The organism is Virgibacillus proomii (genome assembly GCF_018916875.1).
In the GTDB taxonomy this organism is placed as follows: Bacteria; Bacillota; Bacilli; order Bacillales; family Amphibacillaceae; genus Virgibacillus; species Virgibacillus proomii_B.
The window spans coordinates 1-115,343 of record NZ_JAHLNO010000024.1; the positions used below are offsets into that span (position 1 = coordinate 1).

General features: G+C 36.8%; 109 protein-coding genes (1 of these 109 running past the window's edge). 1 reads left to right on the forward strand and 108 read right to left on the reverse strand.

Annotation, left to right across the window (positions count from 1 at the left end):
• Positions 1-238: 238 nt before the first annotated feature.
• The 5 genes from KQI21_RS12945 to KQI21_RS12965 all read right to left on the reverse strand — a co-directional run bounded on the left by KQI21_RS12945 (position 239) and on the right by KQI21_RS12965 (position 4,877).
• A complete protein-coding gene (locus KQI21_RS12945; protein WP_216484596.1) occupies positions 239-460 on the reverse strand; it encodes a YneF family protein in 222 nt (73 codons plus the stop codon).
• A 45-nt stretch (positions 461-505) separates the two neighbouring features.
• A complete protein-coding gene (gene sirA / locus KQI21_RS12950; protein ID WP_216484597.1) occupies positions 506-961 on the reverse strand; it encodes a sporulation inhibitor of replication protein SirA in 456 nt (151 codons plus the stop codon).
• Between the two features lie 515 nt (positions 962-1,476).
• On the reverse strand, positions 1,477-3,480 hold the full coding sequence (gene tkt / locus KQI21_RS12955) for a transketolase (RefSeq protein WP_216484598.1): 2,004 nt from the start codon (positions 3,478-3,480) through the stop codon (positions 1,477-1,479).
• A gap of 117 nt (positions 3,481-3,597) precedes the next feature.
• Positions 3,598-3,834: a DUF896 domain-containing protein gene (locus KQI21_RS12960; protein WP_216484599.1), complete on the reverse strand. Its 237-nt coding sequence runs from the start codon at positions 3,832-3,834 to the stop codon at positions 3,598-3,600.
• Between the two features lie 404 nt (positions 3,835-4,238).
• Positions 4,239-4,877: a YneB family resolvase-like protein gene (locus tag KQI21_RS12965; protein WP_216484600.1), complete on the reverse strand. Its 639-nt coding sequence runs from the start codon at positions 4,875-4,877 to the stop codon at positions 4,239-4,241.
• A 283-nt stretch (positions 4,878-5,160) separates the two neighbouring features.
• On the opposite strand from KQI21_RS12965, the gene lexA reads away from it, so the two are divergent.
• Positions 5,161-5,784, forward strand: a complete 624-nt coding sequence (gene lexA, locus KQI21_RS12970) for a transcriptional repressor LexA (RefSeq protein ID WP_216484601.1) — start codon at positions 5,161-5,163, stop codon at positions 5,782-5,784.
• A gap of 83 nt (positions 5,785-5,867) precedes the next feature.
• Here the strand turns inward: lexA and KQI21_RS12975 are convergent, their stop codons facing one another.
• The 103 genes from KQI21_RS12975 to flgB form a co-directional block, all read right to left on the reverse strand.
• Positions 5,868-6,728 carry a manganese catalase gene (locus KQI21_RS12975; protein ID WP_216484602.1) on the reverse strand — a complete coding sequence of 287 codons (861 nt, stop codon included), beginning with the start codon at positions 6,726-6,728 and terminating at the stop codon, positions 5,868-5,870.
• A gap of 365 nt (positions 6,729-7,093) precedes the next feature.
• Positions 7,094-7,288, reverse strand: coding sequence for a transposase (locus KQI21_RS16945; RefSeq protein WP_216484744.1), 195 nt, complete (start codon positions 7,286-7,288; stop codon positions 7,094-7,096).
• A 396-nt stretch (positions 7,289-7,684) separates the two neighbouring features.
• Positions 7,685-7,858, reverse strand: a complete 174-nt coding sequence (locus KQI21_RS12985; RefSeq protein WP_216484603.1) for a hypothetical protein — start codon at positions 7,856-7,858, stop codon at positions 7,685-7,687.
• A gap of 491 nt (positions 7,859-8,349) precedes the next feature.
• Complete coding sequence (locus KQI21_RS12990; protein ID WP_216484604.1) at positions 8,350-9,207, reverse strand: MBL fold metallo-hydrolase; 858 nt, start codon at positions 9,205-9,207, stop codon at positions 8,350-8,352.
• Positions 9,207-9,659, reverse strand: coding sequence for a MarR family winged helix-turn-helix transcriptional regulator (locus KQI21_RS12995; RefSeq protein WP_216484605.1), 453 nt, complete (start codon positions 9,657-9,659; stop codon positions 9,207-9,209). The genes KQI21_RS12990 and KQI21_RS12995 overlap by 1 nt, the downstream gene beginning before the upstream one ends.
• Before the next feature lie 607 nt (positions 9,660-10,266).
• Positions 10,267-10,515, reverse strand: a complete 249-nt coding sequence (locus KQI21_RS13000) for a hypothetical protein (RefSeq protein WP_216484606.1) — start codon at positions 10,513-10,515, stop codon at positions 10,267-10,269.
• Positions 10,516-11,116: 601 nt separating this feature from the next.
• Positions 11,117-12,145 carry an ABC transporter permease gene (locus KQI21_RS13005; protein WP_216484607.1) on the reverse strand — a complete coding sequence of 343 codons (1,029 nt, stop codon included), beginning with the start codon at positions 12,143-12,145 and terminating at the stop codon, positions 11,117-11,119.
• On the reverse strand, positions 12,142-12,873 hold the full coding sequence (locus KQI21_RS13010; protein WP_216484608.1) for an ABC transporter ATP-binding protein: 732 nt from the start codon (positions 12,871-12,873) through the stop codon (positions 12,142-12,144). The genes KQI21_RS13005 and KQI21_RS13010 overlap by 4 nt, the downstream gene beginning before the upstream one ends.
• Before the next feature lie 974 nt (positions 12,874-13,847).
• The gene (gene glnA / locus KQI21_RS13015; RefSeq protein ID WP_216484609.1) at positions 13,848-15,185 is read right to left on the reverse strand and encodes a type I glutamate--ammonia ligase; all 1,338 of its coding nucleotides are present in this window, start codon (positions 15,183-15,185) and stop codon (positions 13,848-13,850) included.
• 82 nt (positions 15,186-15,267) lie between these two features.
• Positions 15,268-15,666: a MerR family transcriptional regulator gene (locus KQI21_RS13020; RefSeq protein ID WP_216484610.1), complete on the reverse strand. Its 399-nt coding sequence runs from the start codon at positions 15,664-15,666 to the stop codon at positions 15,268-15,270.
• 371 nt (positions 15,667-16,037) lie between these two features.
• Positions 16,038-17,264, reverse strand: coding sequence for a methionine gamma-lyase family protein (locus KQI21_RS13025; protein WP_216484611.1), 1,227 nt, complete (start codon positions 17,262-17,264; stop codon positions 16,038-16,040).
• Positions 17,265-17,281: 17 nt separating this feature from the next.
• Complete coding sequence (hflX, locus tag KQI21_RS13030; protein WP_216484612.1) at positions 17,282-18,517, reverse strand: GTPase HflX; 1,236 nt, start codon at positions 18,515-18,517, stop codon at positions 17,282-17,284.
• A 137-nt stretch (positions 18,518-18,654) separates the two neighbouring features.
• Complete coding sequence (locus KQI21_RS13035; protein WP_216484613.1) at positions 18,655-19,578, reverse strand: AAA family ATPase; 924 nt, start codon at positions 19,576-19,578, stop codon at positions 18,655-18,657.
• 418 nt (positions 19,579-19,996) lie between these two features.
• Positions 19,997-20,221 carry an RNA chaperone Hfq gene (gene hfq, locus KQI21_RS13040; RefSeq protein WP_077320497.1) on the reverse strand — a complete coding sequence of 75 codons (225 nt, stop codon included), beginning with the start codon at positions 20,219-20,221 and terminating at the stop codon, positions 19,997-19,999.
• A 41-nt stretch (positions 20,222-20,262) separates the two neighbouring features.
• Positions 20,263-21,192 carry a tRNA (adenosine(37)-N6)-dimethylallyltransferase MiaA gene (miaA, locus tag KQI21_RS13045; RefSeq protein ID WP_216484614.1) on the reverse strand — a complete coding sequence of 310 codons (930 nt, stop codon included), beginning with the start codon at positions 21,190-21,192 and terminating at the stop codon, positions 20,263-20,265.
• A gap of 24 nt (positions 21,193-21,216) precedes the next feature.
• On the reverse strand, positions 21,217-21,666 hold the full coding sequence (locus KQI21_RS13050; protein WP_216484615.1) for a Dps family protein: 450 nt from the start codon (positions 21,664-21,666) through the stop codon (positions 21,217-21,219).
• A 60-nt stretch (positions 21,667-21,726) separates the two neighbouring features.
• On the reverse strand, positions 21,727-23,583 hold the full coding sequence (mutL, locus tag KQI21_RS13055) for a DNA mismatch repair endonuclease MutL (RefSeq protein WP_216484616.1): 1,857 nt from the start codon (positions 23,581-23,583) through the stop codon (positions 21,727-21,729).
• 598 nt (positions 23,584-24,181) lie between these two features.
• Positions 24,182-26,770 (reverse strand): DNA mismatch repair protein MutS, encoded by a 2,589-nt coding sequence (mutS, locus tag KQI21_RS13060; protein WP_216484617.1) that lies wholly within the window; start codon positions 26,768-26,770, stop codon positions 24,182-24,184.
• Positions 26,771-27,363: 593 nt separating this feature from the next.
• Positions 27,364-27,921: an outer spore coat protein CotE gene (locus KQI21_RS13065; protein WP_216484618.1), complete on the reverse strand. Its 558-nt coding sequence runs from the start codon at positions 27,919-27,921 to the stop codon at positions 27,364-27,366.
• Between the two features lie 284 nt (positions 27,922-28,205).
• Positions 28,206-28,640: a YlbF/YmcA family competence regulator gene (locus KQI21_RS13070; protein WP_216484619.1), complete on the reverse strand. Its 435-nt coding sequence runs from the start codon at positions 28,638-28,640 to the stop codon at positions 28,206-28,208.
• A 1-nt stretch (position 28,641) separates the two neighbouring features.
• Complete coding sequence (miaB, locus tag KQI21_RS13075) at positions 28,642-30,222, reverse strand: tRNA (N6-isopentenyl adenosine(37)-C2)-methylthiotransferase MiaB (RefSeq protein ID WP_216484746.1); 1,581 nt, start codon at positions 30,220-30,222, stop codon at positions 28,642-28,644.
• 580 nt (positions 30,223-30,802) lie between these two features.
• Positions 30,803-31,063, reverse strand: a complete 261-nt coding sequence (locus KQI21_RS13080) for a stage V sporulation protein S (RefSeq protein WP_021291504.1) — start codon at positions 31,061-31,063, stop codon at positions 30,803-30,805.
• 155 nt (positions 31,064-31,218) lie between these two features.
• Positions 31,219-32,016: a TIGR00282 family metallophosphoesterase gene (locus KQI21_RS13085; protein ID WP_216484620.1), complete on the reverse strand. Its 798-nt coding sequence runs from the start codon at positions 32,014-32,016 to the stop codon at positions 31,219-31,221.
• Between the two features lie 729 nt (positions 32,017-32,745).
• On the reverse strand, positions 32,746-34,308 hold the full coding sequence (gene rny / locus KQI21_RS13090) for a ribonuclease Y (RefSeq protein WP_077320488.1): 1,563 nt from the start codon (positions 34,306-34,308) through the stop codon (positions 32,746-32,748).
• 903 nt (positions 34,309-35,211) lie between these two features.
• Positions 35,212-36,261, reverse strand: a complete 1,050-nt coding sequence (gene recA / locus KQI21_RS13095) for a recombinase RecA (RefSeq protein ID WP_216484621.1) — start codon at positions 36,259-36,261, stop codon at positions 35,212-35,214.
• A 176-nt stretch (positions 36,262-36,437) separates the two neighbouring features.
• On the reverse strand, positions 36,438-37,682 hold the full coding sequence (locus tag KQI21_RS13100) for a competence/damage-inducible protein A (protein ID WP_216484622.1): 1,245 nt from the start codon (positions 37,680-37,682) through the stop codon (positions 36,438-36,440).
• A complete protein-coding gene (gene pgsA, locus KQI21_RS13105; protein ID WP_216484623.1) occupies positions 37,679-38,257 on the reverse strand; it encodes a CDP-diacylglycerol--glycerol-3-phosphate 3-phosphatidyltransferase in 579 nt (192 codons plus the stop codon). The genes KQI21_RS13100 and pgsA overlap by 4 nt, the downstream gene beginning before the upstream one ends.
• 64 nt (positions 38,258-38,321) lie before the next feature.
• The gene (locus KQI21_RS13110; RefSeq protein ID WP_216484624.1) at positions 38,322-39,227 is read right to left on the reverse strand and encodes a helix-turn-helix domain-containing protein; all 906 of its coding nucleotides are present in this window, start codon (positions 39,225-39,227) and stop codon (positions 38,322-38,324) included.
• A gap of 17 nt (positions 39,228-39,244) precedes the next feature.
• On the reverse strand, positions 39,245-40,036 hold the full coding sequence (locus KQI21_RS13115; protein ID WP_216484625.1) for a DUF3388 domain-containing protein: 792 nt from the start codon (positions 40,034-40,036) through the stop codon (positions 39,245-39,247).
• 802 nt (positions 40,037-40,838) lie between these two features.
• On the reverse strand, positions 40,839-41,099 hold the full coding sequence (locus KQI21_RS13120; protein WP_077320481.1) for a DUF3243 domain-containing protein: 261 nt from the start codon (positions 41,097-41,099) through the stop codon (positions 40,839-40,841).
• A 78-nt stretch (positions 41,100-41,177) separates the two neighbouring features.
• A complete protein-coding gene (gene ymfI / locus KQI21_RS13125) occupies positions 41,178-41,891 on the reverse strand; it encodes an elongation factor P 5-aminopentanone reductase (RefSeq protein WP_216484626.1) in 714 nt (237 codons plus the stop codon).
• Between the two features lie 9 nt (positions 41,892-41,900).
• A complete protein-coding gene (gene yfmH / locus KQI21_RS13130; protein ID WP_216484627.1) occupies positions 41,901-43,184 on the reverse strand; it encodes an EF-P 5-aminopentanol modification-associated protein YfmH in 1,284 nt (427 codons plus the stop codon).
• Positions 43,177-44,472 (reverse strand): EF-P 5-aminopentanol modification-associated protein YfmF, encoded by a 1,296-nt coding sequence (gene yfmF, locus KQI21_RS13135; protein WP_216484628.1) that lies wholly within the window; start codon positions 44,470-44,472, stop codon positions 43,177-43,179. The genes yfmH and yfmF overlap by 8 nt, the downstream gene beginning before the upstream one ends.
• Before the next feature lie 288 nt (positions 44,473-44,760).
• A complete protein-coding gene (locus KQI21_RS13140) occupies positions 44,761-45,720 on the reverse strand; it encodes an ABC transporter permease (protein ID WP_216484629.1) in 960 nt (319 codons plus the stop codon).
• On the reverse strand, positions 45,717-46,766 hold the full coding sequence (locus KQI21_RS13145; RefSeq protein ID WP_216484630.1) for an ABC transporter permease: 1,050 nt from the start codon (positions 46,764-46,766) through the stop codon (positions 45,717-45,719). The genes KQI21_RS13140 and KQI21_RS13145 overlap by 4 nt, the downstream gene beginning before the upstream one ends.
• Positions 46,763-48,292, reverse strand: a complete 1,530-nt coding sequence (locus KQI21_RS13150) for an ABC transporter ATP-binding protein (protein WP_216484631.1) — start codon at positions 48,290-48,292, stop codon at positions 46,763-46,765. The genes KQI21_RS13145 and KQI21_RS13150 overlap by 4 nt, the downstream gene beginning before the upstream one ends.
• Positions 48,293-48,615: 323 nt before the next feature.
• Positions 48,616-49,722 (reverse strand): BMP family lipoprotein, encoded by a 1,107-nt coding sequence (locus tag KQI21_RS13155; protein WP_216484632.1) that lies wholly within the window; start codon positions 49,720-49,722, stop codon positions 48,616-48,618.
• A gap of 135 nt (positions 49,723-49,857) precedes the next feature.
• Positions 49,858-50,583: a GntR family transcriptional regulator gene (locus tag KQI21_RS13160; RefSeq protein ID WP_216484633.1), complete on the reverse strand. Its 726-nt coding sequence runs from the start codon at positions 50,581-50,583 to the stop codon at positions 49,858-49,860.
• 253 nt (positions 50,584-50,836) lie between these two features.
• Positions 50,837-53,116 carry a DNA translocase FtsK gene (locus KQI21_RS13165; protein WP_216484634.1) on the reverse strand — a complete coding sequence of 760 codons (2,280 nt, stop codon included), beginning with the start codon at positions 53,114-53,116 and terminating at the stop codon, positions 50,837-50,839.
• A gap of 725 nt (positions 53,117-53,841) precedes the next feature.
• Complete coding sequence (locus tag KQI21_RS13170) at positions 53,842-54,063, reverse strand: YlzJ-like family protein (RefSeq protein ID WP_253291479.1); 222 nt, start codon at positions 54,061-54,063, stop codon at positions 53,842-53,844.
• Positions 54,060-54,791, reverse strand: a complete 732-nt coding sequence (locus KQI21_RS13175) for a ClpP family protease (protein ID WP_216484635.1) — start codon at positions 54,789-54,791, stop codon at positions 54,060-54,062. Before KQI21_RS13175 ends, KQI21_RS13170 begins: the two co-directional genes overlap by 4 nt.
• A 442-nt stretch (positions 54,792-55,233) precedes the next feature.
• Positions 55,234-56,109, reverse strand: coding sequence for a 4-hydroxy-tetrahydrodipicolinate synthase (dapA, locus tag KQI21_RS13180; RefSeq protein WP_216484636.1), 876 nt, complete (start codon positions 56,107-56,109; stop codon positions 55,234-55,236).
• Positions 56,110-56,149: 40 nt separating this feature from the next.
• The gene (gene dapG / locus KQI21_RS13185; protein WP_216484637.1) at positions 56,150-57,361 is read right to left on the reverse strand and encodes an aspartate kinase; all 1,212 of its coding nucleotides are present in this window, start codon (positions 57,359-57,361) and stop codon (positions 56,150-56,152) included.
• 10 nt (positions 57,362-57,371) lie between these two features.
• The gene (gene asd, locus KQI21_RS13190; protein ID WP_216484638.1) at positions 57,372-58,424 is read right to left on the reverse strand and encodes an aspartate-semialdehyde dehydrogenase; all 1,053 of its coding nucleotides are present in this window, start codon (positions 58,422-58,424) and stop codon (positions 57,372-57,374) included.
• A gap of 63 nt (positions 58,425-58,487) precedes the next feature.
• On the reverse strand, positions 58,488-59,078 hold the full coding sequence (gene dpaB, locus KQI21_RS13195; protein ID WP_216484639.1) for a dipicolinate synthase subunit B: 591 nt from the start codon (positions 59,076-59,078) through the stop codon (positions 58,488-58,490).
• A gap of 42 nt (positions 59,079-59,120) precedes the next feature.
• Positions 59,121-59,993, reverse strand: coding sequence for a dipicolinic acid synthetase subunit A (dpaA, locus tag KQI21_RS13200; protein WP_216484640.1), 873 nt, complete (start codon positions 59,991-59,993; stop codon positions 59,121-59,123).
• Positions 59,994-60,799: 806 nt separating this feature from the next.
• Positions 60,800-61,033, reverse strand: coding sequence for a YlmC/YmxH family sporulation protein (locus KQI21_RS13205; RefSeq protein ID WP_216484641.1), 234 nt, complete (start codon positions 61,031-61,033; stop codon positions 60,800-60,802).
• Positions 61,034-61,144: 111 nt separating this feature from the next.
• Positions 61,145-62,365 carry a M16 family metallopeptidase gene (locus tag KQI21_RS13210; RefSeq protein WP_216484642.1) on the reverse strand — a complete coding sequence of 407 codons (1,221 nt, stop codon included), beginning with the start codon at positions 62,363-62,365 and terminating at the stop codon, positions 61,145-61,147.
• A gap of 34 nt (positions 62,366-62,399) precedes the next feature.
• The gene (locus KQI21_RS13215; protein WP_216484643.1) at positions 62,400-63,344 is read right to left on the reverse strand and encodes a polysaccharide deacetylase family protein; all 945 of its coding nucleotides are present in this window, start codon (positions 63,342-63,344) and stop codon (positions 62,400-62,402) included.
• Between the two features lie 232 nt (positions 63,345-63,576).
• On the reverse strand, positions 63,577-65,694 hold the full coding sequence (locus KQI21_RS13220; protein ID WP_216484644.1) for a polyribonucleotide nucleotidyltransferase: 2,118 nt from the start codon (positions 65,692-65,694) through the stop codon (positions 63,577-63,579).
• A 928-nt stretch (positions 65,695-66,622) separates the two neighbouring features.
• On the reverse strand, positions 66,623-66,892 hold the full coding sequence (gene rpsO, locus KQI21_RS13225) for a 30S ribosomal protein S15 (protein WP_216484645.1): 270 nt from the start codon (positions 66,890-66,892) through the stop codon (positions 66,623-66,625).
• A 136-nt stretch (positions 66,893-67,028) separates the two neighbouring features.
• Positions 67,029-67,967, reverse strand: a complete 939-nt coding sequence (ribF, locus tag KQI21_RS13230) for a riboflavin biosynthesis protein RibF (RefSeq protein ID WP_216484646.1) — start codon at positions 67,965-67,967, stop codon at positions 67,029-67,031.
• Positions 67,968-67,988: 21 nt separating this feature from the next.
• Positions 67,989-68,882 (reverse strand): tRNA pseudouridine(55) synthase TruB, encoded by an 894-nt coding sequence (truB, locus tag KQI21_RS13235; protein WP_216484647.1) that lies wholly within the window; start codon positions 68,880-68,882, stop codon positions 67,989-67,991.
• Between the two features lie 147 nt (positions 68,883-69,029).
• The gene (gene rbfA, locus KQI21_RS13240; RefSeq protein WP_216484648.1) at positions 69,030-69,371 is read right to left on the reverse strand and encodes a 30S ribosome-binding factor RbfA; all 342 of its coding nucleotides are present in this window, start codon (positions 69,369-69,371) and stop codon (positions 69,030-69,032) included.
• A 47-nt stretch (positions 69,372-69,418) separates the two neighbouring features.
• On the reverse strand, positions 69,419-69,697 hold the full coding sequence (locus KQI21_RS13245; protein WP_216484649.1) for a DUF503 domain-containing protein: 279 nt from the start codon (positions 69,695-69,697) through the stop codon (positions 69,419-69,421).
• Entirely contained in the window at positions 69,697-71,835 is a 2,139-nt protein-coding gene (infB, locus tag KQI21_RS13250; RefSeq protein ID WP_216484650.1) for a translation initiation factor IF-2, read from the reverse strand. Before infB ends, KQI21_RS13245 begins: the two co-directional genes overlap by 1 nt.
• A 16-nt stretch (positions 71,836-71,851) precedes the next feature.
• Entirely contained in the window at positions 71,852-72,154 is a 303-nt protein-coding gene (locus KQI21_RS13255) for a L7Ae/L30e/S12e/Gadd45 family ribosomal protein (RefSeq protein ID WP_077320456.1), read from the reverse strand.
• Positions 72,144-72,425: an RNase P modulator RnpM gene (rnpM, locus tag KQI21_RS13260; RefSeq protein ID WP_216484651.1), complete on the reverse strand. Its 282-nt coding sequence runs from the start codon at positions 72,423-72,425 to the stop codon at positions 72,144-72,146. The genes KQI21_RS13255 and rnpM overlap by 11 nt, the downstream gene beginning before the upstream one ends.
• Positions 72,426-72,439: 14 nt before the next feature.
• Complete coding sequence (nusA, locus tag KQI21_RS13265) at positions 72,440-73,537, reverse strand: transcription termination factor NusA (protein WP_216484652.1); 1,098 nt, start codon at positions 73,535-73,537, stop codon at positions 72,440-72,442.
• Positions 73,538-73,553: 16 nt separating this feature from the next.
• Positions 73,554-74,024: a ribosome maturation factor RimP gene (gene rimP, locus KQI21_RS13270; protein WP_216484653.1), complete on the reverse strand. Its 471-nt coding sequence runs from the start codon at positions 74,022-74,024 to the stop codon at positions 73,554-73,556.
• A gap of 731 nt (positions 74,025-74,755) precedes the next feature.
• Positions 74,756-79,042: a PolC-type DNA polymerase III gene (locus KQI21_RS13275; RefSeq protein ID WP_216484654.1), complete on the reverse strand. Its 4,287-nt coding sequence runs from the start codon at positions 79,040-79,042 to the stop codon at positions 74,756-74,758.
• A 380-nt stretch (positions 79,043-79,422) separates the two neighbouring features.
• Positions 79,423-80,688 (reverse strand): RIP metalloprotease RseP, encoded by a 1,266-nt coding sequence (rseP, locus tag KQI21_RS13280; protein WP_216484655.1) that lies wholly within the window; start codon positions 80,686-80,688, stop codon positions 79,423-79,425.
• A 599-nt stretch (positions 80,689-81,287) separates the two neighbouring features.
• Positions 81,288-82,088, reverse strand: a complete 801-nt coding sequence (locus KQI21_RS13285) for a phosphatidate cytidylyltransferase (protein ID WP_216484656.1) — start codon at positions 82,086-82,088, stop codon at positions 81,288-81,290.
• A 14-nt stretch (positions 82,089-82,102) separates the two neighbouring features.
• On the reverse strand, positions 82,103-82,864 hold the full coding sequence (uppS, locus tag KQI21_RS13290) for an undecaprenyl pyrophosphate synthase (RefSeq protein ID WP_216484657.1): 762 nt from the start codon (positions 82,862-82,864) through the stop codon (positions 82,103-82,105).
• Positions 82,865-83,059: 195 nt separating this feature from the next.
• The gene (frr, locus tag KQI21_RS13295; protein ID WP_216484658.1) at positions 83,060-83,608 is read right to left on the reverse strand and encodes a ribosome recycling factor; all 549 of its coding nucleotides are present in this window, start codon (positions 83,606-83,608) and stop codon (positions 83,060-83,062) included.
• 2 nt (positions 83,609-83,610) lie between these two features.
• Positions 83,611-84,333 (reverse strand): UMP kinase, encoded by a 723-nt coding sequence (gene pyrH, locus KQI21_RS13300; RefSeq protein ID WP_216484659.1) that lies wholly within the window; start codon positions 84,331-84,333, stop codon positions 83,611-83,613.
• Positions 84,334-84,428: 95 nt separating this feature from the next.
• Positions 84,429-85,313, reverse strand: coding sequence for a translation elongation factor Ts (gene tsf, locus KQI21_RS13305; RefSeq protein ID WP_216484660.1), 885 nt, complete (start codon positions 85,311-85,313; stop codon positions 84,429-84,431).
• A 95-nt stretch (positions 85,314-85,408) separates the two neighbouring features.
• A complete protein-coding gene (gene rpsB / locus KQI21_RS13310) occupies positions 85,409-86,182 on the reverse strand; it encodes a 30S ribosomal protein S2 (RefSeq protein ID WP_216484661.1) in 774 nt (257 codons plus the stop codon).
• Positions 86,183-86,507: 325 nt separating this feature from the next.
• A complete protein-coding gene (locus tag KQI21_RS13315) occupies positions 86,508-86,933 on the reverse strand; it encodes a DUF6115 domain-containing protein (protein ID WP_216484662.1) in 426 nt (141 codons plus the stop codon).
• Between the two features lie 13 nt (positions 86,934-86,946).
• On the reverse strand, positions 86,947-87,291 hold the full coding sequence (locus KQI21_RS13320; RefSeq protein ID WP_253291481.1) for a hypothetical protein: 345 nt from the start codon (positions 87,289-87,291) through the stop codon (positions 86,947-86,949).
• Between the two features lie 143 nt (positions 87,292-87,434).
• On the reverse strand, positions 87,435-88,817 hold the full coding sequence (locus KQI21_RS13325; protein WP_216484663.1) for a flagellar assembly protein A: 1,383 nt from the start codon (positions 88,815-88,817) through the stop codon (positions 87,435-87,437).
• Between the two features lie 76 nt (positions 88,818-88,893).
• Positions 88,894-89,673: a FliA/WhiG family RNA polymerase sigma factor gene (locus KQI21_RS13330; RefSeq protein WP_216484664.1), complete on the reverse strand. Its 780-nt coding sequence runs from the start codon at positions 89,671-89,673 to the stop codon at positions 88,894-88,896.
• Positions 89,674-89,708: 35 nt separating this feature from the next.
• Positions 89,709-90,209 (reverse strand): chemotaxis protein CheD, encoded by a 501-nt coding sequence (locus KQI21_RS13335; RefSeq protein ID WP_216484665.1) that lies wholly within the window; start codon positions 90,207-90,209, stop codon positions 89,709-89,711.
• Complete coding sequence (locus KQI21_RS13340) at positions 90,202-90,834, reverse strand: chemotaxis protein CheC (protein WP_216484666.1); 633 nt, start codon at positions 90,832-90,834, stop codon at positions 90,202-90,204. Before KQI21_RS13340 ends, KQI21_RS13335 begins: the two co-directional genes overlap by 8 nt.
• 6 nt (positions 90,835-90,840) lie before the next feature.
• Entirely contained in the window at positions 90,841-91,311 is a 471-nt protein-coding gene (locus KQI21_RS13345; RefSeq protein ID WP_216484667.1) for a chemotaxis protein CheW, read from the reverse strand.
• Between the two features lie 23 nt (positions 91,312-91,334).
• Positions 91,335-93,362 carry a chemotaxis protein CheA gene (locus KQI21_RS13350; RefSeq protein ID WP_216484668.1) on the reverse strand — a complete coding sequence of 676 codons (2,028 nt, stop codon included), beginning with the start codon at positions 93,360-93,362 and terminating at the stop codon, positions 91,335-91,337.
• A gap of 15 nt (positions 93,363-93,377) precedes the next feature.
• Complete coding sequence (locus tag KQI21_RS13355) at positions 93,378-94,427, reverse strand: protein-glutamate methylesterase/protein-glutamine glutaminase (protein WP_216484669.1); 1,050 nt, start codon at positions 94,425-94,427, stop codon at positions 93,378-93,380.
• 6 nt (positions 94,428-94,433) lie between these two features.
• A complete protein-coding gene (locus tag KQI21_RS13360) occupies positions 94,434-95,303 on the reverse strand; it encodes a MinD/ParA family protein (protein ID WP_216484670.1) in 870 nt (289 codons plus the stop codon).
• Positions 95,293-96,411: a flagellar biosynthesis GTPase FlhF gene (flhF, locus tag KQI21_RS13365; RefSeq protein WP_216484671.1), complete on the reverse strand. Its 1,119-nt coding sequence runs from the start codon at positions 96,409-96,411 to the stop codon at positions 95,293-95,295. Before flhF ends, KQI21_RS13360 begins: the two co-directional genes overlap by 11 nt.
• On the reverse strand, positions 96,408-98,441 hold the full coding sequence (flhA, locus tag KQI21_RS13370) for a flagellar biosynthesis protein FlhA (RefSeq protein ID WP_216484672.1): 2,034 nt from the start codon (positions 98,439-98,441) through the stop codon (positions 96,408-96,410). Before flhA ends, flhF begins: the two co-directional genes overlap by 4 nt.
• Positions 98,442-98,460: 19 nt before the next feature.
• On the reverse strand, positions 98,461-99,540 hold the full coding sequence (gene flhB / locus KQI21_RS13375; protein ID WP_216484673.1) for a flagellar biosynthesis protein FlhB: 1,080 nt from the start codon (positions 99,538-99,540) through the stop codon (positions 98,461-98,463).
• 1 nt (position 99,541) lies between these two features.
• Complete coding sequence (gene fliR / locus KQI21_RS13380) at positions 99,542-100,321, reverse strand: flagellar biosynthetic protein FliR (protein WP_216484674.1); 780 nt, start codon at positions 100,319-100,321, stop codon at positions 99,542-99,544.
• A 3-nt stretch (positions 100,322-100,324) separates the two neighbouring features.
• Complete coding sequence (fliQ, locus tag KQI21_RS13385; RefSeq protein WP_216484675.1) at positions 100,325-100,594, reverse strand: flagellar biosynthesis protein FliQ; 270 nt, start codon at positions 100,592-100,594, stop codon at positions 100,325-100,327.
• A gap of 132 nt (positions 100,595-100,726) precedes the next feature.
• Positions 100,727-101,392: a flagellar type III secretion system pore protein FliP gene (fliP, locus tag KQI21_RS13390; protein WP_216484676.1), complete on the reverse strand. Its 666-nt coding sequence runs from the start codon at positions 101,390-101,392 to the stop codon at positions 100,727-100,729.
• Positions 101,385-102,041 carry a flagellar biosynthetic protein FliO gene (locus KQI21_RS13395; RefSeq protein ID WP_216484677.1) on the reverse strand — a complete coding sequence of 219 codons (657 nt, stop codon included), beginning with the start codon at positions 102,039-102,041 and terminating at the stop codon, positions 101,385-101,387. The genes fliP and KQI21_RS13395 overlap by 8 nt, the downstream gene beginning before the upstream one ends.
• A gap of 16 nt (positions 102,042-102,057) precedes the next feature.
• Positions 102,058-102,420, reverse strand: coding sequence for a response regulator (locus tag KQI21_RS13400; RefSeq protein ID WP_077320427.1), 363 nt, complete (start codon positions 102,418-102,420; stop codon positions 102,058-102,060).
• A 30-nt stretch (positions 102,421-102,450) separates the two neighbouring features.
• Complete coding sequence (gene fliY, locus KQI21_RS13405) at positions 102,451-103,572, reverse strand: flagellar motor switch phosphatase FliY (RefSeq protein WP_216484678.1); 1,122 nt, start codon at positions 103,570-103,572, stop codon at positions 102,451-102,453.
• Positions 103,562-104,560, reverse strand: coding sequence for a flagellar motor switch protein FliM (gene fliM, locus KQI21_RS13410; RefSeq protein ID WP_216484679.1), 999 nt, complete (start codon positions 104,558-104,560; stop codon positions 103,562-103,564). The genes fliY and fliM overlap by 11 nt, the downstream gene beginning before the upstream one ends.
• Before the next feature lie 39 nt (positions 104,561-104,599).
• Positions 104,600-105,019, reverse strand: coding sequence for a flagellar basal body-associated protein FliL (fliL, locus tag KQI21_RS13415; RefSeq protein WP_216484680.1), 420 nt, complete (start codon positions 105,017-105,019; stop codon positions 104,600-104,602).
• The gene (locus KQI21_RS13420) at positions 105,012-105,230 is read right to left on the reverse strand and encodes a flagellar FlbD family protein (RefSeq protein WP_216484681.1); all 219 of its coding nucleotides are present in this window, start codon (positions 105,228-105,230) and stop codon (positions 105,012-105,014) included. Before KQI21_RS13420 ends, fliL begins: the two co-directional genes overlap by 8 nt.
• A gap of 45 nt (positions 105,231-105,275) precedes the next feature.
• Positions 105,276-106,067, reverse strand: coding sequence for a flagellar basal body rod protein FlgG (gene flgG, locus KQI21_RS13425; RefSeq protein WP_216484682.1), 792 nt, complete (start codon positions 106,065-106,067; stop codon positions 105,276-105,278).
• Between the two features lie 78 nt (positions 106,068-106,145).
• Complete coding sequence (locus tag KQI21_RS13430; RefSeq protein WP_216484683.1) at positions 106,146-106,538, reverse strand: TIGR02530 family flagellar biosynthesis protein; 393 nt, start codon at positions 106,536-106,538, stop codon at positions 106,146-106,148.
• Positions 106,539-107,030, reverse strand: a complete 492-nt coding sequence (gene flgD, locus KQI21_RS13435) for a flagellar hook assembly protein FlgD (protein ID WP_216484684.1) — start codon at positions 107,028-107,030, stop codon at positions 106,539-106,541.
• Between the two features lie 15 nt (positions 107,031-107,045).
• Complete coding sequence (locus KQI21_RS13440) at positions 107,046-108,377, reverse strand: flagellar hook-length control protein FliK (protein WP_216484685.1); 1,332 nt, start codon at positions 108,375-108,377, stop codon at positions 107,046-107,048.
• Positions 108,378-108,414: 37 nt separating this feature from the next.
• A complete protein-coding gene (locus KQI21_RS13445; protein ID WP_216484686.1) occupies positions 108,415-109,026 on the reverse strand; it encodes a MotE family protein in 612 nt (203 codons plus the stop codon).
• Between the two features lie 5 nt (positions 109,027-109,031).
• Positions 109,032-109,478, reverse strand: coding sequence for a flagellar export protein FliJ (gene fliJ, locus KQI21_RS13450; RefSeq protein WP_216484687.1), 447 nt, complete (start codon positions 109,476-109,478; stop codon positions 109,032-109,034).
• On the reverse strand, positions 109,478-110,797 hold the full coding sequence (gene fliI / locus KQI21_RS13455) for a flagellar protein export ATPase FliI (protein WP_216484688.1): 1,320 nt from the start codon (positions 110,795-110,797) through the stop codon (positions 109,478-109,480). Before fliI ends, fliJ begins: the two co-directional genes overlap by 1 nt.
• Positions 110,794-111,552 carry a flagellar assembly protein FliH gene (gene fliH, locus KQI21_RS13460; RefSeq protein ID WP_216484689.1) on the reverse strand — a complete coding sequence of 253 codons (759 nt, stop codon included), beginning with the start codon at positions 111,550-111,552 and terminating at the stop codon, positions 110,794-110,796. Before fliH ends, fliI begins: the two co-directional genes overlap by 4 nt.
• A complete protein-coding gene (fliG, locus tag KQI21_RS13465) occupies positions 111,545-112,558 on the reverse strand; it encodes a flagellar motor switch protein FliG (RefSeq protein ID WP_216484690.1) in 1,014 nt (337 codons plus the stop codon). Before fliG ends, fliH begins: the two co-directional genes overlap by 8 nt.
• Before the next feature lie 12 nt (positions 112,559-112,570).
• A complete protein-coding gene (fliF, locus tag KQI21_RS13470; protein WP_216484691.1) occupies positions 112,571-114,175 on the reverse strand; it encodes a flagellar basal-body MS-ring/collar protein FliF in 1,605 nt (534 codons plus the stop codon).
• A gap of 51 nt (positions 114,176-114,226) precedes the next feature.
• On the reverse strand, positions 114,227-114,493 hold the full coding sequence (gene fliE / locus KQI21_RS13475) for a flagellar hook-basal body complex protein FliE (protein WP_253291489.1): 267 nt from the start codon (positions 114,491-114,493) through the stop codon (positions 114,227-114,229).
• 142 nt (positions 114,494-114,635) lie between these two features.
• Positions 114,636-115,085, reverse strand: coding sequence for a flagellar basal body rod protein FlgC (gene flgC / locus KQI21_RS13480; RefSeq protein ID WP_216484693.1), 450 nt, complete (start codon positions 115,083-115,085; stop codon positions 114,636-114,638).
• Between the two features lies 1 nt (position 115,086).
• A protein-coding gene (gene flgB / locus KQI21_RS13485; RefSeq protein ID WP_216484694.1) for a flagellar basal body rod protein FlgB crosses the window boundary here: on the reverse strand, positions 115,087-115,343 show its 3' portion. The gene runs 139 nt beyond the window's last position; only the last 257 of its 396 coding nucleotides appear in the window; its start codon lies off the right edge, out of view; it ends in the stop codon at positions 115,087-115,089.

The following is a 115,343-nucleotide window of genomic DNA, read 5'->3' on the forward strand; positions in this document are numbered from 1 at the left end:
ATCTCCTACTGAATGTTAGTACCTAGAAGGGTATGACCTAAAGGCCCTTGAACGAATCGGGCATTTAGGTGCCGTTTTCTCCCACTTAGACCCTTTTGTATCAACTCGAGGCTCTTGAAGTGGGAGTCTTACGGCACCTTACATACGGGATAAAAACATTAGAAGACCCCCTACTATTGTGAAATAAGGGGGTGAGTCTTTACAAGTTATAAACACTACGAAATATATCAATAAGTGCTTACTTATCAGCTTGGTTGTTCATTGCACGCATCATTTGATTGATTTTCTTTTTGGATGGTTTTTGTCCCATTTGCATCATTAAAGTTCGTAGCATTTGCTCATTAATCGGTGGATTCTTTTTTAAATAGCTCATCATATATTTTCTGGCAATAAAAAATCCAAGAGCAACACCAATTATTAACGCTGCTACAGCAATTAATACGACCCAAATCGTCTCCATGAAAAGCTTTCCTCCTTCGTGTTGTCTCTTATACAGTATAGTAAATCAACGAAAAGAAAACAATACTTCTTCTTCCGTTTGCCTGTATTTTAGAAATGGAGTTATCCAGCCAAAATTACATATATTTTCACCAACTATAAAAAGCATTGGTTCATATCTACGTAACATTGGAAATAGTAACTCCTCAGCATCTTCCAAGGTTTCACATCGAAATTTTAACTGTCTCTCATCAATATGTAAAGAAATAAACGCTTCTCTATTATATAGTTTCATATTTCGTTTGTCGATATAATCGATGCAATTTATATGTTTTTGTTGTTTCATATATGCTACAATCTCTTCACGATAAAAACGATACGTAATATATTCAAATTGTTTTCTTAAATCCATCCGATAAGGCTGCTTTTTATATTCTTTTAAAAATCGATATAACATCCCGCTCTTGTGAAAATAACGAATCGCCACTTCTTCAGTTAACCAATAAATAGAATACGTATACATCGCCTTTACCTCCTCCATTAATAATCCCTTTAAATGACCATTTAGACACTTCATCCTTATCTTATATTGGAAGTTACTTTTCTTTCGTAACTTTACGTGAAGATGTTCTTAAAAGATTCTCACCAGCAATTTATTGCTCCAATCAGTCTTTTAATAGTGGTCATTAATCTCTCCTACTTACTCTCCGATTAATATACGAAAAGAGTAGTGGTTTTCTCTTTTAATATGGGATAGAGTAAAAACTATTATACAGATTCTATGATTAAAAAACTGTCACATTATAAAAAAATTAACCACTTCTTTTGTCGAAGTATTGCTGTAGACGGATTTTTATAGGTTTATTGCTACAATCGAAAAGCCCAGCCTATGCTTAATTTCTCCAATTAGAAAAAACTTGGCTTGTCGCCAAGTTTTTATGGCGAAAGCTATAGTTTTTCTTATACTATAAAGCCTAAAGTTTTATTCTTTCCTATAGTGCAAAAATAGAATGGCCTAAAACTAGACCATTCTATTCGTTAGTTTATTAGTGATTCCACATGCTTCACAACATTCTCTACAGTAAATCCATATTCTTCTATCACTTTTTCACCTTTTGCAGAAGCACCAAATGTATGGATACCCATTATTTTACCATGTTCGCCAACATAACGTTCCCAGCCGAATGGAGCAGCCATTTCAATAGCAACTCGATTTTTAACTTCAGGAGGAAGAACTTTCGTTTTGTAACTCTCATCTTGAGCATTAAAACGATCCCAGGATGGTATGCTAACAACGCGTACGTCGATATTTTTTTCTTTAAGTACTGCTTGTGCACGAATAGCTAATTGTACTTCAGAACCAGTTGCTAACAATATCGCATCTGGAGTTTCTTTTTCAGTATCACTAATAATGTATGCACCTTTTTTAACACCTTCATATGCATGCTCTTTCGTCCCTGGTAGAGTTGGCAAGTTCTGTCTACTTAGAACAAGTGCTGTTGGTGTATCTTTAGATTCTAATGCTAAGCGCCAAGCAGCTTGTGTTTCATTACCGTCTGCTGGTCTAATTAGTGATAACCCTGGCAGAGCTCTTAATGAAGCCAGGTGTTCAATTGGTTCATGAGTTGGGCCATCTTCTCCTACTGCAATGGAATCATGCGTTAGTACATAAGTTACAGGCGCTTTCATTAATGCAGCAAGTCGAATGGAAGGACGCAAATAATCGTTAAATACGAAGAAGGTACCACCAAAAACGCGTAATCCTCCATGTAATGCCATACCATTTAATGCAGCCCCCATTGCATGTTCACGTACCCCAAACCAAATATTTCTACCGGCATAATTCTGACGGGAGAAATCATCTTCATCATTAATCGTTGTTTTATTAGATCCTGCTAAGTCAGCGCTACCCCCAAAGAAGTTAGGTACAGCTTTAGCAATAGCATTCAAAACTTTACCTGAAGATGCTCTTGTAGCAAGTGCAGCTTCTTCCGGATCAAATTGTGGCAGCTCCTTATCCCAACCTTCAGGCAGTTCATTATTTATTGCCAGTTCAAATTCCCTTGCTAATTCTGGATACTTTTCTCTATACTTATTTAAAATCTCATTCCATTCTTTTTCTAATGCTTGTCCTTTTTTAACGATCTTTTCATTAAAGTCTTCGTATACTTCTTCTGGAACATAGAAGTCTTCATGTGTCCATTTATAAAATTCTTTAGTTAACTTCACTTCATCTTTACCAAGTGGAGAACCGTGAGAAGCAGAGGAAGCGGATTTGTTTGGTGATCCGTAACCAATTATCGTTTTTACCTCAATCAGTGTCGGTTGCTCGGTATTTTCCTGAGCAGTTTTGATTGCTTCCCGAATTGAATTTACATCATTTCCGTCTTTTACAGTTAATACTTGCCAACCATATGCTTTAAAACGCTGTTCGGTATTTTCTGAGAATGAGCGATGAAGGTCACCATCAAGTGAAATGTCATTAGAATCATAAAGAGCTATCAATTTACCTAAGCCTAAATGACCTGCCAGTGATGCCGCTTCATGTGAAATACCTTCCATTAAATCTCCATCACTAACTAATGCATACGTATAATGATCAACAACTTCTAAGTCATCCTTGTTAAATTTTGCTGCAAGATGAGCTTCTGCCATTGCCATACCCACTGCCATAGCAATACCTTGTCCTAATGGCCCGGTTGTAGCTTCAACTCCATCTGTATGATGAACCTCTGGATGACCAGGTGTTTTCGATCCCCATTGACGGAAAGATTTTACATCGTCTATAGTAATATCGTATCCTGATAAATGCAGTAGGCTATATAGTAACATCGATCCATGACCGGCTGATAGGATAAAACGATCACGGTTAAACCATTTGGAATGCTTTGGATTATGGTTCATAAAATCCGTCCATAAGGTGTAAGCCATCGGCGCAGCTCCCATTGGAAGTCCCGGATGACCTGAATTTGCATGTTCAATAGCATCAATCGACAAAGTTCGTATCGTATTAATTGATTTTTGTTCAATCTCATTTAACATATAGTTGTGTCTCCTTTCATATTTAAAGCTGTTTTCACCCTTTATCCATTCTATAACGAAACCTACTTTGCTACAAGTGAAATCATGCACTTATAACCAAGTAGGTCTATACATCTTCTAAAAACCATTATTATACTTTTTTTGTAAAGCTTTTACTTTTTTAGGTGTCACATCATTCCCCTCGGGGTCAACTACTTTCATTGATTTAAAGTGATTCTTAAATGAAGCTCTGACACCTTGTAAATATTCATGTCTTAATTTTTTTTGCTCATTTTGTTCTTTAATTGTAAGACCATCTGTTTTTGCTTTTCGTGCTAACTGATTAATTCGCTCTATTTTTGCTTTTGAAAGCATTGATATTCCTCCCTACTAAATTAGCAATAGTATATGATACCATAATAATCGTATATTTAAAGGTTTCTGCTAGTAGAGGATGTTCAAAAAAATATAACATCATACGTTAGAAATAGGAAGTCTAGCACCCGAGTTAATTCAAAAAAATTTAGGGCTGAAGTATAAGTATGTCCAGGCTTTTGCCTAAGCCAAGGTTTGAAATTAGCTAAGTATTAGCTTGTTTCTAGCTCAGGTAATACTGCTTAATTGGAAACTGCACCTTGAGCTTCAGGGGGCTATTTACAATCTTTTTGAACATGCACTAGCAAGCTCTCTATTTACAATCTTAATCATTAATAAAATAAAAAGAAAAGAACTAAAATTAATTCTTATCCATCTTATCTTACTGATAATATATATAATATTCAAGTATTTTGGTATTCTTGATATCTTCGATGTACAGTTGCCTTTGATACTGGATAACCTAATCCAGTCAAAGTAGAGGCGATTTCTGCAAATGTTAAATTATTTTGTCTAAGTCGGATGACTTCGTCCATTGGAAAGTCCTTTCTTTCTCTTCCGGGAGCTTTATGTTGGTTGGAAAGATTTTTACTTGGATCGTATCCCGCTTCAATTGCTCTTTTCATTCCTCGTTTTATTTTTGCATTATGTATTTTTCGCTGATACTCCTCTACAATTCCAACAATTTGCAGTACCATGGAATCTGCCTCAGATACCTCTAATTTCCCATTATGGTAAGATGTATAGATTGGAATATTTAGTTTATGTAATTGATGAAACAGTGCGATTTTTGTATTTCCTCTTCCTAGTCGTGTTTCATCTTGAATAAGTAAACAATCTGCTTCTTTATCAGAAAATAAATCGAGCAGGTGAAAGATTCCTTCACGTTCAATGCTGTATCCACTCTCCTGCTCTTGAATGCATTCTACTATGGTAAATTGGTGATTTGCTGCTAACTCCAATAACTCATGCTTTTGCCTTTCAAGTGATGTTTCTTGTGTTTGCTTATCTGTACTCACACGACAGTAAATAACTGCTCTCACTTTCTTAAACTCCTTTTTACAAATTAACTAATCATAATAGAATAATATAAGAAACCTAATGTAAATGCAAAAGCTACAAGATAAAATACATCTGTTTTCGTTAGTTTTTGAAACATGATAATGGCCTCCTTATTCTATAATAGAACCTTTGTTCGCCGTATTTAACCAAAGTATGTCACGAACATATGATCTTGTCAAGTGTTTTTTCGAACGAATGTTTGCGTAACTTATTTTCTAATGGTAAACTAAGATTAATTAATTCTATGTGCGAGGTGATAGATACATGACTAAACTCTCCAAAAGACAGCAAATGATATTAGATTATATTAAAGAAGAAGTTATGAATAAAGGTTATCCACCGTCTGTCCGCGAAATTGCAAAAGCAGTTGGCTTGGCGTCGAGTTCAACTGTTCACGGTCACTTAGCAAGACTTGAAGATAAGGGCTATATCAGAAGAGATCCTACCAAGCCAAGAGCAATTGAAATACTAGATGTAGGTGAAGATGCTTCGATTCACAAGGAAGAAGCACGTTACGTTCCGGTAATTGGAAAAGTTACTGCCGGTTTACCTATTACTGCAGTGGAGAATATTGAAGAATTTTTGCCAATACCAGTAAATAGTTCAAGCCCTGATGATAATTTGTTTGTTTTAGTGATTGAAGGGGAAAGTATGATAGAAGCAGGTATTTTAGATGGCGATATGGTAATTGTGAAGCAACAAAACACTGCCGAAAATGGGGATATCGTCGTTGCCATGACCACGGAAAACGAAGCAACTGTTAAGCGTTTCTTTAAAGAAAAAGACCATTTTCGTCTACAACCTGAAAATTCGACGATGGATCCTTTAATTTATAAAGAAGTTACGATTTTAGGTAAAGTGATAGGCTTATATCGAAATATTCATTAAAAAACTGCCATCTGGCAGTTTTTTTCTAGGTTAGCTTTCAAATGCTAAAAGTAAAAATCTTTTTATTAAACAAAAACTTTGGCTTACTTCGTATTCGGATCAGGTGAGTCATCCGATGTTCTTAAAGCCCATAAAGGGGTATTATAAATATATTTTGGAGCCGGCTTTAGATGCGGTACCTCTCCAAAAGCAATTGGCTTGTCAACATAATTAAAGTTCCCATAGCCGTCCATACTTCTGCCATGTGCCCACCTTCCTGTTGCACTTGCTTCTCCTTGGGATAAATTGAAAAGCGTATAAGATACTTGCTGCTTTTCTAACTCCCGAGGAAATGTACTTGGCACAACAATGTTTTCCTTCTCTTCTAATTCACAAATCGCTGCGTACCATTGGTTTTGATGCATGGTATCTCTTGCTAATAACCACGAAAGCATATCTCTTACCCCGCGATCATTTGTCATCTCATATAATCGAGCTACTTGGAGGCGACCTTGTGATTCAGCATTCAAGTTTGCCCTAAAATCAGCTAGTAAATTTCCACTGGCAATGATATAATCTGCTGTCCAGCGGTTTCCAACACTATCTCCCGGCATCGCTCCGAGTCCGGAAACGATCGCGTGCTGTGGATTCGATCCACCAAGGATTGCAGCAATAATCGGGTCTTTAGCGGCGTCTTCCAATTCGACATCTGGTGCTCCATCTAATAATCTAGCTATCATTGTGGCAATCATTTCTACGTGTGCGATTTCTTCTGTACCTGTATCCATTAATAAATCCTTGTATTTTCCATTACCACGCATATTCCATCCTTGAAATAAATACTGCATCATTACTGAAATTTCACCAAACTGTCCCCCCAGTATTTCCTGTAACTTTTTCGCATATACCGGATCTGGTCGCTCTGGTTTAGCATGATACTGTAATTCCTTCACATGATAAAACAAATAACTCACCTACTCTTTGTTGTTGGTTACGTTACATTAACTAGCCTATGTAGCAAGTAATTTGTCCTATGTTTCTTTTTATTAAGAGATACCTGTTAATTGTTTGTCTATATTCCAGTTCATTTAAAATTAATGGGTAATCTGTTTATCCTGTGGAAAGAGGGTTAAAAAGAACCCTCCTTCATTACCTTAAGTCAGTGTGGAAAAATCAGCACCATAGATTTCTTCATATACCTATTCATAACCAGTTTGTTCCCATTTGGGAATTGATCAGGTAACATTTTTCGAAAGTAATTTCAACTTCTTTGAATTTCTTTTAAACTTTACGATAGCTTTGGGTGAACAAAATCTTTGCTCTTAGGGCTTCACGACCAAATATGATTCATTGTCTTAATTAAACGATTTAGGGACTCTGTATAGGTTTGTATGGGGGAATTGAAATAGTTGAATATTTCTTCTTCCCAATTATTCATAGCCTTAACCAGATCTTCAAAATAAGTCATCAATTCTTTAGGTACATTTGAAAGCCAAATTTGATAGAGTTTATAGGCATCGTTGATTGCTCAGCTTTATAGATGTCAAAGAATTGCTTTTTGAGTTCATAAGTCTGTCCAAACAATGTCACGTTTCGCTTGCATTGCCAGGTCAAAATATAGCTTGTTTTTTACCATGTTTATACAAGTTTGCAAGGGAACCACATTTGGGACAATGTGAAGGAGGTATAGCAGAACTAAGAATCTACAGTCATATTCTCTTAAAGTTGGTAGATTAATTATTGGTTAACATTTAAACTATCCTTTACTAAATATCGGTTTCTTAGTTAAAACTTGGTTTTTATTAAATTCTATTACCTTCATTTAATAATAAGAGCACCTATCCCTACAATCCAAATACGAAAAGAAAAAGATACATAGGTAAAAATTAAATCGAGTCGTTTCCTAAAAATGTGAAAACTACTAAAGCAAAATTATAAATAAAATAGCTAAAATATGATGCATATTTAAAAAAACAAAAACATTGTGAATGACACGTTCATCTGCTTTAGGAAAATTATCTTTTTTGCGTTTCTGTTTAAACACTTTATAACTTTCAAAAAGATAATTGCTACGAAACACCTGTAAGCACTTCATACGAAAATTCACCTTAAAAAAATAAACAAGAAAATAATCTCCAGAACAGCACCTATAAAATTACAAGTAATTATAAAGAATGTCGTCCACTTTGTTAAATAGTTCCCTATTTTTTCTTCCTTTCACACTTATTAATCAATCCTTCAAGTTAAAGTAAAGATATCTTTGCAGTTGAGTAATCTTGTTTCTACCATATCCGATTTATCCCACATCTAACCGGCAGTAAGACCTCTACCTAGAAGAGTGAGAAATCAAAAAGTCTAAGTGGAGGATAACGGAAAGTCAAAATGTCCGATTGGTTCAAGGGCCTTAGGTCATACCCTTGTTAACCATGAGTGGGGGATAAAAGAAAAACCCCCACTCACGGAAGTTTTACTTTATAAAAAAACGCCTGAGTTATTTCACTTCTCAGACATTGAAATGATAAATATTGTTTCTATGTTTTGTTTCGATATTCAGCTCGTTTTTTAGGTGTTTCATGGTTCTCTAGTTTAACCAACTGATAATCCGTTAATAAAACAATCAACAATTTCTTCTTCTAACTGACTTAATTTACGATTTAGTTGAGTAGAAAGCTCATTAACCAAATTTAAACGGTTTCTTTGATGTTTTTCTGTTAACTCACAAATTAACTTCAATAACTTTATATAAACCATAAAATCATCTTTAGATAATGGAGGTTCATGCGAAAGCACGTAGATTTCGGCATCAAACATTTCAATATTTTCTATGAGATGTCTAACATTATCAATCTTATATTGTGGTTGTAGTGTGTAAATACTTGGATATAAGCAGTCCCCTAAGAAAAGTACTTTTTCTTCCTCTATAAAAATGAGTGATGAGTCATCAGAATGATCTCCACCTACATGTTTGACTACACACCGAATACTACCTAAATCAATCTCAAATTTTTCTTTAAACGTAATATTAGGTAAAGTGATGGTGATATTTCTGTCTACTCCAAATTCTTTTTTTATCATATCTGAACAAAACTGATTCTCTAAGCCTTTTTCTACACGATTATCTAAAGCTTCGTCTGACCAATCATATTCCATAATTTTTTCAAGATGCATTTTTGTGTTTTCATTTGCTATAGTTAACATATTCATCCGATTTGTTCCAAAGCTATGATCCCAATGCCAATGTGTTAATATTACAGAATGATAATTGGTAATTTGACATTGGTCTAGTTCATCAAGAAATAACTTAGCATGTTTATCAGAATTTCCTGCATCTACAATTAAAGTTTGGTAGATCCCGCATATGGCAGCCAGTATTGGTCGATCTGTTTCAGGATCATGCGGTAAATAATGTATACGATTGGTTAGTTGTTTCAAATTTTTCTCCATTATCTTAACTCCCTTTGTTTTTTAGTTTCGAGAATCTTATTTAATGTATCCAGAACATTTTTTAACTCCGTTAAGCTTACTTTCGAGTAATATTTTTCCACAAGAATGTCGTCAATTTTTTTAAGAAGCTGATGAAACTCTTGCCCCCTAGCCCCAAGATAAATAAAAGCCTCTCTACGGTTTATTGAATTCTCCCTGCGATATATCATTTTCATTTCTTCAAGCTTTAAAATTACTTGACTAACCGCACTTTTGGAAATATCAAAATGATTTGCAATATCTTTCGCAATTACCGGCTCATTACGAATGATATAAAACATTATAAATTCTTGTTGAGGAGTTAAGTAAAAGTTCTCTAATTCCTTAACCTCTTTGGTTTCTTGTAAAACTAACAACTTGAACTGCTCAAATTTTTGATTGATTTTGTCTACCATTATTAAATAATCATGCATAGATTTATCACCCCTAATTCATTTTAAAGGTTTATAGTTAAGTTAAGTTTACTTAACTATTATATATTTGTCAATTATTTGGGTTATTTGAGAGATATGGAAAAAAATCAACTAACTCTAATCATATTTGTTTAAATAGAGGAGCCTTACCAATCGATCCATGACGTGAAGGTGAGATTATTTTGGGAAATATTGCAGATTTACATGTGTAATTAACTAATTCTTCCCGTCCAATCACGCCAACAGTATTTTTCTTCATTTTCCTATTCTACCTGGTCTTTCCTTTTTAAGGATATTCCTTAGTTAAGCGCTTTCTTTAATTTGAATAAAAAAATAGTATAGCTGGAATTAGATAGGCAGAATTCTTTGTGATTATAAATTTGGTAAAGCACTTAACTATTTTAGAGCACTTATGCAAATCTATTTCGTATTTTAAAGACTGTAAGAGCACGCATAAAGGTGGTCTGATGTTTTAATAAGGCAGTTAATAATACTGCAATTTAAATAATCATTTGCGTATTTAAATACGACCTTTTCGCAGGAGCAACAATGCGTGAAGATATGTCGTTTTCACATATTCTTGCTCCTGAGGATGGAAACTAAATTGTCACCAAACTGTGCTTCTTAAAGCTTTTGAGTTATCTTCATTATCTTTTTGAGGTTGATTTTTTTCCATCTCGGATTGTAGAACAATACTATTAACATTATCTAAATTAATAATTGTATTACTACTTTTATACCATTTAGAGTCATATCGTTTTAAACTAAAGAAAAAGTCATTTTTACTTTCTCTTTCCTCTTCGATTGCTATTTCTGATCCATCGTTCATAATAAATGTTATATAATATTTTTTCAATACGGACACCCCCTCTCTCTTCTATAATACGATAAAATGAAAGCAATTTCTCCCTTATACATAAAAATTTTTGATTCAAACAAAACTAGGAGAAATAATACTGAATTTCCTAACATTGCTCATCGACGTGAGAGCGGTTACAATACAGAAACCAAACAATGAATGTATTGGGATGTGCTGTTTTTTCTCAGTTAAACAAGTAGTTTATAAGAGGAAGTATCCACTATCCGCTATAAATATTTTATTAATATCAAAGGGATAAAGATCTTGTACTCCCCCACAACAACGTGAATACAAAAAACTAAATAAAGGCTATGAACAATCAGATATCTTGTTAAAAGATTATTTGAATTTTTTAGTTATAAGAATACAAGAAAGTAATGTAGGGGTACAGCCAACATTTCGGAAATTTTGTACGCTAAGCTTATTTTTACATAAAAAGTCGAATTTCCGCACGCTAAGGATTCGACTTTTTATTTTAGATTGACTTGTTCCACCTAACTGCCGTTACTTTAAGTACATTTTTCTCACAAAGTCTATTAAGGTTTAGAATAAAGTGATAGTTGGGCAAGTTTTTTATCGTTTGTAACATTTAGCAAGACTAAAGTTTCCTGAATTTTTTCAATGCTTGTGTGTTTATTAGGTATAGCAGAAGCGCATAGGCGATTAGGCCGATAATATAACCCCAGATTTGAAAGAAACCATCACCATAAACCATGACACCTTTGATTGCTGCTGCCCCATAATAAATAGGCATAATGTAACTCAGATTTCCGAGATGATAAGGAATCAGGTCTAAAGGAATCAACCCCGAAAAAAACACTTGTGGAATGATGGTAAACGGGATCATTTGTACCACTTGCAGTTCTGAATTAGCAAAAATTGAAATCGTCGCACCAAATAAAACGGCTGTCACGGCTAATAAAATCATCACGAGCAAAATCCAACCAATGTTCCCCACGGAACTTAATTGCAGGACAAACATGGAATAAAGAACAATGAGAATGGCTTGAATTACGGCAAACACGCCATATCCTATCGTATAACCAAGAATGACCTGGCCTCGTTTAATTGGTGTCATCAATAACCGTTCCAATGTCCCGCCACTTCTCTCTCTCACAAGTGCCATCCCCGAAATGATAAACACTAAGAAAAATGAGAATAAGGCAAGAAACACATAGCCAAGGGAATCAAAAGTTGTCTGGTCTTGTGACCCATAAACATAGGAAATATTTACTTTTGCTGAACGATTTAAGGAAGCCATGGCTGTTTGAATCTCACTAGCAGCCTTCGACCCTTTAGTAGAGGGCTCATACATTATAATGTTCGTACCCAAACTTTGTGAGAGGGTAAAAATAGCATCCACATCATGATGGTCCTTCAAATAGTTTTTTGCATGTTGGGCATCATTGTTTGTAACGTCTACAATATTCAAATCTTGTTCTTCCAAAGCAGTTATGAGAGAACCTGGCATAGCATTCTTATCAATTCCAACTGTCGGCACATAACCTGAATCACCCAATAATAAATAAACTAAAGTCAAAATCAATAGTGGAGCAACTAAGATCATCATGATGCTTCGTTTGTCATTTATTGTTTGACGGATGACACGTTTGGCTAAATGGATCATCGTACAGCACCACCTTTTGATTCACTTGAAGCAATGAAAAACAGTTCCTCGACCCGTCCGTTTTCAGTTTTTTCAAGTAGATTTGTCACGGTACCATATTCAATCAAGGAACCATTATAAATGAGTGCCGCTTTATCACACTCTGTCACTTCATCCATCACATGTGTAGAAACAATAATGGTTGTCCCAGAATCTTTAATTAACTGAAATTGGTCCCAAATAGTACGACGTAAAACGGGGTCGATTCCTACTGTCGGTTCATCTAAGAACAATATTTTAGGAGAATGTAAAATGGCAGTCGCAAGCGAAAGCCGCTTTTTCATACCTCCGGAAAAATTTGCCACCAATTTTCTTCGATGCTCTGTTAAATCAACTATAGCAAGCACTTCATCGATACGATTTTCCAATTTACGTTTATCAATATGGTAAAGCCCTCCAAAAAAATACAAATTGGCTTCAGCAGATAGATCGTTATATAACGCATCATTCTGCGGCATAAATCCTACCTTTTTTAACATGTTCATATTTGGCATTTGCACGTCTGCGAATTGAATAGTCCCCTCATCCGCAGTAATCGCGCCAATCATCAGGCGAATTAATGTTGTTTTTCCCGAACCAGAAGGACCAAGCAAACAACAAATTTGACCTGTCGGTATCGTGAACGTAATATTTTTTATGACTTGTTTTTGATCAAAACTTTTACTGACATGCGAGACTTGAATATCCATCGTTGTTCCTCCTCCAACAAAATAATCACGACAAAAATTTCTCAAAGAAATTGTTTTCCATTTATTCATATTTTCAGTTAAAATAATAAACAATGCACCATTTTATTGTATATTAAAATTATAATTTTTTTTAATTAAACACTATTCAATAATCAAAAATAAAGGATGTGTCGGTTAACCGACTATTTTATGAACGTGTTGAAAGAAATTTAGCGAACAAAATGGAATGGAGGATATAGGTTTAAGTATGATTTAATGACCAAATGTGAGGGAGAATTGGTGAAAGAAATGGAGGACAAGATTATAAAGAACATTGGAAAGTCATTGCAGATCTAGAAACAAACGCTCCGAATACAATACACTTTACCATTCCCATTTTTTGAATTTTTAAATTGAAATAGAGAATTTATGAAAGCTTTGTTGGGTCCAAAAGGAGATTTATCATTCCAAACAAAATTGAAAGTATTTATGTGGAAAGCCCTGTTTGATAGTAACAAGAATTCTATTTTTAAACAGGAAAATCTCCTTGTTCCACCAGAATACTTAAGTTTCTTTTATTATTAACAATAAATATTATCTTAAATACAATTTAGTATTATGTAGAAAAGATAGCAATTTCATGGCCAAATCAGCTTATTCAATGCCTTTAAACGTATCTTAAAACGAGTTGGCATGCAATTTCCCTACCAATTTATTCCCGAGAGTCTACACATGCTGTCATACAATGAGAAGCAGGCACAAATATAAAATACATTCAAAAGCGATAGGCATGGCAGTATAATGATAACCTCAGATATTTATTCTCACGTCTCTAAAAATTGATCAGAAAAATACTGCTCAGTTTGAAACTATCTGAACAGTATTTTAAACAGCAAATATTTTTTTATATTTTTGTGGCTGTTCCGTGGATGAAACGAGTAACTACAGTTAATTAAACGTTTCGCCCACACAACAAAACCCTTCTGTATCAAGCTTTAATACATTCTCAAATATTGTTCTCTTTCCCACGGGTGGACTTGTGTTTTAAACATTTCCCATTCGATTTCTTTAGCTTCTATAAAATGTTCAAATAGGTGATCGCCTAATGAATTAATAATAACATCACTTTTCTTTAATTCCTCTAATGCATTTGCTAAAGTACTAGGAAGATCATGAACGCCATTTTCTTCACGTTCTTCTTTCGTCATCACATAAATATTTCGGTCAACTGCAGGAGGTGGAGTCATTTTATTTTTTATCCCATCTAAACCAGCGGCTAATAGAGCAGCTAATGCTAAGTAAGGATTAGCTGACGGATCGACACTACGCGCTTCAACACGAGTACTAATACCGCGAGAATTAGGAATACGCATCAAACAGCTTCGGTTTGCACCAGACCAAGCAATGTAGCTAGGTGCCTCATAGCCGGGAACTAATCGTTTATATGAGTTAACGGTTGGATTAGTGATTGCTGTAAAACTGCTTGCATGCTTAATAATACCAGAAATAAATTGAAAAGCTGTTTTACTTAATCCCATCTCTCCATTTTTATCATAAAAAGCATTTTCACCATTTTTAAATAAGGACATATTTACATGCATTCCAGATCCGTTTACTCCGAATAATGGTTTAGGCATAAATGTAGCGTGCAAATTATGCTTTCGCGCGATTGTTTTTACAACTAATTTAAATGTTTGAATATCATCAGCATGCTTCACAGCATCAGAATATTTAAAGTCAATTTCATGTTGACCAGGAGCCACTTCATGATGAGAAGCTTCAATTTCAAAGCCCATTTCTTCTAACTCTAATACAATGTCTCTACGGCAATTCTCTCCTAAGTCCGTTGGAGCAAGGTCAAAATAACCGCCATGATCATTTAACTCTAAAGATGGTTCGCCTTTATCATCTAGTTTAAAAAGAAAAAATTCAGGCTCTGTTCCAATATTAAACGCATCAAACCCAAGTTCTTGCATTTTCTTCAAGTTTCTTTTTAAATTATAACGTGGGTCTCCTTCAAACGGTGTTCCATCGGTTTTATAGATGTCACAAATGAATCGAGCAACCTTGCCTTTATCTGATGTCCATGGGAATACAACAAATGTATCTAAATCAGGATATAAATACATATCTGATTCCTCGATACGAACAAAGCCTTCAATGGATGAACCATCAAACATCATTTTATTATCTAACGCTTTGTCTAATTGGCTCAGAGGAATTTCTACATTTTTGATCGTGCCTAGCATATCTGTAAATTGCAAACGAATGAATCGCACATTTTCCTCCTTAATCCGTCTTACCACATCTTCTCTCGTATAACCTTGTCCCATAACTTTCCTCCTATAAATAGTTTTTATTTGAATTAGGAAAACAAATAGTTGAAGATAATCCCATTTGTTTTCCTATTTAAAACTAATGGTTAATGAAAAACCTGGAGAGTTCTCCTTGCCGTAAATTTGTTTTAATGTGAAAACTTGGATCTTTCAATTCATTTTTTAAAATTTTACGTAATTCTCTGTCAGATAGATTGGATGATTCTGAAAATTTTTCATCATTTTTTTGCTTTGTATTATCTTCTTCCAAAAGTAGCTTAATACCAGCAATATTAAGACCTTTATCCAAGTAATCTTTGATTTCTAGCAAACGATCCACATCATTAAACGAAAACAAACGTTGATTACCACTTGTTCTTTCTGGGTGAATTAAACCGTGCTCCTCATAATACCTTATTTGCCTGGCTGTTAATTCCGTTAACTTCATCACAATACCTATGGCAAATAAAGGCATCGAACGACGATCCTTATCATTCAATTCATGACCCCCTAAAAAATAATTCTTTCTCATTATATGTTATGTAATCTAACATGTCAATTGCATGTTAGGTTTTCTTACACGCGTTTTTTCAAATTTAAGTTTTTACGTAACTGTGAATATGCTGCCATAAAGAATATGGTTGGCTTAATAGAAAAGTAAAAAAGAGCGTAATTAATTCCTGCTCTTTTGTTACTTCCCCTAATTATTCAATTACAAACCATTTATCCCGCATGTAACTTGCAGTAAGACCTCCACTTCCATGCTACGAGGAAAAAACTAGGAGGTTAGGTGGGAGGATCTAACTGCAAGTAAATGCCCGATTCGTTTAACTAACATTCCGTGTGAAAAGCGTTCTACGGAATGAAGTTTCACTTTATTTGTAATTTTCTTAATGACTCGATTAGTGCAATCTTAACGTGGGCATATGTTAATCCACCTTGAACAAAGGCAATATACGGTGGGCGTAATGGGCCGTCTGCAGATAATTCAATACTAGCGCCTTGGATGAATGTACCAGCAGCCATAATTACCTCATCCTCATATCCAGGCATTTCGCTTGGATAAGGCTTAACATAGGAGTTGACAGGTGAATTTTCCTGAATGGCTTGACAAAAAATTATCATCTCTTCTTTATTATTAAATATTACCGATTGAATTAAATCAGTTCTGTTTTCATTAAACTTTGGTGAAGATATATAACCAGCCATTTCCATAAATCGAGCCGTGAAAATAGCTCCCTTTAATGCTTCGCCAACTACGTGTGGAGCAAGAAAGAAGCCTTGATACATTTCTTGCAGAACATTGAAAGTAGCGCCACTTTCCTTTCCTAGTCCTGGAGCAGTTAATCTGTTGGCGCAACGCAAAACCAATTCTTCTTTACCGACAATATAACCACCTGCTTGTACTAATCCTCCGCCAGGGTTTTTAATTAACGAACCAGCAATTAAGTCAGCACCTACGTGAGGTGGCTCTTGTACCTCTGCGAATTCGCCATAACAATTATCCACAAATACAATTAAATGCGGATTAATGGATTTGACAAATTGGATCATTTCTTTTATTTCTTCGATCGCAAAAGAAGGTCGATCATCATAACCTTTTGAGCGCTGAATACCTATTACTTTTGTTTTTTCCGTTATTGCTTGTTTGACAGCAGAAAAATTAATTGCACCATTTTCCAATAGATCCACATGCTGATAATCAACTTGAAAATCGCGTAAAGAGCCAGCATTGCTCCCACGTATTCCAATAACTTCTTCTAAGGTATCGTAAGGTTTTCCTGTAATATAGATCAATTCATCACCAGGACGAAGCACCCCAAATAAGGCAGTTGTAATAGCATGAGTTCCTGAAACGATTTGCGGTCGAACAAGAGCGTCTTCACCGCCAAAAACCGTTGCATAAATTTTTTCTAATACTTCACGGCCCAGATCATCATAACCATAACCACTCGTCGAATGAAAATGACTATCACTTACTCGATGCTGACAAAATGCATCTAATACCCGTTTTTGATTTACTTCAACCATTCGATTTATTTCTTCATGTTGTTCTTTACAATCTTTTTCTGCTTGTTTTGCTAACTGTTCTACCATTTTATTTCTGTTACTCCTTACTCCACTAATAGCCGATTTAACGGAATCTCGTTTCGCATATATCCTTTTACTTCATATACTTGTCTAACTTCATCAAATTGTTTTTTCTCAATAATTGTATCTCGTTCCAATTGCTGTAACAGTTTGCCTTGATCTGGTGGCAGAGAAACCGCATAGTATTCCCATTCTTTTATTAATAGATGTTCTATCGTCGTTAGGACTAGATTAATATCAGCTGCTTCATAAGCACTAATAAATAGATGAGGATGATTGATTGGGATTACATCCTGCTTGATAAGATCTTTTTTATTATAAACGGTAAGCATTGGAAACGTTTGCGCATTCAACTCTTTTAACAATTCTAATACCGTATCCTGCTGCTGATTTAGATTCGGATGTGATCCATCAACCATATGAATGAGAAAATCGGCTTCCGTAACCTCTTCCAAAGTAGATTTAAAAGCAGCAATTAATGATGTTGGTAAATCTTGTAGAAAACCAACTGTATCTGTAATTAATACTTGCATCCCTGATGGAAGCTGGATTTGCCTTGTCAGAGGATCAAGAGTAGCAAATAATTGATCTTCTTCCAAAGAATTACTATTGGTTAGCCGATTAAAAAGCGTCGATTTACCTGCATTCGTATAGCCAACAATGGCAATTTGAAATACATCATTCGTCTTACGTCGCTTGCGATATTGTTCTCTTTGCTTTACTACTGTAAGTAGTCGCTGTCTGATATCATGTATGCGTCTTCGAATATGGCGTTGATCTGTCTCTAATTTTGTTTCTCCGGGCCCCCTCGTTCCGATACCTCCACCAAGACGAGACAGTTCAATACCTTGTCCTCGCAATCTCGGCAACATATATTCAAGCTGAGCAAGTTCTACTTGCAGCTTTCCCTCTTTTGTACGGGCACGTTGTGCAAAAATATCTAAAATCAATTGGCTTCGATCGATAATGCGCACACCAAAGGAGCTCCCTAGATTTCGTAACTGACCAGGGGATAATTCATCATTAGAAATAACTAAATCAATTGCACTTTCTGTAACCAACGATTTTATATCTGCTATTTTTCCTGAACCAATATATGTAGCAGGATGAATCTTATCCCGCTTTTGTGTAACGATATGGATGACTTTTCCACCTGCTGTATCACTTAAGGATTGTAATTCAGCTAGTGACGACTGGAATTGGTCTTGGTCTTGCGATGGCTGTTTGACAGCAATAATAAGAATTCTTTCTTTTGACACAAACAGAACCTCTTTCTTTTCTCTTGACTATTCTCGTATTCAAGCTCTCCTATCTATCATAGCAAATAATAAGAAATACACCAAAGTTTATCTATTTTAACAAAAGTTCAAAGCCCAAAAATTGACCGCTCCAATGATTAAAATGGTTTTAATTGTAGATCTCTTGCAGTTAAATAAATTAGATCATCTGTCGTAAAATGTTCATTTTCTAATAATCTGACGGCATGTGTACGAATGGCACCTTCAATTATATTGCGAACATAACGGGCATTAGAAAAATTACGGTTATACTCTCTTGTTTTTCTCAATAAATGCGTTTTTAATTCTAATTCTGCATCTTTGGTTAGCTGGTATTCACGTTCGGCAGCCATTCGCTTGGCGATTTTAAGTAATTGTGTTGCACCATAATCCTGAAATTCCAAAATAAATGGAAACCTTGACTCTAAACCAGGATTTAGCGCTAAAAACCGCTCCATTTCATACGGATATCCAGCAAGGATTAATACAAAGTCATGCTGATGATCCTCCATCTGCTTTACTAATGTATCAATCGCTTCTTTGCCAAAATCTTTTTCTCCACCTCGAGCCAGTGAGTATGCTTCATCAACAAACAACACCCCACCTTGTGCCTTTTGCACTAGTGCCCTTGTTTTCTGAGCGGTTTGACCAATGTATTCTCCGACTAAGTCTGCACGTTCTGCTTCAATACAATGCCCTTTTGACAACAGATCCATATCATAATACAATTTGGCAAGCTTCCTGGCAACTGTCGTTTTACCTGTACCTGGGTTTCCTTTAAATAGCATATGCAAGACTTGTTGATGGTTCATTAATCCAAGTTCTTTTCTTTTCTTGTTTATAATAACAGTAGCGTAAATTTCCTTGATTCGCTCTTTTAATTCCTTCATACCGATAAATGAAGAAAACGCTTGATCAATTTCATGAAACGGATTTTTCTTTTTTGCACCTTGTAAGCGTGGAGAGGATAAATGCGTGCTGCTTTTCTCCTTTAAAATAATATTCACTTGCCCATTTCGGTTTCTTATCATTTGCGTTTCCATGTCATCACCCCTCAGTTAGTTTTAGTATACGTCTAAAACAAAAAGGTGTGACATTTGCCTAGGTAACTTTTAGAAAAACTTAGCTTGTCGCCAAGTCTTTATGGCGAAAGCTATAGTTTTCTTATACTATAAACTATAAAGTTTTATACTTTCCTATAGTGTAAAAAAGAAATTCATTCCACATCTAAGATGCTGTAGGAATCCCGCTTCAAGAGTTAGAGAATACGAAGAAATAACGACACTTTACATTCAGGAAAAAGGAAAACAACGACGGTGGTAGGAGTCAATGTTGACTTGTCTCAAAGTATGGTGCTTAAGCTAAACAACGCTCTTTTAAAAAGGATATCCATCATGCAGAAGAAGATATAATTTCCTATATGATCAAAAACCGGATGCATTTCCGCACCCGGTTTTTATATTATTCCTTTTCCAATTCAACGTTTTTAGCTGGGGAAAAGGTAGAAATCGCATGTTTAAAAATTAATTGCTGCTTTCCATCGGATTCAATTAAAACAGTAAAATTATCAAATCCTTTGATAACTCCTCGAAGTTGAAAGCCATTGGTTAGAAAAACAGTTACTGCAATACGGTTCTTCCTAAGTTGATTTAAATATTGGTCTTGAATATTTACGGTTTGCGCCATTATACTTCCTCCTCATATCTATCTACTATATCTAGTTCGACCTAGCTATGCAAAAATCCTGCAAGATCGTCTAAAATTTTTCTAAATTTTTCATTAATTGCTCCATCTGAAACGTCATACCAAACTACATCCATTTTATTACGAAACCAAGTATATTGTCTTTTAGCATAGCGACGTGAATTTTGTTTTAGCGTTTCGACCGCTTTCTTTAACGTTTTTTCTCCCTTAAAATAAGGAATAAACTCTTTATAGCCGATCGCCTGCATGGATTGTTCATGAGTATAGCCTTTTTGATATAATTTTTTAACCTCATTAATAAGTCCACGTTCCATCATCATGTCAACTCGATGGTTAATTCGTTTATATAATTCATCTCTTTGCATTTCAAGCCCGATTAATTTTACATCAAAAGGTGATTCCTTCACCTGTTGTTGAAAATCTGACATTCTTTTTCCTGTTGTCTCGTAAATTTCTAAAGCTCTAACAACACGTCGATAGTTATTTGGATGAATTTTAGCCGCCTGCTTAGGATCAATTTCCTGTAATCTCTTATATAGCGGTTCAATCCCAAAAGCGGCTATCTCATTTTCTAGTTTTTCAACTACTTCTTCATCTCGTTTGTAAGTTGGAAAATTATAACTATAAAGCGCTGCCTGAACATATAAACCACTACCACCAACAAGAATAGGAAGCTTATTCTTTTTTGAAATGATATCAATATAATGGGTAACGTATTGCTGAAAATCCGCAACAGAAAAAGGTTCATCGGGATCTTTCATATCAATCATATAATGAGGAATCCCTTGCATTTCTTCTTTCGTTATTTTCGCAGTACCAATATCCATCCCTCTATAAACTTGCATAGAGTCCCCACTAATAACTTCCCCGCTAAATCGTTTGGCTACTTCTATACTTAATTTTGTTTTACCTACGGCGGTAGGGCCCACTATGGCAATGACTTTATTTTTCATTCGTATTCCCCTAATTCTACTGCATTATTTATCTTGTAAATAAGCTCTAAGCATCCAGATATATTTTTCCAGATTTGCCTGTATCCCTATCAGTAAATCCTCTGTTGGACTGTCATGTAGACGGCTTGCTTCTGGTAAACCTTGATCTTGAATTTCCGATACCATTTGCTGAAGGTCTGAAACTAGTTGTTGAATGATTTCATGTTCCTTATCGTCAGCAGAAGCCTCTTCTAACGTCGCCTCTTTAATATATTTCACCATTGTTGCTAATGGTTTTCCATTAATCATTAAAATTCGCTCAGCAACTTCATCTAAATCTTGAGCTATTTGGTCATACATCTCTTCAAATTGTTTGTGTAATACAAAGAAGTTTCTCCCTTGAATAAACCAGTGATAACGATGTAATTTTACATACAATACAAATTGATTAGAAAGAAGTTGATTTAAAAAATTTACAAGCGTTTGATTTTCCATAGCACACACCTTTTCTATTTTTTCTTAGTATTGGAAAGATGTGGCTATTTTTATACATAGTTACATCACTCGTTTAAACATTTTCTTCAATTCATACGTGGAAAAATGAACAATAATTGGTCTGCCATGCGGACAAGTGAACGGATCTTCCGTCTGTCGTAAGTCTTCAAGCAGTTGAAACATTTCGTCTTGATTTAAATAATGATTTGCCTTAATGGACCGCTTGCAAGACATTAAAATTGCCGCATCTTCACGAATTTTTTCAACATCTATTTTTTCATCACTCATTATTTGTTCAACCATTTCCCGGATAATATCTTCCTCATATCCAGTTGGAAACCAATTTGGGTGTGAACGAATAATATATGTTTGGTGACCAAATGATTCAAAAAAAATTCCTGCTTGTTTTAGTTCTTCTTTATATTGTTCAATCCAAATAGATTCCTGCTTGGAAAATTCAAATGTTAATGGGATTAATAATTCTTGTAACTCATTGATTGGCGCTCCTAGTTTTTTCTTGAAGAACTCATACTTCACTCGTTCTTGTGCCGCATGTTGATCAATCATGTATAAACCATTTTCGTTTTGCGCTAAAATATACGTTCCTTGCAGCTGCCCAATTGGATACATAATTGGGACGCGTGGTTCTTCCAGACTCGTTTCATGAATTGTCTCGTCGATTTTAACTTCATCGTTATTTTCTGTATATTGTTTTTGTTCTATAACAGGTTCGGATAAGTACGGTTCTTGTTCTGTCACTGTTATATGCTCTTCTATCTTCTTATCCATAAAAGAAGAGGATGTAGTCGGTTCATATATCGTCTGTTGCCAATGATCATCATTTCTTGGTTGTGATGTTGGTTCACTAAAATCCATGCTATGTTGAACCGTTTTTACTTTAGGTAAAGGTTTCTGCTCTATTTCGGGAATTAAAGTAATCTCTTTAAAGCGATTTTTTATGGCTAGTTCAATCGCTTGAAACAGTTCTTTATCTTTACTAAAACGTACTTCCAGCTTAGTGGGATGAACATTAACATCGACTAATATCGGATCCATTTGAATCAATAAGACAACAATAGGTGAACGACCAATTGGAAGTAATGTATGATACGCTTGAATGATCGCTTTATTTAAAGGAATGCTTTTAATATATCGCCCATTTATAATTGTCGAAATGTAATTTCTCGAAGCTCTCGTCACTTCGGGCTTAGCAATATACCCTTCGATCTTAAAATCAAGCGTTTCATGTTTAACATCAAGCATCTGCCTAGCTACATTCATACCATAAACTTGAGAAATAACCTGTAATAAATCTCCGGTTCCAGCTGTTCGAAAAATCCCCCTTCCATTATGTGTTACTTCAAAGCGCACTTCAGGATGAGATAAAGACAGCCGGTTGATTAAGTCAGTAATATGACCAAGCTCGGTATGAATGGTCTTCATATATTTTAAACGGGCAGGCGTATTATAAAATAAATCGGTTACCGTAATTTCGGAGCCCTTTCTTGCTGATGCCTTCTTTTTTCCGGTTACTTTTCCTCCTTCCAGAGCCAAATAAGTTCCTGCTTCTTCACCAGTTGAAGTTTGTATCGTTAATTTACTTACAGAAGCAATACTGGCAAGTGCCTCCCCGCGGAATCCCAGCGTACGGACATGGAATAAATCTGTTTCACTTTTAATTTTACTCGTGGCATGACGTAAAAAAGCGGTTTCGCAATCTGCTTCGGACATTCCTTCTCCATTATCTGTCACCTTGATTTCTTCAAGGCCTGCCTCCTTAATATCAATTTTTATCCATGTACTGTTTGCATCGATGCTGTTTTCAACAAGTTCCTTCACTACAGAAGCCGGTCGCTCTACAACTTCCCCAGCTGCGATTTTATTGGCGAGCGCATCTGGCATCTGAATTATTTTCATGCAAACATCCCTTCCTTCTAAACATAAATATGAAACAAGAGCGCGAGTTCCTAACAGTAACTGACAAATTCCTCGCGTATTCAGATCAACAATGACAAACGACGAGAAAGTCCATTTTCAGTGTCTAAGAAACAATACCCGTTTTTTACATGCGGCTATCTCTTTTGAAAATAGCTTTGTCTAGCTTATGCGTTCAAGCTATAGCAAACTTCAATCTGCTTCCTATGGTAAGTTAACATCAGCTCGAATCTAAAGGAAGGCTGACTAAAAACGGGCTTGTCGCTCAGGCGTCGGCATACCCCTGTTTTAGAGGTATGTTTTCTTTATACTATAGGAAAGTATAAAACTTTAGGGTTTATAGTATAAGAAAAACTACAGCTTTCGCTAAAGACTTGGCGACAAGCCAAGTTTTTCTAATTGTCAGGAGTTCCCTAGTTGTATAGTAATTGCGCTTTTGTATCTAGCTTATGCACTCGAAAGCGAACAGCCCCTCGCAGGCAGTCTCCTCATTGGAGTTCCAGCACTTATCGGGACTGATTAAGGCGCTTTTACCTTTTGGTTTTCGCGAATTGCTGACTTGTCAATTCTACTATTTCATCTAACTTTTACGAGCCTTCTTTTGCAAACGATAGAGTTCATTCATTGCATCCATCGGTGTCATGTCAAATAAGTCTAATTCTTTTAATTCCTTTACAACGATTGCTTCCTGTTTGGAAATGCTTGGTTCTTTCTTTTCCTTCGATTCTTCAACGAAAAAGGAGAGTTGAGCCGTTTGCTCTGTCGTAGCTGCTGCTTCCTGTTGTTTATTTACTTGTTCTTTTCCTTCTAATTCTACTAAAATTTCCCCGGCTCTTGAAATTAAGGACTGTGGTAAATCCGCTAATTTAGCAACATGGATACCATAGCTTTGATCAGCAGGTCCTTCTTTAATTTGATGGAGAAAAACGACATTTCCTTCATGTTCTTCTGCACGAACATGAATATTTCTTAAATTTGGCAAGGTTTTCTCCAAATCTGTAAGTTCATGGTAATGAGTTGAAAAAAGTGTCTTAGCATGAATATGGTTGTGAATATATTCAATAATTGCTTGTGCTAAAGCCATTCCATCATACGTACTTGTTCCTCTACCGATTTCATCAAACAAAATAAGACTTCTATCGGTAGCATTTGTAATTGCATGATTTGCCTCTAACATTTCTACCATGAACGTACTTTGTCCTGCAACTAAGTCATCAGCTGCTCCAATTCTCGTGAAAATTTGGTCAAAAACAAGAAGTTGTGCTGATTCGCACGGTACGAAGCAGCCAATTTGCCCCATAATTACAGTTAACGCTAACTGGCGCATATACGTGCTTTTTCCAGACATATTTGGACCAGTAATTAGCAAAATATGTTTATTATGATCAAGTTCAATGTCATTTGGTACAAATGATCCATCATCCATCACTTGCTCGATGACCGGATGCCTGCTTTGCTTAATGAAAAGACGTTCTTTATCAAATGTAGGACGAACATAATTGTTTGCTTCACTTACGGTAGCAAACCCTTGTAAAACATCAACATAGCTTACTTCTTCTGCTAATCGTTGTAACTCTGGAATGTATTCTTTAATGCGATCGCGAATTTCAATAAATAATTGATACTCTAATTCAACACTTTTTTCTTCTGCTTCTAAAATGAGTTGTTCTTTCTCCTTCAACTCTGGTGTAACAAATCTTTCGGCATTCGTTAATGTCTGTTTTCGTTCGTAACGTCCTTCAGGGAGCAAATGCAAGTTTGCTTTAGTAACTTCGATATAATAACCAAATACTCGATTATAGCCAATTTTTAAGGATTTAATATTTGTCTTTTGCTTTTCCTTTTGTTCAAGCTCTGCAATCCACTGCTTTCCATTTCTTGAAGCATCACGATATGTATCCAATTGTTCATTATAACCATCTTTAATGATATCTCCTTCTTTGATCGAAAGAGGTGGGTCATCAGCGATGCTTGCTTCAAGCAGATCAACAATCTCAGGAGATACTTGAAAGTGATCTGCTAATTGTTGAATCTCTTTTTGGGTAAATTGCTGTAATAATACTCTAATTTCTGGTATTTTTTGTAGTGATTTTTTTAATTGCTGAAGGTCGCGTGCATTGACATTTCCAAAAGCAATCCTGCCGGCGAGACGTTCCAAATCATAAACCGATTTTAATGTTTCTCTTAATACATCTCGTTCCATAAATTGCTGATAAAACCCATCAACAACCTCCAGCCTTTCCTCCATTTGGGTTGGATTCAATAATGGCCGCTCCAGCCACTTTTTTAACATCCGCGCACCCATCGCAGTTACCGTTTTATCGAGCACCCAAAGTAAGCTGCCATAACGTTCTTTTTTTATTAATGTTTCAGTAAGCTCTAGATTGCGCTTAGAAAACATGTCTAACGATAGATAGTTTTTAAGTTCAATAATTTTTGCTTGTTGCATATGGTCAAGCGAACGCTTTTGTGTATGCTGAATATAATTTAATAATCTGCTAAATGCAGTTAATAGCCGCTCATCATGTAAGTTTTCGCATAAGTGACGGTATTCTCCATTAAAGTTTACTTCATCTTGATAGGAAAGCGTAACTTGTAGTCGCATTTTTAATTGTTTTTGTAATTCCTCAGGCAATTGAGAGGATACAACAACTTCTTTAATCGGTTGATTGTATAATTCATGAATTACGCTATCCCAACCATGTTCAAAGACAGCAATTTGGTTTTCTCCTGTGGATAAATCATTATATACTAACACATAACTGGAATCAAAATGAGAAAGACTAGCAATATAATTGTTCTCCTTCTCATTTAACATATTCTTTTCCATTACCGTTCCAGGTGTTATTAACTGGATGACTTCTCGTTTTACGACACCTTTAGCCGTCTTTGGATCCTCAACTTGCTCACAAATTGCCACTTTATAGCCTTTATCAATCAAAATTTTTATGTAATTATCCGCAGAATGATATGGAACACCACACATTGGAATTGGCTTTGCCTTTCCTGAATCTCGCTTTGTTAATGTAATCTCTAATTCTCTAGCTGCTTGAATAGCATCATCGTAAAACAGTTCATAAAAATCACCTAAACGAAAAAAGAGAAAGGCATCTTTATGCTCTGCTTTTATTCTTAAATATTGTTCCATCATTGGTGTATGTTTCGCCATATTTTATCCTCCAAAAAGCCCAAATATTCTTATGCTATTATAGCACACAATCGTATTTTCATTCGATTAATCCAATTTGGAACAGAACAAAAACTAGAAGTACGCGTTTTAGCGACGTACTAACTGGAGACCTTCTGACGAGATAAAGGAAACATGCCCCTGCAACAGGGATATGCCGACGGTGGGCGGCAAGCCCGCTTTTAGTCGGCCTTCCTTTTGATTCGAGCCGATGTTGACTTATCGTAGGAAGGAGATCGAAGTTTGCTAGTCGCTCGAGCGCTTAAACTAGACATCAAAAGTACAAGCGCTCGGGTTAGCGACGTACAAACTGGAGACCTTCTGACGAGATAAAGGAAACATGCCCCTGCAACAGGGGTATGCCGACGGTGGGCGGCAAGCCCGCTTTTAGTCGGCCTTCCTTTTGATTCGAGCCGATGTTGACTTATCGTAGGAAGGAGATCGAAGTTTGCTAGTCGCTCGAGCGCTTAACTAGACGACGAAGCTACTTTTACAAAAGATATCCACCATGTAGAAACGGATATCGGTTCTAAACAATGAAAAAATTACGAGGAACAACATTCCTCGTAATTTCATCAGTCTTGATTAACAAAATCCGGTTTCACATCTTCCAATTCATCATCTGTTAGTTCTACATCCCAGACTTCATCATCATCTACATGCTCACGCTTTGGATCAACACGGACTGCTATTTTTGTATCGCCAATAATCTGTACACTAAATTCCCGTTCAATTTCTACCGCAATCTTATGACCTTTACTTTCAATTGTACAATTCAGGCAATTAGGCTGCTGAATAACTTTGGCAATGACATCAAAGTCATCACTTAAGCTATTCTCATCTTTAACAGAAAGTGGAACCTTTTCAATGTACGTTACTCTTTCGGTTATCGCCTCTGTTTTTGTATTATCGTTGTATGAATACCAAATATTAACATCATAGCTGCCAACGATTTCTACTGTGTCTTTGGATTTCTTCTTGGCATTGTATAAATGGTTAATTATCCAGCATCCTAAAATGCTAGAAGGTTTATGTGATGGCGAGATGGAATGGGTTGCCTGCGAAAACTTACGACCTTTACCACATACCGCTTTTGTTATAATCTCTCGATAATCTTTATCTAAAAAAGTCATGATTACCTTTACCTCCTCTTTTTTCATAGTCATTTTATGCAAGACAAATACCTAAAGTGCATAGCTATTTTGGAAAAGAGGAAAAGGAATATAGTGAAGTTGCTAATAAACGAGTGATATATAATGGCTTCGTTTTGTTTTTACAGAAAAACTGGCAGCGAAAAACCTGCTTAGTAGCACTCATACGAAAAAACGGACCTCTAAATCAACTATTACACGAAACTTCATCTTTTCCTAACATAAAATAACGGACAGGAATTAAAGCGATTCCCTGTCCGTTTTTATTAATGGCTGCAACCGGCTCCGGATTTACTTCTTAATTTTGATCCGGTTTCACCAGTCAATACGTTTCCACCTGTTGATTCAATAATATGATTCGTAACTTCTCTTGCAATCGTTCCAGTAATTAACTGCAATACATCATTAACGAGAACTTGTGTCTCTTTAAATTCCTGAACAACTGGAATAGCGTCAATTTCTTCTTGAAAAATGTCGATTTGTTCTTCTACTTTTTTTAATGCTTCTTTTTTTCCGTAAGCTTGTAAGTTTACAGCTTGTTTTTGTAATGCTTTAATCTTAGTAATTAATCTCTGTACTTTTTTATTCTCATTGATTTTTGCTTCCACTTGCTTAAAGCGCTCGATTTCTTCAGTATTAGCAAGCATAACCGCCATTTTTTTTGCTTCATCAAGCACTTGCTTACGTGTATATTCTGCCATGTTATTCCACCCCAACTGTATTTTCTACCATAACACCACTTAAGGACCATGTTTTGGTCTCTGTTATTTTGACATCAACAATTTGCCCAATTGCTGATTTTGGTCCTTTAAAGTTAACTAGCTTATTCCTTTCTGTATAGCCAGCTAATATGTTTGGATCTTTTTTACTTTCTCCCTCAACAAGTACCTTCACTACTTTATCCTGATAGTTTTTCATTGAAGCAGCAGATTGCGTATTTACTAGTTCATTTAAACGATATAAACGTTGTTTCTTTACCTCTTCAGATACATTATCTTTTTTCCTAGCTGCAGGTGTCCCTTCTCGTGGTGAATAAATAAATGTGTATGCAGCTTCAAATCCAACCTCTTCTACTAGGCTAAGCGTTTCCTCAAACTGTTCTTCTGTTTCATTTGGAAATCCGACAATAATATCCGTTGTTAATGTCGCATTTGGCATTGCCTTACGGATTTTACGCACCAGTTCTAAGTAGGACTCTCTTGTATATTTGCGATTCATCTTTTTCAAAATCTCATTACTTCCCGATTGAACCGGCAAATGGATATGGTCAAGTAAATTTCCACCTTTAGCAAGCACTTCTATTAAATGATCATCAAAATCTCTCGGATGTGAGGTTGTAAACCGAATTCTTGGAATATCAATTTTACGGAGTTCGTCCATTAGATCGCCAAGACCATATGTCCGATTGGTAAAATCTTTTCCATACGCATTTACATTTTGTCCTAATAGCGTAATCTCTTTATAGCCTTGTGCAGCCAGGTGGCGAACTTCTTGAATAATATCCTCCGGAAGACGGCTTCTCTCTTTTCCACGTGTCATAGGAACAATGCAATACGTACAGAATTTATCGCATCCATACATAATATTTACCCATGCTTTAATTTTTCCTTTGCGAACCTTTGGTAAGTTCTCAATTACATCGCCTTCTTTGGACCACACTTCAACGATTTTTTCTTTACCAAACATCGCTTCTTTAATCAGCTGCGGTAACCGATGAATATTATGGGTACCAAAGATTAAATCAACGTGTTGATGTTTCTTTAAGATGCGGTTAACAACGGACTCTTGTTGAGACATACATCCGCATACGCCAAGAATAAGGTCTGGTTTTTCTAACTTTAATGGCTTTAAATGTCCGATTTCACCAAACACTTTATTTTCAGCGTTTTCACGAATAGCACATGTATTGAGTAGAATAATATCAGCTTCATCTGTCTTTGAGGTTGATTCATATCCCAGCTCTGTTAGAATGCCTGCCATAACTTCAGTATCATGCTCATTCATTTGGCATCCATACGTACGAATTAAAAACTTTTTGTCTTTACCGATGTTATGCATATCTTCTGGAATAGCAAAATCATAATGCACCTTTACCTCATCACGGCCTCGTTTTCGCGCTTTATTTATATTTGGTGGTTCAAATGTTGTTTTAAAGTATTTGGCAATCATTTCATCACTGGAAGTGTTTTTGATCCGTTTCATATTATCCACTGCGGATTTTACGTCCGTTGGATTATCGACTTGCTTAATTTGTGATTGCTCTTTACGTTGTTGTTCGTTCATTTGAAAACTCCTTTCTTTAATTAAAGAAAACTTGGCTGGAATCAAACCTTTAACGCACTGACCACCTAGTTGCACGTCTCTTGCAACATCGAATGATTCTGCGCTAAAATTCTTATCTTTCTTCATCTAATAAAACTCATCCGATCCTAACTGTCAAAATTAGGGATCTGTCACGTTTTCTAAATCTGGATAGGATAAACCAGCTTTAGTATCCATTAGTTTATTATAAAGGCTTCATCCAAATTAAACAACAAAAACTAAATTGGTTGTCTAATAGGATTTATTTAAACTCGTAAGAATAATTTCATACTGCTTGTCTCTTTTATAAACAATTTATGAGAAGCGACTCGACAAACTACGTAGTTTCCAAAACAATAGCACAAGTGCCTCGGTCAGCTCCGACAAGTGCTGGAACTGGCGGTGAAGTTGCTTTCGAAGTGAAATGTCCCAAGGGCTAGGCGCTAAATATGGTTAAACGTCATCCAAAGAATTGTCCGCCGTGAACAAATTTTATAATTCCTAGACAATAAAAATAGTGCTACGCATAGGCGCAACACTTTATTTTAAATGAAATTAATTCTTATCTAGGCTCTACAATTAATTTAATCGCTGTACGTTCTTCATCATCAATTAAAATATCTGTAAAAGCTGGTATACAAATGAGGTCTACGCCACTAGGTGCAACAAATCCTCGTGCAATTGCTACTGCCTTCACCGCCTGGTTTAATGCACCAGCGCCAATGGCTTGAATTTCTGCTGAGCCACGTTCTCTTAACACATTTGCAAGTGCACCTGCTACTGAATTTGGATTTGATTTTGCTGACACTTTTAATACTTCCATTACTAGTACCTCCTTCATTTAACTATTATAGTCCTAATGTTACTATATTCGTGGAGATGATAGCTTATTACCTTTATTATGCATTAATAATTCTTAACATTCAATTAATAAATCTGTAAAGCCTTTCAATTCTACTTATCTGTTGGTAAAAATTTTTAATCCAAAAATGGATGGTCCTCATTAATTAAGATTCGTTCAATCCTGATTGCTTTTCCGCTCTTTGGATCAATATTTATAAAACACCCATTCAATTGCGTTCTGCCCTTTTTAGGGACTTCAAAACGAACTGGCATAGATGTTAAGAAACGTTGAATCACTGCTTCCCTTTCAACGCCTAAAATACCATCATACGGACCTGTCATACCTACATCTGTTATATATGCCGTCCCTTTAGGTAAAATCCGTTCGTCTGCGGTTTGAGTGTGAGTGTGGGTGCCGACTACAGCACTTACCCTGCCATCTACATACCAACCAAATGCTTGTTTTTCACTTGTAGCCTCTCCATGAAAATCAACAAAGATAATGTTAGTTCGCTGTTTCGCTTCTTTAATTAATGTATCTGCTTTCACAAAAGGGTCGTCGCTTGGAGGTAAGAAAGTCCTCCCTTGTAAATTAACCACTGCAACTTCTACTCCGTTTATATTAATATAGACAACTCCTTTACCTGGATTATTATCTGGGAAATTTGCTGGACGGATCATATTTTTAGCATCTGGAAAAAAATCATATATTTCTTTTTTATCCCATGTATGATTTCCCATCGTAATAACCTGTATCCCCCATTCTAGCAGTTGTTTGTAAATTTTCTCTGTGATTCCCTTCCCTGCTGCAGCATTTTCCCCATTAGCAATGGTAAGGTTTGGGCGATACTTTTCTTTTAATTTGGGTAAATAGATTTCAAGCATGTTTCTCCCGGGAGATCCAACAATATCGCCAATAAATAATATTTTCATCTTATTCTCATCCTATCTATCTTCATATCTTCAGTTTTTCATAACGAGCAAAAAATGTCAAAAATAAAAGCCATTTTTTTCAATTTCATATTGCGGTTATGGCTTTATAAAAAAGCAAGTTAACAATGCTTATTAGCTACTTCTAGTTATGAAAAACGATAGTATCATATATAATTTTTAATGAAAATTCATTTTGCTAGCACTCATATATCACTGCTCAAATTGCAATTTACATCTATCATCTTTAACAACAACGGTTCTCTGTCAATGTAGTGGTGGAAAATACCTATTCATCCATGGGCTCATTTACTTTGACAGCACGATTCCACTTTTTCTTAGTGTAATTTTTACAGCTGTATTGGATAAGATTGGCCTCTGAATAGCCTGCTTTCGTTAGCTGAAGATCTACTTGGTTCGTTTCTTACAGTATGAGCAATTTTGTTTTTTAACTTTGGTATGAAGTTCTATCAACCATTGATTGAAACCTTTTTCTATATTTCCATACCTCCACATGTTGATCATTAATCCCTACTCTATGATTGCACGCTTTCCCTCTTTTTTACTTTTCTTCCACAACTTAAGGTTAAACAAAAGAGAGGGGAAGACGTGTATTTTTTGTTTGCTTATAAACCTTGTCGGGGATAAAAGACGCCACCATATTCAGTATAGAGCCTAATTTTTTGGCATTCCTTTTTAAAGCAAAATAAAAAGCGGTCAACTGACCACTTTTTACTTTGCATATTCGACAGCACGTGTTTCTCGAATTACAGTCACTTTTATATGACCTGGATAGTCCAGCTCGCTTTCAATTCGTTTGCGAATATCTCGAGCAATTCTTACCGATTCCACATCATCAATTTCATCTGGTTTTACCATAATTCGAATTTCTCTTCCAGCTTGAATAGCAAAAGACTTTTCTACACCAACGAACGATTCAGAGATCTCTTCTAATTTTTCTAATCGTTTAATATAATTTTCCAATGTCTCACTTCTTGCTCCAGGTCTTGCTGCAGATAGGGCATCAGCAGCTGCTACAAGGACAGAGATAATCGAAGTAGGTTCTTCATCGCCATGGTGTGAAGCAATAGAATTTATAACAACTTCATGCTCTTTGTACTTTATTGCGAGCTCTTTACCAATCTCTACATGACTACCTTCTACTTCATGATCAACTGCTTTTCCGATATCATGAAGCAGTCCAGCTCTTCTTGCAAGCATTTCATCTTCACCAAGTTCAGCAGCAAGTAAACCAGCTAAGTAAGCTACTTCAGTTGAGTGTTTTAAAACATTCTGTCCATAGCTTGTACGATATTTTAACCGACCTAAAATTTTGATTAAATCTGGGTGTAATCCGTGCACACCCACTTCAAATGTTGTCTCTTCTCCAATCTCACGTATATAATCATCAACATCACGTCTAGCTTTATCTACCATTTCTTCGATTCGCGCAGGGTGAATCCGGCCATCCTGAACCAACTTTTCTAATGCTAGACGAGCTACCTCTCTACGAATTGGGTCAAACCCAGATAATATAACTGCTTCTGGTGTATCATCAATAATTAAGTCAATTCCTGTTAAGGTTTCAAGGGTTCTAATATTACGACCTTCCCGACCAATGATACGTCCCTTCATTTCGTCATTTGGAAGGTTTACAACAGACACTGTTGTTTCAGCAACGTGGTCAGCAGCACAACGCTGTAATGCTAAAGATAGAATGTTCTTCGCCTTTTTATCAGCTTCTTCTTTTGCACGATTTTCAGCCTCTTTAATGATTAAAGCAGCATCATGTGCAACCTCTTTTTCCACTCGTTCCAAAATAATTTGCTTAGCTTGGTCTATTGTATATCCTGAAATGCGTTCAAGCTCCGTTTGCTGCTCTTGTAAAATAGCTTCCACTTTGCTTTCCATTTCTTCAATTTGTTGTTGTTTGTCTGTTAAAGACTGTTCTCTTTGTTCCAACATAAGCTCTCGCTTATCTAATGATTCACTTTTTCTGTCTAAATTTTCTTCTTTTTGCATCAGACGATTCTCTTGCTTCTGAACCTCACCACGTCGTTCACGAAGCTCGTCCTCTGTTTGCTGTCGAAGTTTATGAATTTCATCCTTTGCTTCAAGAAGTGCCTCTTTCTTTGAAGCTTCAGCATTCCGACGTGCCTCATCAACAATTTGTTTTGCCAATGTTTCTGCACTAGAAATTTTTGCTTCAGCAATAGACCTACGAATCAGATAACCAACAACAATACCGACGATTAGGATTACAAGCAAAATGGAGATGAGCATAAGACTGTCCATGATTTCACCTCCTCTTGCTATAAAGTTGTACATCAATTATTGTCGGCATGTAAAATTTTCAATGCGTTGAATAAACATAAATTATATCATGAAAATGATAAATTTATACAAATTTAATTTTAATTGTGTCTGATAAGAATGTCAAGGAAACGTCACAACTTAATTATTGGTTCACATGATAAATGGTACAATTCACCAACAAAATACACGTGTTAACATGAAAGAAAGTAACAAAAAATGTAAACATATTTGTTAAAATTTTATTTACATTTATTTAAAATGAATAAAAACTGTATCCTCATTCAAACAACTTTTATATCTCTTCAGAATAAAGTGAAACTTCATTTCTTGGAATGCTTTTCCCAAGAAATGTTAGTTGAACGAATCGGGCATTTAGGTGCCGTTTTCTTCCACTTAGACCCTTTTGTATCAACTCGAGGCTCTTGAAGTAGGAGTCTTACGGTACCTTACATGTGGAATAAAACAATGAAAGAAGATCAAAACCTAATAAAAACAAATCATTCTTTTTTATAAAATAGAATATGTAATCACCTTAACCAGCCTGATAAGCAAACAGGCTATTTTTTCTTTTATTGAGAAAGTTGATTAATTTTGGGGACTTGGCAATGAACTTAGAACGGAGAATCTTTTAGGTGTAGGACAAAAGAAACATGCCTCTAAAACAGGGGTATGCCGGCGCCTGAGCGACAAGCTCGCTTTTAGTCGGCTTCTTTAGATTCGAGCCGATGTTGACTTATCATCAGAATAAGAGCGAAGTTTGCTAGTCGCTCGAGCGATTAAGCTAGACGATATGACTTTTCTAAAAGTGATCCACAAAGTAAAAACGGATATAATTTAGACAAGAACAAAAAATCTCCTGCTAGAATAGCAAGAGATTTCATTTTAAACATCTAAGCTTTCTTGACTAAACGCTTCAACTGCATCTTCTTCTTTTTCTTTCGGTTCGTCATCTAAATGATAATGCTCTCTGATTGCTGTATGGATTTCTGCCATTATCTCTTGGTTTTCTTTTAAAAACTGCTTTGCATTTTCCCTTCCTTGTCCAAGCCGTTCTCCATTATACGAATACCAAGCACCACTTTTTTGAACGATATCCAAGTCTGATCCCATGTCAAGGATTTCTCCCTCTTTAGAGATGCCTTCTCCATACATAATATCAACCTCTGCTTGTTTAAACGGCGGAGCAACTTTATTTTTGACAACTTTAATTCTTGTTTTGTTTCCGACCATATCATTGCCCTGCTTTATTGCTTCTGCGCGGCGTACTTCAAGTCTTACAGAAGAGTAGAATTTAAGAGCTCGTCCACCTGGAGTTGTTTCAGGATTTCCGAACATGACACCGACTTTTTCCCGAATTTGGTTAATGAAAATAGCTGTAGATTTTGACTTGTTAATAGCACCTGATAATTTACGTAATGCTTGAGACATTAAACGAGCTTGCAAACCAACATGGGAGTCTCCCATTTCTCCTTCGATCTCCGCTTTAGGAACAAGAGCAGCCACCGAATCTACAACTATAATATCAACCGCACCACTACGAACAAGTGCTTCTGCAATTTCAAGTGCTTGTTCTCCAGTATCGGGTTGAGACAGCAAGAGTTCTTCAATATTCACACCTAAAGCACGAGCATATGTAGGATCAAGCGCATGCTCTGCATCAATAAATGCCGCTTGCCCCCCCTGGCGTTGTGCTTCGGCAATTGCATGTAAAGCTACTGTTGTTTTACCGGATGATTCCGGACCGTATATTTCAACAACCCGACCTTTTGGGTACCCGCCAATTCCAAGTGCAACATCTAACGCTAAGGAGCCGCTGGGTATGGTTGCTACTTTTTGTTCAGCCTGTTCCCCCAGTTTCATGATAGAACCTTTGCCGAATTGCTTTTCTATTTGTTTTAAAGCCATATCTAAAGCTTGTTTTTTATCACTCAAAACGTCGCCCTCCTTTATTAATCTATTTCCATCATACATGCTTTTCGTTTATTTGCCAAGCAAAAAACGAATAAATGTTCCCCTTTTTTTACTTGAATATTTACCAAAAAATTAGATTTGCAGTAAAATAATTTACTAAAAAAACGAAAATACGTAACAAACGTTGTTTTATTTTATCATTTTAGTTTTTTATACAGAAGCTCTAAGCCTTTCACTACAGATCTACGTCTAATTGCACTGCGATCTCCGTGAAATAAACATTTTTCCACATGTGTTCCAATTTCATCATAAATACCAATATAAACTAAACCAACTGGATGACCTTCCATTTCCGTTGGTCCTGCTACTCCGGTAAAAGAAATACCAATCGATGCACCTAATTTATGTGCTATTTGCTCTGCCATTTCTTTTGCACATTCTTCGCTAATAGCGCCTTTGGTTTGCAAGGTTTTCTTAGAGACACCTAGTGTGTATTCTTTCACATGATTTGTATAGCTTACAATACCGCCATGAAATATATTTGAAGCGCCGGAGACGGCAGTTAGCTTTTCAGCAAACAGTCCACCTGTTAAGCTTTCGGCAGCAGCAATTGTCTTCTGTTGTTTTGCCAATAAAGCTACGACTTTTCCTTCTAACGTTTCATGATTGACACCATAGATATATTGACCAACACGCTCTATTATTTTCGCTTTCGTCGCCGTTAACAGTTCGTCTGCTTGCTTTAGAGAATCGCTCTTTGCTGTGAGTCTAATGACAATACCATCTTCCTGTGCTAATGGTGCTATCGTCGGATTACTTTGTCCATGAATAAGATCATACAGTTCATGCTCCAGTTTTGATTCACCAATGCCGACAAATTTTAAAGCAACCGATTTAATCAATTCTTCTTTTCCCATTAATTGCTGTAAAGCAGGAAACATATACTGCTGTGCTAAGGCTTTCATCTCACGCGGTACACCGGGTAAAAAGATCCATGTTCGACTTTCAAAAGAAACCATCATTCCTGGAGCCATCCCCACATGATTTGGCCAAACCTCCGCATCAGCAAATACGCTTGCCTGCTTCCGATTGTTTGGAGTCATGGTTGTCTGCTGCTTTTTAAAATAGGCTTGAATTTTATCCATGGAGGGCTTATGTTCGACTAAAGAAAATTGGCTTAACTGTTGAAATGCTTCTCTTGTTAAATCATCGTTTGTTGGTCCGAGTCCCCCAGTTACAATGATAACGTTAGATCGATTATGTGCCTGCTTAAACGTCTGTACAACTCGATTTAAATTATCCCCCACAACCGCATGGTAAAATATATTAATACCATAATTAGCTAGCTGCTGGGATAACCATTGTGCATTTGTATTCGTAATTTGACCAAGTAACAACTCTGTACCTACAGCCACAATTTCAGCATTTATTGTCTTACTCATTTAGAATCCCTCATTACATGCCAGTTTTTAACAAAATAATCGACGCCAGACCAGACTGTAAACAATAAACTTATATATAACATAACTTCTCCAAATGGAAATCCTATATAAGAAAACGGCAAGTTATGGAGCAATAAAACAGCAATAGCCACCATTTGCGTCGCTGTTTTTAATTTCCCCATTTTGCCTGCAGCTAAAACAATACCTTCCCCAGCTGCAACTAGTCGAAGACCTGTCACTGCAAATTCCCTGCTAATAATAATGATGACAACCCATGCCGGTGCGACTCCCATTTCAACTAATATAATAAGCGCTGCTGAGACGAGCAGCTTATCAGCGAGTGGATCCAGGAATTTCCCTAAATTGGTAACAAGGTTGTACTTACGGGCATAATGACCATCTACCCAGTCTGTACCTGCAGCAATAATAAACAGTAAGGCGGCAATGAAATGTACAACCGGTAACTCTGCTTCACCAATTTGCCAAGTTCCCCAGGAAAACGGTACACTCATTAAAATGATAAAAATTGGAATTAAACAAATTCGTGATAAGGTTAATTTATTTGGTAAGTTCATAAAGATCCTCCTAGTAAAGTGATAAACCCTTCCCCAAAAGTTGAAAGGAAGGGTTTATAAACATTTATTCAGCTTCTTGTTTCAATTCAATCCATATATTTTGTCTTACATTGCTTGCATCTACTGGGTATTCCATCTCTACACCATTAATGGTGATGGTTAAGACAGAAGCATTACCGATCTTGAAAAAGACGCGCTCTTTACCACTTAAATCAATTTCTAATGGAGATTGATCTTGATTAAACATATTCTCGGCAAATAGTTCTTCCCCATTATCTGCTCTAACGCCCAGCCATGTATCTCCAGTCGCTTCTAATTTAGCTGTTACTTCTTCTCCCGTGTATGTGAATTCTACAGTCGACTCAGGCGTACTGCCGGTTCCTTTTTCAATAACATTAAATTCAGCTTCTTTATCTTTGTCTTTATCTTTGTCATCAGCCTTATCTTGATCATCCGACTTTTCACTATCATCAGTATCTGTATCCGCCGCAGCCTCATTGTCTTCATTATCATCTTTAATGATGATATCATTACTACTATTTTCATTTTTTACCGGCTCTTCACTGCCTGTACCCGACATATTTTGGGAAATAAAGAAAATAGCTACAGCAATGATCCCGATAATAAGTAAAACAACAATAATGGTTGGAAATAAAGAAAAGTTGGATGAGCTTTTTTCAGTTTGGCTTTTACGAGAACGCTGCATACGCGAGTACTGCTCTTCGTTAGGCTCTTCCGTCTTTGGTACTTCTTCTTTATGTTCCTCTAATAGTTCATCAGGATCTAATCCAACGGCATTCGCATATTCTTTCATAAATGCACGAGCATAAAACTTGCCAGGAAGGATTTGCAAATTTCCTTCTTCAATTGCTTGTAAATATCTTTTTTGAATTTTTGTCATTTCTTGTAATTCTTCTAAAGAGAGGTTCTTCGCCTCTCTTGCTTCTTTTAATCTTTCTCCAATCTGCATATCCAACACCATCCATTTTAAAAATCAAACATTGATGTTCCGTTTTCTTGTTTAAACTGCTGTGGCTCAACAGGTTCATATGTAATTTCTTCATCCTCATGATTACGTAATTCAATAATATAATCAAAATCAGTTATTTCATATTCCGTCATTTGGACAAATATATCTGGATGCTCCACAACTTTAATTGAGGGGAGTCGCATAACTTCTCGAATAAGTTGCCAATGCTGTTCATTTGCACGACGTGTCGATACAATACCATCGATAATATAAACATTATCTGGATTGTACTCTCCTTCAATTAGCTTATTGCGTACAGTTTGTTTTAAAAGTGTGCTGGATACAAATAGCCACCGTTTATTAGCACATACACTTGCAGCAACTACCGATTCTGTTTTTCCTACTCTAGGCATGCCGCGAATTCCAATCAATTTATGTCCATCTGTTTTAAATAACTCTGCCATAAAGTCTACAAGCAAGCCAAGATCATCGCGATTGAAACGAACGGTTTTATGGTCATCTACATCCCGATGTATATACCTGCCATGACGAACAGCTAATTTATCACGAAGTTTAGGTTGGCGCAGCTTAATAACCCTAATGGTATCCATTGTTTTTAAAATAGATTTTAAACGTAAAATATTTTCATCATATTTAGAAAGGAGCAGCATTCCTCGCCGATAATTTTCCAACCCATTTATCATGATAATATTGATGGATAGCATACCAAGCAAGGAAGATATATCGCCAAGCAAACCAGGGCGATTAATTTTAATTTCATATTCCAGATACCACTCTGTTTTTTCCATATGATACCCCTTTGTCAAAAATTAACCAAAGATTACTACATATCCCATATGAGCCTTAGGACATTTCTTCATACTATCTAATTATATAATAAAGGATTTTTCCTTAAGTGAAAAGAGATTAGGGAATAATTAAATGAAAATAGTTATCTTCTATATCATATATATACCCTATTTTAGCAAAATAAAGCAAATATAAAAAGAAAATCATGTATAAAAAACAATTTATAAGTGATTGCTTCCATTACATAAAATTAAACACCTAATCATTTTTTAAACGCCAAGCGACCTCTATATTAAAATTTCTGCTTTTTACGTGGAAAAAGAATGTTGCAAAAGTCAGTAAAAATTCCCATGCATGTTCACAGACTTAAAAGAAATATAAAAATAGAACAATCTATTTTTATATTCACAATGCTGGAGATATAATTTCCTGGATCATTAGAAAAACTTGGCTTGTCGCCAAGTCTTTATGGCGAAAGCTATCGTTTTTCTTATACTATAAACCATAAAGTTTTATACTTTCCTATAGTAGAACACAAAAAGAAGCCGTTCAAATAACGAAACAGCTTCCTTTTCTTAATTCACAATTATTTATCGATATTTGTGAAGAATAATAATTCCAAAGAGAAATAACCAGAAGTAATGCATTACACAACCGACAATCAGGGTACGATCGTTCCTAAACCTTGAACGAGACAGGGAAAATGGAAATTCTACCCGAATATGAATGTCGGAAGAATGTGGTATACAATTTAGTGGGCTTAATGCAGGTAAGTATATATCCACAGAACTTGTTTCTTTATTACTGCTGATTACCTTGACTTTGGACGAATTTAACCATTGCATTGGCAATAGCTTGTTGCTCTTGTTCAGATGCAGAATTCCATAAATCACGCAATACTGCTTCTTCTTTATTTTTTGCATCAACATTTTTAGATAGGTAATCACCAACTTCATGAGCTACATTTTGAATGGTTTGATTACTCATACCTTGTTGCTGAGCTTGGTTTAACTTATTTGCTAAAAAGCTTTTCCATGAATCAAAATTGTCCAAAACAGACATTTACTTTTCCTCCTTCTAGTTTATACACACCTAGTATTTGAGTTATTTTCTAGTTTATGCATATTAGAAGGAGTAAAATTACCACCCGCCTGTAATATCAATAATTGCTCCTTGAATATAGCTGCTCTCATCAGAAAATAAAAACCTTGCCGTATGAGCAATATCATCTGGAGTTCCCGCTCTATTTTGGGGAATCTCTTTAAAAATGGCCTCTCTTTCTTTCTCGCATAAATGACCGTTCATTTTTGTGTCAATAAATCCCGGACTTATCGCATTTACGGAAATCCCTGATGGAGCTACCTCTTTTGCCAGCGCTTTTACAAAGCTGTTTTGCGCACCTTTTACAGCCGAATATACAACTTCATTACTTGCTCCTTGCTCTCCCCATATTGACGTAATAAATAGAATCGTTCCTGCTTGTTTGGAAATCATTTTTGGCAGAAGTTGCTTTGTAATTAACCAGGGCGATTTTACATATAGCTGAATCATTTCATTCATTGTAGTTTCTGAAGTTTCCTGAAATAGCCCATAGTAAGCTTTACCGCTAGCAAAAACAATCCCATCTATTGATATTTCGAGCATTTTCAAAAATCGTTTACAGTCTTGCTCGTTGCTTAAATCCGCTTGATAAATAGCCAAAATGGCCTCCCCATGCTCTTTACAAAGTTCGTTGATTACTTGATTATTCGTATGATAATGAAGCAATAACTGATGGCCTGCTTGCAGTAATTGCCGAGCTATTGCTATCCCAATATCACCGCTTGCACCAACAATTAAGATATTTTTCCCCATTATCTTTCATTACTCCGTTGCTATGGTGCATACCGCTAATCGCTCATCAGCTATCCACTTTTCCATAAATTGTTTGGCATCTTGTAACGTAAGAGCTCTGACAGTAGGTAATAGCTGGAAGAAGTCAATACCCAGTAAGTAATAATGGGTATAGGAGTTAGCTATTGTTTCCAAGCGATTCATCATACGTAATAGTTGTCCGATCTTTTTCTTTTTGATGCGTTGGAATGTTACTTCACTTAATTCTCCCTCTTGAATCTGAAGCAGCATTTCCTTTAGTCTTTTGGCAAATTCCTGCGGGTTTTTTGTATTGCTGCCAATTAAAACATAGCCAAAATCACGATCGATATTGGTCTCATAGAAAAAGCTATCATCAATGAGTTGTTTATTATACAATTCTTGATAATACGGACCGCCTTTTGAAAAATAATAATCCATTAACATATCTTGCAATAGATCATTTTTCAAAATCAAGTCAGGTGAATTTTCGCTGAAAGCACCTTTAATACCAACCGTACATTTCGGAATGGATACAGGCATCGTTATTTGTTTTTCTTTCATAGCCACTTTTTTAGGTTCTTCAGGAAACTCTCTGTGTAATTGCTCCATTCGGTCAAACTTCTTTTTGGCCTGATTTGCTTTAATTAATTCCATCATTTGTTTAGGGTTAAAATTCCCGGTAACAAATAAAATCATATTTTCCGGATGATAAAATGTATGATAGCATGTATATAAATCATCCTTTGTAATTTGATAAATGGACTCAACGGTACCAGCAATATCAACATTTATCGGGTGGTTTTGGAACATTGCTTTGATCGTTCCCATAAACGCTTGCCACTCTGGCTGATCATCATACATTTTGATTTCTTGAGCAATAATCCCTTTTTCCTTTTCTACAGATTCTTCGGTAAAATAAGGGTCCTGTACAAAATCAATCAGTGTTTCCACATTTTTTTCAATATGATCTGTAGCTGTAAACAAATAAGCTGTTTTGGTAAATGATGTATATGCATTGGCAGAAGCACCTTGTTTCGAGAAGTCATAAAAAACATCTCCTTGCTCACTTTCAAATAATTTATGCTCTAAAAAGTGAGCAACACCTTCAGGTACAGTCACTGCTTCATCTTTTCCAATTGGTGTGAAATGTAAATCAATAGAGCCATAGTTCGTTGTAAACAGTGCATGTGTCTTGGCCATTTCTTGCTTTGGTAAGAGACAAACTGTAAGTCCATTATCCAGTTTTTCCGTATATAATGTCTCCCCGATATCTTGATACGTACGTTTATTCATGGGAATCTCCTTTCTCCGACGTTAATAAATATGTCGTATCTTCTTGTAGTTTTTTACTAACAGCAACAACTTCTTCCTTTGTTACTTGCTTTATCCGCTCAATAAAGTCGATCGGGTTTATTCGTTTATCAGCTAATATCTGTTGATATAAAAACTCTATCGTTCCTTGTGGATGATCTAATGTTTCCAGTAATTGGTTAGTAATTTGTGCTTTAGCTTCTTCTATCTGATGACTAGTAAAATCACCCTGTTTCATTGCAGTCATTTGATTTTTTATAATATCCCTTGCCTTTTCAAAATCTTTTGGAGCAATGCCGCTAAATACAAGTAATAACCCTTTATGGCTTTCAAGTCGAGAAGCAGCATAATAAGCAAGACTATTTTTTTCTCTAACATTCTTAAACAACTTTGAGCTTGGAAATCCGCCAAAGATGCCATTGAATACGTGCAGCGCATAATATTCCGGCTGATCGAACGTTACATTTGTTCGATAACCAATATGTAGCTTTGCTTGTTGAATCTGATCTGTTTCAATCACTTGCTTTGGTGACTTCTCTACTATTGAACGACTAGCTTCTTGATGATTTTGATTGCGGCTTGCACTTGGCGTGAGCTCGAAAATAGATGTTACTATTTCTTCCATTCTATTTAACGGTAAATCACCTTGTATATAGACATCCATTCGATCTTCACGAATCATTTGTTGGTAATAAGCGTATAAGCTTTTCGAAGTGATCGTTTCCAACTCATCCATATATCCATGTACATGTAGCTGATAAGCTTCCCCTTTGCACATTTCATCAATTAAGCGCATGTTTGCATAACTCATTTTGTCATCTTTTAAAGCAAGGATTTTTTGTTTCAATGTTTCCTTTTCTCGATTAAAAACGCTTGGTGCAAATTGATTGTCATCACTATTTGGGTCAAATAGTACATCATGCAGTAAGTTTAATCCTTGAATTAATATTGGCGGGTTGTCCTGCAAAAACTTCTGATTTGCAATTTCCAAACGCAAACTAATAATATGGTTCTCTCCTTTTTTCGCACCATCTAAAGATATGGATGCACCATACAGTTCATCTAATTTCAGTTGAAACTCCTGCTTTGTCGGATATCGCTTTGTTCCTTGCCTTAAAACATATGGAAGAAGCGCTCGTTTCGTTATCGTTTTTTTTTCTAAAGGTGCCTTTAACTTCACCACTACCGTAACCGTTTTATACTTTTTAGTAGGAATATAATGAAAATAGTATCCATTTGTTTGTTTTATTGTTTCAGTTATTTTCTCCATTCGAATCCTCCTTTTTCAATTCAATGCTTTTGTCTATTCTTCACTATTTCTCCATTCGTCATCCATTATAAAGCAAAAAAAACTGACTTGCGACTTTTACACGCAAACCAATTTTTTTACTCTTAGAAAATTATGGAATTTTTTCCATGATGGATAAATTTTTTAAAATATCTATATTCATCGCTTTACCCCTCAAGATCACTTCACTCCTCTACAACGTAGGCAGTCTCCTTCTTGGAGTTTCAGTGCTTGTTAGGCTGACTAAGGCGCTTGCACTTTTGTTACTGATCATCGACTACCTTTCATATAAGGTACACCATTCGCTTTTGGTGCTTCTGCACGACCGATAAATCCAGCTAGCGCTAATATTGTTAATACGTATGGAGCGATAAGCAAGAATACTTGCGGTACGTCAGCTAATAACGGAATCCCTGCACCGATCACACTTAAACTTTGAGCAAAACCAAAGAATAAAGCTGCTCCCATTGCGCCTAAAGGATGCCATTTCCCAAAAATAACAGCTGCTAACGCCATAAATCCTTGACCAACAATGGTTGCATGGGAAAAGTTTAAAGCGATCGTTAAGGCAAATACAGACCCGCCTAAACCTCCCATTGCACCAGAAATAATTACTGCAATATAACGCAGGCGATATACATTGATTCCGTTCGTATCTGCTGCCATTGGATGCTCCCCTACTGCACGCAGTCGTAACCCGAATGGCGTTTTATATAAAATATACCATGCAATAAATGCGAAGATAATCGCAATATATGAGATAGTATAAATTCCTTTAAAGAATATCTCCCCAATAATTGGAATATCTGCTAATATTGGAATATCCGTTGTAAAAAATGGTTGTGTGACCATATCGGTTTGACCTTTATCATACCATTGCTTTGTTAAAAATACACCAAGTCCTAATGCTAAAAAGTTAATTGCTACTCCGCTTACGACCTGGTCTGCATAAAGAGATACGGAAGCTACTGCATGGATAACAGAAAAAAGCGCAGAAACAAACATTGCAACGATAATCGATACCCAAGGGGTCCATGCACCAAATACTTCAGCAAAGGTAAGGTTAAACACAATGCCAACAAAAGCACCCATGACCATTAATCCTTCAAGACCAATATTAACCACTCCAGATCGTTCGCTAAATACACCGCCAAGAGCTGTAAAAATGAGTGGTGCTGAATAAAAAAGTGCGGTTGGGATAATGGATTGTAATAATTCAATAAAACTCATTTATTTCCCCTCCCTTTAAAGCGAAGTATAATCCAACGAATGAGATAGCTTGATGCAACAAAGAAAATGATCAGCGCGATAATAATATCCACTAGTTCATTGGGAACGCCGGCTTGAGTAGGCATATTTAAAGCTCCAACCTTAAGAGCACCAAATAAAAGTGCCGCTAATATAACTCCTATTGCATTATTTGCTCCCAATAAAGCCACTGCAATTCCGTCAAAACCAAGATTAGAAAAGCCAGAGCTAACAGTCATATTTCCATACGTTCCTAAGCCTTCCATAGAACCAGCTAAGCCGGCAAAGGCTCCCGAGATGATCATAGTTAAAATGATATTCCGCTTCACACTCATTCCTGCGTATTTAGAAGCATAGCGGTTATAACCAACCGCTTTTAACTCAAAGCCAAGATTGGTTCGATCGATGATAAACCACATGACAACTGCTGCAATGACCGCAAGAAAAATCCCATAATGCATACGGGAAAAATAGGTTAAATTTTCTAACCAAGCAGATGCCAGTGAGGCTGTAGGTGCAATCATGTCTGTTTTGTCTGCACTCTCTGTTAACACATTACGTATAATAGCATTAGTACTATATAAAGCAACATAATTCAGCATAATTGTCACAATTACTTCATGCACTCCCAAGCTAGCTTTCAACAAACCAGGAATGAATCCCCATAACGCTCCAGCTAATGCAGCTACTAATAAAGCTAAAGGAAGATGAATATACATGGGAGCGTCCACGGTTGTACCAATCCATACTGCAGCAAGCCAACCAACAATTACTTGTCCTTCTGCTCCAATATTAAATAGTCCTGCTCGAAAAGCAAAAGCAATGGCTAAACCGGTTAAAATATATGGGGTAGTCTGGCGGATTGTTTCACCAAAAAAATAGGGATCGCCAAACGCGCCTTGGAATAATGCGATATAGCCTTGTATCGGATTATAACCAAATAACAGCATAATAATTGCTCCTGATAAAAGTCCGGTAAAGACAGAGAAAATCGGAACAAGAATATTAAACCATTTATTTGTCATCATGAGCTCTCGCCTACCTTTTCATGTCCACTTCCAGCCATCAAGAGACCTAAATGCTGTTCATTTGTCTCCTCAGGCTTTATATCAGCAACAATTTTCCCGTCATAAATAACCGCAATTCGATCGCTTACATCTAAAATTTCATCTAATTCAAATGATATTAATAAAATTGCTTTCCCTTTATCGCGTTCTTCAATGAGTTTTCGATGGATAAATTCAATGGCACCAACATCAAGACCTCTAGTCGGCTGGGCAGCGATTAATAAATCAGGAGAGCGATCAATTTCCCTGGCGATAATTGCTTTTTGTTGATTTCCACCGGACAGTGCACGTGCTTTCGTATATACACTTGGTGTTCTCACATCATATTCAGCAATTAATTGTTCAGCTTTACTAAAAATTTGCTTATAATTTAAAATTTTATATTTAGAAAATGGTCGTTTATAATACGTTTGTAATACTATGTTCTCACCGATCGAATAGTCGAGAACAAGACCATATTTATGTCTATCTTGTGGAATATGTCCTATCCCACTTTCTGTTACTTTTCGAGGAGATAGATTGGTTATATCTTTATTATTCAAGAGAATTTTTCCTGTATTTGCTTTTCTTAACCCAGTAATTGTTTCAATTAATTCAGATTGACCATTTCCGTCAACCCCTGCAATTCCGACGATTTCTCCAGCGCGGACAGATAAATCTAATCCCTTTAGCCTATCTATCTTTCTACTATCCTTAACAACTAGATCATTTATTTCCAGTACCGTTTGCTTTGGTTTAGCAGGTTGTTTATCAACTTGAAACGAGATGTCTCTACCTACCATTAAGGATGCTAGTTCCTTCACATTTGTATCGGCTACATTAACCGTGCCAATACCTTTACCTTTACGAATTACAGTACAACGATCGCATATTTGCATAATTTCTTTTAATTTATGTGTTATCAGAATAATCGATTTTCCTTCTGCAATTAAAGTTTTAAAAATTTCCATAAGTTCAGTAATTTCTTGAGGAGTTAATACAGCAGTCGGCTCATCAAAGATGAGTACTTCCGCCCCACGATAGAGTGTTTTTAATATTTCAGCACGCTGTTGCATACCAACGGAAATATCACTGATTTTTGCGGTTGCATCTACTCGTAATCCATATTTGTCTGATAATTTTTGAACTTCTTCTTCAGCTTCCTTAATATTAACCCGACCATGTTTCGTCGGTTCATTTCCAAGAATAATATTTTGCGTAACCGTAAACGTCTCCACTAACATAAAATGCTGGTGCACCATCCCAATACCTAAGTCATTAGCTACATTTGGGTTGGTGATATTAACTTCTTTCCCTTTTACACGAATCTCTCCTTGCTCTGGCTGATAGAGTCCAAACAATACGTTCATTAATGTCGATTTTCCAGCACCATTTTCACCTAATAAGGCATGGATTTCACCTTTTCTCAACTGAATAGTGATATCATCATTTGCAACTACCCCAGGAAATTCTTTACGAATATGCAGCATCTCTATTACATAATCCATAAATTATCATCAACTCCTTTGCTGCCGAAAGCAAATTTTAGGTTACATCGATTACAGGTTTTTAAGTGAGTTAGCCTTGCTTTCGCTGATCCGTAGCACTTATGGAAAAAGAGACTGGCTATTTCCAGCCTCTTTTATAGAAAAGATAAGAAAAAGATTGGGTATATTCTCTTTATAGTTACTGAAGTTAAAACTCTTAGTTTAATTCAATCATGTTGTAGTAAACAGTTATACAAACGAGCTGACCTTCTATTTTGTGATGAAGTAATGGGTGGTGCATGGACAAATAGTCATTACCAGCCATTTACCTCTTGTGAAAATTTTTATAATGATTCTTCAAATTTCTTTAATTCATCACGCGTTTTCGGAACTTCTATATCACCATTGACAATTTTTTCTTTCCATTCCTCTACTTTTACTTTAATTTCTTCCGGGTAAGCATCTTCATTTGTGGAGGCAAGGAATACCCCGTCATCTTCTAAGCCGAATTCCAGAATCTTTCCCCCTGGGAAATCACCTTCAATACCAAGTTTACTTACTTCTTGAACTGATAAATCAACGCGTTTTACCATAGATGTAAGTGCAACATTATGTTCACCAATTTTTCCTTCATCATGCTGATCACGATCGACGCCAATGACCCAGATTTCTCTTTCAGGTGCATTTTTTTTCAAATCTTTTGCTTGGGCAAACACACCATTTCCTGCTGCCCCTGCAGCATGATAAATAATATCCGCTCCGTCTTTATACATTCTTGTAGCAATAAGCTTGCCATCAGCGGCTGAACTAAAGTTACCTACATATTGAATATCAATGTTTATATTAGGATTAACAGATTTTGCACCAGCGACAAAGCCAACTTCAAACTTGTTAATCAGTTCCGAATCAACTCCACCAACAAAACCAAGTTTATCGGTTTTCGTTTTCATAGCAGCTGCAACTCCCGCTAAAAAAGACCCTTCATGTTCAGCAAAAGTGATGCTCGCTACATTCGGTGCTTCAACAACAGTATCAACAATCGCATAATTAGTATCCGGATTTTGTTTAGCAACCTTGGATACAGAATCTTGCAGTAAGAAACCTACACCAAAAATTAAATCATAACCATCTTTTGTTAACCGAGTAAGGTTAGGTAAATAATCGGACTCATTATCTGACTGTGCATAATCAAAGCCCTTTCCCTTAGATAGGCCTTGTTCTTTACCCCACGCTTGCAATCCTTCCCAAGCGGATTGGTTAAACGATTTGTCATCTACTCCGCCCTCATCTGTAACTAAGGCAACGGAATAATCTTTTGACTTATCGTCGCCACCTGCTTCATCGCTTTTATCATTATTTGATTTATTAGTCCCTGAGCTACCGCAGGCTACTAATATAACCCCCAAGCTCAGAACTAAAACTAACACTAAAATATGCTTTGACTTTTGCAAAAGAATAACCCCCTTTAAATAATTAGGCTACTTTAATGAAAATCCGAACATCAAAATCTAATTTCCGCTTCATCACCTCCTAAAACAATAGCCAAGGTAAGCGATTTCATTTTATTGCTAACATGTTTTCATGTTTTACGTGCGCTTTCGTAAAACATGGAAACGAAACATGTCGGAACGAAAATAGTTAGCTGAGTATAAAACCGCTTCATCTTCATCTGTATAGTGCATTTGCTTTAATAATAAAAGCGGTTGATCAGGGCGACAATTTAAAATAGTATAAATCCGTTCATGATAGCCAAGTGGCTCAATGTAAGTAACTGCATACGCTACACGTTTATTCGCATAATCCTCCATTAGCTTAAAAAAAGAATCTGCCTGATGTACGCGATCAATAGGAATGACATCTTCCGGAATTTTATCGATACAAAAAACAACAGGTTCCCCATCGGCGGTCCGAACGCGTTCAATATTCACTAATTTATCTACTACCCTTGACGCAAACTTGCTTTTATCTTTATCAGAGGCTTCTTGAATATCTGTAAACAAGTATTTTGTACCAGCTTTTTTTCCTGATTGTTCAATCATGTATGTAACACTTGTAAGCTGTTCGATTCCTGATGAAAAAACAGGTTTGGGATTTACAAATGTACCAACACCGTGTCTTCTAGTAACAATATTATCTTCCTCTAAAATGCGGAGCGCTTCACGTAATGTTGCTCGAGATACTCCTAGCAGCTTTGCAAGCTGAAATTCAGAGGGAAGCTTTTCGTTCTCTTTATATACTCCATTTTCAATATCTTTTTTTATCCGATCAATTACTTGTAAGTATAAATGCCTCGAATCACTTTTAATCGACAAAATTTATCCCTCCAACGCCCTATTGTTGCAGACAGTAATCTGACCTCTGACGTATAACAGCTTTATTATCTTTATCATAGCATGGATTGATGCATAAATAAATAGCTAGCGTACAAATTTCGAAATCCGTTCTTTTATTTTGATAATAATCGACATAACTTTAACAAAAGTGCTCTTTCACAACCAATTAAAAACAGCAAAAAGCCAGATTTATTTGCTAACTTTTTGCTGCTCATTTTAATGATAGTATCTTCTAATTGATTGAATGAGATTGCTCGTCTGTCTGCTGACTAACTAACACTTTACGAGGTTTACTTCCTTCATACGGTCCAACAATTCCTCGTAATTCCATTGCGTCTATCAGTCTAGCTGCGCGTGTATAACCAATTCGGAACCGACGTTGCAGCATGGATACGCTGGCGGTTTGCATCTCCGTAATTAATTGTACCGCATCATCATATAATTCATCATCCACTTCATCTAACATTTCACTAGGCTCTTCAGGTATCATTTCTTCCTGATAGGAGGCCTTTTGCTGTTCAATACAATGATTTACTACACGTTCTACCTCTTCATCAGATAGAAAAGCTCCTTGCACACGAACAGGTTTCGATGCTCCTACTGGTAAAAACAGCATATCTCCTCGTCCCAGAAGCTTCTCAGCACCCCCGCTATCAAGAATGGTTCGTGAATCGGTAGTGGACGATACGCTAAAGGCGATCCGTGAAGGGATATTGGCTTTGATGACCCCAGTAATAACATCAACTGACGGCCGCTGGGTAGCAATAATTAAATGAATTCCTGCTGCCCGCGCCATTTGTGCTAATCTTGTAATCGCATCTTCAACATCTGCAGAAGCAACCATCATCAAGTCGGCAAGTTCATCTACTAACACAACAATATAGGGGAGATTAGGTTGTTTATCATCTGTACGCTTATTATATTTGCGAATATATTCATTATATCCTTCAATATTTCTCGTACCTGTGTCGGAAAATAAATCGTATCGTCTCTCCATTTCTGCTACAACCTTTTGTAATGCACGAGAAGCTTTTTTCGGATCGGTTACGACAGGTGCTAATAGATGTGGAATACCGTTATAGACATTCAGCTCTACTTTTTTCGGATCGATCATCATCATCTTTACTTCATGTGGTTTTGCCCGCATTAATATTGTCGTAATAATACTGTTTACACAAACACTTTTCCCGCTTCCAGTCGCTCCGGCAATCAGTAAATGCGGCATCTTATTTAATTCAGCAACGATCGCTTCTCCAGAAATATCTCTGCCAAGAGCAAACAATAACTTCGAACCTTGTTTATTGACAATACTATCTAATACTTCTCGTAATGACACCATTGCGATCTCTTGATTTGGTACCTCAATACCTACAGCAGATTTTCCTGGAATTGGTGCTTCAATCCGCAAATCTCTAGCTGCTAAGGCTAAAGCAAGATCGTCATGCAAGCTTACTATTTTACTAACTTTCACACCAGTACCGGGATATACTTCATACTTCGTTACCGCTGGTCCAACATGAACTTTTGTTACCCGTGCTTTTACACCAAAACTTGTAAATGTTTTTTCTAATTTTCGTACTGTCTCCTGAATCTTTGATTTCTCCTGCAACTGTGAATTATGTGCAGGTTCTGCCAGTAACTGCATTGATGGAAGCACATATTCATAGTTTTCCACCTCGGTCATCGGCATATTTTCTAATTCTTCATCATCAGACCGCTCCGTTTGCGTTTCTATATTGGACATTTCATGTTCGCGTTCCGCTGGTTGTTCATGATTAATTGTATGATCTGTAAAGTCTTGAATGACCGGCTCAACAACTGGATGTTCTTCTATAACTTCCTCGTTTTCCTTAACATTACCTTGATTTATTTGGACTTCTCGCTGTTTTGATTGTTTCTTTTTCAGCGAGGTCTTCATAACCTTTAAAGAGTTTGAAATCCGTTGCAGCAGTTTAGAAAAAATATCACCTACCGATAAATCCGTGATAAAAACGATGCCAATCATTATCGAGAACACAGCAACAATTTTAGCTCCAGTTAATGAAAACAAATAGTAGGCTAAGGTTAATAATAATGCTCCGGCCATCCCACCGCCTAAATATTCTGATGAAAGCTGTTTATCCAGATATAAGGAATAATTCTCCCATGTGGACCCAATAATTGATATTTTATTGTCACCAGCTATTGCTTGATCAAACATTTGGATATGTGTTAAGAGCAGTACGCCACAAACAATAATATAAAAACCAATAAGTCGTTTCGTCATAAAATAAGGTACTTTTCGTTTAACAATAAGAATTATCCCTGTGATAAGTAAGAGAACAGATGCTATAAAATACCAAATTCCTAAAAAGAAGCGAAATAAATGTTCTAAACCTCCTGGTATAACACCATCACTTATAGCACTCGCACCACTTCCGAATATCCCCAAAAAAATAAGTAACAGCCCGAGCAACTCTAGCTTTAACTGTTTTTTTAGTTTTGTATTGCGCTTCTTTTTCTTTCTTGCCATACTTTCACCTCAATCATTTTGGCAACTTTGTCCCGCATCTAAGGCGCCGTAAGACCCCCACTTCAAGAGTATAGTCTAAGTGGGAGATAACAGCTCCTAAATCCCCGATTCGTTCGGGTCGAGAGGACAAGAAGGACTACGACAGCGATACTTCGCGGTTTTTCAAGGACAAGAAAAACTTCCTGAAATAAACATCGCACGCAGAAAAAGTGTTTTCCTTTTTCAAGGACAGAGTTGCTACGGCAGCAATACACCGCACGTAGAAAAAGTGTTTTCCTTTTTCAAGGAGAAAAACGCTCCTTGAATGAAGTTTCACTGTATAATACTACAAGAAACAACAAATCAATAGTTTGTTTATCAAACGTTTTATGTATAGCGTACAACGAACCGCCCCTGTTAAAAACAGCATACAGCATAATTCTAGTATATCACATAGACATGGTAATTGACTTGCTTTACTAGTAAAATTGCTTGTAACTACAGCTGAGAATAGCTACTAGAATATCGTTTCACTTTGTCTTTCTTTATAGTATAGAATAAAAAAGGTTAAGGTCAGCTAAGGTCACAGACACTAGCATGTCCTATATGCCGAAATTCGATCGGCGTAGTTTCGAGTAGCGAGAACCGGACTTTTGAGCATCTCTCTATCAGCTTAAACGTTAAAATAGAGTGGAAGCTGCTTAATAAGATGCAACTACTCCACTCTATTAGTTAAGAGGATAGTATTAATGGTTATCTGTCTGGGAGATAATCGTCCCTGGTGAAAACTGCTGATTTAAAAAATCCTGTGGATCTGTAGATAACAACTGAAGGATTTCATAGGTTCCATCTGTTTTTTTTTCACAATACATCGATTTTCCATTATAGGAGACAACTTGACGATTTCCAAAACCTTGATCAGCCGGAAATATATCTTCATTTGCAAGCGGAGTATATAAAATCATCATTGAATCACCTGCTCTTGTTGCATTCCATTATCCTTAATCATTTCATTCACTTTTTTCATAGCCTCTTTCACACCGCCTACTCCATCAATCAAACCGTATTCTACTGCCGCTTTTCCAACCACATTTGTTCCAATATCACGTGTTAAGTTTCCTTTGGCAAACATGAGGTCTTTAAATTTTTTCTCCGAAATATGGGAATGATTAACTACAAAATCAACTACCCTGCTTTGCATTTCATCTAAATATTCAAATGTTTGTGGAACACCGATTACTAATCCTGTTAAGCGAATAGGATGAATGGTCATCGTTGCTGTTGGAGCAATAAAGGAATAATCGGCAGCTACAGCAATTGGTACACCAATAGAATGTCCTCCTCCAAGTACGATAGAGACTGTTGGCTTAGAAATAGATGCGATCATTTCTGATAACGCTAAACCCGCTTCTACATCACCACCAACCGTATTTAGTAAAATTACTAGTCCCTCTATTTTGGGATTTTGTTCAATAGCAATTAATTGGGGCAATAAATGCTCATATTTGGTCGTTTTATTTTGTGGAGGTAATTGAACATGACCTTCTACTTGCCCAATTATTGATAGCACATGAATATTTGAATCTGGTGCCTGTGGTATATTTACTTGCCCTAGCTGTTGGATTTTTTGTACTAACGCAGAAGAATTATTCTCTTGACCCTGTTCCTCTTTCTTCTCTGGCTCATTATTATTCATTTACGTACACTCTCCTCATAACATATTCTTTTCTTAGTATGGACGTAAATAAATATAGCCATGCAAATAAAGTGAAACTTCATTTCTTGGAATGCCTTTCCCAAGAAATGTTAGTAGAACGAATCGGGCATTTAGGTGCCGTTAACTACCGCTTAGACCCCCTTTGTATCACTCAAGATCTTGATGTGGGAATCTACGGCACCTTACATGCGGGATAAATAGAAGAAAACTTGGCGAACGACAAGTCTGTAATAAAAAAAGTTACCTAAGTCACATATGTGCACCTAAAATTATTTAACTGCTCCCTAAGTTTCAATCTTTATTAGAAATTAGAAAAACTTGGCTTATCCTCAAGTCTTTATGGCGAAAGCTATAGTTTTTCTTATACTATAAACCATAAGTTTAATACTTTTTCATAGTACAAAAAAAGAAAATACCGGCTTTACTTACCGATATTTTCAATGATTGCAGTTAATTCATCTCGCTCCTCCGGCGTTAAATCTAAAAGTGGTAAACGTAAGCCTCCAACATCCATTCCTTTTATCTGTAAGGCTGCTTTTACAGGAGATGGCGATGGCGCTTTGAATAATCCTTTCATTACAGGTAAGAGCTTCCGATGGAATTGAGCTGCTTGTTGCGTCTTTCCTTCATAAAACAGCTTTACCATTTGCTTCATTTCATTTCCTACTATATGAGAAGCAACAGACACGACACCGGTACCGCCAATTGATAAAACGGGTAATGTCATACTGTCATCGCCACTGTAAACGGAAAAGTCATCATCTGTACGTTCAATGATCTCTGCAATTTGATCAAGGTCTCCACTAGCTTCCTTAATGGAAACAATATTATCGATTTTGCTTAATGCGATCGTTGTTTCAGCAGTTATATTGACGACCGATCTGCCGGGAATATTGTAAAGCATTACTGGACGCCTCGTTTCCTTTGCAATCACCTTAAAATGTTCATATAAACTCCGTTGATTTGGCTTATTATAATAAGGTGTAACAAGCATAATTGCATCAACATCACAACGTTCTGCTTCTTTCGTTAATGCAATAGAAGTTTTCGTATTATTGCCTCCTGTTCCCGCTATCACAGGAACTCGTTTATCCACTGTTTTTACGACATGACGAAAGAGACTGATCTTTTCCTCAGCTGTTAAGGTTGGTGACTCTCCTGTTGTACCTGCAACAACTAAACCATCTGTTCCATTATTCAACAAATGCTCAATGAGTACGTTAGTTTGGTCATAATCAATGTTGCCATTATGATCAAATGGTGTAACCATTGCGGTTAAAACTCGACCAAAATTCATTCCTTATCACCTTTTTTCTATTCTCTGTTCTTTAAAAATTCTACACGTGACCTAAATCAAATACTTCGTGTAATGCATTTACAGCCATTTTTAAGTCTTTTTCATGAACTAGAACCCAAATCGTCGTATGACTGTCTGCGGATTGAAGAATTTGTACATTTGCATCAGTTAGTGCTTGCACGATTTTAGCGGCAACACCGGGAACTCCAGTCATTCCTGCCCCTACCGCTGAAACTTTAGCACAATTTTCGGTGATTTCTGGGTGAAATCCAAGCGTTTCTAATATGTGTACGGCTTTTTCTGTATAAATATCCGGCACAGTATAGATCACTCCGGTCGGTGAGATAGTAATAAAATCAACGGATATACCTGCCTCTGCCATTGCCTTAAACACATCTGATTGCATACCAAATTCTGCTTCTTTTATTTGTACGCGAATTTGCGTAATGGAGTCTATATGTGCTATTCCTGTAATTAAACGATCTGTTATATCCATACCTTCTACACGGGAAGAAGTAACAAGTGTTCCTGAATCCTTCGAATATGTTGATCTTACACGCATCGGAATTTTCCCTTGCATGGCAATTTCTACGGCGCGCGGATGAATCACCTTAGCTCCTTGATATGCTAAATTACAAATTTCCGAATACGTAACTACATCTAGAGGTCTAGCCGTTTCCACAACGCGCGGGTCGGCAGTCATAATCCCATTTACATCGGTAAATATTTCGATGCGTTCCGCTGCTAAGGCAACTCCTAATGCTGCTGCTGTTGTATCACTGCCACCTCTGCCAATCGTTGTTATATCACCAGCTTCTGTTACCCCTTGAAATCCTGCAACAACTACCACATCATGGGTTTCTAATTCTTTTAAAACTCGTTCTGGTTTTACTTCTTTGATTTTTGCTTGGGTAAAATCATCCGTCGTAATAAATCCAGCATTTGCGCCAGATAAAGCTGTCGCATTAATATGATGCTTTTGTAATTCATTGGACAAAACAACCGACGAAATAATTTCACCGCATGACATAAGCATATCCAATTCTCGTGGCGTATTTTTATTCGCCGGAAAGCCAACTAGCCCAAGCAGTGTATCCGTTGCATAGGGGTCTGGTTTTCGCCCTAAAGCAGAAACGACAACTACTAATTTATATTCTTTTACTAATGCATCTTTAATATGTTTAATAACATGTTCTCGATTTTTTTCGGACTGAACAGAAGTACCGCCGAATTTTTGAACGAGTATTTCCATACGTACACCTCTATCGTTGCAACCAATTGTTTTGAATTAATTCTTGAGCGATTTGAACTGTATTCCAAGCTGCGCCTTTTAATAAATTGTCCGACACAATCCATAAATGGAAACCGTTTTTATGATCTAAATCTTTTCTAACTCTGCCGACAAATACTTCTTCCTTTCCGGCAGCAGTTAATGGTGTAGGGTATAGCTGTTCCGAAGGGTTATCTTGCAAAACAAGACCGTCAGCTCCCTGCAATTGTTTCCATACATCTTCCACTGTAACATTTTCCTTTTCTACTTCAATATAAACACTTTCCGCATGAGAAGTGAAAAATGGAAGCCTTACACAAGTTGCTGCTACAGACAACTCAGAGGCGTGCATGATTTTTTTGGTCTCATTAATCATTTTCATTTCCTCAAACGTATAGCCATTATCTTGAAATACATCAATTTGTGGCAGTGCATTAAATGCAATTGGAAAATGCTTTTTATCTCCTTTAACCGGAAGAAGCTCTGCATGAAGCTCTTTCCCTGCTAAATAGTCCTGAGATTGCTTCGTTAACTCATCACATGCTTCATTACCAGCCCCGGACACAGCTTGATAGGTAGAAACAATGATGCGTTTTAAGCCGAAAGCGTCTTTAAGCGGCTTTAAAGCAGCTACCATTTGGGTCGTTGAACAGTTTGGATTGGCAATAATTCCTTGATGCTGCTTCAAGTCAGCTTTGTTTACTTCAGGAACCACTAATGGAACGGAATCATCCATCCGATAGGCGCTTGTATTATCAATCACTACTGCTCCACGCTTTACTGCCTCTGGAGCTAATTTTTTAGATACGGAACCTCCAGCTGAAAATAGAGCAATATCCACTCCGGTAAAACTTTCTGGAACTGCTTCCTCAACAATGACTTCCTGTTGCTTAAACATTTTCTTCGTACCTGCTGATCGCTTTGAAGACAACAACTTTAATTGATCTATTGGAAAATCCTTTTCTTCTAATAACTCGATTATTTTTTGCCCAACTGCACCTGTTGCTCCAACGACAGCTACATTATAAGCTGATTTTTGCGACATTACCAATTGCTCCCTTCAAAAAAACAAGTTTATTAGACTTCTAGCTTATCATTTTACCATAGATTAGCCTTCGTGAGGAACAATAACTGGCTGAAGTTGTTTAAAATTTAATGCCGATTCTACAGTTTCTGGTAATAACTCCATTTTAGCTACAAGTGAGTTTGGCTTGTTATACGGATCATCCTGACCAAATGGAATAAAATAAATCAATTTACTAGCCATCAGCCTCATTACGTTTACCCCATTTAAGCCAAGTGCATCGTTTGTTGAGATACCGACTACAACTGGGCGTTGATTCCGCATCGTTGCTTTTGCAGCCATTAATACAGGAGAGTCAGTCAAAGCATTGGCGAGCTTACTTAAGGAATTTCCAGTTAAAGGTGCAATAACCATACAATCTAATGGCATTTTAGGCCCTAATGGCTCTGCTTCAGGCATCGTCGTAATAATTTCTTTTCCCGTTATGGCTTTAATTTTATCCAGATGATCTTGAGCATCTCCGAATTTCGTGTCAGTTGTTCGTACGGTATATGTTACTACCGGGACCACTTCTGCTCCAAGCATCATCAAACGCTCCATTTGTGGAAAAACCTGATCATACGTACAATGAGATCCCGTCAAACCAAAACCAATTCGTTTACCAGCTAAACCCATTTTATTTACCCTCCTATTGATATATTTAAAAGTTATCTTTTATCAAATAGCAGCTAATTGTTGTTTAATAACATCTGCCAATATTTTTCCAGCCGTTTTAGGAGCTACAATCCCTGGCAGACTTTTAGCCAATATTGCTTTAATTCCACGCTGCTTCGCATATTGGAAATCTGTTCCTCCCGGGCGAGAAGCTAGATCAATAATGACAGCATGTGATGGGAGATGTTTTAATTCTTCCTTTCCAATGACTTGTGCGGGTATCGTATTAATTAACAGATCACAATTTTCCATATGCTGTGCTAACTGCTGTAGCGGTACGGCTGTTAATCCCATTTCGGTAATTCGAGCTAAATCCTTCACTCTAGTTGCACTAACTGACACTTTTGCACCCAATGCAGCAAATTTATTTGCTACGGTATTTCCTACTCGACCAAATCCAACCACCATGACACGTGAAGAATGAATCGTGAAATCAGTATGTTCGATTGCCATCATAATCGTACCTTCTGCAGTTGGTATCGAGTTATATATCGCAACATCATCTCTATCTAATAATGGAACTAGTTTAATATTTGCTTTCTTCGTTGCTTTTGTTAAATAATCATTTGTTATCCCAGTAAAAACAATAGTGGATTTGCGAAGCTTTTGAAACCAATCCATAGTAAGATAAATTGGTTTTTCGGAAAAAACCGGTTCGACACGCCCTTCCATGTCAGTTCCTGTAATTGGTAAAATAACAGCATCTAAATTCCTCGAGTCAATCTCATGAATGGTTACTTGTTTTAAACCTGTAAACCCCTGCTCCAACTTATCGAAACCGACAAGTATAATTGTTATATCTGCTGATGCCTGAAGTTGTCTAATTAATTCCAAATAACGCGCATCTCCGCCGATAACTGCAATTGTTTGCTTCATACTTGTGAACACCCTCCAAACGTACCAATTTGAATCACACTTCTTTATAGCTTATGTGCTAATTACAAGTTAGTGATTATGTTTAAGAAATCTCAGCTGGTATTAATAATTTATACAAACGATTGACATCGTTATTTATCTGAAGTAAGACATTAACATTTTTTATATGCTCTCTAAACATTAGAAAAACTTGGTTTGTCGCCAAGTCTTTAGCGAAAGCTGTAGTTTTTCTTATACTATAAACCCTAAAATTTTATACTTTCCTATAGTAGAACAAAAGTTCAAGCGACCGGTTAACTACGTACAGACTGGAGCGCATCTGACCCATTTTTCTCATCATGTTCGCAACATCATTAGCACATTTTTGAAATGAGAAAAATACCGATCCTTACATCCGGGATAAAGTGAACTTCATTTCTTGGAACGCTTTTCCCAAGAAATGTTAATACCGCAAGGGTTTGACTTAAAGGCCTCTGAACCAATCGGGCATTTAGGTGCCGTTATCTCCAATTTAAACTTCTGATGTTGACTTATCGTAGGAAGGAGATCGAAGTTTGCTAGACGCTCGAGCGCTTAAGATAGACGACAAAGTTACCTTTTCAAAAAAATATCCACCATGTGAAATGAATACACTTGTCTAGACATTAGAAAAACTCGGCTTATCGCCAAGTCTTTATGGCGAAAGCTGTAGTTTTTCTTATACTATAAACCCTAAAATTTTATACTTTCCTATAGTATAAAAAAAGCTAGAACCCAATAGGAAGGCACTAGCTAACACTGCTACTTTATACTGTGATTGGATAGTTTTATTTAGTATCGATAATTATCATATCCTCGCCAATCTTTTTAATCGCGCTCCACTGAATTTTTGTTTCTTCCGCTTCTTTTTTTAAACCAAACCATTTATAATTTGGAATAATAAATGCTTCAATTTGTCCGGTCATTTCATTTATTTCTAAATCCGTTTGCCCTAATACTCCTAATCTTGAACCATCATTTACATTGACAATCTCTTTTCCACTAATTTCTTTATAGCGCAAGTTAGCCTACCCCCATTCTCTTTTTTACTATGTATATGCAATTAAAAAAAACCTATGTTTCCATAGGTTCTACAAATAAGTTATAGGTTTGTTTGATCTTACTTTAACCACTTATTTAGAGTCGGATGAAATTAATGCAATCGATGGTGCTTGTTTAAATACAATGTCCATTACATACTGTATGGATGAATGATTAACTGCATCAATAAGTTCCACCATCTCATCTAAACTAAGATGTTCTTTTAGAATTAATTCATTTTTTCCGTTTCTGCTCATCCGACTATTTGTACTTTCGGAGCTTAATAACAAACTCCCTTTTAGCTGTTCTTTACTATTTTCAAGTTCTCGATCGGTTAAACCATTTATTATAAAATCATCAATTGTTGTTTGAATCACATCAATTAATTTCTCTAATTGATCTTTGCCTGTTCCTGCATAAATCGTTAATAAACCACTATCCATAAACGAAGAATGATAGGAAAATACGGAATAAGCTAAGCCCTGTTTTTCCCTAACATCCTGAAACAGTCGAGAACTCATACTCCCACCAAGTACATTGTTCATAATAATTAAGCTATAAATATATTCATCATTTATGGGTAACCCATTATATCCTAAGCATAAATGAGCTTGTTCGGTGTCTTTATAACGCTCTATTCGTTTACTTAAAAATGTAGGCTCCGTAATAGTTGTAGAAGTAGCAGCATAATGATAGCTCCCAAAGTAATCTTCCACCATTTTTATAAAAGCAGCATCTACATTTCCTGCTACCGATACGACAACATTCTCAGGATGGTATCTAGTATGCATATACTTCCTTAATCTTTCTTTAGTAAATGCTCCTAAATGCTCTTCTGTCCCTAAAATAGGCAAGCCAAGCGGATGTTTTCCATAAGCAGCTCTTGCTAATAAATCATGGACAAGGTCGTCGGGGGTATCCTCGTACATTTTAATTTCTTCGTAAACTACTTTTTTTTCTCTTGCCATTTCGACTTCTTCAAAGGTAGAGTTAAAAAACATATCTGCTAATATTTCTAAAGCCGTTTCTTTGTGTGTATCCACAACCTTTGCGTAAAAGCATGTATATTCTTTTGATGTAAATGCATTTACATGTCCGCCAATAGCATCAAATTGCTCTGCAATGTCCTGAGCAGAGCGTGTCTTTGTTCCTTTAAAAAACATATGCTCTAGAAAGTGAGAAATTCCATTTTCTTCGTCTGTTTCATTACGAGAACCTGTTAGTACCCAAATTCCAATTGTCACGGATCGAACTGCGGGAATTCGTTCCAAAACAATACGTAAACCATTTTCACATATATGTTTTTCTATCACTGTAAATCCTCCTAATGTTTTCAAAATAACATGATTATCTTTGGGTATCAACCAGCTTTTCAATCGTATTTATTTTTAATTTTTTATCTTTGATAGATGTAATCAATTGATCTAAACCACGTGCTGTTGCTTCTGTTGGGTGCATTAAGATGGTTGCACCCGGATGAAGCTTTTCATTTACCCGGTTAAGCATAACAGAAACAGAAGGATTCTTCCAATCAATCGTATCAACGGTCCAAAGGACAGTTTCCATATTTAATTGATGACCAACTTGGACAACATGATCGTTATAGCTGCCACTAGGAGGAGCGAACCACTTTGGAGTGGTTCCGATAATAGCTTTAATGATATCATTTGTTTGTACAATCTGCTCCACCATATTTTGATTGGATAACCTAGACATATCGGGATGATTATAAGCATGATTTCCGATCAGATGGCCTTGTTCGTGAATCATTTTTACTAATTCAGCATTATTTTTTGCCCATTTTCCTTCGATGAAAAAGGTTGCCTTTACATGATGCTTTTTTAAAGTTGATAATAGTTCAGGAACATATGCTTCTCCCCATGAAACATTAATAAGAAATGCTACCATATTTTTTTCTGGATGCCCGCGATATATTGGTGAAGGCGGCAAATCCTTTAAGTCTGTTTTCGGTGGAACTTCATCATAGACTAATAAAGCCTCTTTAAATACGCCTTCTTTCTTCATCTTTTCATAGGATTTATCTATATTAACGATTCGGCCATTACGACCTGGTGTTTTTTTCCATACCCTGTCAATATATGCATCTTGTGGTGTCTCTTCATAGTGTTTTGCTTTTGTTTCTATCTCATTATATAGTGAATCTTCTCTATTTATTGTTTCCGTAATGTTAGTCGTGTCCATTGGTGTAATTACATTTCTATTTATATCAAACGTCAATACTACAAGTATGATAAAAACGATAAAATGTATCAAATGCCGATAACGGTGCACACGTATCCCCCCCTCATTACTACATATATGATAAAAGAGGACAAGGTATGCTATCCGTCAGAGCGATTTAAAACTTAAAAAGGAAATAAGTTAGGAAGGAGATCGAAGTTTGCTAGTCGCTCGAGCGCTTAAACTAGACGATATTAATTTTCAAAAAAGATATCCACAAGATAGAAACGGATATAGTTCTTAGATAATAAAAAAGAAACTGGAATGCCAGCTTCTTGTTTTTTTATGATTTTGGCTTTGATGCTTCTCTTCGTTCACGTTCTTCTTTTAATACTGCTTTTCTGGACAAATTTATCCTTCCATGTTGATCAATTTCTTTTACTTTTACTAAAATTTTATCACCAATGGAAACAACGTCTTCTACTTTGTTTGTTCTTTCCTCTGCTAATTCAGAAATATGAACAAGTCCATCTTTTCCTTTAAATAATTCAACAAAGGCACCGAATTTTTCAATCCGCTTTACTTTTCCAAGATACATTTGACCAACTTCTACTTCTCTTACTAAATCCTCAATAATGTGTTTCGCTTCTTCATTCATTTTTTCATCTGTTGACGAGATAAAGATATTTCCATCTTGTTCAATATCAATTTTTACACCAGTTTCATCAATGATTTTATTGATTTGCTTTCCGCTAGGTCCAATAACATCACGAATCTTTTCTGGGTTAATTTGCATGGTTAAAATTTTTGGCGCATATTCCGAAAGCTCTTCTTTTGGTTTGGAAATTGTAGCGAGCATCGAATCAAGAATTTGCATACGACCTTTTTTAGCTTGATGCAGTGCTTCTTCTAGAATTTGTTTAGATAATCCATCAATTTTTATATCCATTTGTAATGCCGTTACACCTTTGGCGGTACCCGCCACTTTAAAGTCCATATCACCTAATGCATCTTCCATGCCTTGAATATCGGTAAGAATCGTATAATCTTCTCCTGATTTTACAAGACCCATAGCAATCCCGGCAACTGGTTCCTTAATTGGAACTCCTGCATCCATCATTGCAAGTGTACTTGCACAAATACTTGCTTGTGATGTAGAACCATTAGACTCCAAGACTTCTGATACGAGCCGAATGGTATATGGAAACTCTTTTTCAGAAGGAATTACTTTTTCTAATGCTCGTTCTCCTAATGCACCATGTCCAATTTCGCGTCGGCCAGGTCCACGTATTGGGCCGGTTTCACCTACACTGTATGCTGGAAAATTGTAATGGTGCATAAAGCGTTTGGATTCTTCTAAATCAAGCCCATCAAGAATTTGTACATCACCTAATGCCCCGAGTGTACATACACTTAAGGCTTGCGTTTGCCCGCGTGTAAACAAACCAGATCCATGTGCTCTAGGCAATACATTAATTCGTGAAGAAAGTGGACGTATCTCATCGATTTTACGACCATCTGGCCGTATTTTTTCTTTCGTAATTAATCTTCGTACTTCTTCTTTTACCATATTATCAAGCACTGCTTTTACTTGTTTAGCTTCTTCTTCATCTTCGTCGTACAATGCGAGCACTTCTTCTTTTACAGCTTCAATAGCTTCCTCACGTGCCAGCTTTTCTTTTACTTGAATTGCTTGAAGCAATTTTTCTTTTGCTTGGGCTTCTACTTTTTCTGCCAAGTCTTGATCAATTTCAAATAAAACGGGTTGTTGCTTCTCAACACCAGCCGCTTGAATAATTTCTTCTTGAAACTCAACTAAACGAATGATCTCTTCGTGCCCAAACATAATTGCCTCTAACATTACTTCCTCTGGAACTTCATTAGCGCCTGCTTCGACCATATTGATAGCATCTTTCGTTCCGGCTACAGTTAAATCAATATCACTTTGTTCTTCTTGTTCAACTGTTGGATTAATGACAAATTCACCATTTACTCGTCCAACATGAACTCCTGCAATTGGTTCTGAAAATGGAATGTCTGAGATGCATAGAGCGATAGAAGAACCAATCATTGCTGCTATTTCTGAAGAACAATCCTGATCAACACTCATAACTGTACTAATCACTTGTACTTCATTTCGATACCCATCGGGAAATAAAGGACGAATCGGGCGATCGATTAAGCGTGAAGAAAGAATTGCTTTTTCACTAGGTCTTCCTTCTCGCTTAATAAATCCTCCTGGAATTTTCCCGACTGCATAGAGACGTTCCTCGTAGTTAACCGTTAGCGGAAAAAAAGGAAGATCTTTAGGTTCATTAGACGCTGTTGCTACGGATAACACCGCAGTATCTCCATAGTGAATCATACAAGCGCCATTTGCTTGCTTTGCTAATTCTCCGGTTTCAACAATAAATTTCTTTCCGGCGATTTGTGTAGAGAATTGATGTTTGTCTTCTGCCATTAGTTCAAGTACTCCTTTCAAAAACATTATACCTTATATTTTAAAATGAATAAGCATGATTGTAAATTTTATGTAGATAATAAAAGGGTTTACTAAATTTCATATACATATACCTTATTTATACAACCATCCCATGTTTTCTATTATATACGTGGAAAATCTGTAAGAAAAGTATAGTCTCCTTCTAAATAGACTAAGAAAGCAAAAAGGCTAAAATTAACCTACTAGTTGCACTTATACGTAAAACTTAGAAAATTTGTTACAAATAGTAAACTTAGCTTGTATCATCACTGTAATTGTATGTATTTTCATAGGATGCTTTTTACTTTCTTAACGTAGAACGAACAAAAGCTTAAGCGCTCGTTTAGCGACGTACGAACTAGTGAACTTCTGACGAGATAAAGTGAAACTTCATTCAAGGAGTGCTTTTCTCCTTGAATGTTAGTTAAACGAATCGGGGATTTAGAAGCCGTTTTTCTCATAAAGTTGCAACATCATAAGCAGATCTTTGAAATGAGAAAATTACGGATTCTTACATCCGGGATAAAGTGAAACTTCATTCAAGGAGTGCTTTTCTCCTTGAATGTTAGTTAAACGAATCGGGGTTTTAGGAGCCGTTTTTCTCATAAAGTTGCAACATGATAAGCAGATCTTTGAAATGAGAAAAAATATGGCCTCTTTACATCCGGGATAAAGAAAACATGCCTCTAAAACAGGGGGATACCGACGCCTAAGTGGCAAGTCCGCTTTTAGTCGGCCTTCCTTTAGATTCGAGGCGATGTTGACTTATCGTAGGAAGAAGATCGAAGTTCGTTACAGCTAGAGCACTTAAGCTAGACGAACCTGCTTTCGAAAAAGATGTCCACCATGTAGAAACGGATATAATTTCCTAGACTATAAAAAAGCAGGATTTCTCCTGCTTTTTTACTTATCTGCGTAGACCTAGCTTATTAATCAATTCACGATAACGAGTAACGTCTTTTTTACGAAGATAGTTCAATAAATTACGACGCTTACCTACCATTTTCAAAAGTCCGCGACGCGAATGGTGGTCTTTTTTGTGTATGCGTAAATGTTCATTTAGAGTATTGATTTCCTCCGTAAGTACAGCAATTTGCACCTCTGGAGAACCAGTATCCGTGTCATGGATTTTAAAATCATTGATGATTTCTTTCTTACGCTCTTGTGTAATAGCCATTCTGGCTCACCTCCTAATTTTACAATTTGACATCCCCACTCCCCTAGCAAACGTCGGAGTTACGTTTTGCCAAGCGGTGGTTCGACTTTTTTATGTTACACTTCTTTTGCAAAAAATGCAAGTGCTGGGATTAAGTTTATCGAGAAAAAAATGCACGAATTTCTTTTTCATCTTTTTTTATTTGGTCAATTAATTCATTCTTCCCGGGAAATTTCTTTTCATTTCGAATAAATCTATGAAACTCAATTAATAGTTCTTCCCCATAAAGTTCATGATTGTAGTCAAAAATATTTACTTCAAGAATCGGTTCATCCATTTCTGTTTCAAAGGTTGGATTAAATCCAAGGCTTGCCATCCCTTCATATTTTTCTTGCTTATAAATCGCTTTCACCGCGTAAACACCAGGTCTCGGTAACAATGCTTCAGGATTGGTATTGATATTGGCCGTTGGGTAGCCCATTTGCTTTCCACGCTGTGCACCCTTTATAACGATTCCATCAACAAGCAATGGTCTTCCAAGCAATTGATTTGCTTCTTCTATTTCTCCTATACGAAGCAATTGCCGAATTTTTGTAGAACTGATTTTTTCATTATTGCATTCTACTTTCTCTACTTTTGTATAGGTAAATACCCCTTTTGCATGAGCAGCAATCGTATTCATATTCCCCTTTCCTTTATGACCATAGGAAAAATCAAATCCAGCAACCAGATGCTTTATATGCAGACCCTTAATAAAATGATCAATAAACCCTTGGGCTGATAAAGCTGCCAGTTCAGCATTAAACGTAATAACATATAATCTATCTACATCAAGCCGTTTTAAAATCTCCTGTTTTTCCCTCATTGGGGTAATATATTTAACATGCTTAACTGCTTTATTTAATACAACAGAAGGGTGTGGGTAGAATGTAATGACTGCGCTTTCCATGTTTCTTCGTTTTGCTTCTTTCACTGCAGTTTTAATAACGTGTTGATGACCTTTATGTATACCATCAAAAAAACCAATAGCAGTAACTGTTTCTGGTAAATCTTCAAGCATGAGAGTGTGCGGATATGTTAACTGAAATGTTCGCATCTTTATTTCACCTACACTTTCTTATCTACTAAATACACGGACTGGTTTGATATATTCTGGTTGATCGGGATGTATTTTATAAATTGCTAAAGCTTCATTTTTATGCATCATTATAAAAGGATCCGTCTTCACGTTCATTATACGTGGTAGTTTTTGCCCGTGAAACACTTTTTTTGCTGTCTCTTGGTCAACAAAGTATTGATCCAAATGCGGTAATCCAGCTTGAATAGGATATAATAACTCTGTTTCTTGCTTACGCTTGACAGCCTCTTCTATTGTAGCAAATGTTACTGCATTTTTGTGGGAAAATGCACCTGTAGCTTCCCTGATTAATAAAGACATATGGGACGGATACTCTAACTCTTTTCCAATATCAACACATAATGTACGTATATACGTTCCTTTTGAACAACTAACCCGAAAAGTTAACGTATGATTTGTTTGATCAGGTGGAGACAGCAATACTAGTTCATATATTTCCACACGACGTATTGGTCGTTCCACAGTTTCATTATTTCTTGCGTACTCGTATAGTTTTTTTCCCTTTACTTTAACTGCAGAGTACATTGGGGGGATCTGTTCTATTTCTCCGGTAAACTTAGCAAATACAGTATTAATTTCATCTTCGGTTGGAAAATTGCTTACCGTTTTCTGTGCAATAATCTCTCCTGATGCATCTTCTGTCGTTGTGGCTATCCCTAATTGCAACTCAGCTCTATAAACCTTTTTTGTATCTGTTAAAAATGAAACTATTTTCGTTGCTTTACCAATACAAATCGGTAAAACACCTTCTGCATCTGGATCCAGCGTTCCTGTATGTCCAACTTTTTTTGTGCCAAATAATTTACGCACTTTGTATACACAATCATGGGATGTAAATCCTTTAGGCTTCCATAATGGCAAAATTCCATCCATATGTAAAAAACCTCCATTTTTTAATTAACAGATGAAGGAAAAATCTGACCTTACTATGAGGTCAGATTTTTATCTACTGTAGCAAACCATTCCCGTGAAACGGTGCGGACTGGCAAGTATAGATCCTTCAAAAAACATGCAAGTAGATTACTTCTTTAAGTCGCGAAGAATCGTTTCAATTCGATTGCCATACTCATATGCTTCATCATATTCAAATGTTAATTCAGGTGTTTTCCGCAAACGGATTCGTTGCCCGATTTCTGAACGAATGAATCCTTTCGCTTTGGCTAAGCCAAGTAACGTATCTTTCTTTTGTTTTTCGTCACCTAATACCGAAATATACACCTTTGCCTGCTGTAAATCACCTGTAACTTCTACATCTGTTACTGTTACAAATCCAACTCTAGGATCTTTAATCTTCCGAGTTAAAATTTCTCCTAATTCTTTCTTCATTTGTTCACTTACTCGGTTAGCTCTTAATTGAGACATTTCTTTCACCTCATCATAGAACTCCTGCATTTAAAGGGAGTCGTAATTTAGATTCTTTCCACATTAGTAATGGTTCGTTCAAGTTCAGTATATGAATCAATCACATCCATTACTCCTTGAATCACTTGTTCAGCATGTACTTGCTCCGTTGAAATCGTAACGATACCAAGCTTTGTTCGTTGCCATAAATGATGATAATCCAATTCCGTTACAGCTATATTAAAGTCTTTTTTTAACTTAGCTATAAGGCGCTTCAATACGGAGCGTTTTTGCTTTAACGACTGACCCTCATACAATATACATTCTACTTCGGCATAAAGGATCATTATCGTTTAATTTCCTCCATGACAAACGCCTCGATGATATCTCCTTCTTTAATATCATTAAAGTTTTTGACCGTAATTCCACATTCATAATTTTGCGCTACCTCTTTGACATCATCCTTAAAGCGTTTCAATGCTGCAATTTCACCTTCAAATTGAACAACACCATTACGAATTAAACGCACACCGGAATTTCTGGTAATTTTCCCATCTGTTACATAACAACCAGCTATGGTACCAACTTTTGATACTTTAAATGTTTCTCTTACTTCTGCTTGACCGATCGTCTTTTCTTCATACTCCGGATCAAGCAAACCTTTCATCGCTGACTCAACTTCCTCTATTGCTTTATAAATAACGCGATGTAGTCTGACATCTACCTTTTCACGTTCTGCTGCTTTTTTTGCATTGACATCCGGACGCACATTAAAGCCGATAACTACTGCGTTGGAGGCAGCAGCTAAAATAACATCTGATTCAGTGATAGCACCTACACCGGAATGAATAATTTTAATATTGACGCCTTCTACTTCGATTTTTTGCAAGGAAGAAGCAAGTGCTTCGGCTGAACCTTGAACATCTGCTTTAATAATAATATTAATTTCTTTCATATCGCCTTGTTTAATTTGTTCAAACAAGTCATCTAAACTAACTTTCGTTTGTTCACTGCGGTTTTCTTGGATTTGCTTTTGTTGTCTTGCTTCCCCAATTTGCCGAGCTTTTTTCTCATCTTTAAACACAAGGAATTGATCGCCAGCCTGCGGTACATCATTAAGTCCTGTTATTTCCACAGGAGTCGACGGTCCGGCTTCTGTTACACGTTGACCAACATCATTAACCATTGCACGAACACGACCATACGTATTTCCAACAACGATCGAATCACTTACATGAAGCGTACCATTTTGCACAAGTAATGTGGCTACTGAACCTCTTCCTTTATCAAGTTCTGCCTCTATTACCGTACCAAAAGCAGGCTTGTTTGGATTTGCTTTTAATTCTTCAACTTCCGAGACAAGTATAATCATTTCTAATAATTCGTCAATACCTTCTCCTTTGATAGCAGAGATGTTTACAAAAATAGTATCCCCACCCCAATCTTCAGGGACTAGTCCATATTCTGTTAGTTCCTGCATGACTCTGTTCGGATTAGCAGTTTCTTTATCAATTTTGTTAACCGCTACGATAATTGGTACTTCAGCAGCCTTTGCATGATTGATCGCTTCTACAGTTTGTGGCATTACTCCATCATCAGCAGCAACGACAAGTACTGCAACGTCCGTAACTTGGGCACCACGTGAGCGCATGCTGGTAAACGCAGCGTGACCCGGGGTATCTAGAAAAGTGATTTTCTTACCATCATTTTCAACTTGGTAAGCACCAATATGTTGTGTAATACCACCAGCTTCTCCTGCCGTTACTTTTGTGTGACGGATTGAATCCAGCAAAGTTGTTTTTCCATGATCGACATGTCCCATAATAGTAACAACGGCAGGCCTTTCAACCAAATCTTCCGGCTTATCCTCGGCGATATATTTATCTAAGTCTGTATCTTCAAGAATTACTTCTTTTTCAACTTCTACATCAAATTCTGCACAAATCAGCTCAATAGCATCATCATCTAAGTCTTGGTTTTTTGTAGCCATCACTCCAAGGAACATTAGTTTTTTTATAATTTCTGATGTATCCTTATTTAATTTATCAGCTAATTCGCTTACCGTTAGCGTACCGTGATATTTAATTTCCTTTGGAGTTTCTTTCTTTTCTACCGGTTGTTTAGCAGCTGTCTTATTATTGCCCTTTGCTTTCTTACCTTTCGCCGGCTTTCCTTGTTGCTTTTGATGTTTGTTATTCGATTTGTCCTGTTTATGTTGTCGTTTTTTTGATGTAGCTTGATTTGCTTTTGTGCGCTGATTTGGATTTGGTTTTGATTTAGTTTCAGTTTTTGAAGTTGAATCATCGGTAGATTTTGCTGCTTTCTTCGTTTTTTTAAAATGTTCATCAAGCTTTGCTATCTCATTCTGTGCAATAGTTGACATATGATTTGTAACATCAACATTGTTTTCTTTTAAAAATGCAACTACTGCTTTACTTGAAATATTATTTTGTTTTGCATATTCATATACACGCATTTTACTCATACGTTCACCCCCGAATTTATTCCCCGAGTAACGATCTTAACTTAACAGCAAACCCTGCATCTAAAATCGCAATTGCTACTCTTTGGGTTTTCCCAATAGCTTTCGATAACGTTTCTCTATCATCAACTATGGCATATGGTATTTCATAGGTTTTACATTTATCCGTTAGTTTTTTTTTCGTTTGTGGACCAATGTCGCTGGCTAATAAGATTAATTTTGCGCGATTGGTACGAATATCTTTAATAATGGCCTCTTCTCCTAGAGTGCATTTGCCAGCTCTAAACGCAAGACCAAGTATATTCAGATAGTTATTTTTCATCATTTGCATCTGCTACCAGTTCTCTTAGCTCTGTAAAAATTGCAGTATCAACGGTAACATTTAAGTGTTTGTTTAACACATTCGTTTTTTCCGCTTGATCGATCACTGCTATATCTTTTGAGAGGTAAGCTCCCCTCCCATTTTTTTTACCAGTTGGATCCACAAACACTTCTCCCTCTTTATTACGAACAATACGGATTAATTCCTTTTTCGGTTTCATTTCGTTCGTCACGACACATCTACGAGTGGGAATTTTTCGCTTCTTTACCATGTGTCCTATCCTCCTTATTCAAACAAACTTTCTTCATTGTCAGAATAGGCTTCGTCAGTTTCGTCGAGCAATCCTTCTTCCTTCGCTTCAGACTCACTTTTTATGTCTATTTTCCAACCCGTCAGCTTGGCGGCCAGACGTGCGTTCTGTCCACGTTTTCCAATTGCAAGCGATAATTGATAATCAGGTACAATGACCTTTGTTGCTTTTTCTTCTTCATTCACCAATACCTTAACAACCTTTGAAGGGCTTAATGCGTTAGACACATAAATAGTTGGATCATCTGACCATTCCACGATATCAATTTTTTCACCTTTCAGTTCATCAACAATCGCTTGTACACGTTGCCCTTTTTGCCCAACGCAAGAGCCAACAGGGTCAATTTCTGGGTCAGCCGCATAAACAGAAATTTTCGAGCGGTCTCCAGCTTCTCTAGCAACGGATTTTATTTCTACAATACCATCATATATCTCAGGAACTTCCATTTCAAATAGTCGCTTCAATAAACCTGGATGTGACCTTGAAATATAGATTTGCGGACCCTTACTTGTGTTTTCAACTTTTGTTACAAACACTTTAATACGATCGTGAATGTTGTATTCTTCCGTTGGCATCTGTTCCGATTCAGCCAGCTTTGCTTCTATTTTACCGAGGTTAACATACACAAAACGCGGATCTTTTCGTTGAATGATTCCTGTCATCACATCTTCTTCACGGTCAGCAAACTCCGAATAAATAACCCCTCGCTCCGCTTCCCTTACACGCTGTGTGACAACTTGTTTAGCAGCCTGAGCGGCGATTCGTCCAAAATTCTTAGGAGTTACTTCCACTTCAACGATATCATCAACTTCATAATTTGGGTTGATTTCTTTTGCTTCATCTATTGAAAGTTCTTGTTGTGTATCTTCTACTTCTTCTACGACTGTTTTTCTGGAGAAGACACGCATCTTACCTGTTTCTTCATTAAGCTCAACACGAACGTTTGTTGCTGATTTAAAATTTTTCTTATATGCCGAAATTAACGCGGCTTCTAAGGCCTCCAATAGAATCTCCTTATCAATTCCTTTTTCCTTTGCTAAATTATCAATGGCATCGAACAACTGCGTACTCACTTTTTTCTCCCCCTTTTCAGAACTTTACAGCCAATCTGGCTTTGGCTATCTTATCAAATGGAATTTCTACTGTTTTTTTACGCGTTTTCACTCTATATTCGACTGTTAACACATCTTCCGAATAATTGATTAACTCACCTTCATACGTTTTCTCACCATTGATCGGTTCATATAATTTAACATGAATGTATTGATTAATACTATTAGCAATATCTCGTTTCGTTTTTAAAGGGCGCTCTACGCCTGGTGAAGAAACCTCTAGGAAATAAGCTTCAGAAATCGGATCGGCTTCGTCCAACCGTTCACTTAATTGCTCTGATACTTCACCACATTCTGTAATATCCACACCGCCATCCTTATCAATATAAACACGGAGAAACCAGTTCTTTCCTTCTTTTACATATTCAATGTCTACTAATTCAAGGTTTTTTTGTTCTAAAATAGGGAGAACTAATTCTTCCGTTGTTTTAACTACTTTAGAGCTCAATGCTTATCCTCCTTTAAACTGTTTTAGTTACTAGTATAAACCATTTTCTCCTATTTCATTTCTGCAAGGAAAATTCCTGCCTATCGCTTTTTATGCAAAGCAAACTTTAAGAGGCTTCCCTAATGATTCGATTTAAAATCGGTAGCCTTTTTACTGTCAGGCATACCATCGTTTTAATAATTAATCCATCTTTATCCCGCATGTAAGGTGCCGTAAGATTCCCACTTCAAGATCTTGAGTTGATACAAAAGGGTCTAAGTGGGAGAAAACGGCACCTAAATGCCCGATTCGTTCTACTAACATTCAGTAGGAGATGGAAGAAAACTCCTACTCAATGAAGTTTCACTTTATTTTTAGGATGATTCCGGTAACCAACATATTCCATCATACGAGCTGTCACCTTTTTTCAATATAAAACCCCTGCCTAGAGGTTTGGCAAGGGATTCATTGTTGCAAGCTGAAGTATGAAGAAAGAGTGGGTGATCACCCACTCTTTTAAAACGTTCGTATCGTTAACTTACCAAAATAAGTATAGCATATCGTTTATTTCATTGCAAGGATCAAAAGCGCAAGCGATCGGTTAACCCAACTAGCGCTAGAACCCCGACGAGGAGACTTCGCCCCTTTGCGAAGAAGTGAATCCTCCTCGAAGGCCTAAGCGCAAAGTGTTATATGCCAGACGAAGTTACTTTACGAAAAAGATATCTGATGTCGTACAATTTCCTAACCAGCTAGAATAAAGATAGTTGATTCTGCTCAGCCATTCCTTCTAAGCAGCCGTGATTGTCCAAATATTCCAATACGGTTTTAGAAATCTTACTTCTTTCCCGCAGATCTTCCTTGGATAGAAACTCTCCTTCTTCTCTGGCTTTGACAATATTTAACGCAGCATTTGTGCCTAGTCCATCAACAGCATTAAATGGGGGGATTAAGGAATCCCCATCGACGATAAACTCCGTCGCACTAGATTTATATAAATCTACTTTTTTAAAGGAAAAACCTCTTTCGCACATTTCAAGGGAAATCTCTAACACCGTTAATAAACTTTTTTCCTTTGGTGAAGCGTCATTTCCTTTTGCTGTAATGGCTTCAATTCGCTTACGTATAGCATTGGCTCCTTTGATCATCGTATCCAGTTCAAAATCATCTGCCCGAACTGTAAAATAAGCTGCGTAAAAATAGATCGGATAATGAACTTTAAAATAAGCAATTCGCACTGCCATTAACACGTATGCAGCTGCGTGAGCTTTCGGGAACATATATTTAATCTTTTTACAAGATTCAATATACCAATCTGGCACATTATGTTTCTTCATTTCTGTAATCCATTCATCTTTTAGCCCTTTACCTTTACGGACAAACTCCATAATGTTAAATGCTAAAGAAGCTTCAAGCCCTTTGTGCATGAGATAAACCATGATATCATCCCGACAACCAATAACATCCGGCAATTCACATATCCCATTATTAATCAACTCTTGCGCATTACCAAGCCACACATCTGTACCATGTGATAAGCCAGAGATAATAACAAGTTCTGCAAATGTTTTAGGCTTTGTATCTTCAAGCATTTGCCGCACAAATTTCGTTCCAAATTCCGGAACACCCAATGTACCTGTTTTACAGTTAATTTGTTCCGGCGTTACCCCAAGCGCTTCTGTTCCTGAAAAAATGGTCATTACATCCGGATCATCCGTTGGGATCGTCTTTGGATCAATTCCGCTTAGATCTTGTAACATTCGTATTACGGTTGGATCATCGTGGCCGAGAATATCTAACTTCAATAAATTATCATGGATAGAGTGGAAGTCAAAATGAGTCGTTCGCCACTCACTATTGCGATCATCAGCCGGATATTGAATTGGCGTAAAATCATAAATCTCCTTATCATCAGGTACAACAATAATACCTCCGGGGTGTTGTCCGGTTGTCCGTTTTACGCCTGAACAACCTTTTACTAATCGATCCACTTCAGCATTTTTTAAGGCGAGCTGATTATCAGACGCATAACCCTTTACATAGCCGTAAGCCGTCTTTTCGGCGATCGTTCCAATCGTTCCTGCACGATAAACATTATCAATTCCAAACAGCTCTTTTGTATAATTATGGGCTCTCGGTTGATAAGAACCTGAAAAGTTTAAATCAATATCTGGTACTTTATCTCCTTTAAAACCTAAAAAAGTTTCAAATGGGATGTCTTGTCCATCTTTTGTTAATGGGGTTTGACATGTTGGGCAGTCCTTATCTGGAAGATCAAACCCGCTTCCGACAGAACCATCCGTAATAAATTCATGATAGTGGCATTCTTTACAAATATAATGCGGTGGTAAAGGATTTACTTCTGTTATTTCGGTCATCGTTGCGACAAATGATGAACCAACAGAGCCCCTAGAACCAACCAAATACCCATCCTCCAATGATTTTTTCACTAGCTTTTGAGAAATAAGGTAAATTACACTAAAACCATGTCCAATAATACTCTTTAATTCTTTTTCCAATCGTTCGGAAACTATTTTCGGAAGTGGTTCGCCATATATTTTTTTAGCCCTTATATAACAAAGGTCTCTTATTTCTTCTTCCGCTCCTTCAATCGTTGGAGTGAATAATCCATCCTTTACTGGAGATATTTCTTCTATTTCATCAACGATTAAATTCGTGTTTGTAACAACAATTTCTTTTGCTTTCTTTTCTCCTAAAAATTGAAATTCGTTTAGCATCTCATTGGTAGTACGAAAAGGTGTTTGCGGTAATGTAACCCGATTTAACGGATTTCCTGCTTGAGAAGCAATGAGAATTTGCCGATAAATTTGATCTTGTTCATCTAAATAATGAACATTACCGGTTGCTACTACACGTTTGCCGATTCTTTTTCCTAATTTTACTAGTTTCTTAATAATATCCAGTATTTGTGCTTCATTTTGCACTAAATCTTTTTCAATTAAATGGGCATAATTTGCTGGTGGTTGCACTTCAATATAATCATAAAATTGTGCTACGTTTTCCGCTTCATCTTCTGATTTTTGCATCATTGTTTCAAAGACTTCACCTTGGTCACATGCGGAACCTACTAATATACCATGACGATATTTTTGTAATAGTGATCTAGGTAATCTCGGTACACGGTAAAAATAATCAATATGGGCATAAGACACTAGTTTATAAATGTTTTTAAGCCCTTCTTGTGTCTTCGCAATTAATGTACAATGAAACGGTCTAGAGCGTTGATACGCATTTCCTTCACCCATATGATTGTTCAATTGATTGTGATTTGTAATATCTTTTTTTAACAATTCTTGCACAAGCTTCCACAATAAATATCCCGTTGCCTCTGCGTCATAAATGGCTCGGTGATGCTGCGTCAGTTCAATGTCCAAATGTTTACACAATGTATTTAAACGGTGATTTTTTAATTGAGGAAAAAGAAACCTAGCTAATTCTAATGTATCAATGACAGCATTATCCGCTTTATCATACCCGATTTTTTGTAAGCCTTGGTTTAAAAACCCCATATCAAAACTGGCATTATGCGCTACTAAAATACCATCTTCCATCCAATTTCGAAAGTCTCGTAACACCTCATCTACTTCTGGAGCATCTTGTACCATTTCGTCTGTAATTCCAGTAAGGTCAATGGTTGTTTGGGATAATGGGTGGTGTGGATTGGCAAAAGACTCAAATCGATCAATGATTTCACCTTGGTGAATTTTTACGGCCGCCAGCTCAATTATTGTGTCATATACAGCCGATAAACCTGTCGTTTCAACGTCAAAGACAATATATGTACCTGTGGCTAAATCAATATTATGTTCGTTGTAGGCAATTGGTACACCATCATCAACTAAATTCGCCTCTACTCCGTACAGCACTTTAATTCCATGTTTTTCCCCTGCATTATGTGCCTCCGGAAAGCCTTGAACACCGGCATGATCAGTTATAGCTACTGCTTTATGTCCCCATTTAGCAGCTTGAGCGATTAAATTTGTTGGCGAAACAACTGCATCCATTTGACTCATCGTCGTATGTGCATGTAATTCCACTCTTTTCTCGTCCTCTGTTGCTGTATCTTTACGTGGCTCGACTCTGATTTCTTGTATGTCATTTGCCATCATTACTAATTCATTGGAATACATATCTGTTTGGATGCTGCCTCGAGCTTTAATCCATATCCCTTCTTTGACAGCTTTAAATTTTTCTCTGTCTTCATCTCCTTTTGAGAACATCTTGATTTGGAGGGAGTCGGTATAATCGGTTGCTTTAGCAATCAGCAAGCTTCTTCCCGAACGCAACTCACGTATTTCAACAGAAAAAATATACCCTTGCACGGTTACCCTGCGTTCTTCTTCGATGATTTCTTCTATATGAATTGGCTCATCCTGTATTTTATAACCTAACATGACCGGCTTGTTATCAGATTGGAGTTTCGTTTGATCGCGTTTTTCTTTTTCTTGCACTGTCTTTTGAACAATTTTCTGATCTTCAACTGCTGTTTGTTCCTTAAACCGTTGTAAAGCCTCGATCTCTGTTTTAACGTCAATGTTGATTACATATCTAGGCAGACCTGCTTTTACGCAGAAATGTTTAAATGATTCTTCTAAGCGTTTTTTAACTGCTAGTGCTTCTGCTTCATTTCTTGCAGTTAACATAATATTATTACCATCAACTATAGGGACCTGATTTAACACCATGTCCTTATAAGCCGGTGATAATTGTGCAGCCGAATGAATGAAATCCTGCCAATATTTTAACGTATTAGCTCCATCACAAGACTTTTCTGACGTTTCAATAGAAACATCAACATTTGCAATCTTTTGAAAGCATGTTTGCAAGCGATGTTTAAACAGCTGATAAACTTCACAAGGTAACACTTTTTTCGTACAAATGTGAAAATGCCATGTTTTCGTATGTTTCACTATTTCCAATTTATTTAAGTAGCTATCTTTAAAATAGACTAACTGATCTTCCGATATCTGCAGTTGTTTTAACAGTACATCCATTTTTTCTTTTTTTGTTATATCCATTGTTCTCCTCCTGTACCGTTAATCAGATTTAGATCTTATATATGCTGTAAAACCCCTGTCTCTTGGCATTTGACAAGGGTTTTAAAAATAAAACTATCTGTATGGTAATCTTTTTTTGACTCTAAATCAGTGCGAAGTTCGAGACATCCAAACCATATATTTGGATAAAATTCTTGTTTTCTAAAGGGGGGATAAGGACACCACTTTTAAAACTTCTTAGGCGTACATTAAAATCTGTTATCTAACTGAAGCTAAGGTGAATTATAAACAGCGTTGTTTTAACAAATCACTTTTCTTGAGCGAAACCAAGCTTTAAAGCCGGCACATTTTGTCTTACGGCTTTAATCCAAAAGTCTAACTATCGAAGCAACTTCAACACTTTAAAGGAATAAGCGTTGAATATCATTCCACGTAACGATAATCATTAAAAGCATTAAAAAGGCAAAGCCGACAAAATGGAACAAGCCTTCTTTTTCCGGTGCAATCGGCTTTCCACGAACGGCCTCAATGCCAACAAATAATAATCGACCACCATCTAATGCAGGAAGCGGGACAAGATTTACTATTCCTAAGTTAATGCTTAACATTGCTGTCCATAGCAGAAAATTAGTAAATCCTGTTTGAACAATTTGATCCGTCGCATCATAAATCCCGACTGGACCGGATAATGTTTCAATTGGTAATTGACCAGTTATCAGCATTCCTAAGTTCGTTAAAATAAGCTTTGTCGTTTCAAAGGTTTGCGTAAAACCATAGGAAACTGTTCCTAATAGTGATTTCTCAAAGGCCTGATATACACCAATTTGTCCAAATGGCTCTTGTCCTTCCATTCCTGGAACCTCTGCAGGAATAACGGTTAATGGTACTTCTTTCCCTTCACGAAGAACAACTAGATCAAGCTCCTCACCGGGGTTTTCTCGGACAATGGTAGTAAATTGCTGCCATGTGGAAATGGACTGATCCTCTATTTTTACAACCTCATCGCCGTTTTTAATCCCCGCTTCAGCTGCTGGGCTATTCGCTTGTACTTCACCCATTTTGGCTTCTTCCACAGGTACTCCTTGAATAACGCCAAGTATTAAAAAGATGACAATTGCCAGGATAAAGTTCATCATTGGACCTGCAAACAATTGCATAGCACGTTGACCGACGGATTTGGATGCAAATTGTCGATCATAAGGTGCAATTTGTGTCTCTTGTTCATCCATAACAAACTTAGCTTTTGGATGCACCTTAAACCGCAACTCTTCATCCTGTTCATCAATTTCATAACCTACAATTTGCAGCTTATGATCTAAATCTGCTTCCTCTATTTCAATCACGCGGGCATTGGGATGCTTTGATTTATGATTTACGATGATTTTAATGACCTCACCTTGTTCATTAAATTCAAGCCCAACATGATGACCAGGCTTTAGATCAATAATTTCTGGGTCATCTCCAGCTACTCTTACATATCCGCCAACTGGAAGGAGTCGAATCGTATACACCGTTTCGTTTCTTGTAAATGCAAATACTTTAGGTCCAAAACCAATCGCAAACTCTCGTGCGAGCATACCAGCTCGTTTGGCAAAAATCAAATGACCCCATTCATGGATAAAAACGAGGAGACCGAACATGAAAATAAACGCGATTACCGTATTCAAAAAGAGCACCTTCCTTTTAATAGGATGTATACTTATTTCTCCTTAATTTATATTGCTATTATGATGTTCAAAATGCATGTTAAAAATGATACATCGAATTTCATTGTTCATTCAAACGGATAAAGTGAAGCTTCATTCAGTAGGAGTTTTCTTCCATCTCCTACTGAATGTTAGTACCTTAATGGTATGACCTAGAGGCCCTTGAACAAATCGGGCATTTAGGTGCCGTTTTCTTCTCCCACTTAGTCCCTTTTGTACCAACTCAGGCTCTTAAAGTAGGAGTTTTACGGCACCTTACATGCGGGATAAAGTGAAACTTCATTTCTTGGAATGCTTTTCCCAAGAAATGTTAGTTGAACGAATCGGGCATTTAGGTGCCGTTTTCTTCTCCCCCACTTAGTCCCTTTTGTACCAATTCAGGCTCTTAAAGTAGGAGTTTTACGGCACCTTACATGCGGGATAAAACTTTAGTGTAGAATATGTTTCGATGCTGTAAAAGATTTTTATGTTCTAAGTATAGCGAGTCCGTTGCCAGCTAAGTTTTATTTATTGTTCAGGAACCGACATCCATTTGCACTCCTAATTATTTTATCATGTGTTTAATTAAAAAAACCTACTAAGTGTAAAATCGGTAATACAAATAATAAACTGTCAAACCGATCTAATATACCTCCATGACCAGGAAGCACGTTTCCAGAGTCCTTCACACCAAAATGCCGTTTGAATGCAGACTCTACAAGGTCGCCAATTTGTCCAAATACGGAAGCGATAACGGCTACACCAATCATGCCAATTAATGTATCTTCAATTGGATGAATTAATTGAAAAATAATACTTGTAATGATCGCCATAACGATGCCACCTATTGCGCCCTCAACTGTTTTATTCGGACTGATTTTTGGCCAGAGCTTCCGTTTTCCAAATGCTCGTCCAATAAAATAAGCACCTGTATCTGTCGACCAGATAAGCAAAAATATATACAGGATAGTGGCTAATCCCCCACCATTTTCACCGTCTCTAGCCAAAATTAAATAATAAAAGCCCATGCCTACATAGATAGCGGATAATAAAACAACACCAGCGTGATCAAATGTAAATTTATTTTTTACTAATACGGTATATGATAGTAATAATAATACTATAAGCATAACTGTCTCTGTTTTCGTCAGCCATGCTAAGGGAGTAATTCCCGAATGCTCCTGCATTATTAACACCCATAATAACACAATTCCCATACCGGATGGAATCGAGTATTTAGCTATATTTCCCATCCTGATTAACTCAAGAAAGCCGATAGTTGCCATAATATATACTAATATTTCAAATGGCAAACCGCCAATAATAACAAATGGGACAAATATAATGAGTGCAACAATTGCTGTTATAATCCGTTGCTTCATATTATTTCCTCACCTTAAATTCCGCCATAACGACGTTGACGTTGTTGGTATTCTTTAATCGCTTGCTTAAATACTGCTTCATCAAAATCCGGCCAAAGCACGTCGGTAAACCAAAATTCCGTATAGGCCATCTGCCAAAGCAAAAAATTACTCAAACGTTGTTCCCCGCTTGTTCGTATTAATAAGTCCGGATCATTAAGTCCATTTGTATACAGATACTTTGAAAAGACGGTTTCATCAATTGCATCCAGTGTTAACTTAGCTTCATTAATATCAGACACGATATGTTTCATTGCTTGCACAATTTCATACCTACTACCATAGTTTAATGCAAAGTTCAATAATAATCCATCATTATTCTTTGTTTTATCAATCGCATATTGAACAGCTTCTTTTGTATGCGCTGGTAATGCATTAAATTCCCCGATTGTTTGGATACGTACATTTCTTTCCATTAGCTCTGGTAAATGAATATGTAAAAATTCCTTTGGCAGTTTCATTAAAAATTCGATTTCTTTTTGGGGTCTTTTCCAATTTTCTGTTGAAAAAGCATATAAGGTTAAAATTTTAACATTGAATTGATGTGCTGCTCTAACTGCTTTTACAACTGCATCAACACCCTCTTTATGACCGGCAATTCTTGGGAGCGATCTTTTTTTCGCCCACCTACCATTCCCATCCATAATAATGGCGATATGATTCGGAACGTTTTTACTATCCATTAGTTGTATTGTTTCTTTTTGTTTCTTTTTTATGAAAGGAAGTCTAATTGACATAATTTGTCCTCCGAATATTGTTTACCATTTCTGTTGCTTCATCTATCCATCGTATGATGTTTAAGTAAGTTTTATGCTTAAGTTAAACATCATTATATCACGTAAATCAAGTTTTATTATACTATTTTTCCTTAAGAAAACAAAAGCCCCCTTAAAAAAGAGGGTCTTTTGCTATTCATTTTACATGGAAATGGGTTAAACTTCCATGATTTCTTTTTCTTTATTTTTTGCCAGTTCATCGATTTTGTCAATGTACTTATCGGTAGCTTTTTGAACGTCGTCTTGTAAAGCTCTTCGTTCGTCTTCCGGTAGACCTTCCTCTTTTTTCAACTGATCATTTGCTTCACGACGGATATTTCTTACTTGTACACGCGATTCCTCTGCATATTTACCGACAACTTTGACTAAATCTTTACGACGTTCTTCAGTTAGTGGCGGAATGTTAATACGAATCACATTTCCATCACTGGACGGTGAAATCCCTAAATCTGCTTTTTGAATGGCTTTTTCGATATCTGAGATAGCTGTTTTATCATATGGAGTAATAACAAGAAGTCTGGCTTCTGGAGCAGAAACGGATGCTAATTGATTTAATGGTGTACTTGTGCCGTAATATTCGACAAATACACTATCTAATAAACTTGGATTTGCTCTTCCTGCTCTAATTGTGGCCAAATTTTTAACAAATGCTTGAACAGCTTGTTCCATTTTTTCTTTCATTTGTTTTAGTATATCATCCGACATATTTATTTCCCCCTTATCGTCGTTCCTATTACTTCACCTTGTACGACTCGTTTTATATTACCTTCCTCCATAATCGAGAATACGACTAATGGAATATCATTATCCATGCACAAGGTTGAAGCTGTTGAATCCATGACACCGAGTCCTTCATTTAGCATTTCCATGTAAGAAAGCTGCTCATACTTCGTTGCATTCTTGTTCAGCTTAGGATCTTCGGTATAAACTCCGTCTACATTGTTTTTAGCCATTAGGATAACTTCTGCTTCAATCTCTGCAGCACGTAAAGCTGCCGTTGTATCCGTAGAAAAGAATGGATTTCCAGTTCCTGCAGCAAAAATGACTACACGCTTTTTCTCTAAATGACGAATTGCTTTTCTCCTTATGTACGGCTCCGCTACTTGTCGCATTTCAATTGATGTTTGCACTCTTGTTGGAATACCAATATTCTCCAACCCATCTTGCAGTGCTAGAGCGTTCATAATGGTAGCTAACATCCCCATATAATCTGCTGTTGCTCGATCCATGCCCATTTCACTACCAATTTTACCACGCCAAATGTTTCCTCCGCCAACAACAATTGCAATTTCCACACCTAATTCAGCTACTTCTTTTACTTGATTAGCAATCGACTGAATAACCTTTGGTTCAATACCAAAACCATTTTTGCCACTTAATGCTTCTCCACTTAATTTAAGTACGATTCTACGGTAACAAGCTGTTGTCATAGTAACCTCCATAGAAAAATGATAGTTATTTATTGTGAATGTCTAAAGCTATATGGAGAAATAGGGAACAACTTCTTGCTCCCTATGACTAACCATTATTTTTTGATTTGACTCATTACTTCATCTGCGAAGTTTTCTTCTCTTTTTTCCATTCCTTCGCCTACTTCATAACGAGCAAATGATTTTACAGAAGCATCTTTATCAGAAACATACTTTTTCACTTTTTGGTCTGGATCTTTGACAAAGTCTTGTTCCAATAAACAAATTTCTTCAAAAAATTTGCTAAGACGGCCTTCTACCATTTTTTCTACAATATGCTCGGGTTTTCCTTCATTTAATGCTTGCGCTTTTAGCACTTCCCGCTCATGGTTTACTTCTTCTTCAGCCACTTGATCACGAGAAATATAACGAGGATTTACAGCTGCTATATGCATGGCCACATCTTTTGCCACTTCTTTATCCGTTGTTCCTTCTAACAGTGTAAGTACACCGATGCGACCACCCATATGCAAGTATTCGCCAAATGCATCATTATCTGTTTTTGTTAAAATCGTAAAGCGACGAAGTGATAACTTTTCACCGATTTTTGCAACAGCAGCTTTGATGTGATTTTCTACTGTGTCACCCGTTTCCTCCATTGTTTGTTGAAGTGTTTCTTCAACAGTTTTCGGTTTTTTCTGTAGCAAATGATCAGCAAGTTGAACAAGGAGTTGTTTAAATTGATCGTTTTTCGTTACAAAATCCGTTTCACAGTTTACTTCTAGTAAAACGGCCGTGTTGCCTTCCGTTTTAATATAGGCTGAACCTTCAGCCGCGATGCGATCAGCTTTCTTAGCTGCTTTAGAAAGTCCTTTTTCTCGTAAATAATCGATAGCCGCATCAATGTTCCCATCTGTTTCCTGTAGCGCTTTTTTACAATCCATCATGCCTGCGCCTGTTTTTTCACGTAATTCTTTAACCATTTTTGCAGTAATAGCCATTTAAAATCCTCCTTTGGATAGTGACACGAATACGTTTTTCTTTAAAAAAGGTGATAAAAGGCTCTCATCCTCTTATCACCCTCACCTTTAATTGATTAATCTTGTTTTGTTTCAGTAGCTGCTTCAGCTTCTTTTTCTGCTTTAGGTTCTGCTTGTTCAGCTTCTTCTGGAACTTCTTCCATTTCTTCGCCTTGTTTCACCTCTAAAATAGCATCTGCTATTTTTGAAGTCAAAAGTTTTACAGCACGAATTGCATCATCATTTGCAGGGATAACATAATCAATTTCATCCGGATCACAGTTTGTATCAACAATTCCGATAATTGGAATATTTAATTTATGAGCTTCAGCAATCGCAATTCGTTCTTTGCGTGGATCAATAACAAACAACGCATCTGGAAGCTTGTTCATTTCTTTAATTCCGCCAAGGAATTTCACTAAACGATCTTTTTCTTTTAGCAGGTTCATAACTTCTTTCTTCGGCAATACGTCGAATGTACCGTCTTCTTCCATTCGCTCAATGTCTTTTAAGCGATTGATTCGTTTGCGAATCGTTTGGAAGTTGGTAAGTGTACCACCTAACCAGCGTTGATTTACATAGAACATACCTGAGCGAATTGCTTCTTCACGTACAGATTCCTGTGCTTGCTTTTTGGTACCTACAAAAAGGATGGTACCTCCGTTTGCTACAACTTCCTTCACGTAATTGTATGCTTCATCTACCTTTTTCACTGTTTTTTGCAGGTCGATGATATAAATTCCATTACGCTCTGTGAAGATGTATTTTTTCATCTTCGGATTCCAGCGACGAGTCTGATGACCAAAATGTACACCAGCTTCAAGTAGCTGTTTCATTGAAATAGCTGACATTAAAAATTCCTCCTAATTGGTTTTTATCCTCCGCTTAGATCCTTTTTGTAAATAGACCATCTTAATTACGGCACCAAATTTACAAATCCCTAAGCGTGTGTAATTTACAAACTTACGCTCTCATGCGAAAAATATTGTATTCACACCACAAGATAATATATCATAACAAATAGAAGGAATCAAGTATAATTATATGCAGTTTTATTAGAAAAATCCTTTTACACTATAGGAAAGTATAAAACTTTATGGTTTATAGTATAAGAAAAACTATAGCTTTCGCCATAAAGACTTGGCGACAAGCCTAGTTTTTCTAACATATAGCTATTTATTGTTGATATAACTTAATAATTAGTTCCGCTTCTGTTTTACCGCAATTTAACTGCTTGGCGATCTCCCCTGGAGAGAGGCCTTTACTATAAAGCTGTAGAATGTTTGCTTTTAGTGATGTAACTACTTTGTCCTCTTTGCTGTTATCAACCATTGGTACATTTTCCACTATGGTGCTTGCGATCTCTTCTATCCTTTCTTCGCTATCGGATTCTAATTGCGCATGGTTCGTTTGTATAAGCGCCTGTTGGAGGCGGTTATTTTCCTCTTTAATTTCCGCTAAATACGATTCAAATAACACTGCAATATCAGAATCAGTAGTGTTCGATTGATGATGATGTTTTATTTGCTTGAATAGCTGATAAATAGCCGAAAATGAAATGATATGCAGTAAAAAACTTATCAACAGTAAAAAAGATGTCATGAAAAATCCCTCTCTACCCGTTAAAATCAATCTGTTTTCCTAAATACGGATGTTGATATTTTTGTAATTTGTTCTTATTGGCCTTTCGCTTATTAGGAAATTTCTCAGAGGTGTTTTTTTCAGCTTCCCCCTCCCATTTAGATCGATATAATTGCTTGGTTTCCGCTACTTGCTTACGCTTTAATTCTTCCTGAAGCAGTTGATGTTGAGTAAGGGAAGCTTGAAAATCTTGGCCTTGTCTTAACAATTGCTGCTGAAGCTTTCCAGCGTCCTGAGAACGTGGAAGAGCTACCTGCATTTCAACCGATTTCCACCCCACTAGATCACTTCCTTTACAATCAAATAAAGTGAACTTCATTCAAGGAATGCTTTTCTCCTTGAATGTTAGTACCGCAAGGGTATGACCTAAAGGCCCTTAAACATCGGGCATTCAGGAGATGTTTCTCTCACCATGTCGTCAGGGATAATAAAGGGCACTTGAGATGAGAGAAATACGGATCCTTACATGCGGGATAAAGGATGTATGACAATCTCGTTGTCAACTAAATTCATTTTAACATAATGATGATCTGCTTTAATCACCCGACGATATTTGCCAAAGGCGACCGTAACATTTGAATACAAATAATTTCTAACAATAAGTTCCGCTTCCTGTTCACTTCCTAAATAGGAATTAAGCTCATTCACAGCTTGTTCGACCTCATCCAATTCAGCCTTTGTCTTACTCCATGAATGTTTTTGGCGAAGTGCTGTAATTCTTAATTTAGGATCATCTGTTTTTTTATTTGCCTTCAGCTTCTCGCCTAATAAAGTTAATTTCGCCAACATCGCTTCCAAGTCCTGCTTTTTAGTAAGCAACTTGTTTTTTTGTTGTTCCACTAATTGATTCAGTCCAAAAATAATTTCCGTTTTCGTACTTAGTCGATTTCCTACATCTTTTGCTTCGGCCATCTTTCCCACAGATAGCGTACCACCAATTATACTTCCTTTTTGGCAAAAAACATGCCCCTTTATCGTACAAATACTATGAATGATGGAATTCTCTACATATAAATCTTTTTCTGCAATTACATTACCTTGATTGATATAACCAATTTGAATAGACTCCCCAGCTTCAATTGTTCCCTTTCCCTGTCCTGCTAAACCTTCTGATACATGAACGGAACCACCAGCAGATATGGTTGCAGCCTCCACCATCCCAAATATTTTGATGTCTCCACCTGCTTTTACACTATAACCTGCAGGAACATCTCCACGGATAATAATGGTTCCTACAAAATCCAAGTTTCCTTTTTTCATAGAAAGTGTTTCATGAATTTCAATAACAGGTTGTATTTGAATTAACTTTCCTCTAATGCTTAATTGCCCTTCCGATACGGCGTAAAAAGTTTGATTTTCTTCTTTAAAAACTACATTCTTACCCGCTTTTATTAAAGCGGGGCGGCCCGGACGAGCTGCAATCATCTTACCATTTACCATGTAACCGGGTGTCCCTTTTGTTGGGGGCTTAAGCGTAGCTATTTTTTCTCCTTTTTTAACGGAAGGAATGCGCATGACATCACGAAAATTCCATTGTTGATCGCGATTTATCTCTGTGGAGAAATCTGAAACATACTCGACTTTTCCATCCTCACCATGCTCCGGCTGCTTCCCTTTTGCAATCGTTAATGGAAACAAATTCATAGTTGGACGCTGAATAAAGTGCGTTATTGCTTCATCAATAATTCCATATTTGATATGATATTGGGTTAGTAGCTGGCGAAGCGATTCATCTGTTAATTCCACATTTGAAAGATCTTGACCTTCTTTTACATCAATTTGCGCGAGCATTTTATCCTTTGCAACCGTAACGGTTAATACTTCTTCTAATTGTAATTGACCCATAACATATGTTCCGCCCTTCTATTCTAGCTAATATCACCTAACTAGAAAATGAGAAACCATTGCAGAATAACAATTATTAGGAAAGAACTTGAATTTTCTTCAAGGAATGACGAAGTTTTAAAATGGATTTTTTATGAATTTGTGATATTCGTGATGTAGTTAATCCTAGAACCTCCCCAATTTCTGTTAATGTTAATTCATCGTGATAGAAAAGACTGATTACGAGCTGCTCATTTTTATTTAACTCTTTTATTCCCTCTATTAATTCTTCTTTTAATTCATTATTTAATATTTGTTCTTCTGGAGCAAGCGATTTCTCATCTGGTATCGAATAACCTATTCCTTCTTTTAATTTCATTTTCGGATCACTAGGTTTTTCTTCAATCGATAATACATTTGCAAAAAGAGAATCACACATCGCACTCTCCACCTCTTTAACCGTCATACCTGCATGTCTCGCAATTTCAGCGGCACTCGGTATTTGCTGATTTTGCTGTTCAAGCTGATGAGCTATTTTTTCAACTTTTTTTGTTTTTTCTCGTAAGGAGCGAGGTAGCCAATCCTCTCTTCGTAAACCATCAATAATTGCGCCTTTGATACGAAAAGAAGCGTATGTGTCAAACTTAAAGTCTCTCGTTGGATCAAATTTTTTTAATGCATCATAAAGTCCCATTAACGCAAAGCTTTTCACATCACTTTTCATCACGCTATTTGGTAAGTGGCTTGCGATTCTCTCCACATGAAAACTGACTAGATACATATACTTTTCAATTAACTCATTTGCAGCATCCATATCATTGTTGTCTAACCAACTATCCCACAGCTCTTGTTCATATGGAGATGGATTCACTTTCATCTTTGTTCACCCCTTATTACAATAAGCTAATCCTTTTATATGAAGGTATCACCCTTATTTACCGTTCTGATTTTCAATTGACTTGTTTCTGGATCAAATTCAATTGTTCGTCCAGCATTTCCTCCTACGTCAGAAGCGATAATTGGAATCGACAACTGTTTAAGCTGCTCTAAAACAGCTTCGATATTACGCGGCCCAATCCGCATGATATCTGAGCCATTGGAAAACTGAAACATCTGTGCTCCACCTGCAACTTTTGCTTTGAGCATGCCTTTTCTCGCGCCTGCTTTAAAAAGACGGTCTACTAAATAAGGAATAGCTGTATCTGCATACTTATACATATTAAAATCTAGCTGTCTTGCTAGTTTTGAATTTGGCAAGAGTACGTGAGAAAGTCCTGCAATTTGTTTACGTTCATCATAAATAACGACACCTACACAAGATCCTAATCCTGCTGTGCGTATCTTTTGCGGAGCCTTAACTACATTTAAATCAGCAATACCCACTCTAATAATCGATGATGTTGTTTTAGTCATGATCATTAATTCCTAACGCTTGAAATATTTTAGTAAACGAATCAGGATTAGGGATAAATAAAAAATTACCTTTAATTTTATTTGTTTGATAAGAAGGATGAATCTTCGTATCGATAATTAAAGCGTAATCCGTAACCTGGGATATTTCCAGTAGTCCTACCGTTAAAATAGCTGCTGCCATGTCAACACTTAAATAAGGTATAGAAGGTTGCAGGTTCATATTCGTAAAATCCGCCAATGCAGATAGATAAGCACCTGTCAAAATATTTCCTGCCTCTTGCAACACGGATGCCGCCAGTTCATTATCTGTCGTATTTGTAAGTTTAAGTTCACTATTTTGCGTTATCTCCTTGATTAGAGCATTGGCTTCCTCAATGGATAAAATGAAGTCCACCGTTCCTGGTGCATCTCCTTTTATTTGAAATAACAAAGCAACGATGATTGCTTCCGGTCCCCCTATTAGCTCCATCATTTCATCATAGCTTACAATTTTAACAGCAGGTACTTCCATTTCTACTTTTCTATTTAATAGTTTTGCCATGGAAGTCGCCGCATTTCCAGCTCCAATATTGCCAATCTCACGCAACACATCTTTTTGCATTTGCGTTAATTTTGTAACATCCATACATGTTTATCCTTCTACCGATTTTAACTCTTGAATTTCTTCTTCCGTTAAAACCTTTTGCATATTTAGTAAAATCAATAAGCGATTATCCAACTTCGCTACACCATCAATGTATTTTGCTTCAACAGTTCCAATAACCTCTGGAGTAGGTTCAATTTCTGATTCAAGAATGTCAATCACATCATTGGCAGCATCTACGATCAGCCCTACCTCCATTTCATCTACAAAGACGATAATGATGCGGGTAGAATCATTGTAATCCGTTTTCTCCAAACCAAAGCGGAGACGCAAATCAATAACCGGAGTTACTACTCCTCTTAAATTAATAACCCCTTTAACAAAATCTGCCGTCTGCGGAACTCTAGTAATTGGAATCATTCTTTCAATTGATCCTACTTGCTGTACGGATACTGCGTATTCCTCATCTCCAAGCTGAAATACGATTACTTTTCTGCTAGTCGTTGTGTTATTTTCCATCGTTTTTTCCTCCAATATTTTAGTTATTTAATCAGTGCATTACTATCAATAATTAATGCTACTTCACCGTCGCCAAGTATGGTGGCTCCAGAAATAGCAAATGTCTCTGTTAGATAGCTTCCCAATGATTTTAAAACAACTTCCTGCTGTCCAATAAACGAATCAACTACTAATCCGGTTAATTTATTGCCCTTTTTCACGATAACAATGGACAAATAGTCGCTTGATGGCGCTTCCTCATTGATCGGTACAGCAAAAATTTCATTTAGAAATGCTAATGGAACAACCGTACCACGGAAATCAATCACTTTCGTATGATGTGCGTGCATAATATCATCTTTATGCACAATTGCAGTTTCAATAATGGATGATAATGGGATTGCATACTTTTCTTTTTGTAGCTCAATAAGTAATACGGAAATGATCGAAAGCGTCAGCGGCAATTGAATTGAGAAAATAGAACCTTTATCTGGTTTTGAATCAATGGAAATTCTTCCACCTAAAGATTCAATGGTGTTTTTTACAACATCTAAGCCAACGCCTCTACCAGATAAATCAGAGACTTGATCTGCAGTAGAAAAACCACTTGACATGATCAGATCAAATACTTGCTGATCGGTTAATATTTCTGCCTGACTCTCAGAAAGAATGCCTTTTGCAATTGCTTTTTTTAGAACCTTCTCTCTACTAATTCCCGCTCCATCATCTTTAATTTCTATAAAAACATGATTTCCACTATGATATGCCTCTAGTTTTAATGTTCCTTGTTCTGACTTTCCTTTATTCACACGTTCTTCTGGAGATTCGATCCCGTGGTCCATTGCATTGCGAATTAGATGTACTAGTGGATCGCCAATTTCATCAATAACCGTACGATCTAATTCTGTTTCAGCACCAATAATTTCTACTTCTACTTTTTTATTTAAATCACGAGCTACTTGACGAATCATTCTTGGAAAACGATTAAACACTTGTTCAATAGGTACCATTCGCATTGTTAAAATAATTGATTGCAAGTCACTCGATACCCGCGACATATGTTCTACAGTGTCTTGTAAATCTTTATTATCCAAATCAGAAGCTAGTTGCTCTAGTCTACCTCGATCCACCACTAACTCTTCAAATAGATTCATTAATACATCCAGTCTATCGATATTTACGCGAATTGTTTTATTAACAACACTATGTGAATTTGCTTGGTTGTGTTGTTTTTTCTTTGGTGACTTTGTTTGCTGATTTTCTTTTGGTGTTTTTTTCGTTTCACTTTCTGCTTCATTTTTATCGAGCTGGTTCGTTAAGAAAGGATATATCTCTACGGATTCGATCTCAGAAACCTTTTCGATGTTTTGTTTTACTAAGTCCTCTGGATGCTTGGTAATAAATAAAAGAGAAAATGATCGGTCAAATTGTTCTTCCTCGATCTCTGTAACAGACGGATCCGACTTTATAATTTCTCCAAGCTTTTCTAATACTTCAAAAATCATAAAAGCACGAGCGCCTTTTAATAAACAGTCTTCTCTTAGTGTTACCGTAATTTCATAATTGAAATATCCGCGATCCGTTGATTCATTTAAAATAGTAATGGCAAATTCATCTATATTACTTACTTTATGTGGATGTTCTGCTGAGTCGGTTTCTGGTTTAGTTTGTTCTTTTGCTGTTGGAACAGATCCCCCCTGTTCAAGCTGTTTTAACTGTTCAACAGCGTCGCTAACGTCCCTGCTTCCATCTCCGCCTTGTGCAATATCTTCAACCATTTCGTTTAAATGGTCAACGGAGGCAAATAGTACATCCATCATTTCCGTATTTACGGAAATTTTTCCTTCTTTAATCGCATCAAACACATTTTCTAATTTATGTGTAAGGTTGGCTAAGTCATTAAAGCCCATTGTTGCAGACATTCCCTTTAGCGTATGAGCCGCTCGAAAGATCTCTTCAATAATTGCTTTTTCGCCCGGATTTTTTTCTAAAGCTAGTAATTGATTATACAAGACTTCTAAATGCTCGTTACTCTCATCAATAAAAATACTTAAATAGCCTGATGTATCCATTACGTATCCCTCCATTTATACTAAATTTGTTATTAAATTGCTCATTTCACCTAAAGGTGCTTGCTTATTCACGTAATTTGTTCGAACAGCAGCTTTTGGCATGCCGTAAACGATTGCGGTTTCTTCTGATTCGGCGATAACATAGGTATGCTGATCCATTTTCTTTAGTTCTTTAATGCCATTAGCTCCATCATTTCCCATACCTGTTAATACAACCGCAACCTTATTCACTTCTTTTACCTGAGCCAATGAAGTAAATAGCATGTCAACAGAAGGCCGATGTCCACGTAAAGCAGCTTCTGTCGTTAAATCAATAAACAAAGAGGTCCCAACTTTTTTCACTTTCATATGAAAACCACCTGGTGCGATATAGATAACACCGTTTTCTAGTAGCTCTCCATCCTCTGCTTCCTTTACCATTAAGGCAGCTTTTTGATTAAGCCGTTGGGCTAATGACTTCGTAAAACCAGCTGGCATGTGCTGTACAATTAAAACAGATGCTGCTAGATTTTTTGGTAAACGCTGGATAATATGTTCAAGTGCACGTGGTCCTCCGGTAGAAGTCCCGATAGCTACAATCGTTTGCTTATGTTTAACTGCGGGAATAGTTTGCTTTACTACAGCTGATGGCTGCTTGACAATCTCCTTTTGCTGTAATGGCAGACTAACCTGTGAAGCAGTCACCACTTTGTCAATAATTTCCTGTTTCATCGTAGCAATATCGATGGAAATAGCACCCGATGGCTTGGCAATAAAATCTACTGCTCCACTTGAAATAGCCTGGATGGTTTTAATCGATGCATCCTCCGTAGCGCTTGAGAGCATGACAACTGGAGTAGGGTGAGATTGCATCAGCTCTTTTAAGGCTGTTATTCCATCCATCACTGGCATGTGAATATCTAATGTCACTACATCTGGATTCAGTTGCTTGATTTTTTCTAGCCCATCTTGACCATTTCTAGCTGTTGCAATAACTTCTATACGAGGGTCACTTGTTAATAAATCGGAAATTACTTTTCGCATAAAGGCTGAATCATCAATTACAATGACACGAATTGGGTTCATCTTTCTTTACCTCTCTGTCCATAGTTGTTTTAGTTTGTTTAAAAAGGATGAAACTTTTGTATGTTCTGCTCCAGATGCTTGCTCCATATACGTAAGCACAAGCCGTTTGATTGCTTTTGTAATCGGTGCTCGCTCATAAAGGAAGATAAAGGGTGTTTGTCTAATGACTGCTTTCGTTACTGCTTTATCTTCAGGTAAACTACCTAAGAGCTTTATTTCTAATTGTAAAAATTGACGAACTACCGCTTGAAACCGCTCCAAGGACTTCTTTCCTTGCGCCTCCGATTGGCTTCGATTCATGATCACTTGAATCGGGAGCGCAGGATTATAGGCAACAATATGCTTAATCATGCTGTATCCATCTGTTATAGAAGTTGGTTCAGGTGTTGTAATAACAATGCATTCATCAGCAGCCAAAATAAACGTTAATGTATCTTGTGTAATTCCTGCACCCATATCAAAAATAATATAATCATATGCTGGAATAATTGCTTGATATTGTTGAAAGAAAAATTCTTTTGTTGCTTGATTCATAGAAAAAATATCCGATAATCCTGAACCAGCTGCCACATAATGAAGATTATTTGGGCCTGTTTCAATAATTTCTTGAATGGAAAGATGACGCTCAAACATATCGATAATTGTCTTTTGTACCTGCAACCCTAATAAAATGTCAATATTCCCCATTCCGATATCCATATCAATGATGAGTACACTTTTCTTTTGATTTAATAATTCAAGTGAGAAGTTTAGGGTTATATTTGACTTACCGACACCACCTTTGCCACTAATCACAGCGACTGTTTTGGCGTGTTTTTGTTCACTTGATGCTGGATGTAATCTTCTTCTTAGCCCGGATGCTTGGTCATTTTTCATAAGCATCCCTCATTACATATGTCGCTAGTAGGTGTGAGGAGGGATTGAGTAAATGTTCCGGGACATCTTGTCCATTCGATATATAAGCAACACCTATATTTTTCCTTAATGTGATATTCAACATACTACCAAACTGACTCGTTTCATCCATCTTGGTGAAAATGACCTCTGTAATGTTTAGCGGTTTAAATCGATCAAAAATATCAGCTATATCCTTAGGCTTTGCAGTTAAGGAAAGTACTAAATATGTATCTGCACCCTCCGCTCTTCCAATGCCAATATCAGCCTGCAGCTGTTTTACATACATTTCTTCACGAAAATTACGTCCTGCTGTGTCAATAAATACAACATCATATGCCGAAAATTTTTTGATTGCTTCTTCAAAATCCGTTCTCGTATACACGACTTCAATTGGCACCTGTAATATATCGGCATATGTCTTTAGCTGTTCAACTGCCGCTATCCGATACGTATCGGCTGTTATTAAGGCCACCCGCTTACGGTCCTCAAGCTTACTTTTAGCTGCTACTTTGGCAATTGTCGTTGTTTTACCAACACCAGTTGGTCCGACGAAATATACAAGCTTATTTTTATAGGTTAGACCTTGAAACGATACCATCTCAAGTCGTTTCTTTATTTCCTCTTCTACTTGTTTTACAATTAATTGACGATTTATCTGCTGCTTATTTTGCTGATTTTCAATGACAGCTTCGATAATGCTTGCCGCAAGCTGCTGCTCTACTTCTTGATCCAGTAAGTAGTGGTAGACAAGCTGATAATCAGCCGGATATGTAATTGTTTCAATGGCAGATTGATGCAGAAGCTGTTTTACCTGCTTTAATTCATTCAACAGATTACTATTTTCTGTCGGTTTCACCATCTGATTCTTATGTAATCCTTTATCTTCTGTTACCACTTGTTTTTTCGGTGCTACAGGTTGTGGATCTCTAACAGCTACGACTTCAATTTGCTGTTTTTTTAACAGTCCGAAAAACCGACCTTTTTTAATATTTCTCGTTTGTAAAATTACAGCTTCTGTTCCGAGTTCTTTCCGGATTTGTTTCATTGCTTCCGGCATTGAATCGGCAATATATTTCTTCACCTTCATGCGATATTCACCACCCCGACACTTTGTACCTGAACATCAGGCTCCAGTTCATTATAGGATAGGACAACAACATTTGATAAAAAGCGGTCTAACAGCTGTCTTACATACATGCGAACAGCGGGTGAGCATAATAAAATTGCTGTTTCCTCTTGAAGCGTTAGCCGTTCCACTTCTTCCTTCATCTGTTTGATTAACTGTTGTTGTAATTCCGGATCCATCGATAAAAAACTGCCGTGCTCCGTCTGTTGAATACTTTCAGCTATTGCTTTTTCAGCTTTTGGTGATAAAGTGACTACTTTTAGCGATTGATTATCCTCTGCGTACTGCTTTGTAATTTGGCTAGAGAGTGCCTGACGAACATATTCTGTAAGCAAATCGGTATCGTTCGTTAATTTAGCAAAGTCAGCAAGTATTTCAAAGATAATCGGCAAATTACGAATAGATACTCTTTCTTTTAATAATTTTGCTAAGACTTTTTGAATATCGCCTATGGATAATGGCTCTGGAGTAACTTCCTCTACTAATATTGGGTAGCTTTCTTTTAGATGATCCATTAATTGCTTCGTTTCTTCTCGGCCTAAGAGCTCATGCGCATGTCTTTTAATCGTTTCCGTTAAATGTGTTGATACGACAGATGGAGGATCAACAACCGTATAGCCCGATAATTCTGCTTCATCTTTTAACTCTTCTGTTATCCATTTTGCAGGTAGGCCAAATGCAGGTTCGTTCGTGTCGATTCCTTCCAAGTCGTCATCTTCTATATCCGGTGCCATTGCTAAATAATGATCAAGAAGCAGCTCGCCAGATGCAACTTCATTCCCTTTTATTTTTAAGCGGTATTCATTTGGTTGCAGTTGAATATTGTCACGAATTCGAACGACTGGAATTACAATACCTAATTCAATGGCTAACTGTCTGCGAATCATCACAATCCGATCGAGCAAATCGCCGCCTTGATTGGCATCTGCTAACGGAATCAATGAATAACCGAACTCAAATTCAATCGGGTCCAAATTTAATAAATGGACAACATTCTCCGGAGATTTCATTACTTCACTTTCTGTTTGATCGTTCTCCTCATCTGTTGGTTCCTCTACTACCTGCGTTTGCTTTAGTAAGAGATAGCCACTCAATGCTAACAGTCCGGCAATAATCGTAGTTAAAAAGAAATTGATTGGTGTTAAACCGAGTAAAAATATGGTTCCTGCAGCAATGAATAATAGCTTCGGATATTGCAACAATTGTCCTGAAACGTCTTCTCCCAGATTTCCTTCCCCAGCAGTTCTTGTTACGACAATACCGGTAGCAGTAGAGATTAATAATGCTGGAATTTGACTTACTAATCCGTCACCAACTGTAAGACGCATAAACGTATTAACGGCTTCTTGGAAAGACATGTCCATTTGTACCATACCAATAATTAAACCAAAAACAATATTGATAAGAACGATAATGATTCCGGCAATTGCATCCCCTTTAACAAATTTACTCGCCCCGTCCATGGATCCGTGAAAGTCTGCTTCCTTTTCAACTTTTTCTCGCCGTTTCTTTGCTTGTTGTTCCGAGATTAAGCCTGCATTTAAATCTGCATCAATACTCATCTGTTTTCCAGGCATGGCGTCTAACGTAAAACGAGCAGCCACTTCGGAAACACGTTCAGCCCCTTTTGTAATAACAAGAAATTGGATAATGACTAAAATAACGAAAACGACAAAACCGACTAATGGATTACCCCCAATTACAAAGGAACCAAACGTATCGACAACACCGCCAGCATCAGCTTCTGATAAAATCGACCTTGTTGTGGAAACATTTAATCCTAAGCGAAATAAAGTTAGTAATAATAACAGGGTAGGAAAGACGGAAAATTGCAGTGCTTCATATGTGTTCATCGAAACTAAGATAACGATGAGAGCTAATGAGATATTGCAAAGTATTAATACACTTAACAGCCATCCAGGCAATGGAACAATTAACATAATAATAATTAAAATTACGCCTAATAGTACGGATAGGTCTCTTGCTTTCATCGGGGTCTCTCCTTATTGCTTAAACTTTTTTCTCTAACTTATATACATATGCCAATATTTCGGCAACCGCCTGAAAAAATACTTCAGGTATCATATCACCAATGTCTATCACTGGATATAAAGAGCGCGCTAAAGGTTTATTTTCCACCATGATTATGTCATTTTTTTTGGCGATTTCTTTTATCTTTTGAGCGACATCGTCTACCCCTTTAGCGACAATATATGGTGCAGAAGCTTTTTCCTCATCATACTTAATGGCAATTGCAATATGCGTAGGGTTTGTAATGATAACATCTGCATGAGGAACTTCACTCATCATTCTGCGTGTTGCCATTTGTCTTTGTCTTTCTTTTATTTTTGATTTAATGAGCGGATCTCCTTCCATATTCTTATATTCATCTTTTATATCTTGCTTTGACATTCTCATATTTTTCTCGTAATCGTATCGTTGATAAGCATAATCAAATACAGCTAAAAACAATAATAAAATAATCGCTGTTATTCCCATAATGATCGTTACTTTCCCGAAAAAACCTAATGATGCTTCAGGGGTTTTGAAGGCCGTCATCATCATATCATCTTTATAGAGCCAAATAACGGCAAACGTCGCTACACCAATACTTACGATTTTTAATAATGACTTTAGAAGCTCAACAAGTGCACGAATAGAAAAAATCCGTTTTGCTCCTTGAATCGGGTCAATCTTCTTCAAGTCAAATTTAAGTGGTTCTGTCGTAAATAAGAAGCCAAATTGCAAAAAATTTGCCGCTAACGCTGCAATAATGGCTATAATCATAATGGGAGCCAACATTTTAGCTACTTCCATTGTAGCTCCTGAAAAAATTTGCTGAACGGTTTTTTCTGTTACTTCCCAATGGATAAATTCTGTAAATGTATGTTCATATAAGGAAGTCATCGTTTCCTTCATGAGATTTCCAAACGAAAATAATACGATAAACGTAAACAATAGTAAAAAAGCTGTATTAACGTCTTGACTTTTGGCAACCTTCCCTTTTTTTCGTTCATCTTGACGCTTTTTCGGAGTAGCCTTTTCTGTTTTCTCACCTGCAAAAAATTGCAAATTCATCTTAAGTTGCAAGTTAGCCACCTCCGAATAACTGCATTAACGTACGAATGGTATCAAACATAATTTCAAATAAATTTTTTACTAAAATGACGTATAAACTCATAAAAAACAACAACACAATAAAACTAACGATTATTTTTAGAGGTAAACCAACAACAAATACATTTAATTGCGGTACAGTTCTTGCAATAATGCCTAAAGCTACATCAACTAGAAATAGACAACCAACAATTGGGATTGCAATTTGAAAAGCAATCAGAAACATATGATTAAAACTATCGATAATGTAATTCACAATCGTTTCATCTTGTAAAGGCAAGAAATGGTCGATTGGAATAAATTGATAGCTATTTACGATCCCATCTATTAAAATATGGTGACCATTTACCGATAATAAAAATAGTAGTGCAATAATATAAAAATATTGCCCAGTTAACGGACTTTGTGCTCCAGTTTGTGGATCAATCACATTGGCGATGGCAAATCCCATTTGAAAATCAATGAAGCCCCCGGCAATTTGCACAGCCGATAAAATAATATAACCCATTAAACCGATTAATAGTCCTATTAAAACTTCTTTAAACACCAACAGCAAATAGGTTAAATCTATAGTTAAGGTTGGTGCGTCGACAATATAAAACAACAGATATGCCAGGAAAAAACTAACCCCTATTTTAAAAGGTGTTGGAATGGTTCGGTAAGAAAAAAGTGGCATTACGATAAAAAACGCCAACACTCTTACAAAAACAAGTAAAAATACAGGAATGCTATTTATATTTATTATTTCTAACATCATTTACCCTACAAACTGATTTATATTTTGAAACAGGTCGGAAGTAAATTCTACGATTACAGACAGCATCCAAGGTCCAAAAACGACTAAGCCAATTAGTACAGCAACAATTTTAGGGATAAACGCCAATGTCTGCTCTTGGATTTGTGTTGTCGCCTGAAAAATGCTGACTAAAAGGCCGACACCTAATGCGAGTATTAGTAAAGGCCCTGTGACTAATAGGATGGTATATACACCTTTTTCTGCAAGAGTTAATACAAACTCACTGCTCATATTGCAACAGCCTCCTTCTTTTCTATGGCAAAGGTTCAGCTATCCGTCTAATCGGCAAGCTAATAATAAACTTCCTTGCACAATTCTCGAAAAGGACAGAATAAAAGATGAATAGCTTTAGAGAATGATTGGTTAAAAGCTATCAAGCAATGAATGTGTAATTAAATACCAGCCATCTACGAGAACAAACAACAAGATTTTAAAAGGCAAGGAAATCATAACTGGAGGAAGCATCATCATCCCCATTGACATCAATACACTGGCAACAGCCAAATCAATAATCAAAAACGGAACAAAGATCATAAATCCCATTTGAAACGCTGTTTTCAGCTCACTAATGGCAAATGCTGGAACTAAGGTGGTTAAAGGAATCTCTTCCACTGTCTCTGGGCGCTCCAGTTCAGCATAATTCATAAATAGTGCTAAATCCTTTTGCCTGGTATGCTCTGCCATAAACTCTTTAATCGGAATGCTCGCTTCTTCGTACGCTTCATCTAGTGCAATCTCCTCTTTAAATAATGGCTGTAATGACTGCTCATAAACCTCATTAAATACCGGTGCCATAATAAAGAAGGTGAGAAATAAAGCTAAGCCTATTAGCACTTGATTCGGCGGCATTTGCTGAGTCGCCAGTGACGTACGAACAAACGATAAGACGATAATAATTCTCGTAAAGCTTGTCATTAAGATTAATATACTAGGAGCTAACGTCAGAACAGTTAACAATAAAATAAGCTTTACAGATATCGATATATTTTCTGGATCAGAACTGGAAAACATATCTACAAATTCATTCATTTTGATCTTCCTTCTGTTTGTACTCCTGAATCATTTTATTACGGTTCTCCTTTAGTTTGTCCAGTTCATTCATAAACTGCTTCTTAAAAGCTGTCGTTGTATTTTTGTTTTGCTGTTGTTCTCCTTTTTTATCTTTCTTTTTTCGAAATATAGCAAAAGGGATTGTATCTATTGTGTCATCTCTCGCTAATTCTTCGATAAGTGCTGCATCATCAATTTCTTGAAGCAGCTCAACGTTATCGCCAACTCCAATTAAATAAAATTTACTACCAACTCGTACAATTTGCAGCGATTTATTTTGTCCTACCGATATGCCACCAAGGTTTTCCAATGCCTTTACTTGATGAAACTTAGCGTTCCTCTTTTTTAAAAACATTAAAAAAGCATATATTAAACCTAAAATCAGAAATAAAACAATAATTAGTTTGATAAAATTTAACCATAGTGGTGTTGATTCCGCTTTTTCATTTACAAGTTTGGATGATTCCTTATCCTTATCTACCGGTGTCTCTTCGGATGGTTCACAATCTGCTTCTTTAATACAATCAGTAACCGATTTAGGTGTTGCTTCTACTTCTATTTCGAAACATAACAGAAGTAGAAGCAAACTAAGTAAGCTAATGCAATACATGCGTAACGATTTATTCAATATCATTCACTCACTTTTAACTCAATGCCTTTTGAATCGCTTCAATCACTCGATCGGCTTGGAATGGCTTGACAATAAAATCCTTAGCCCCTGCTTGGATTGCATCAATTACCATAGCTTGTTGCCCCATTGCAGAGCACATAATTATTTTTGCCTGTGGGTCACTTGCAAGTATTTCCTTTAAAGCAGTGATTCCATCTTTTTCCGGCATTGTAATATCCATCGTAACTAAATCAGGTGTTAATTCCTTGTATTTTTCTACTGCTTGCGCACCATCTTGTGCTTCACCAACAACCTCATACCCATTTTTCGATAAAATATCTTTAATCATCATTCGCATAAATGCTGCATCATCTACTATTAAAATACGATTTCCCATAAAAACAAATCCTCCCTAAGAACTGATCGTTTATTTTAATTTTTTTATCCTGTCAGACGGACTTAAAATATCTGTCACTCGAACTCCAAAATTTTCATCAATAACAACTACTTCTCCAATAGCTATCGGTTTTTCATTCACTAAAATATCTACCGGTTCCCCTGCTAACTTATCCAGTTCTACAATCGATCCTTGTGATAAATCTAATATATCCTTAATCGTTCGCTTGGTACGCCCAAGCTCCACAGTTACTTTTAATGGAATATCCAAAAGCATATCCAAGTTTCGCTGTTTTGTCTTATTCAATGTAACAGGTTCGAATGGAGTAAAATCAGCTTGCTGTACCTTCTTTTGTTGCGTTATCGTACGATCTCCTAAAAACTGTGGCTCGTCTCTTTGCTTTGTATCAACAGGCTGATCTTCTTGTTGCAACATAGGCACCTCCGCTTCCTTCAAAGCTACATCTAACTCCTCTTCAACTGTTTCATCATTCATCAATTGATCGACCAGATCTTTAGCAAATCCGATTGGCATTAACTGAAAAATGGTTGAATCGATTAAATTACCAACCTTTAATTGAAATGCTACTTTCACAAATGGATCTTCACCTAAAATGGTGGTTGATTCCTGTTCGGGATCTTCGATGTGAATGGTTGGCGGTGATATGTCTACACGCTTATTAAATATCGTAGACATACTTGTTGCAGCTGCCCCCATCATTTGATTCATTGCCTCTTGGACAGCACTTAAATGAATTTCATTTAATTCTTCCGTTGGATTTGTTCCATCGCCGCCAAGCATAATATCAGAAATGATAGCAGCATCCTCTGATTTAATAACGAAGACGTTCTTTCCGGTAAATCCTTCTAAATAATTGACTTGAACACTAACGGGCTCAAATGTAAAGTTTTTTAACTCTTCTTGTGCTATCACAGAAACCTGTGGTGTCGTTATTTCTACCTTTTGATTTAATAAAGTTGATAATGTTGTTGCTGAGCTGCCAAACGAAATATTACCTATTTCACCTAACGTATCCACTTCAATCGTTGATAAATATTGGTTTGTTGAAGATGATGTAGTTTCCTCGTCATCTGCACTTACTTTTAAAAGTGCATCAATCTCATCTTGAGATAGCTTTTCGTCATTCCCCATCTTCATTTCCCCCCTTAACATCCTCTAATATCTGAACGGACAGTTTATTTTTATATGTACCTGGTTGCACAAGGAATTTTGGTTCATTATTTACTACGAATGTCAATGGACTATCAATTTCCTTGTCCAAACCTATTACATCTTCTTTGCTTAGTTTTAGGAACTCATCAATGGTTATCGTTGCTTCTCCTAAAATAGCTCTTACTTCCACTTCTGCTGTTTGAACATTTTTTGAAAGCTTTTGATAAGCTTCTTCATCTCTTTCTTTTCCAGCTGTCTCCATCCAATAATGAACGGACAGTTTCGAAATAATGGGTTCCAGCACAATATGAGGTATACAGATATTAATCATGCCACTAGCTTCACCAATTGCGGTATTTAATGATACGACAACAACCGTTTCATTCGGTGCAACCATTTGCAGGAATTGCGGATTCACTTCAAAATCCTCAAGTATTGGGTCAATATCTACAATAGAAGACCATGCTTCCTGTAATTTAACATTCGCTTTTTCAAAAAGCTGCGACATTAAAATCGTCTCAATCTCGGTTAAATTCTCTACTTTATTAAAACTAACGCCTTTTCCGCCTAGCGTGCGATCAAGCATAGCATAGGCAATATTAGGGTTGATTTCCATGACGATCCTACCCTCTAACGGCTGGACACTATATGTATTTAAAATCGTCATTTTCGGTACCGAGCGAATAAATTCTTCGTATGGAATTTGATCAACAGATGCTACTGTAATATTCACATATGTCCTTAACTTCGCTGAGAAAAAAGTTGTTAATAATCTAGCATAATTCTCATGAATTCGAGAAATACTGCGAATTTGATCCTTGGAAAAACGTAACGCTCGTTTAAAATCATAAACACGAACTTTCTTTTCTTTTTCTTCTTTTTTTAACTCCTCTGCGTCCATCTCACCGGATGATATCGCTGATAAGAGTGCATCTATTTCATGTTGCGAAAGAACTTCCTCTACCAAGTACAATCACCTCCAATGTGGAGTTCATTATTATTTTGTTTACTGCAAAATTTTATTAGTGGTGTACACATCCGTAACCTTCCCTGTAGTCATTAGTTCATTTAATTTGTTTTTAATCTTCTCTTCCAAATCCGTTAACCCGGATTTAAAATCCTCTTCTTTCATTGTTGCCAATTCTTTAATAAGGATATTTTTCAGCTGGAAATCACGCTGACTAATTTCTTCTTTCGCATCCTTACCATTCGTTACGATCTGAAATTGAACACGCACAAAGCTTCCATCTTCAAGATCCGTTGTTATCTCCGGCGTTTCATACGAATATTTCTTTATTTTTTTAATGGACATAGCTTCTCCATTATTATTGTCGCCATTGATATACCAAACAACGACAAATGCCGCAATGCCTATAACAGCTAATACAGCTATTGAAGTTATCATTGTTTTTACTACATTACTCATCTTCTTTGATTGCCCCCTTTTGTACTACTTGGATGCCGATTTGCTGGTAGTAGGCTAAAACGCGCTCAAGCACTTCCGAATGGGTGTTTTTCACGACTAATTTCTTCCCATTAATCAATGTTATCGTCGTATCCGGAAAGTCCTGAACTTGTTCAATCAGGATAGCATTTAATGTAAATTCTTCATCGTTTAACCGTGTTAATGAAATCATGATTTAGGCGGGAGTGCTCTTTGACGCACTCCCCTCCCTCCTAACTTATCGTTTTAAGTTTACAAGCTCTTGAAGAATTTCATCCGATGTTGTAATAATTCTTGTGTTTGCCTGGAAGCCTCTTTGAGCTGTAATCATTTCTGTGAACTCTTCTGATAAATCAACATTCGACATTTCAAGTGCACCAGCTATAATTTTTGCTGTACCATCTGTTTCAGGAGCACTTATGCCATTATAACCAGCATTTTCAGACATTAAATAAAGATTACTTCCTGCTTTTTCTAATCCGCTTGGGTTGGAGAAATTTGCCAAAGCAATTTGACCGGCAACTTGGTTAGACCCATCTGCTGCAATGTATGTAACCGTTCCATCTGATGAAATATCAAAGCTTTTTGCATCTTCCGGAATAGTTATATATCCTCCATCCATACTTTGCAGATAATACCCATTAGCATTTACAATACGATCATTGTCATCTAAGTAAAAGTTACCGGCACGGGTATAATAAGTTGTTCCATTTCCTTCCAAGATAAACATACCATTTCCTTCTAACTGAAGGTCTAAGTTATGACTGCTTAATTGCCGGAAGCCTTGGGTATGAATATTATCAATCGAACCTATTTGTGATCCTAGACCAACTTGAATCGGATTCACCCCTCCACGTCCAGCTGTTGGTGCTTGGGCACCGGATGTCGTTTGACTCATCATATCTTGAAAGGTAACTCTTCCCTTTTTAAACCCAACTGTATTGACGTTTGCGATATTATTACCAATTACATCCAGCTTGGTTTGAAATCCTCTCATCCCAGAAATTCCTGCGTACATTGAACGTAACATATCCATTTCCCCTTTTCTAAATTATTTAGCTGTATCTGTCATTCCACAGCTTCTGGCCTCCCAAAAAAGGGTCCAGCCTTAGTCATTGATTAAAATAGCACCATTAATATTAGTAAAAATTCGATCTTCTGCCTCATTACGATCCATTGCTGTTACAACTGTGTTGTTTCTTGCATTGACTAATAATGCTGCATCGCTTAATAAGACTAGTGAATCATTAATTCCTTTTCGTTTTGCTTCTGATAATTTAGCTTCAATCCTTTGCCATTGTTTTGCATTGATTTCAATCTTTCGTTCTTGTATACGTGCTACTGCATGCTTGCTGATTTTTAACTGTCGTTGTTCCAGTTGCTCTTGTACTAATATGTCTTTAAAGGAACTATTTATCTCTTTATTTGTTTTCTTTACTTCTCTAGTTACAAAAGATGGATGCTGAGGTGCTTGAAGAATTCGATGATCTAATGTATTCATCTAGCTCTTCTTCCCTTCATTTTTCGAATCTTCCGGTTGTTCGTCATCTTTTTTCGCTTCTGGATCATTTACTTGTAAAACAGCATCTGCATAAATTTTTTCGCCATTTTCCAGTTCTAAAATAGCCCAGCCATCCTTTTGGCTTACAGCTACTACTTTACTGGATACGATCTCTGTTTTTTGCCCTGTTTCTTTGTCATACGCTTGGTAAGTGACTTCTCTTCCTAACATGTGACTATATTTAATAACTGGTGAAATAAGTTGACTTTCAACAAGAGCATCAATGGATTTTGACATATTCATCATTTGTTCTAATGAACTGAACTGAGCCATTTGCGCTATAAACTCACGATCATCCATTGGATTGGTTGGATCTTGATTTTGCAGTTGTACCATTAAAATCTTAAGAAATTCATCCTTCCCTAAATCCGGGCTTGGTGTGCGCTCCTGCTTCTGATTTCGTAAATAGAGCGATGGATCAATTTTGGCCAACATATACACCTCCTTCTACACTTGTTCGTTCAGTAGTATCTCTTGGAAGGTCGAAGCGAACTCCCCTTCGGAATTCGTATCCTCACGCTCTGATTCATGCTGATTATCCTGCTCGTGGTCTGTAAATTGTTGCGGACTTTCCCCTGAATCCTTTTGCAGTTGTTGTCCCTGCGTTAACTGTGCTTCTTGTCTTTCTATGACCACTTGCTGCGGAGAAAACATATTTCTCAACTTATGAATATTGGATTCGAGTAAATCTTTAGCAGCTTGAGACTGTACAAGGATACGAACGGTCATTTCGCCATTTAATTCAGTGAATCGTACGAGCAAATCCCCTAAATGCTGTGGGCGTAGTGTGATACGAAGCTGATTTACACCATTAGGCATTTTCATAAACCTACTCGTTTTCATGATCCGTTGGAATTGCTGAATCAATTCCTGTCCTATTTGCTTCTGTGAGTGTTGTCCCGGATTTAAATAGATAACATGCTGTTGCATTTTGTCTAACGGAACAGAAGAACTATTTGCTGCTACTATCATCGTTTCTTTATTGCCCATATGTGCATGTTCTGTTTTAGAAACTGTCTCGATAGCTTTTGTAAGCCACTTAGCAACATCCACACTGCTTACTTTAGCTTCCCTATTATAAGGTTGTTTTTGTGCAAAATTTTCCCTTTTTTGAAAAGCCTGGACCAGCCTCTGCCAAATTGCGTGCTCCTTTGTGTTACTTTCCTGTAGACGTGCAGTTGTCTCAGGAGAAACGACAGCTTCTGCATTCTTCATAACTGCATTCCACTGTTTAAGTAATTCCATTAGTTTCGTAGCGACTTTCGTTATGTCTTGCTTACTATGAACTTGAGCAAGAATCGCTTCTACATCTGAAAAAATAGTAGCTAATTGTTGTTGCACGAAAGCCAGATTTAATTCGCCGTCTTCTACTTCTCCTTGTTGTTCAGAAAGCTTTTCTGCTTCTGGAATCTCACCATGTTCTGATATCTCATTATTTGGATCAAGCAATGACTGTTGAATAAAAGGCTGTTCCAACATTTTCAAAACATTCGTTTGTTCCTCAATACTTAGTGTTGCAGGCTGATTAGGACTTACAAGGTTGCTCACATATTGAGCAACTAAAGTCTTCCCATCAAGTACAGGCAACAAATCAGCTGTATCCATTTGCTCTTCCCCCATTTGGAAAAGCTGATTACCTGTCTCAGAAAGCATTTGATGATGAATCATTAGCTCTTGAAATGGTGAATTAGCTAGGCTTTCTTTAGCATTTGCTTGCTTCGTCATCTCTTCACCGATTGTTGCTGGAAGCTGTTGTAATAACATAGCAATGGCATTCATTCTCTCACCCCCTTTCTAAGTGAAGTTGATACTTAGCTTAGTTTTCTGTATCAATAAATTGTTGTGTTAATTGTGCGGCTGTATCAGGATCCATAGCTTCTAACACACTGGCACGCGTATCATCTTTTAGTTCTTTAATAATTGCTAAGGCTGTTTCTCTTTTTAAGTTTTGCAGAATTTTTGCAGCTTGCTCTTCATCCATCCTATTAAAAGATTTGGCCATTGACTTTATCGTATTACCTTGAGTGTCCTTTTCCTCTTCGTTCGTCTTATTCCCTTTTTCAGCTTCTTCAGCAGATTTTTGCTTGTTCTCAAGTTTAACGATATCCTGCTCCAGCTTTTCTAACATCGCTTCTTTATCTTGAAGCTCCTTTTTCAACTCGTCAATTTCAGCATTCTTCTTATCAAGCTTTGATTTCATATGTTTTTCTGCAACAGCCGTGTTATTTTCATCTTCCGTATCAACGAATGAAGATATGACAGGAATATCCTTGCCTTTATCCGTTAACCACCCAGTCACATCCACTCCGGCGACCATTAAAATAATAGTTACAAGTGCGATTGTTATGCTAATTGGAATGACGATCGCAAACAGGAACCAAAGGATGGGATTCATTTTTTTCTTATCCGTATCTATTTTCTTAGCCATTCACGTCACCTAATTTTTCGATTTAGAAATTGATGTATAGCTACTTCATCCATCATTGCTTTTTCGTTTTTCTTGATTGCTTCTATTTTTTCATTCCTTCGATTTTCTATTAACTTTTCAAACTTTTTCATTTCTATATGAGCGTTATTCAACTCGGATTGCTTTGTTTCCATCTCCATTCGAGCTCGTTGTACATCTTCTTGAAGTGCCATAATCATTGCATTTAGCGTTTCAATATAACTAAATTGCTCTTTTAATTTTTCTAGAGTCGTTATCTGATGCATGTTTTCTTCATATGCTTCTTCAGCCAGTTCTTTCTTTTTCAAGAGCTCATACAGCTCCATGGCAGTTTGTTCAAAAAAATCAAGTGATTGCTGATAGGCCTTTTGAGCGTGTTTCTTTTCTGTTTCTCGAATATGTAAAATCTTAGATAACACTATCGTATCGGACACTATTTGCCACCTCCATTAAGTAAAGCTTTCATCGCATCGACCGACTCCTGAAAAAGATGGTAATCGTTAATTCCTTGCTGTAAAAAGGATACTATGTCTGGATGATAAGAAATAGCCCGATCAATTCCTTGATCTGTTCCCCGTTTGTAAGCGCCGATTTGAATCAATTCCCGGTTCTCTTCAAACGTGGCAATCAGAGAACGGATTTCATTAGCTACTTGAATATGGTCATGATCAACAACTTGGTTCATCACCCGGCTAATTGATTTTAATACATTTATTGCAGGGTATTGTCCTCTTTCAGCAAGCTTACGGTCCATTACAAAGTGCCCGTCAAGAATACCACGAACGGTATCAGCGATAGGTTCATTCATATCGTCCCCATCAACAAGCACCGTGTAAAATGCAGTGATTGTTCCCTTTTCATTTGTACCAGTACGTTCAAGCAATTTCGGTAATGTAGCAAAAACAGAAGGGGTGTATCCTTTTGTAGTTGGCGGTTCTCCAGTTGCTAATCCGATTTCCCTCTGTGCCATCGCTACTCGAGTTACCGAATCCATCATTAAATTAACGCGATACCCTTGATCTCGAAAATACTCACTAATTGCCGTTGCTGTATACGCACCTTTAATCCGCATTAAAGCAGGTTGATCAGACGTTGCAACAACTACAATCGATTTCTTAAGTCCTGCTTCACCTAAATCTTGTTCAATAAATTCCCTTACTTCGCGACCTCTTTCTCCAACTAGCGCTATTACATTGATATCTGCTCCGCTATTTCTAGCAATCATTCCAAGCAGCGTACTTTTCCCAACACCACTGCCGGCAAAAATACCAATCCGCTGTCCCTCGCCAACAGTTAATAAGCTATCAATAACTTTAATACCTACTTCTAACGGTTTCGTAATTGGTGGTCGAAGCATAGGATTAGGAGGCGCCTGATCGGTTAGAAAGCTGGTTAATCCTTTTGGTAGTGGCTGTCCTTCCAATGGATTCCCCAAGGAATCGACCACATTTCCAATCAGCCCCCTACCAATTTTGACACTTAACGGTTTGCCAGTTGACTCCACAAGGCACCCAGGACCAATTTCCATTACTTCTGCATATGGCATAAGTATAATTCTCTCTTGATGAAACCCTACTACTTCTGCAAGAATTGGATCTCCCTGATTGGTAGCCGGATGAATATAACAGACTTCTCCGATATTTGCTGCAGGTCCTTTTGATTCAATCATAATTCCGACGACACGTAATACTTTTCCGTAGCGTTTATACGTATCTGCTTTTGAAATTGCGGTTAAAAAATCTTTTGTATTCATTGTTTGCTTTCTCCAGCTATTTCTAATAAAATGTAGCGAAGTTCCTCCAGCTGTGTGTCAATACTAGCGTCAACTTGTCCAAATTGATGCTTAATCATGCAACCATTCTCCTTTAGTTCATCTGAAACATAACAGGAAAGCTTTGTGTTGTTCTCCAGTAATGATGCTAATTCGTCTTTATGTTGAACGACAAAAGCATATTGATTCGGATGCAGATAAATAGCAACCTCTGATTGATCATTCAGCTCCTTAATTGCGGCTTTAATGATCGAAAGAAACACTTCTGGATCATCCTTGAGCTTTTGTTGGATGATTTTTTCAGCGGTTTGTACTGCAATTTCTAAAATCGCATCAACATGTTGTTCTATAATTGCATGATAGTCACGTTTTGCAGTCTCAACAATTTGGTTAGCTTTTACTAAGTATTCTTTATATTTAGTAAGACTTTCTGATTTCCCTTGAGAAAAACCTGCCTTAAACCCTTCTTGTTTTGCTGCTTCGATATATTTCATTTTTTCCGTTTGCCACGCTTCTTTTTCTGCTTGAACTTCAGTTTCTATTTGTTCAAGAAGCTTTTTACGCTTTAGTTCCAAGGCGGCTAGTTCCTGCTGTTGTTTTTTTAGCTCGCCTCCAAGCTGTTCACGCTTCATTAAAGACTGATTAGAGGATGCTTGCTCTTCTATTTGTGTTTGTAAAGGCTTGATTGTTTTAATTTTAATTTGTTTTCGTTCATTTGCCGTATACAAATTAGACAATGATATCATCACCTCCACCTCGTGCTATGACGATTTCACCGACATCCTCTAATCTGCGAATAGTAGCAACAATTCTTGTTTGTGCTTCTTCCACATCACGCAAGCGAACAGGCCCCATATATTCCATCTCTTCTTTAACGGTCTCAGCCATCCGCTGTGACATATTCTTAAATACAATGTCTTTCACTTCATCACTTGCTACTTTCAATGCTAGACGAAGATCTTCATTTTCCACTTCCCGAACTACCCGTTGAATAGCTCTGTTATCCAAAATAACAATATCTTCGAATACGAACATCCGTTTCTTTATCTCCTCAGCTAATTCCGGATCTTGGATTTCAAGAGAATCTAAAATTGTTCGTTCCGTGCTTCTGTCAACTCCATTTAATACTTCTACCACAGCCTGAATACCACCAGTTTGTGTATAATCCTCGGTGAAGGAAGCGGAAATATTTTTTTCCAGTACTTGTTCGACCTGAGAAATAATTTCTGGTGATGTCGAATCCATCGTGGCAATCCGCTTCGCAACATCTGCCTGCATTTCCTGTGGTAAAGCAGATAAAATCTGCCCGGCCTGTTCTGGATCTAAATAGGAAAGTACGAGAGCAATTGTCTGTGGATGTTCTCCTTGTATAAAATTAAATACTTGCTGTGGATCAGCTCTCCGGGCAAAATCAAATGGTCTAACCTGTAAAGTGGATGTAAGACGATTAATAATATTAGTAGCCTCTTGTTTGCCAAAAGCCTTTTCTAAGACTGTTTTGGCATAGCCGATTCCGCCTTGAGCTATATAATCTTGCGCCTGGGCAATTTGATGAAATTGTTCAATTACATCTTCTTTTAGCTGATTATCCACCTTTTTTACTGAAGAGATTTCCAGACTGAGTTTTTCGATCTCCTCTTCCGTTAAGTGTTTATAGACTTGCGCTGATACATCTGGACCTAAGGAGATTAATAGTATTGCAGCTTTTTGTTTTCCAGTAAGTAATCCTTTTTGTCTTGCCAATGTTATTACCCCCTATTCCTCTCCAATCCAGCTTCTCAATAGTTTCGCAAAATCTTCTGGTTTTTCTTTTGCAATCTTCTCTAATTGCTTTTTGCGTATCGTTGCTTCCGATTTCTCTTTCTCCGGAAAATCTGGAACTTCTAACTGGGATTGTGCTGTATAAATTTCTTCATCTTCCTCGTCCTCATCTTCTTTTCGTTTACGCAAGAAGTAAACGATTAATCCGATAATTGCCAGTAACAAGATGCCACCTACAACATAAAGCCATGTTGGTATCGCTGGCCCCTTGGAAGCAGGTGTTGAATCCGTTCCGCTGAATTCCTGGAACACAATCGATACATTTTCTTCTGGATCGACATCTTCAACATATTCACCATCAATAGAAGTAGTAATAATTGAATTGATAATCGAATTAATTCCATCTTCAACTTCCATCTCTTCTTGTTGTGTTAAATATTCAACGTCTTTTCCATCCGCTGACTTCACCTGATTCACAGCAACTTGAATACCTAAATCTCGAACTTTATATGGACTTTCGACGATGTTTTTTCTAATTTTATTAAATTCATTATTAATGGTCTCTTTTGTCATTTCATATTCGCCGTCACCGTCTTCATCAGTCGCTTGATAGTTAGCAACATCCTCGTCTCCAGTACCGACGACTCCACCTGCAGCTGCTCCGGCTCCTTCATATGTTTCCTTAATGGTTTCTATGCTGACGGGCAATCCTTCCATATTTTCCAAATCAACTGGTTCAACAAGGTCCTCGGTTCGATTTTCTTGTGTAAAGTCAATATCGGATGTAACAGACACGATAACATTACCTGAACCTACCATAGCTCCAAGCAATTGCTGTAATCGCTTCTGAATGTCTTTTTCAATATCTTTTTTAACGGATTGCTGATATGTATAAGCATCTTTTACATTTCCTGAACCTTTTGCGTCAGTTTGCTCGAAACTTTCAAAATATTGATTCGTTATCGCAATATTTTCTGCCGGTAAATTTGGTACAGCTTTAGAAACTAAGTGGTAGAGTGCATTAATTTGTCCACCTTCAAAGTTATAACCAGGCTCCGTATTAATGACAATTGAAGCGCTCGCTTCCTGTTCAGCATCTTTAACAAATACTGGTTCCTCTGGCATATTAATCATAACTTTAGCATCTTGAATACCATCTATTCCTTTGATTAAATTAGCTAACTCTGTTTGCATCGCATCCAGTTTCATAACATTAAATTCGTTTTCGGTAACACCCCATGACGCATTCTCGCTAAAAAAGGAGTAGTCAATATTTCCGCTATTTGGTATTCCTTGTGCCGCTAGATCAACCAGCAAGCTGTCTGCTTGCTCTTCAGGTACTTTAATTTCCTTACCTCCACCTTCTAATTCATATGGTACCCCTCTAGCGTCCAGTTCTTCTTTAATTTGTCCCACTTCCTGTACAGATAAATTATTATATAATGGAACATACTTCGATCTCGTTGTAAAAAATAAGATAGCTATAATTAAAAGAATAATAATAACGACGGAACCAATAAATATTAACCTTTGCGCTTTAGTACGATTGTTCCAGAAAGCCGCAGTAGTGTTTTTCCAATTTATCATTTTCTCTTTCATAAGTTCCCCCACCAACGTGCTGTAATAATTAGTCTATTTTTTTGTCATGTTTTACACTTGCATGCTCATAATTTCTTTATAAGCATCTACTACTTTTTTCTGGATTTGTACAGTTGCTTCTAGTGTAATGCTGGATTTTTGCGCTGTAATCATTACATTGTGTAAGTCATCAACGTTTCCATTGACCAGTGCTTCTGTTTTTTTATCTGAAGCTACTTGAGATTCATTAACATTAGCAATAGCTTTTTTTAATGTATCTGCAAAATTTGCTTGAGCTTCGCCAGGTGATCGTACTGACTTTTCCTCAAATGGTGCCATCTTTGTCAGCTGCTGTGTTTGGTTTCCGATCGATTGGATCATTACAAGTCACTCCTTTTGCTAATAAATAATTTCATTTTCTCCCGATATATCTTATTAACCTTACAATAGTTGTAAAATGGCAGAATAAATCATACTTGTGTTATTTACCGATTTCCAATGCTTTCATTAACATGGACTTACTTGCATTTAATGAAGTTATATTTGCTTCGTAGGATCTAGTTGCGCTCATTAAATCTACCATTTCCTTTAACGGATCTACATTTGGTATTTGAACGTACCCATCGGCATTCGCATCAGGATGCTCAGGATTATACATTTGCTTAAATGGGCTTTCATCTTCTACTATTCCAGTTACTTTAACTCCATTAGAAGAATGATTTCCTATAGCTTTATGTAAAAACGATTGAAATGAATTTGCTTGCGGTTGCATGGTTACCATTTTCCTACGATATGGCTCTACTTCACCAGCGTCATTGATAGTGGCTCTTGTTGTTTGTGCATTTGCGATATTAGAGGAAATAACATCCATGCGAAGTCGTTGAGCTGTTAATGCACTTGCGCTGGAATGGATCGCGTTGAACATCGTCATGTTACCTTCCTCCCCTCAATACAGTTTGTAAACTACTGAACTTCCCATTTATCCGGTCTACGAGTGCCTGATAATAAATCTGATTTTCTGCTAAATCAGCCATTTCCTTGTCGACATCGACATTATTACCATTATGCTGATAGGAAGTGCTATGTTTCGTCACAGTCCGATATCCATTAATCGGATCATTTGTAAATACTAGATGCTTGTGATGCGTTCGCTTAGCTTCTAGCGGCTTTGCTAATTCATTTGCTAAAA

Excerpts from the sequence above, each read along its gene's own strand:
- KQI21_RS12945 (WP_216484596.1), bottom strand. The coding sequence starts at position 460 with ATGGAGACGATTTGGGTCGTATTAATTGCTGTAGCAGCGTTAATAATT.
- sirA (WP_216484597.1), bottom strand. The coding sequence starts at position 961 with ATGTATACGTATTCTATTTATTGGTTAACTGAAGAAGTGGCGATTCGT.
- tkt (WP_216484598.1), bottom strand. The coding sequence starts at position 3,480 with ATGTTAAATGAGATTGAACAAAAATCAATTAATACGATACGAACTTTG.
- KQI21_RS12960 (WP_216484599.1), bottom strand. The coding sequence starts at position 3,834 with ATGCTTTCAAAAGCAAAAATAGAGCGAATTAATCAGTTAGCACGAAAA.
- lexA (WP_216484601.1), top strand. The coding sequence starts at position 5,161 with ATGACTAAACTCTCCAAAAGACAGCAAATGATATTAGATTATATTAAA.
- KQI21_RS12985 (WP_216484603.1), bottom strand. The coding sequence starts at position 7,858 with ATGAAGTGCTTACAGGTGTTTCGTAGCAATTATCTTTTTGAAAGTTAT.
- KQI21_RS12990 (WP_216484604.1), bottom strand. The coding sequence starts at position 9,207 with ATGGAGAAAAATTTGAAACAACTAACCAATCGTATACATTATTTACCG.
- KQI21_RS12995 (WP_216484605.1), bottom strand. The coding sequence starts at position 9,659 with ATGCATGATTATTTAATAATGGTAGACAAAATCAATCAAAAATTTGAG.
- KQI21_RS13005 (WP_216484607.1), bottom strand. The coding sequence starts at position 12,145 with ATGATCCATTTAGCCAAACGTGTCATCCGTCAAACAATAAATGACAAA.
- KQI21_RS13010 (WP_216484608.1), bottom strand. The coding sequence starts at position 12,873 with ATGGATATTCAAGTCTCGCATGTCAGTAAAAGTTTTGATCAAAAACAA.
- glnA (WP_216484609.1), bottom strand. The coding sequence starts at position 15,185 with ATGGGACAAGGTTATACGAGAGAAGATGTGGTAAGACGGATTAAGGAG.
- KQI21_RS13025 (WP_216484611.1), bottom strand. The coding sequence starts at position 17,264 with ATGGTAGAACAGTTAGCAAAACAAGCAGAAAAAGATTGTAAAGAACAA.
- KQI21_RS13035 (WP_216484613.1), bottom strand. The coding sequence starts at position 19,578 with ATGGAAACGCAAATGATAAGAAACCGAAATGGGCAAGTGAATATTATT.
- hfq (WP_077320497.1), bottom strand. The coding sequence starts at position 20,221 with ATGGCGCAAACCGTAAATATTCAAGACCAATATTTAAATCAACTTAGG.
- miaA (WP_216484614.1), bottom strand. The coding sequence starts at position 21,192 with ATGAAAAATAAAGTCATTGCCATAGTGGGCCCTACCGCCGTAGGTAAA.
- KQI21_RS13050 (WP_216484615.1), bottom strand. The coding sequence starts at position 21,666 with ATGGAAAATCAAACGCTTGTAAATTTTTTAAATCAACTTCTTTCTAAT.
- mutL (WP_216484616.1), bottom strand. The coding sequence starts at position 23,583 with ATGAAAATAATTCAGATGCCAGATGCGCTCGCCAATAAAATCGCAGCT.
- mutS (WP_216484617.1), bottom strand. The coding sequence starts at position 26,770 with ATGGCGAAACATACACCAATGATGGAACAATATTTAAGAATAAAAGCA.
- KQI21_RS13065 (WP_216484618.1), bottom strand. The coding sequence starts at position 27,921 with ATGACTTTTTTAGATAAAGATTATCGAGAGATTATAACAAAAGCGGTA.
- KQI21_RS13070 (WP_216484619.1), bottom strand. The coding sequence starts at position 28,640 with ATGGCAGAATATACACGTAAGCAAGTGCTTGATGAAGCAAAAAAAATG.
- miaB (WP_216484746.1), bottom strand. The coding sequence starts at position 30,222 with ATGAACGAACAACAACGTAAAGAGCAATCACAAATTAAGCAAGTCGAT.
- KQI21_RS13080 (WP_021291504.1), bottom strand. The coding sequence starts at position 31,063 with ATGGAAGTATTAAAAGTGTCAGCAAAATCAAATCCAAATTCAGTAGCA.
- KQI21_RS13085 (WP_216484620.1), bottom strand. The coding sequence starts at position 32,016 with ATGAAAATATTATTTATTGGCGATATTGTTGGATCTCCCGGGAGAAAC.
- rny (WP_077320488.1), bottom strand. The coding sequence starts at position 34,308 with ATGGACAGTCTTATGCTCATCTCCATTTTGCTTGTAATCCTAATCGTC.
- KQI21_RS13100 (WP_216484622.1), bottom strand. The coding sequence starts at position 37,682 with ATGAGTAAGACAATAAATGCTGAAATTGTGGCTGTAGGTACAGAGTTG.
- pgsA (WP_216484623.1), bottom strand. The coding sequence starts at position 38,257 with ATGAACTTACCAAATAAATTAACCTTATCACGAATTTGTTTAATTCCA.
- KQI21_RS13110 (WP_216484624.1), bottom strand. The coding sequence starts at position 39,227 with ATGCAGATTGGAGAAAGATTAAAAGAAGCAAGAGAGGCGAAGAACCTC.
- KQI21_RS13115 (WP_216484625.1), bottom strand. The coding sequence starts at position 40,036 with ATGGAAAAAACAGAGTGGTATCTGGAATATGAAATTAAAATTAATCGC.
- KQI21_RS13120 (WP_077320481.1), bottom strand. The coding sequence starts at position 41,099 with ATGTCTGTTTTGGACAATTTTGATTCATGGAAAAGCTTTTTAGCAAAT.
- ymfI (WP_216484626.1), bottom strand. The coding sequence starts at position 41,891 with ATGGGGAAAAATATCTTAATTGTTGGTGCAAGCGGTGATATTGGGATA.
- yfmH (WP_216484627.1), bottom strand. The coding sequence starts at position 43,184 with ATGAATAAACGTACGTATCAAGATATCGGGGAGACATTATATACGGAA.
- yfmF (WP_216484628.1), bottom strand. The coding sequence starts at position 44,472 with ATGGAGAAAATAACTGAAACAATAAAACAAACAAATGGATACTATTTT.
- KQI21_RS13140 (WP_216484629.1), bottom strand. The coding sequence starts at position 45,720 with ATGAGTTTTATTGAATTATTACAATCCATTATCCCAACCGCACTTTTT.
- KQI21_RS13145 (WP_216484630.1), bottom strand. The coding sequence starts at position 46,766 with ATGATGACAAATAAATGGTTTAATATTCTTGTTCCGATTTTCTCTGTC.
- KQI21_RS13150 (WP_216484631.1), bottom strand. The coding sequence starts at position 48,292 with ATGGATTATGTAATAGAGATGCTGCATATTCGTAAAGAATTTCCTGGG.
- KQI21_RS13165 (WP_216484634.1), bottom strand. The coding sequence starts at position 53,116 with ATGGCAAGAAAGAAAAAGAAGCGCAATACAAAACTAAAAAAACAGTTA.
- KQI21_RS13170 (WP_253291479.1), bottom strand. The coding sequence starts at position 54,063 with ATGATGATTTTATATACTCCGCTTGCAAATGAAGATATATTTCCGGCT.
- KQI21_RS13175 (WP_216484635.1), bottom strand. The coding sequence starts at position 54,791 with ATGAATAATAATGAGCCAGAGAAGAAAGAGGAACAGGGTCAAGAGAAT.
- dapA (WP_216484636.1), bottom strand. The coding sequence starts at position 56,109 with ATGAATTTTGGTCGAGTTTTAACCGCAATGGTTACACCATTTGATCAT.
- dapG (WP_216484637.1), bottom strand. The coding sequence starts at position 57,361 with ATGGAAATACTCGTTCAAAAATTCGGCGGTACTTCTGTTCAGTCCGAA.
- asd (WP_216484638.1), bottom strand. The coding sequence starts at position 58,424 with ATGTCGCAAAAATCAGCTTATAATGTAGCTGTCGTTGGAGCAACAGGT.
- dpaB (WP_216484639.1), bottom strand. The coding sequence starts at position 59,078 with ATGGGTTTAGCTGGTAAACGAATTGGTTTTGGTTTGACGGGATCTCAT.
- dpaA (WP_216484640.1), bottom strand. The coding sequence starts at position 59,993 with ATGAAGCAAACAATTGCAGTTATCGGCGGAGATGCGCGTTATTTGGAA.
- KQI21_RS13220 (WP_216484644.1), bottom strand. The coding sequence starts at position 65,694 with ATGGCAGAAGACAAACATCAATTCTCTACACAAATCGCCGGAAAGAAA.
- rpsO (WP_216484645.1), bottom strand. The coding sequence starts at position 66,892 with ATGGCTATTACACAAGAGCGTAAGAAAGAAATCATCAATGATTTTAAA.
- ribF (WP_216484646.1), bottom strand. The coding sequence starts at position 67,967 with ATGCGAACATTTCAGTTAACATATCCGCACACTCTCATGCTTGAAGAT.
- truB (WP_216484647.1), bottom strand. The coding sequence starts at position 68,882 with ATGGATGGAATTTTGCCATTATGGAAGCCTAAAGGATTTACATCCCAT.
- rbfA (WP_216484648.1), bottom strand. The coding sequence starts at position 69,371 with ATGTCTCAATTAAGAGCTAACCGAGTAAGTGAACAAATGAAGAAAGAA.
- KQI21_RS13245 (WP_216484649.1), bottom strand. The coding sequence starts at position 69,697 with ATGATCCTTTATGCCGAAGTAGAATGTATATTGTATGAGGGTCAGTCG.
- infB (WP_216484650.1), bottom strand. The coding sequence starts at position 71,835 with ATGAGTAAAATGCGTGTATATGAATATGCAAAACAAAATAATATTTCA.
- KQI21_RS13255 (WP_077320456.1), bottom strand. The coding sequence starts at position 72,154 with ATGAAAAATAACTATCTGAATATACTTGGTCTTGCGTTTAGAGCTGGC.
- rnpM (WP_216484651.1), bottom strand. The coding sequence starts at position 72,425 with ATGGTAAAGAAGCGAAAAATTCCCACTCGTAGATGTGTCGTGACGAAC.
- KQI21_RS13275 (WP_216484654.1), bottom strand. The coding sequence starts at position 79,042 with ATGGATATAACAAAAAAAGAAAAAATGGATGTACTGTTAAAACAACTG.
- KQI21_RS13285 (WP_216484656.1), bottom strand. The coding sequence starts at position 82,088 with ATGAAGCAACGGATTATAACAGCAATTGTTGCACTCATTATATTTGTC.
- uppS (WP_216484657.1), bottom strand. The coding sequence starts at position 82,864 with ATGTCAATTAGACTTCCTTTCATAAAAAAGAAACAAAAAGAAACAATA.
- frr (WP_216484658.1), bottom strand. The coding sequence starts at position 83,608 with ATGTCGGATGATATACTAAAACAAATGAAAGAAAAAATGGAACAAGCT.
- pyrH (WP_216484659.1), bottom strand. The coding sequence starts at position 84,333 with ATGACAACAGCTTGTTACCGTAGAATCGTACTTAAATTAAGTGGAGAA.
- tsf (WP_216484660.1), bottom strand. The coding sequence starts at position 85,313 with ATGGCTATTACTGCAAAAATGGTTAAAGAATTACGTGAAAAAACAGGC.
- rpsB (WP_216484661.1), bottom strand. The coding sequence starts at position 86,182 with ATGTCAGCTATTTCAATGAAACAGCTACTTGAAGCTGGTGTACATTTT.
- KQI21_RS13315 (WP_216484662.1), bottom strand. The coding sequence starts at position 86,933 with ATGACATCTTTTTTACTGTTGATAAGTTTTTTACTGCATATCATTTCA.
- KQI21_RS13320 (WP_253291481.1), bottom strand. The coding sequence starts at position 87,291 with ATGAAGTTCACTTTATTTGATTGTAAAGGAAGTGATCTAGTGGGGTGG.
- KQI21_RS13325 (WP_216484663.1), bottom strand. The coding sequence starts at position 88,817 with ATGGGTCAATTACAATTAGAAGAAGTATTAACCGTTACGGTTGCAAAG.
- KQI21_RS13330 (WP_216484664.1), bottom strand. The coding sequence starts at position 89,673 with ATGAAAGTGAATCCATCTCCATATGAACAAGAGCTGTGGGATAGTTGG.
- KQI21_RS13335 (WP_216484665.1), bottom strand. The coding sequence starts at position 90,209 with ATGACTAAAACAACATCATCGATTATTAGAGTGGGTATTGCTGATTTA.
- KQI21_RS13340 (WP_216484666.1), bottom strand. The coding sequence starts at position 90,834 with ATGGATGTTACAAAATTAACGCAAATGCAAAAAGATGTGTTGCGTGAG.
- KQI21_RS13345 (WP_216484667.1), bottom strand. The coding sequence starts at position 91,311 with ATGGAAAATAACACAACGACTAGCAGAAAAGTAATCGTATTTCAGCTT.
- KQI21_RS13350 (WP_216484668.1), bottom strand. The coding sequence starts at position 93,362 with ATGGATACATCAGGCTATTTAAGTATTTTTATTGATGAGAGTAACGAG.
- KQI21_RS13355 (WP_216484669.1), bottom strand. The coding sequence starts at position 94,427 with ATGAACCCAATTCGTGTCATTGTAATTGATGATTCAGCCTTTATGCGA.
- KQI21_RS13360 (WP_216484670.1), bottom strand. The coding sequence starts at position 95,303 with ATGAAAAATGACCAAGCATCCGGGCTAAGAAGAAGATTACATCCAGCA.
- flhF (WP_216484671.1), bottom strand. The coding sequence starts at position 96,411 with ATGAAGGTGAAGAAATATATTGCCGATTCAATGCCGGAAGCAATGAAA.
- flhA (WP_216484672.1), bottom strand. The coding sequence starts at position 98,441 with ATGAAAGCAAGAGACCTATCCGTACTATTAGGCGTAATTTTAATTATT.
- fliR (WP_216484674.1), bottom strand. The coding sequence starts at position 100,321 with ATGTTAGAAATAATAAATATAAATAGCATTCCTGTATTTTTACTTGTT.
- fliQ (WP_216484675.1), bottom strand. The coding sequence starts at position 100,594 with ATGAGCAGTGAGTTTGTATTAACTCTTGCAGAAAAAGGTGTATATACC.
- fliP (WP_216484676.1), bottom strand. The coding sequence starts at position 101,392 with ATGAATGAATTTGTAGATATGTTTTCCAGTTCTGATCCAGAAAATATA.
- KQI21_RS13400 (WP_077320427.1), bottom strand. The coding sequence starts at position 102,420 with ATGGGAAATCGTATTTTAATAGTAGATGATGCAGCATTTATGCGAATG.
- fliY (WP_216484678.1), bottom strand. The coding sequence starts at position 103,572 with ATGGGGAATGACGAAAAGCTATCTCAAGATGAGATTGATGCACTTTTA.
- fliL (WP_216484680.1), bottom strand. The coding sequence starts at position 105,019 with ATGAGTAATGTAGTAAAAACAATGATAACTTCAATAGCTGTATTAGCT.
- KQI21_RS13420 (WP_216484681.1), bottom strand. The coding sequence starts at position 105,230 with ATGATTTCATTAACACGGTTAAACGATGAAGAATTTACATTAAATGCT.
- flgG (WP_216484682.1), bottom strand. The coding sequence starts at position 106,067 with ATGTTACGTTCAATGTACGCAGGAATTTCTGGGATGAGAGGATTTCAA.
- KQI21_RS13430 (WP_216484683.1), bottom strand. The coding sequence starts at position 106,538 with ATGAATACATTAGATCATCGAATTCTTCAAGCACCTCAGCATCCATCT.
- KQI21_RS13440 (WP_216484685.1), bottom strand. The coding sequence starts at position 108,377 with ATGAATGCCATTGCTATGTTATTACAACAGCTTCCAGCAACAATCGGT.
- KQI21_RS13445 (WP_216484686.1), bottom strand. The coding sequence starts at position 109,026 with ATGGCTAAGAAAATAGATACGGATAAGAAAAAAATGAATCCCATCCTT.
- fliI (WP_216484688.1), bottom strand. The coding sequence starts at position 110,797 with ATGAATACAAAAGATTTTTTAACCGCAATTTCAAAAGCAGATACGTAT.
- fliF (WP_216484691.1), bottom strand. The coding sequence starts at position 114,175 with ATGAAAGAGAAAATGATAAATTGGAAAAACACTACTGCGGCTTTCTGG.
- fliE (WP_253291489.1), bottom strand. The coding sequence starts at position 114,493 with ATGGCACCATTTGAGGAAAAGTCAGTACGATCACCTGGCGAAGCTCAA.
- flgC (WP_216484693.1), bottom strand. The coding sequence starts at position 115,085 with ATGACGATGTTCAACGCGATCCATTCCAGCGCAAGTGCATTAACAGCT.